The 111,074-nt window shown below is 66.6% G+C and carries 111 protein-coding genes, 6 tRNA genes and 3 pseudogenes (1 of these 120 running past the window's edge); 39 read left to right on the top strand and 81 right to left on the bottom strand.

The genetic code is table 11. The annotated features are described in order from the left end of the window. On the top strand, positions 1-1,470 hold the 3' portion of the coding sequence (locus ACP7AG_RS09750; RefSeq protein WP_426030665.1) for a recombinase family protein. The gene continues 270 nt to the left of window position 1, outside the view; the window shows 1,470 of its 1,740 coding nt (coding positions 271-1,740); its start codon lies off the left edge, out of view; the stop codon is at positions 1,468-1,470. Here the strand turns inward: ACP7AG_RS09750 and ACP7AG_RS09745 are convergent. The 13 genes from ACP7AG_RS09745 to ACP7AG_RS09685 all read right to left on the bottom strand — a co-directional run bounded on the left by ACP7AG_RS09745 (position 1,429) and on the right by ACP7AG_RS09685 (position 11,311). Further along, positions 1,429-1,505 (bottom strand) — tRNA-Arg (locus ACP7AG_RS09745). The two genes, ACP7AG_RS09750 and ACP7AG_RS09745, sit on opposite strands and share 42 nt — an antisense overlap. A 54-nt stretch (positions 1,506-1,559) precedes the next feature. Beyond that, on the bottom strand, positions 1,560-1,865 hold the full coding sequence (locus ACP7AG_RS09740; RefSeq protein ID WP_426012255.1) for an ETC complex I subunit: 306 nt from the start codon (positions 1,863-1,865) through the stop codon (positions 1,560-1,562). Positions 1,866-1,907: 42 nt separating this feature from the next. Beyond that, positions 1,908-1,984, bottom strand: a tRNA-Pro gene (locus ACP7AG_RS09735). A gap of 75 nt (positions 1,985-2,059) precedes the next feature. After that, entirely contained in the window at positions 2,060-2,578 is a 519-nt protein-coding gene (locus ACP7AG_RS09730) for a DUF192 domain-containing protein (protein WP_426012257.1), read from the bottom strand. Between the two features lie 96 nt (positions 2,579-2,674). Further along, on the bottom strand, positions 2,675-3,283 hold the full coding sequence (gene cspD / locus ACP7AG_RS09725) for a stationary phase survival cold shock domain protein CspD (protein WP_426012258.1): 609 nt from the start codon (positions 3,281-3,283) through the stop codon (positions 2,675-2,677). A gap of 171 nt (positions 3,284-3,454) precedes the next feature. Next, a tRNA-Glu gene (locus ACP7AG_RS09720) sits at positions 3,455-3,529 on the bottom strand. 54 nt (positions 3,530-3,583) lie between these two features. After that, positions 3,584-3,658: transfer RNA gene (locus tag ACP7AG_RS09715), tRNA-Glu, on the bottom strand. A gap of 69 nt (positions 3,659-3,727) precedes the next feature. Further along, positions 3,728-5,545, bottom strand: coding sequence for a single-stranded-DNA-specific exonuclease RecJ (recJ, locus tag ACP7AG_RS09710; RefSeq protein ID WP_426012259.1), 1,818 nt, complete (start codon positions 5,543-5,545; stop codon positions 3,728-3,730). A gap of 449 nt (positions 5,546-5,994) precedes the next feature. Next, entirely contained in the window at positions 5,995-6,966 is a 972-nt protein-coding gene (locus tag ACP7AG_RS09705; protein WP_426012261.1) for a class 1 fructose-bisphosphatase, read from the bottom strand. A gap of 147 nt (positions 6,967-7,113) precedes the next feature. Continuing rightward, the gene (gene glpX / locus ACP7AG_RS09700) at positions 7,114-8,067 is read right to left on the bottom strand and encodes a class II fructose-bisphosphatase (RefSeq protein WP_426012262.1); all 954 of its coding nucleotides are present in this window, start codon (positions 8,065-8,067) and stop codon (positions 7,114-7,116) included. 53 nt (positions 8,068-8,120) lie between these two features. Next, entirely contained in the window at positions 8,121-9,410 is a 1,290-nt protein-coding gene (locus ACP7AG_RS09695) for a homoserine dehydrogenase (RefSeq protein ID WP_426030660.1), read from the bottom strand. 121 nt (positions 9,411-9,531) lie between these two features. Next, positions 9,532-10,752, bottom strand: coding sequence for an LL-diaminopimelate aminotransferase (locus ACP7AG_RS09690; RefSeq protein WP_426012265.1), 1,221 nt, complete (start codon positions 10,750-10,752; stop codon positions 9,532-9,534). Positions 10,753-10,861: 109 nt separating this feature from the next. Further along, a complete protein-coding gene (locus ACP7AG_RS09685; protein ID WP_426030659.1) occupies positions 10,862-11,311 on the bottom strand; it encodes a hypothetical protein in 450 nt (149 codons plus the stop codon). Positions 11,312-11,405: 94 nt separating this feature from the next. Here ACP7AG_RS09685 and ACP7AG_RS09680 point away from each other — a divergent pair, with 94 nt between their 5' ends. The 3 genes from ACP7AG_RS09680 (at position 11,406) to ACP7AG_RS09670 (ending at position 15,155) form a co-directional block, all read left to right on the top strand. Beyond that, positions 11,406-13,421 (top strand): class I poly(R)-hydroxyalkanoic acid synthase, encoded by a 2,016-nt coding sequence (locus ACP7AG_RS09680; protein ID WP_426030658.1) that lies wholly within the window; start codon positions 11,406-11,408, stop codon positions 13,419-13,421. Between the two features lie 25 nt (positions 13,422-13,446). Beyond that, positions 13,447-13,956 carry an HlyD family efflux transporter periplasmic adaptor subunit gene (locus ACP7AG_RS09675; RefSeq protein WP_426030664.1) on the top strand — a complete coding sequence of 170 codons (510 nt, stop codon included), beginning with the start codon at positions 13,447-13,449 and terminating at the stop codon, positions 13,954-13,956. Between the two features lie 257 nt (positions 13,957-14,213). Next, entirely contained in the window at positions 14,214-15,155 is a 942-nt protein-coding gene (locus ACP7AG_RS09670; protein WP_426012271.1) for a hypothetical protein, read from the top strand. Positions 15,156-15,338: 183 nt separating this feature from the next. On the opposite strand, the gene ACP7AG_RS09665 is transcribed toward ACP7AG_RS09670, so the two are convergent. The 8 genes from ACP7AG_RS09665 to ACP7AG_RS09630 form a co-directional block, all read right to left on the bottom strand. After that, positions 15,339-15,734 carry a type II toxin-antitoxin system HicB family antitoxin gene (locus ACP7AG_RS09665; RefSeq protein WP_426012272.1) on the bottom strand — a complete coding sequence of 132 codons (396 nt, stop codon included), beginning with the start codon at positions 15,732-15,734 and terminating at the stop codon, positions 15,339-15,341. 5 nt (positions 15,735-15,739) lie between these two features. Next, positions 15,740-15,946: a type II toxin-antitoxin system HicA family toxin gene (locus ACP7AG_RS09660; RefSeq protein WP_426012274.1), complete on the bottom strand. Its 207-nt coding sequence runs from the start codon at positions 15,944-15,946 to the stop codon at positions 15,740-15,742. 64 nt (positions 15,947-16,010) lie between these two features. After that, entirely contained in the window at positions 16,011-16,958 is a 948-nt protein-coding gene (argC, locus tag ACP7AG_RS09655; RefSeq protein ID WP_426030657.1) for an N-acetyl-gamma-glutamyl-phosphate reductase, read from the bottom strand. 96 nt (positions 16,959-17,054) lie between these two features. Next, on the bottom strand, positions 17,055-17,915 hold the full coding sequence (locus ACP7AG_RS09650; protein ID WP_426030656.1) for a hypothetical protein: 861 nt from the start codon (positions 17,913-17,915) through the stop codon (positions 17,055-17,057). A 154-nt stretch (positions 17,916-18,069) separates the two neighbouring features. Beyond that, positions 18,070-18,543, bottom strand: coding sequence for a 30S ribosomal protein S9 (rpsI, locus tag ACP7AG_RS09645; protein WP_426012280.1), 474 nt, complete (start codon positions 18,541-18,543; stop codon positions 18,070-18,072). 3 nt (positions 18,544-18,546) lie between these two features. Then, positions 18,547-19,020, bottom strand: a complete 474-nt coding sequence (rplM, locus tag ACP7AG_RS09640; RefSeq protein ID WP_426012282.1) for a 50S ribosomal protein L13 — start codon at positions 19,018-19,020, stop codon at positions 18,547-18,549. A gap of 320 nt (positions 19,021-19,340) precedes the next feature. Next, on the bottom strand, positions 19,341-20,840 hold the full coding sequence (locus ACP7AG_RS09635; RefSeq protein ID WP_426012284.1) for an alkaline phosphatase: 1,500 nt from the start codon (positions 20,838-20,840) through the stop codon (positions 19,341-19,343). Positions 20,841-20,914: 74 nt separating this feature from the next. Beyond that, positions 20,915-21,958 carry a COX15/CtaA family protein gene (locus ACP7AG_RS09630; RefSeq protein ID WP_426012286.1) on the bottom strand — a complete coding sequence of 348 codons (1,044 nt, stop codon included), beginning with the start codon at positions 21,956-21,958 and terminating at the stop codon, positions 20,915-20,917. Positions 21,959-22,099: 141 nt separating this feature from the next. Here ACP7AG_RS09630 and ACP7AG_RS09625 point away from each other — a divergent pair, with 141 nt between their 5' ends. Both ACP7AG_RS09625 and ACP7AG_RS09620 read left to right on the top strand, forming a co-directional pair. Then, positions 22,100-22,363: a GlsB/YeaQ/YmgE family stress response membrane protein gene (locus ACP7AG_RS09625; protein WP_426012288.1), complete on the top strand. Its 264-nt coding sequence runs from the start codon at positions 22,100-22,102 to the stop codon at positions 22,361-22,363. Then, positions 22,360-22,596 (top strand): DUF2842 domain-containing protein, encoded by a 237-nt coding sequence (locus ACP7AG_RS09620; RefSeq protein ID WP_426012290.1) that lies wholly within the window; start codon positions 22,360-22,362, stop codon positions 22,594-22,596. Before ACP7AG_RS09625 ends, ACP7AG_RS09620 begins: the two co-directional genes overlap by 4 nt. Positions 22,597-22,805: 209 nt before the next feature. Here ACP7AG_RS09620 and ACP7AG_RS09615 read toward each other — a convergent pair. From ACP7AG_RS09615 to ACP7AG_RS09585, 7 genes are all read right to left on the bottom strand, one after another. Next, a tRNA-Pro gene (locus ACP7AG_RS09615) sits at positions 22,806-22,882 on the bottom strand. Between the two features lie 74 nt (positions 22,883-22,956). Next, a complete protein-coding gene (locus tag ACP7AG_RS09610; protein ID WP_426030655.1) occupies positions 22,957-23,385 on the bottom strand; it encodes a MerR family transcriptional regulator in 429 nt (142 codons plus the stop codon). 12 nt (positions 23,386-23,397) lie between these two features. Further along, entirely contained in the window at positions 23,398-23,700 is a 303-nt protein-coding gene (locus tag ACP7AG_RS09605) for an integration host factor subunit alpha (RefSeq protein ID WP_426012293.1), read from the bottom strand. Between the two features lie 209 nt (positions 23,701-23,909). Then, positions 23,910-24,887 carry a beta-ketoacyl-ACP synthase III gene (locus ACP7AG_RS09600; RefSeq protein WP_426030654.1) on the bottom strand — a complete coding sequence of 326 codons (978 nt, stop codon included), beginning with the start codon at positions 24,885-24,887 and terminating at the stop codon, positions 23,910-23,912. Continuing rightward, positions 24,884-25,972, bottom strand: a complete 1,089-nt coding sequence (plsX, locus tag ACP7AG_RS09595; RefSeq protein WP_426012296.1) for a phosphate acyltransferase PlsX — start codon at positions 25,970-25,972, stop codon at positions 24,884-24,886. Before plsX ends, ACP7AG_RS09600 begins: the two co-directional genes overlap by 4 nt. Before the next feature lie 95 nt (positions 25,973-26,067). Next, positions 26,068-26,616, bottom strand: a complete 549-nt coding sequence (locus ACP7AG_RS09590) for a YceD family protein (protein WP_426012298.1) — start codon at positions 26,614-26,616, stop codon at positions 26,068-26,070. Next, positions 26,601-27,131: a ubiquinol-cytochrome C chaperone family protein gene (locus ACP7AG_RS09585; protein WP_426012577.1), complete on the bottom strand. Its 531-nt coding sequence runs from the start codon at positions 27,129-27,131 to the stop codon at positions 26,601-26,603. Before ACP7AG_RS09585 ends, ACP7AG_RS09590 begins: the two co-directional genes overlap by 16 nt. Before the next feature lie 121 nt (positions 27,132-27,252). Here ACP7AG_RS09585 and ACP7AG_RS09580 point away from each other — a divergent pair, with 121 nt between their 5' ends. Both ACP7AG_RS09580 and ACP7AG_RS09575 read left to right on the top strand, forming a co-directional pair. Further along, positions 27,253-27,741: an outer membrane protein assembly factor BamE gene (locus ACP7AG_RS09580; protein ID WP_426030653.1), complete on the top strand. Its 489-nt coding sequence runs from the start codon at positions 27,253-27,255 to the stop codon at positions 27,739-27,741. A gap of 162 nt (positions 27,742-27,903) precedes the next feature. Next, positions 27,904-28,425 (top strand): response regulator, encoded by a 522-nt coding sequence (locus ACP7AG_RS09575; RefSeq protein WP_426030652.1) that lies wholly within the window; start codon positions 27,904-27,906, stop codon positions 28,423-28,425. Between the two features lie 112 nt (positions 28,426-28,537). On the opposite strand, the gene ACP7AG_RS09570 is transcribed toward ACP7AG_RS09575, so the two are convergent. The 7 genes from ACP7AG_RS09570 to glyA all read right to left on the bottom strand — a co-directional run bounded on the left by ACP7AG_RS09570 (position 28,538) and on the right by glyA (position 35,672). Next, positions 28,538-30,682 (bottom strand): sodium-translocating pyrophosphatase, encoded by a 2,145-nt coding sequence (locus ACP7AG_RS09570; RefSeq protein WP_426030651.1) that lies wholly within the window; start codon positions 30,680-30,682, stop codon positions 28,538-28,540. Between the two features lie 225 nt (positions 30,683-30,907). After that, positions 30,908-31,435 (bottom strand): hypothetical protein, encoded by a 528-nt coding sequence (locus ACP7AG_RS09565; RefSeq protein WP_426012303.1) that lies wholly within the window; start codon positions 31,433-31,435, stop codon positions 30,908-30,910. A gap of 300 nt (positions 31,436-31,735) precedes the next feature. Next, on the bottom strand, positions 31,736-32,833 hold the full coding sequence (gene thiL / locus ACP7AG_RS09560) for a thiamine-phosphate kinase (protein WP_426012304.1): 1,098 nt from the start codon (positions 32,831-32,833) through the stop codon (positions 31,736-31,738). After that, positions 32,793-33,254, bottom strand: a complete 462-nt coding sequence (nusB, locus tag ACP7AG_RS09555; RefSeq protein ID WP_426012306.1) for a transcription antitermination factor NusB — start codon at positions 33,252-33,254, stop codon at positions 32,793-32,795. The genes thiL and nusB overlap by 41 nt, the downstream gene beginning before the upstream one ends. Further along, positions 33,251-33,715: a 6,7-dimethyl-8-ribityllumazine synthase gene (locus ACP7AG_RS09550; RefSeq protein WP_426012307.1), complete on the bottom strand. Its 465-nt coding sequence runs from the start codon at positions 33,713-33,715 to the stop codon at positions 33,251-33,253. The genes nusB and ACP7AG_RS09550 overlap by 4 nt, the downstream gene beginning before the upstream one ends. 147 nt (positions 33,716-33,862) lie before the next feature. Beyond that, positions 33,863-34,336 (bottom strand): transcriptional regulator NrdR, encoded by a 474-nt coding sequence (gene nrdR / locus ACP7AG_RS09545; RefSeq protein ID WP_426030650.1) that lies wholly within the window; start codon positions 34,334-34,336, stop codon positions 33,863-33,865. A gap of 31 nt (positions 34,337-34,367) precedes the next feature. Beyond that, positions 34,368-35,672, bottom strand: a complete 1,305-nt coding sequence (glyA, locus tag ACP7AG_RS09540; protein ID WP_426012311.1) for a serine hydroxymethyltransferase — start codon at positions 35,670-35,672, stop codon at positions 34,368-34,370. A 206-nt stretch (positions 35,673-35,878) separates the two neighbouring features. Between glyA and ACP7AG_RS09535 the strand changes: the two genes are divergently transcribed. Further along, positions 35,879-36,310, top strand: coding sequence for a MucR family transcriptional regulator (locus ACP7AG_RS09535; protein WP_426012313.1), 432 nt, complete (start codon positions 35,879-35,881; stop codon positions 36,308-36,310). A gap of 154 nt (positions 36,311-36,464) precedes the next feature. Here the strand turns inward: ACP7AG_RS09535 and hemA are convergent, their stop codons facing one another. The 5 genes from hemA to ACP7AG_RS09510 form a co-directional block, all read right to left on the bottom strand. Next, positions 36,465-37,691 carry a 5-aminolevulinate synthase gene (hemA, locus tag ACP7AG_RS09530; RefSeq protein WP_426012315.1) on the bottom strand — a complete coding sequence of 409 codons (1,227 nt, stop codon included), beginning with the start codon at positions 37,689-37,691 and terminating at the stop codon, positions 36,465-36,467. A gap of 183 nt (positions 37,692-37,874) precedes the next feature. Beyond that, the gene (gene mmsB, locus ACP7AG_RS09525) at positions 37,875-38,771 is read right to left on the bottom strand and encodes a 3-hydroxyisobutyrate dehydrogenase (RefSeq protein ID WP_426030649.1); all 897 of its coding nucleotides are present in this window, start codon (positions 38,769-38,771) and stop codon (positions 37,875-37,877) included. 178 nt (positions 38,772-38,949) lie between these two features. Continuing rightward, positions 38,950-39,756, bottom strand: coding sequence for a class I SAM-dependent methyltransferase (locus ACP7AG_RS09520; protein ID WP_426030648.1), 807 nt, complete (start codon positions 39,754-39,756; stop codon positions 38,950-38,952). Between the two features lie 57 nt (positions 39,757-39,813). Beyond that, the gene (locus tag ACP7AG_RS09515; RefSeq protein WP_426030647.1) at positions 39,814-40,866 is read right to left on the bottom strand and encodes an enoyl-CoA hydratase/isomerase family protein; all 1,053 of its coding nucleotides are present in this window, start codon (positions 40,864-40,866) and stop codon (positions 39,814-39,816) included. Beyond that, complete coding sequence (locus ACP7AG_RS09510) at positions 40,863-41,480, bottom strand: histidine phosphatase family protein (RefSeq protein ID WP_426030646.1); 618 nt, start codon at positions 41,478-41,480, stop codon at positions 40,863-40,865. The genes ACP7AG_RS09515 and ACP7AG_RS09510 overlap by 4 nt, the downstream gene beginning before the upstream one ends. A 158-nt stretch (positions 41,481-41,638) precedes the next feature. On the opposite strand from ACP7AG_RS09510, the gene ACP7AG_RS09505 reads away from it, so the two are divergent. Further along, on the top strand, positions 41,639-42,088 hold the full coding sequence (locus ACP7AG_RS09505; protein WP_426012324.1) for a MaoC family dehydratase: 450 nt from the start codon (positions 41,639-41,641) through the stop codon (positions 42,086-42,088). Between the two features lie 10 nt (positions 42,089-42,098). Here ACP7AG_RS09505 and ACP7AG_RS09500 read toward each other — a convergent pair whose 3' ends face one another. Further along, on the bottom strand, positions 42,099-43,238 hold the full coding sequence (locus ACP7AG_RS09500) for an isobutyryl-CoA dehydrogenase (protein ID WP_426030645.1): 1,140 nt from the start codon (positions 43,236-43,238) through the stop codon (positions 42,099-42,101). Positions 43,239-43,447: 209 nt separating this feature from the next. On the opposite strand from ACP7AG_RS09500, the gene ACP7AG_RS09495 reads away from it, so the two are divergent. From ACP7AG_RS09495 to ACP7AG_RS09485, 3 genes are all read left to right on the top strand, one after another. Then, the gene (locus ACP7AG_RS09495; protein WP_426012328.1) at positions 43,448-43,891 is read left to right on the top strand and encodes a DUF2147 domain-containing protein; all 444 of its coding nucleotides are present in this window, start codon (positions 43,448-43,450) and stop codon (positions 43,889-43,891) included. A gap of 50 nt (positions 43,892-43,941) precedes the next feature. Next, positions 43,942-44,958, top strand: a complete 1,017-nt coding sequence (gene hemB, locus ACP7AG_RS09490; protein WP_426030644.1) for a porphobilinogen synthase — start codon at positions 43,942-43,944, stop codon at positions 44,956-44,958. A gap of 117 nt (positions 44,959-45,075) precedes the next feature. Then, complete coding sequence (locus ACP7AG_RS09485) at positions 45,076-45,333, top strand: aa3-type cytochrome c oxidase subunit IV (RefSeq protein WP_426012332.1); 258 nt, start codon at positions 45,076-45,078, stop codon at positions 45,331-45,333. A gap of 142 nt (positions 45,334-45,475) precedes the next feature. Here the strand turns inward: ACP7AG_RS09485 and ACP7AG_RS09480 are convergent, their stop codons facing one another. After that, positions 45,476-46,567 (bottom strand): alpha/beta fold hydrolase, encoded by a 1,092-nt coding sequence (locus tag ACP7AG_RS09480; RefSeq protein ID WP_426030643.1) that lies wholly within the window; start codon positions 46,565-46,567, stop codon positions 45,476-45,478. A gap of 3 nt (positions 46,568-46,570) precedes the next feature. Then, on the bottom strand, positions 46,571-47,458 hold the full coding sequence (locus ACP7AG_RS09475) for an NAD(P)-dependent oxidoreductase (protein WP_426030642.1): 888 nt from the start codon (positions 47,456-47,458) through the stop codon (positions 46,571-46,573). A gap of 84 nt (positions 47,459-47,542) precedes the next feature. Between ACP7AG_RS09475 and ACP7AG_RS09470 the strand changes: the two genes are divergently transcribed. Together ACP7AG_RS09470 and ACP7AG_RS09465 are read left to right on the top strand one after the other, a co-directional pair. Beyond that, positions 47,543-48,442, top strand: a complete 900-nt coding sequence (locus ACP7AG_RS09470) for a flagellar motor protein MotB (RefSeq protein ID WP_426012337.1) — start codon at positions 47,543-47,545, stop codon at positions 48,440-48,442. Positions 48,443-48,559: 117 nt separating this feature from the next. Then, on the top strand, positions 48,560-49,417 hold the full coding sequence (locus ACP7AG_RS09465; RefSeq protein WP_426030641.1) for an arginyltransferase: 858 nt from the start codon (positions 48,560-48,562) through the stop codon (positions 49,415-49,417). A gap of 42 nt (positions 49,418-49,459) precedes the next feature. On the opposite strand, the gene ACP7AG_RS09460 is transcribed toward ACP7AG_RS09465, so the two are convergent. The 4 genes from ACP7AG_RS09460 to ACP7AG_RS09445 are packed head-to-tail and all read right to left on the bottom strand — an operon-like array spanning position 49,460 to position 53,519. Beyond that, on the bottom strand, positions 49,460-50,227 hold the full coding sequence (locus ACP7AG_RS09460; RefSeq protein ID WP_426030663.1) for an SDR family oxidoreductase: 768 nt from the start codon (positions 50,225-50,227) through the stop codon (positions 49,460-49,462). A gap of 14 nt (positions 50,228-50,241) precedes the next feature. Continuing rightward, positions 50,242-51,177 carry an NAD(P)H-dependent flavin oxidoreductase gene (locus ACP7AG_RS09455; RefSeq protein WP_426012341.1) on the bottom strand — a complete coding sequence of 312 codons (936 nt, stop codon included), beginning with the start codon at positions 51,175-51,177 and terminating at the stop codon, positions 50,242-50,244. Continuing rightward, entirely contained in the window at positions 51,174-52,151 is a 978-nt protein-coding gene (locus ACP7AG_RS09450; protein ID WP_426012343.1) for a quinone oxidoreductase family protein, read from the bottom strand. The genes ACP7AG_RS09455 and ACP7AG_RS09450 overlap by 4 nt, the downstream gene beginning before the upstream one ends. 48 nt (positions 52,152-52,199) lie before the next feature. Next, a complete protein-coding gene (locus tag ACP7AG_RS09445) occupies positions 52,200-53,519 on the bottom strand; it encodes a serine hydrolase domain-containing protein (protein ID WP_426030640.1) in 1,320 nt (439 codons plus the stop codon). Positions 53,520-53,660: 141 nt separating this feature from the next. Here ACP7AG_RS09445 and ACP7AG_RS09440 point away from each other — a divergent pair. Next, a tRNA-Thr gene (locus tag ACP7AG_RS09440) sits at positions 53,661-53,736 on the top strand. A 9-nt stretch (positions 53,737-53,745) separates the two neighbouring features. On the opposite strand, the gene ACP7AG_RS09435 is transcribed toward ACP7AG_RS09440, so the two are convergent. Continuing rightward, positions 53,746-53,970 carry a hypothetical protein gene (locus tag ACP7AG_RS09435; RefSeq protein ID WP_426012346.1) on the bottom strand — a complete coding sequence of 75 codons (225 nt, stop codon included), beginning with the start codon at positions 53,968-53,970 and terminating at the stop codon, positions 53,746-53,748. 455 nt (positions 53,971-54,425) lie between these two features. On the opposite strand from ACP7AG_RS09435, the gene ACP7AG_RS09430 reads away from it, so the two are divergent. From ACP7AG_RS09430 to arfB, 3 genes are read left to right on the top strand one after another with little or no spacing between them, the layout of a single operon-like run. Continuing rightward, on the top strand, positions 54,426-55,334 hold the full coding sequence (locus ACP7AG_RS09430) for an alpha/beta hydrolase (RefSeq protein ID WP_426030639.1): 909 nt from the start codon (positions 54,426-54,428) through the stop codon (positions 55,332-55,334). Next, positions 55,331-55,804, top strand: coding sequence for a YaiI/YqxD family protein (locus tag ACP7AG_RS09425; protein ID WP_426030638.1), 474 nt, complete (start codon positions 55,331-55,333; stop codon positions 55,802-55,804). The genes ACP7AG_RS09430 and ACP7AG_RS09425 overlap by 4 nt, the downstream gene beginning before the upstream one ends. Further along, a complete protein-coding gene (gene arfB, locus ACP7AG_RS09420) occupies positions 55,801-56,223 on the top strand; it encodes an alternative ribosome rescue aminoacyl-tRNA hydrolase ArfB (protein ID WP_426030637.1) in 423 nt (140 codons plus the stop codon). The genes ACP7AG_RS09425 and arfB overlap by 4 nt, the downstream gene beginning before the upstream one ends. A 152-nt stretch (positions 56,224-56,375) precedes the next feature. Here arfB and ACP7AG_RS09415 read toward each other — a convergent pair whose 3' ends face one another. The 3 genes from ACP7AG_RS09415 to ACP7AG_RS09405 all read right to left on the bottom strand — a co-directional run bounded on the left by ACP7AG_RS09415 (position 56,376) and on the right by ACP7AG_RS09405 (position 57,935). Then, entirely contained in the window at positions 56,376-56,900 is a 525-nt protein-coding gene (locus tag ACP7AG_RS09415; RefSeq protein ID WP_426030636.1) for a MarR family winged helix-turn-helix transcriptional regulator, read from the bottom strand. A gap of 291 nt (positions 56,901-57,191) precedes the next feature. Beyond that, entirely contained in the window at positions 57,192-57,404 is a 213-nt protein-coding gene (locus ACP7AG_RS09410) for a hypothetical protein (protein WP_007674156.1), read from the bottom strand. 39 nt (positions 57,405-57,443) lie between these two features. Further along, positions 57,444-57,935 carry a GcrA family cell cycle regulator gene (locus ACP7AG_RS09405; RefSeq protein WP_426012356.1) on the bottom strand — a complete coding sequence of 164 codons (492 nt, stop codon included), beginning with the start codon at positions 57,933-57,935 and terminating at the stop codon, positions 57,444-57,446. A 291-nt stretch (positions 57,936-58,226) separates the two neighbouring features. Between ACP7AG_RS09405 and ACP7AG_RS09400 the strand changes: the two genes are divergently transcribed. Genes ACP7AG_RS09400 through ACP7AG_RS09390 form a run of 3 tightly spaced genes read left to right on the top strand, consistent with a single transcriptional unit; the run spans position 58,227 to position 59,451 of the window. Beyond that, positions 58,227-58,724: a c-type cytochrome gene (locus ACP7AG_RS09400; RefSeq protein WP_426030635.1), complete on the top strand. Its 498-nt coding sequence runs from the start codon at positions 58,227-58,229 to the stop codon at positions 58,722-58,724. Positions 58,725-58,726: 2 nt separating this feature from the next. Further along, positions 58,727-59,089, top strand: coding sequence for a nuclear transport factor 2 family protein (locus tag ACP7AG_RS09395; RefSeq protein WP_426030634.1), 363 nt, complete (start codon positions 58,727-58,729; stop codon positions 59,087-59,089). Positions 59,090-59,094: 5 nt separating this feature from the next. Then, complete coding sequence (locus ACP7AG_RS09390; RefSeq protein ID WP_426030633.1) at positions 59,095-59,451, top strand: nuclear transport factor 2 family protein; 357 nt, start codon at positions 59,095-59,097, stop codon at positions 59,449-59,451. Here ACP7AG_RS09390 and ACP7AG_RS09385 read toward each other — a convergent pair. The 5 genes from ACP7AG_RS09385 to ACP7AG_RS09365 form a co-directional block, all read right to left on the bottom strand. Next, entirely contained in the window at positions 59,448-61,802 is a 2,355-nt protein-coding gene (locus ACP7AG_RS09385) for a transketolase (RefSeq protein ID WP_426030632.1), read from the bottom strand. The genes ACP7AG_RS09390 and ACP7AG_RS09385 overlap by 4 nt on opposite strands. Before the next feature lie 15 nt (positions 61,803-61,817). Next, the gene (locus ACP7AG_RS09380; protein WP_426012365.1) at positions 61,818-64,955 is read right to left on the bottom strand and encodes an efflux RND transporter permease subunit; all 3,138 of its coding nucleotides are present in this window, start codon (positions 64,953-64,955) and stop codon (positions 61,818-61,820) included. Continuing rightward, complete coding sequence (locus tag ACP7AG_RS09375; protein ID WP_426030631.1) at positions 64,955-66,094, bottom strand: efflux RND transporter periplasmic adaptor subunit; 1,140 nt, start codon at positions 66,092-66,094, stop codon at positions 64,955-64,957. The genes ACP7AG_RS09380 and ACP7AG_RS09375 overlap by 1 nt, the downstream gene beginning before the upstream one ends. A 118-nt stretch (positions 66,095-66,212) precedes the next feature. Then, the gene (locus ACP7AG_RS09370) at positions 66,213-66,902 is read right to left on the bottom strand and encodes a hypothetical protein (protein WP_426012369.1); all 690 of its coding nucleotides are present in this window, start codon (positions 66,900-66,902) and stop codon (positions 66,213-66,215) included. 98 nt (positions 66,903-67,000) lie between these two features. Further along, a complete protein-coding gene (locus ACP7AG_RS09365; RefSeq protein ID WP_426012371.1) occupies positions 67,001-67,777 on the bottom strand; it encodes a class II aldolase/adducin family protein in 777 nt (258 codons plus the stop codon). Positions 67,778-67,935: 158 nt separating this feature from the next. On the opposite strand from ACP7AG_RS09365, the gene ACP7AG_RS09360 reads away from it, so the two are divergent. Then, positions 67,936-68,613: a spermidine synthase gene (locus ACP7AG_RS09360; RefSeq protein ID WP_426030630.1), complete on the top strand. Its 678-nt coding sequence runs from the start codon at positions 67,936-67,938 to the stop codon at positions 68,611-68,613. Here the strand turns inward: ACP7AG_RS09360 and ACP7AG_RS09355 are convergent. From ACP7AG_RS09355 to dapA, 4 genes are all read right to left on the bottom strand, one after another. Beyond that, positions 68,610-68,987, bottom strand: a complete 378-nt coding sequence (locus ACP7AG_RS09355; protein ID WP_426030629.1) for a type II toxin-antitoxin system VapC family toxin — start codon at positions 68,985-68,987, stop codon at positions 68,610-68,612. The genes ACP7AG_RS09360 and ACP7AG_RS09355 overlap by 4 nt on opposite strands. 2 nt (positions 68,988-68,989) lie before the next feature. Beyond that, on the bottom strand, positions 68,990-69,244 hold the full coding sequence (locus ACP7AG_RS09350) for a hypothetical protein (RefSeq protein WP_426030628.1): 255 nt from the start codon (positions 69,242-69,244) through the stop codon (positions 68,990-68,992). Positions 69,245-69,317: 73 nt separating this feature from the next. Further along, the gene (gene smpB, locus ACP7AG_RS09345; protein ID WP_426012377.1) at positions 69,318-69,776 is read right to left on the bottom strand and encodes an SsrA-binding protein SmpB; all 459 of its coding nucleotides are present in this window, start codon (positions 69,774-69,776) and stop codon (positions 69,318-69,320) included. Further along, positions 69,776-70,660 (bottom strand): 4-hydroxy-tetrahydrodipicolinate synthase, encoded by an 885-nt coding sequence (gene dapA, locus ACP7AG_RS09340; RefSeq protein ID WP_426012379.1) that lies wholly within the window; start codon positions 70,658-70,660, stop codon positions 69,776-69,778. The genes smpB and dapA overlap by 1 nt, the downstream gene beginning before the upstream one ends. 242 nt (positions 70,661-70,902) lie before the next feature. Between dapA and ACP7AG_RS09335 the strand changes: the two genes are divergently transcribed. Further along, complete coding sequence (locus ACP7AG_RS09335; protein ID WP_426030627.1) at positions 70,903-73,056, top strand: transglycosylase SLT domain-containing protein; 2,154 nt, start codon at positions 70,903-70,905, stop codon at positions 73,054-73,056. Here ACP7AG_RS09335 and ACP7AG_RS09330 read toward each other — a convergent pair. Genes ACP7AG_RS09330 through ACP7AG_RS09315 form a run of 4 tightly spaced genes read right to left on the bottom strand, consistent with a single transcriptional unit; the run spans position 73,035 to position 76,294 of the window. Next, complete coding sequence (locus tag ACP7AG_RS09330) at positions 73,035-73,871, bottom strand: ABC transporter ATP-binding protein (RefSeq protein ID WP_426030626.1); 837 nt, start codon at positions 73,869-73,871, stop codon at positions 73,035-73,037. The two genes, ACP7AG_RS09335 and ACP7AG_RS09330, sit on opposite strands and share 22 nt — an antisense overlap. Beyond that, entirely contained in the window at positions 73,868-74,854 is a 987-nt protein-coding gene (locus ACP7AG_RS09325; protein ID WP_426030625.1) for a FecCD family ABC transporter permease, read from the bottom strand. The genes ACP7AG_RS09330 and ACP7AG_RS09325 overlap by 4 nt, the downstream gene beginning before the upstream one ends. Beyond that, positions 74,851-75,654, bottom strand: coding sequence for an ABC transporter substrate-binding protein (locus ACP7AG_RS09320; protein WP_426030624.1), 804 nt, complete (start codon positions 75,652-75,654; stop codon positions 74,851-74,853). The genes ACP7AG_RS09325 and ACP7AG_RS09320 overlap by 4 nt, the downstream gene beginning before the upstream one ends. Positions 75,655-75,658: 4 nt before the next feature. Beyond that, a complete protein-coding gene (locus ACP7AG_RS09315; protein ID WP_426012389.1) occupies positions 75,659-76,294 on the bottom strand; it encodes a TetR/AcrR family transcriptional regulator in 636 nt (211 codons plus the stop codon). A gap of 170 nt (positions 76,295-76,464) precedes the next feature. On the opposite strand from ACP7AG_RS09315, the gene ACP7AG_RS09310 reads away from it, so the two are divergent. The 4 genes from ACP7AG_RS09310 (at position 76,465) to ACP7AG_RS09295 (ending at position 80,114) form a co-directional block, all read left to right on the top strand. Next, on the top strand, positions 76,465-77,874 hold the full coding sequence (locus ACP7AG_RS09310; protein WP_426030623.1) for a glycosyltransferase family 2 protein: 1,410 nt from the start codon (positions 76,465-76,467) through the stop codon (positions 77,872-77,874). A 17-nt stretch (positions 77,875-77,891) separates the two neighbouring features. After that, entirely contained in the window at positions 77,892-78,812 is a 921-nt protein-coding gene (locus ACP7AG_RS09305) for a class I SAM-dependent methyltransferase (protein WP_426030622.1), read from the top strand. Beyond that, positions 78,806-79,597 carry a TrmH family RNA methyltransferase gene (locus tag ACP7AG_RS09300; protein ID WP_426030662.1) on the top strand — a complete coding sequence of 264 codons (792 nt, stop codon included), beginning with the start codon at positions 78,806-78,808 and terminating at the stop codon, positions 79,595-79,597. The genes ACP7AG_RS09305 and ACP7AG_RS09300 overlap by 7 nt, the downstream gene beginning before the upstream one ends. Positions 79,598-79,787: 190 nt before the next feature. Continuing rightward, positions 79,788-80,114, top strand: coding sequence for a DUF3892 domain-containing protein (locus ACP7AG_RS09295; RefSeq protein ID WP_426012395.1), 327 nt, complete (start codon positions 79,788-79,790; stop codon positions 80,112-80,114). A gap of 593 nt (positions 80,115-80,707) precedes the next feature. Here the strand turns inward: ACP7AG_RS09295 and hrpB are convergent. Beyond that, positions 80,708-83,164, bottom strand: a complete 2,457-nt coding sequence (gene hrpB / locus ACP7AG_RS09290) for an ATP-dependent helicase HrpB (RefSeq protein WP_426030621.1) — start codon at positions 83,162-83,164, stop codon at positions 80,708-80,710. Positions 83,165-83,412: 248 nt separating this feature from the next. On the opposite strand from hrpB, the gene ACP7AG_RS09285 reads away from it, so the two are divergent. The 5 genes from ACP7AG_RS09285 to ACP7AG_RS09265 all read left to right on the top strand — a co-directional run bounded on the left by ACP7AG_RS09285 (position 83,413) and on the right by ACP7AG_RS09265 (position 89,071). Continuing rightward, entirely contained in the window at positions 83,413-85,032 is a 1,620-nt protein-coding gene (locus tag ACP7AG_RS09285; RefSeq protein ID WP_426030620.1) for an amino acid permease, read from the top strand. 74 nt (positions 85,033-85,106) lie between these two features. Further along, a complete protein-coding gene (locus ACP7AG_RS09280) occupies positions 85,107-85,820 on the top strand; it encodes an MBL fold metallo-hydrolase (protein WP_426030619.1) in 714 nt (237 codons plus the stop codon). 104 nt (positions 85,821-85,924) lie between these two features. Next, positions 85,925-86,719, top strand: a complete 795-nt coding sequence (locus ACP7AG_RS09275) for a response regulator (protein ID WP_426030618.1) — start codon at positions 85,925-85,927, stop codon at positions 86,717-86,719. Continuing rightward, positions 86,716-88,230, top strand: coding sequence for an ATP-binding protein (locus tag ACP7AG_RS09270; RefSeq protein ID WP_426030617.1), 1,515 nt, complete (start codon positions 86,716-86,718; stop codon positions 88,228-88,230). The genes ACP7AG_RS09275 and ACP7AG_RS09270 overlap by 4 nt, the downstream gene beginning before the upstream one ends. Before the next feature lie 79 nt (positions 88,231-88,309). Next, a complete protein-coding gene (locus ACP7AG_RS09265) occupies positions 88,310-89,071 on the top strand; it encodes a hypothetical protein (RefSeq protein WP_426030616.1) in 762 nt (253 codons plus the stop codon). Here ACP7AG_RS09265 and ACP7AG_RS09260 read toward each other — a convergent pair. Beyond that, the gene (locus ACP7AG_RS09260) at positions 89,046-89,720 is read right to left on the bottom strand and encodes a DUF1345 domain-containing protein (RefSeq protein WP_426012408.1); all 675 of its coding nucleotides are present in this window, start codon (positions 89,718-89,720) and stop codon (positions 89,046-89,048) included. The genes ACP7AG_RS09265 and ACP7AG_RS09260 overlap by 26 nt on opposite strands. A gap of 293 nt (positions 89,721-90,013) precedes the next feature. On the opposite strand from ACP7AG_RS09260, the gene ACP7AG_RS09255 reads away from it, so the two are divergent. Further along, complete coding sequence (locus tag ACP7AG_RS09255; protein ID WP_007675496.1) at positions 90,014-90,223, top strand: KGG domain-containing protein; 210 nt, start codon at positions 90,014-90,016, stop codon at positions 90,221-90,223. Between the two features lie 64 nt (positions 90,224-90,287). Here ACP7AG_RS09255 and egtB read toward each other — a convergent pair whose 3' ends face one another. The 13 genes and pseudogenes from egtB to ACP7AG_RS09190 all read right to left on the bottom strand — a co-directional run bounded on the left by egtB (position 90,288) and on the right by ACP7AG_RS09190 (position 104,981). After that, entirely contained in the window at positions 90,288-92,459 is a 2,172-nt protein-coding gene (gene egtB, locus ACP7AG_RS09250) for an ergothioneine biosynthesis protein EgtB (RefSeq protein ID WP_426030615.1), read from the bottom strand. A gap of 623 nt (positions 92,460-93,082) precedes the next feature. Further along, on the bottom strand, positions 93,083-93,520 hold the full coding sequence (locus tag ACP7AG_RS09245; protein WP_426030614.1) for a response regulator transcription factor: 438 nt from the start codon (positions 93,518-93,520) through the stop codon (positions 93,083-93,085). 2 nt (positions 93,521-93,522) lie between these two features. Then, positions 93,523-97,875 (bottom strand): PAS domain S-box protein, encoded by a 4,353-nt coding sequence (locus ACP7AG_RS09240; protein WP_426030613.1) that lies wholly within the window; start codon positions 97,873-97,875, stop codon positions 93,523-93,525. Positions 97,876-98,019: 144 nt separating this feature from the next. After that, a pseudogene (locus ACP7AG_RS09235) lies at positions 98,020-98,430 on the bottom strand (glutathione binding-like protein); the annotation flags it as partial. A gap of 102 nt (positions 98,431-98,532) precedes the next feature. Further along, on the bottom strand, positions 98,533-98,919 hold the full coding sequence (locus ACP7AG_RS09230; protein WP_426030612.1) for a hypothetical protein: 387 nt from the start codon (positions 98,917-98,919) through the stop codon (positions 98,533-98,535). 79 nt (positions 98,920-98,998) lie between these two features. Beyond that, on the bottom strand, positions 98,999-99,769 hold the full coding sequence (locus ACP7AG_RS09225; RefSeq protein ID WP_426012417.1) for an ABC transporter ATP-binding protein: 771 nt from the start codon (positions 99,767-99,769) through the stop codon (positions 98,999-99,001). After that, a complete protein-coding gene (locus ACP7AG_RS09220; RefSeq protein ID WP_426012418.1) occupies positions 99,766-100,572 on the bottom strand; it encodes an MlaE family ABC transporter permease in 807 nt (268 codons plus the stop codon). Before ACP7AG_RS09220 ends, ACP7AG_RS09225 begins: the two co-directional genes overlap by 4 nt. Before the next feature lies 1 nt (position 100,573). Next, positions 100,574-101,095, bottom strand: a complete 522-nt coding sequence (gene mlaD / locus ACP7AG_RS09215; RefSeq protein ID WP_426030611.1) for an outer membrane lipid asymmetry maintenance protein MlaD — start codon at positions 101,093-101,095, stop codon at positions 100,574-100,576. A gap of 52 nt (positions 101,096-101,147) precedes the next feature. Continuing rightward, positions 101,148-101,810: an MlaC/ttg2D family ABC transporter substrate-binding protein gene (locus ACP7AG_RS09210; RefSeq protein WP_426012422.1), complete on the bottom strand. Its 663-nt coding sequence runs from the start codon at positions 101,808-101,810 to the stop codon at positions 101,148-101,150. Continuing rightward, positions 101,807-102,562: an MlaA family lipoprotein gene (locus ACP7AG_RS09205; RefSeq protein ID WP_426030610.1), complete on the bottom strand. Its 756-nt coding sequence runs from the start codon at positions 102,560-102,562 to the stop codon at positions 101,807-101,809. Before ACP7AG_RS09205 ends, ACP7AG_RS09210 begins: the two co-directional genes overlap by 4 nt. A gap of 255 nt (positions 102,563-102,817) precedes the next feature. Further along, on the bottom strand, positions 102,818-103,225 hold the full coding sequence (locus ACP7AG_RS09200; RefSeq protein ID WP_426030609.1) for a hypothetical protein: 408 nt from the start codon (positions 103,223-103,225) through the stop codon (positions 102,818-102,820). Positions 103,226-103,524: 299 nt separating this feature from the next. Further along, on the bottom strand, positions 103,525-103,914 hold the full coding sequence (locus ACP7AG_RS09195) for a response regulator (RefSeq protein WP_426030608.1): 390 nt from the start codon (positions 103,912-103,914) through the stop codon (positions 103,525-103,527). Continuing rightward, a complete protein-coding gene (locus ACP7AG_RS09190) occupies positions 103,911-104,981 on the bottom strand; it encodes a sensor histidine kinase (RefSeq protein ID WP_426030607.1) in 1,071 nt (356 codons plus the stop codon). Before ACP7AG_RS09190 ends, ACP7AG_RS09195 begins: the two co-directional genes overlap by 4 nt. A 256-nt stretch (positions 104,982-105,237) precedes the next feature. Between ACP7AG_RS09190 and ACP7AG_RS09185 the strand changes: the two genes are divergently transcribed. Then, positions 105,238-105,954, top strand: coding sequence for a Crp/Fnr family transcriptional regulator (locus ACP7AG_RS09185; RefSeq protein ID WP_426030606.1), 717 nt, complete (start codon positions 105,238-105,240; stop codon positions 105,952-105,954). Positions 105,955-106,150: 196 nt separating this feature from the next. After that, on the top strand, positions 106,151-106,786 hold the full coding sequence (locus ACP7AG_RS09180; protein WP_426012433.1) for a type II toxin-antitoxin system HicB family antitoxin: 636 nt from the start codon (positions 106,151-106,153) through the stop codon (positions 106,784-106,786). 47 nt (positions 106,787-106,833) lie between these two features. On the opposite strand, the gene ACP7AG_RS09175 is transcribed toward ACP7AG_RS09180, so the two are convergent. Beyond that, on the bottom strand, positions 106,834-107,592 hold the full coding sequence (locus ACP7AG_RS09175) for an N-formylglutamate amidohydrolase (RefSeq protein ID WP_426030605.1): 759 nt from the start codon (positions 107,590-107,592) through the stop codon (positions 106,834-106,836). A gap of 35 nt (positions 107,593-107,627) precedes the next feature. Between ACP7AG_RS09175 and ACP7AG_RS09170 the strand changes: the two genes are divergently transcribed. Both ACP7AG_RS09170 and ACP7AG_RS09165 read left to right on the top strand, forming a co-directional pair. Then, positions 107,628-108,590: a transglutaminase family protein gene (locus tag ACP7AG_RS09170; RefSeq protein ID WP_426012437.1), complete on the top strand. Its 963-nt coding sequence runs from the start codon at positions 107,628-107,630 to the stop codon at positions 108,588-108,590. A gap of 17 nt (positions 108,591-108,607) precedes the next feature. Further along, complete coding sequence (locus ACP7AG_RS09165; protein WP_426030604.1) at positions 108,608-109,411, top strand: transglutaminase-like domain-containing protein; 804 nt, start codon at positions 108,608-108,610, stop codon at positions 109,409-109,411. A gap of 379 nt (positions 109,412-109,790) precedes the next feature. On the opposite strand, the pseudogene ACP7AG_RS09160 reads toward ACP7AG_RS09165, so the two are convergent. Beyond that, a pseudogene (locus ACP7AG_RS09160) lies at positions 109,791-110,666 on the bottom strand (glycosyl hydrolase). Between the two features lie 154 nt (positions 110,667-110,820). Between ACP7AG_RS09160 and ACP7AG_RS09155 the strand changes: the two are divergent. Beyond that, a pseudogene (locus tag ACP7AG_RS09155) lies at positions 110,821-111,074 on the top strand (DNA polymerase IV); the annotation flags it as partial.

Raw genomic sequence — 111,074 nt, 5'->3', positions numbered from 1 at the left:
TTTTCCCGCTTCTTCCGCGATCAGTTCCTGTTCGAGTTTTACACCCGCAAGCTCACTCGCAACGGCGTGCGCCTAGTCTCGATCACCCAAGAACTGGGCGACGACCCGATGGGACTGATGATGCGTCAGATCATGGCGCTGTTCGACGAGTACCAGTCACGGGAAAACGCCAAGCACACCCTGCGCGCGATGAAGGAGAACGCCCGCCAGGGCTTCTGGAACGGCTCGCGACCGCCCATCGGCTATTGCGTCGTCGACGCTGAGCTGCGCGGCGCGAAGATGAAGCGGAAGCTGGCGATCGACCCCGTACACGCCGAGACCGTGCGCCTGATCTTTCGTCTCGCCCTGATGGGAAAGGACAACTCCGGTCCGATGGGCGTGAAGGCGATCGCCTGCCACCTCAACGACCGCAGCATCCGCACGCGCGACGGCGGCCGTTGGGGGATCAGCGGCGTGCATCAGACGCTCACCCGCGAGACCTACAAAGGCGAGCACCATTTCAACAGCCGGGTGTTCAAGACCGGCGAAGCGAAGGACGCGTCGGAACACATCGTGTCTTCCGTCCCGCCGATCATATCGACCGAAGAGTTCGACGCGGTCAGGCTGTTGATGGCCGCGCGCAATCCTCGAAGCGAGCGAGGCCGTTTTACCGGCAGTCCAATCTTGCTCGGAGGGATCTGCTTCTGCGGTCTGTGCGGCTGCGCCATGACGCTGCGGACCGGCAAGAATGGCGCCTATCGCTACTATACCTGCGCCTCTCGGGCGCGGTGTGGCCCGACGGGGTGCGGCGGCATCACCGTGCGGATGGACGCGGTCGACGAGGCGGTCATCGATCATCTGGAGAATCGACTGCTCGAACCGCGTCGGCTGGCGGAGATGATGACCAACATCATCGACCGCCGAAGCGTGTGGGTCGAGCAGAGGCACAAGCACGTCGCCGATCTTCGCAAACGCGCCACCGAAGCCGAAGCGCGGCTGCACCGGCTCTACGAAGCGATCGAGGCGGGCCTGGCCAGTCCATCCGATCCGCAGTTGAAGGTCCGAATCGGCGACCTAGTCTCCCAGCGCGACACCGCTATCGAAGACGCCGACCGAGCTGAGCGGGCGATAGAACGTCTTGGCCCTCTGGTGACGCCCGACCTTTTGAGGAAGTTCGCCAAGGCGACCCGCAAAATGCTCAGGGCGGAAGACGGTACCTATCGACGCGACCTGCTGCGTGCGGTCGCCCAGCGAGTGGAAGTCCACTCTCCGACAAGCTTGGTGATAAGTGGTTGTCGCGTTGAGCTTTTCCGGACGCTCGCGGCGACCGGCGGAGTGAAGGAGGCCGCTCTCGCGGTTCCAACGCGTGTTCTGGGGTGGCACCCCATGTCGGACACGCGCGAGAACCGCGCCGCAGGCCAATCTGGAGTTCTTACGCGTGTACCGGTGTGGCGCGCCCTGCTGGATTCGAACCAGCGACCGCTCGCTTAGAAGGCGAGTGCTCTATCCATCTGAGCTAAGGGCGCGGACCTTGAGGCCCGACTTCGTGGTCTTCGGGCGGAAATGTTGAGGCGGAAAGCCTAGTGCGTCCAAGGCTGGCGACGGCCGGCGGCGAAGTTGTCCGCGTAGGCCTTGATGATCCGCCTGGGCGTCTTGGGCTCGAACAGCTGGAACGAGATTTCGTGACGCTGGGCGTAGGCCACGGCCTCTTCGCGGGTCTCGAAGTCGAGGCGGACCTGACCGTTCATGTCGCTCGACTGGGTCCAGCCCATCAGCGGGTCGGACCGTCTGGCCGAGGCCGGTTCGAACTCCAGCACCCAATGCGTGGTCTTGGCCTTACCGGACTGCATGGCGGTCTTGGCGGGGCGGTAGATGCGCGCGAGCATGAGCCTCTCCAGGTCGATCTATCACCCAAAAAGGGCCTGCGGTGGTCGGAGCGGCAGGATTTGAACCTGCGACCCTCTGGTCCCAAACCAGATGCGCTACCAGGCTGCGCTACGCTCCGGAACACCGGCAGGCGCGTGCTCTACAGGGCTTCGCCGCGCGGAGCAACGCATCCGAGCACGGTTTCCGGCGGAACTCAGCCTTTCGGGAAGATTTTGTTGAGCACCCGATCGCCGGGCAGGATGCCCAGCTGGGCCGCGCGGCCGCCGGGGATTTCCAGCACACCGCCGATCACGCCCCCGGACGGCAGCGGAGTCTCATCGTGCGGCACGGCGTTGCGGGCGATCGACAGCACCCGGCCATTGGGCGCGATATAGATGATGTCGAGCGGGATCAGGGTGTTCTTCATCCAGAAGGCCGCCCGCTGGGGCGGGTTATACGGAAACAGCATCCCGCGATCGAGCGCCAGGGACTTGCGGAACATCAGCCCCCGCTCTTGTTCGGCGCGGCTGACGGCCAGCTCGACCGTGAACTTGGCCGAACCCCGGCTGGTCCGGATTTCGACGGTGTCGAGCCTGCTGGTGGGCTTGCCGGCGACGCCGGCCGGCCTGGGCTTGGCCTGGAAGGCCTCGGCGGGCGCGGCCACCAAGGCCACGCCGAGCAACATCAGGACGATGACCTGCCGTCCCGGAACCCGTCGTCCCAGAGTCGTCATCACGCCTTGCCCATCTCGTTGGATATCTCGCCAAGCCGTTCTCGCGATATGTCCTAATAGGACGCTGCACGCGATGGCGAAAACGTGGCCGCCCTGTCAGTCGTCGGCGGCGGTGATCTCGGCGACGACCAGGCCCTTAGGTCCATCGGCGAAGCGCACCATCACGTCTTCACCGGGCTGGAGGTCTTCAAGGCCGCCGCGACGCAGGGTCTCGATATGCACGAAGATATCGCCAGGCTGGCCGTCGCGAACCACGAAGCCGTAACCCTTGGTGCGGTTGAACCATTTCACCTTGGCGCGCTCGGCCGGTCCGACAGGCTCCAGCGCTTGACGCCCGCTGTCGATGCCCGGTCGGAAGCTGTCGCGCTCGCGGCGCAAGCCCATGCCGGCGTCGCCGAACGGCCGCTTGGGACGCTCTATGGAGTCGCTGGCGGCGCTTTCGTCCAGGTCGACCACCTCCGAAACCTGCCAGCCCTTTGGGCGCTTGACCACGTCGCAAACGATCACCGCGCCCTCGAGCGCCGACTCCCGCCCGCAGTTGCGCAGCGAGGTGACGTGCAGCAGCACGTCCTTCAGGCCGGTCTGACCCGGATCGTCGGGCACGATGAAACCGTAACCCTTGCCCGTATCAAACCACTTCACGCGCCCGCTGATCCGCACGAATTCCTCGTGCGATCCCGATGCTTCGAAATCGAAACCAGACATTCCGCCCCTCTGGCCCGCCCAAACAGCCCAAGGGGCGAGCACCACTGAATAACACTGTTCTCGCGTGAGGAGAGCCGTCAATAACCAATTGAGGGGGATTGCCCATCAGGTGACAGCCGCGACATTTCGTCGCGGCTTCAAAACCGACATAAACCTGGGTGATGGTCGTGGTGGTAGTCCCTAGGGGAGTCGAACCCCTCTCTCCAGAATGAAAATCTGGCGTCCTAACCGATAGACGAAGGGACCACGGCGCCTGCATCAGGCGGGTATTCGCATGTAAAGTCTAAGTAGGCTTGGCGGTGGTAGTCCCTAGGGGAGTCGAACCCCTCTCTCCAGAATGAAAATCTGGCGTCCTAACCGATAGACGAAGGGACCACGTGGCCGCGAAGAGCAGGCGATATACAAAGCTTCCCCCCGAGGCGCAAGCGACCCGGTGTAGTTTTTTCAAGCGGTGCGCATGCGGGGGTCGGCGGCGTCCTCGATCTCCAGTTGCACCCCTTCGCGGCCCATATAATCGTCCGGTTTCAGACGACCGACCACATGCAGGGCGCCGCCGCCCGCCAGAAGGCGCCGGCCCAGATCGGTCTCGGCGCAGCGCCAGGCGATGGCCTTGATTCGGTCGCCCGACGGTCCGACCAGATCCATGCGGACGTGCCCCCCCTTCATCGCCATCGCCCGCTCGGGGCGCACGCCGGCCAGGGCGAACATCGGCTCGGGATTGCCAGGACCGAACGGCGCCATCTGCTGAAATTCGGTCCACAGGGCGCGGTTGGCGGCGCGCGGCTGAACCAGGGCGTCGATATCCACGCCCTCGACGCCCACGGCGTCCATCTCGCTGGCCAGGCGCTCTTCGAGAAAAGCGCGGAATTCGGGGATGGCGTCGGGGCGCATCGACAGGCCCGCGGCCATGGCGTGGCCGCCGCCGGCCATCAGCAAGCCCGCCTCGAAGGCGGCTTGGATCGCCGCGCCGAGATTGACGCCGGGCTGCGAGCGGCCCGAGCCCTTGCCGACATTGGCGGCGCGGTCGATGCCGATCACCACCACCGGCTTGCGATAGCGCTCGCGCAGGCGCCCGGCGACGATGCCGATGACGCCGGGGTGCCACCCCTCCCCCGCCACCACGATGACCGGAGCGTCGGGATTGAAGTTGCTGCCGCGCTCGAGAACCGCGGCGGCCTCCTCGACCACGCCGGCCTCGACCGCCTTGCGCTCGGTGTTGAGGCCGTCCAGCTCCTCGGCCAGCATCCGGGCCTCTTCGGGGTCGTCCGTAGACAGCAGGCGCGCGCCGAGATCCGAACGTCCGATCCGGCCGCCGGCGTTGATGCGCGGCCCCAGGATGAAGCCGGCATGGAACACCGAGGCGGGGCCGGAACCCTTGCCCACCTCGAACAGGGCCTTGAGGCCGGGGTTGCCCCAGCTGGACATGGTGCGCAGGCCCAGGGTCGTCAGGGCGCGATTGAAACCGACCAACTGAGTGACGTCGCAGACCTCACCCATGGCCACCAGGTCGAGCCACTGGCGCAGGTCGGGCTCGGGACGGTCTTCGCTGAACAGGCCGCGCTTGCGGGCCTCGCGGTTGAGCGCCACCAGCAGCACGAAGGTCACGCCAGCGGCGGCCAGCACCCCCTGCCCGCTCTGGCAACCCGGCCGGTTGGGATTGACCACGGCGGCGGCTGCCGGCGGGTCCTCGCGCATCAGGTGGTGATCAATCACCACCACTTCCAGGCCGATGGTGGCGGCGCTGGCGATGGCGTCATAGGCCGCCGCGCCGCAGTCCAGCGTGACGACCAGCTCGGCGCCGGTGGCGCGGATGGTCTTGAAGGCCGCGGGACTGGGGCCGTAGCCCTCGGTCAGGCGGTCGGGAATATAGATCGGCAGCTCGACGCCCATGTGCCGAAACCACCGCACCAACTGGGCGGCGCTGGTGGCGCCGTCGACGTCATAGTCGGCGAACACCATGGTCGAGCGGCCGCGCTCCAAGGCGTCGATCAGGATCGTCGCCGCCATATCCATGTCGGTGAAGCTGGAGGGGTCGGGGAACAGCGCCTTCAGGGTGGGCCGCAGATAGTGTTCGGCGTGATCGACCCCGATCCCGCGCGAGGCCAGGGCCCGGGCCAGGGGCTCGGACAGGCCGTGGACCTGCTGGTGGCTGCGCGCTGCGGCGGCATCGCCCGGCCGCTCGCGCCAGGCCCGGCCGCTCAGCGATCGGGAGACGTCGAGGAAATGGGCGGTGTCGATAGGGGCGGCGGCGCCGTCGGCCATGGCTCAGGCCTCCCGCGCGGGGAAGCGGCTGGAATGAGCGTTCTGGACGTTCTTGGTCATGCTCCAAGCCTACCCACTTTGACGGATTCGCTCCATGTGGCGCGACGACGGAAGATAGGGCGGCGGTGCGTCAGGCGCGGACACAGCGAAAGAACCCTCTCTTTTTGAGAGAGGGAGGGGCCCGCCGCGAAGCGGTGGGAGGGTGAGAGGTTTCGCCGCCAACCAGAAAATCCGGAATTCTGCCGTTGAACACCTCCAGGGGTCAGTCCCGAGCTCTCGCCATGGATGCGGCTACCAGCGACCGCCACCTTCGCCAGACCCAGCGCCACAGCGGACGAACCTTGCCGTGCTCCGATCGGAGAGAGTGTAACCTCTCACCCTCCCACCGCCTCCGGCGGCGGGCCCCTCCCTCTCTCCATGAGAGAGGGATTCTTGGCCGGCTCGAGTGATTACCCTGCCCCCACCTGGTCCACTTCATTGGCCGAGCCCAGCACCACCGGCACGCGCTGGTGCAGCTTGGTGGGCTGGACGTCCAGAATCGGCGTGACCCCGTCGAGCGTCGATTTGCCGCCGGCCCGCTCGACGATCAGCGACATCGGGTTGGCTTCGTAGAGCAGGCGCAGCTTGCCCGGTTTATCAGGCTCGCGGGCGTCCCAGGGATACAGGAAGACGCCGCCGCGCATGGCGATGCGGTGGACGTCGGCGACCATTGAGGCCACCCAGCGCATGTTGAAGTTCTTGCCGCGCGGCCCCGGCTTGCCCGCCAGGCAGCCGTCAATATAGCGCCGCACCGGCTGCGCCCAGTGGCGCTGATTGGACATGTTGATCGCGAACTCGGCGGTGTCGGCGGGGATCACGATGTCGCCGTGGGTCAGCCGCCAGACGCCGTCCGCGTCGAGGGTGAAGCCCGTCACACCCGTAGACAGGGTCAGCACCAGCATGGTCTGGGGGCCGTAGACGGCATAGCCGGCCGCCACCTGTTGGCGGCCGGGCTGCAGGAAGTCGGCCTCGGTCGGGACGCCCGCCGTCGGCGCGGGCAGGATCGAGAAGATCGTGCCGACCGAGACATTGACGTCGATATTGCTGGAGCCGTCCAGCGGATCAAAGGTGACCAGGAAGCCCCCTTCCCGGCCGGTGGTCTCGATCTCTTCCAGTTCCTCCGAGGCCAGGCCCGCCACCGGCGCGCAGGCCTTCAGGGCGTCCCGCAAGATGTCGTTGGTGATGATGTCGAGCTTCTTCTGCTCCTCGTCCTGCACATTGACCTGGCCGGCCGCGCCGAGGCTGCCCGAGATCGCGCCCGAGGCGACGACTCGGCTGATCTGGACGCAGGCGGCGGCGACCGCGGCGACCACGTCCTTGACCGCGTCGTCGGCGGTCCGCTCGGCGGCCAGATGGTCGGCGAGGGTGATCAGGGTGGTCATGCAGGGCCTCGAATGGCGGCGGGATTCGCCGCGACCTTAGTCAATGGGAAGACGCGAGCCAACGACGGCTCAGCCGCCGAACGGCGGCGGCGCGGTTATGACCTAAAAAGGGCGACGCCCGCGCGACAAGGCGCGCGAAAACCAAGCCTAGACCTTCCGCTTCATCCGCACTTCGCGGACGGTGCCGGTCGAGGAGTTCATCACCAGGGTGTGGGTGTGGACGAAGCCGTCCTTATAAGTCACCCCGTCGAGCAGATTGCCCCAGGTAACGCCCGTCGCGGCGAAGATGGCGTCGGCCCGGACGATGTCGTGCAGGTCGTACTTCTTGTCGAGTTCGGTGATGCCCCACCGTGCGGCCCGAGCCTTTTCGTCACTGTTGCGGAAGAGGAGCCGGCCCTGGAACTGGCCGCCCACGCATTTCAGCGCCGCGCAGGCCAGCACGCCCTCGGGCGCGCCGCCGGACCCGACATAGAGGTCGATGCCAGTCGAAGGATCAGTGGTCGCGATCACTCCGGCCACGTCGCCATCGGTGATCAGATAGAGCCGCGCCCCCACCGAGCGAATGCTGGCGATGATCTCGGCGTGACGCGGACGGTCCAACACGCAGACAGTGATGTGCGAGGGATCCACGCCTTTGGCGGCGGCCAGGGACAGCACGTTGTGAGCCGGAGACTTGTCCAGGTCGATGACCCCGGCCGGCAGGCCAGGCCCGCAGGCGATCTTGTCCATATAGGTGTCGGGGGCGTTGAGCAGGGTGCCCTTGGGGGCCCAGGCCATCACCGCCAGGGCGTTGGGCATGGCCTTGGCCGCCAGGGTGGTGCCCTCCAGCGGATCCAGCGCGATGTCGATCTTGGGGCCTTTGCCCGTGCCGACCTTCTCGCCGATATAGAGCATGGGCGCTTCGTCGCGCTCGCCTTCGCCGATGACGATCTCACCGTTGATGTTGAGGTCGTTGAGCGCGTTGCGCATGGCGTCGACGGCGGCCTGGTCGGCCGCCTTTTCGTCGCCGCGCCCCACCTTGGTCCAGGATGCGATGGCGGCGGCTTCGGTCACGCGCACCGCGTCCAGGACCAGCGAGCGGTCCAGGGTCTTCGAACTCATCAACGTCTCCCAGCCTATGCGAGGCTTGAACTTCCGACCGCTTTTCGCGGTTCTCAGATGCGCGCTACGCGCAAAAGGCGGGGACGCTCTAGCACGGCGTGCAGTTTTTCGATGCGGCTAATCGCGTCCAGGAGATTGGATTCGGGAGTCGCATGGGTGACGAGCACGATCGGCACGCCCCCCGCCCCTTCGACGGGCTTCTGCAGGAAGCTGTCGATCGAGACCGCGCATTCGGCCAGGGTTTCGGAGATGGCGGCGATGGCGCCCGGCTCGTCGCGGACCATGATCCGCAGATAGGCCTTGCCGACCGACTTCGAGGGATCGACGGCCACGAAGGGTTTAAGTTGGCCGGCCGGGGCCTGGAACACCGGGCGCACGGCGTTGGTCATCACGTCAGCGATGTCGGCGGCCACGGCGGCGGCGGTCGGGCCCGCGCCGGCGCCGGGTCCCTGGATGTAGATCCGGCCGATCCGCTTGCCCTCGATGAACAGCGCATTGAGCGCCCCGCCGGCCTGGGCCAGCGGATGCTCCAGCGGGGTGAGGCTGGGATGGACCTTCACGGCCACGCCGTCGTCGGTCTTGGCGGCGCTGGCCACCAGCTTGATACGGTAGCCCAGGTCCTTGGCCAGCCTGATGTCGAGAAGCTCGACCTCGCTGACGCCCTCGATCTCGGCGGCGCCGAAATTGGGCGCGCAGCCGAAGGCCAAGGCGGCCAGGATGCTGATCTTGTGTCCGGCGTCGAAGCCGCCGACGTCCATGGTCGGGTCGGACTCGGCGTAACCCAGGGCCTGGGCCTCGCGCAGCACCTCGGCGAACGATCGGCCGGTCTTCTCCATCTCCGAGAGGATGAAATTGCAGGTGCCGTTGAGAATGCCGGCCACGCTGATCACGTCGTCGCCGACCATCGCCTCGCGGAGCATCTTCACCGCCGGCGTGCCGCCCATCACGGCGGCCTCGAACAGCAGCGGCGCGCCATTGGCCTCGGCTAGGCCAGCCAGTTCGGCCCCGTGCTCGGCGATCAGGGCCTTGTTTGCGGTGACCACAGGCTTACCCAGCTTCAGAGCCGCCTCGACAGCGGCCTTTGCCGGACCATCGCTGCCGCCGACCAGTTCGACGAACAGGTCGACATCCGGCGACGAGGCCAGCGCCACCGGATCGTCGAACCAGGTCAGGCCAGAGATATCGACCGTGCGCGGCCGCGAGCGCGAGCGGGCCGAGACCGCCGTCACAATGGCGCGGTCGCCGGCCGGCGCGAAGTCTGGACGCTCGCTCAGGAACTGCAGCAGCCCACCGCCAACGGTGCCGAGGCCGGCGACGCCGATGCGCCAGGTCTTTTGTGTCATGTTCTGTCTCGTTTCTTGGCCTTGCATCGCACCGGACTCAGCCCCCCAACCATCTCCCCGGCGAAGGCCGGGGCCAGGCCTTCGCCGGGGAGACGGAAAAGAGTGATGCCCTTGTCGTCAGCTAGGCCTGTTCCATCTTGTTGTGCGCCTTGGCCAGGATGGCGTCGGCGTTGGCGATGAACTTCTTGACGTTGCGGGCGGCCTGCTTGATCCGCTGCTCGTTTTCCACCAAGCCGATGCGCACATAGCCCTCACCATACTCGCCAAAGCCGATGCCGGGGGCGACCGCCACGCCGGCCTCCTCGATCAGCAGGCGCGAGAACAGCATCGACCCGGCGGCCTCGTAAGCCGGCGGAATCTTGGCCCAGGCGAACATCGAGGCCGGCGGATTGGGGATGTCCCAGCCCGCCCGCTTCATCGACGACACCAGCGTGTCGCGACGGCTCTTATAGATGCCGCGGATCTCGTCGACGCAATCTTGCGGACCATTCAAGGCGGCGGCGGCGGCCACCTGCACGGGCGTATAGGCGCCGTAGTCGAGATAGGACTTCACCCGCGCCAGGGCCGAACAGATACGGGCGTTGCCGACCACCATGCCCACGCGCCAGCCGGCCATGGCGTAGGTCTTGGACAGCGAATTGACCTCAACAGCGATATCTCGCGCGCCATTGACCTGCAGGATCGAGGGCGGCGGATTATTCTCGAAATAGATTTCGCCATAGGCCACGTCGCTGATCACCAGCAGGTCGTGCTTCTTGGCCAGGGCCACGGCGTCCTTGTAGAAGTCCAGATCCACCGACTGGGCGGTCGGGTTGGACGGATAGGACAGGATCAGCACGCTGGGCGGCGGCACCGAATGCTTCACCGCTCGACTGATATTGGACAGGTACTGCTCGGGCGTCAGGGCCGGCACGTGGCGGATCACCCCGCCGGCCATGATGAAGCCGAAGGCGTGAATCGGATAGGCGGGATTGGGGCAGATGATCACGTCGCCCGGCGCGGTCAGGGCCTGGGCCAGGTTGGCGAAGCCTTCCTTCGAGCCCAGGGTGGCTATCACCTCGGTGTCGGGGTTCAGCTTCACGCCGAACCGGCGATCGTAATAGCCCGCCATGGCCTTGCGCAGCCCGGCGATGCCCTTGGATGCCGAGTAGCGGCCGGCCTTGGGGTCGCGCGCGGTCTCGATCAGCTTGTCGACGATGTGCTTGGGGGTTGGCATGTCGGGATTGCCCATCCCGAAGTCGATGATGTCGGTCCCCTCGGCGCGGAGCCGCGCCTTGATCTTGTTCACTTCTTCGAAGACGTATGGCGGCAGGCGACGGATACGGTGGAAATCGGAGGTCATGATGGCTCATTGCGCCGCTTCGGCGCGCCTGGAGCGAATTGTCGGGCATGGATAGACCCCGCGCGGGGCCTCGCCAAGCCAGTTCAAGGAAATTTATGCCTCCGTCGCCCTATTGGGGCTTGGACGGAGGCGCGGTCGCTCGGGCGCGCGCCGCCTTGGCGAAGGCTTCGGTCTCGGCGCGGTCGGCGTCGGTGGGGATGTCGCTAGCCGGGACCTTGGCGACACTGCGCGCCTTGGCGGCGTAGGCGTCGGTTTCCGACAGGGTCCAGGTGCTGGGCGCGGTGTCGCGCTTCAGCTGGTCGGCGGCGGCCTTCTCGGCGCCGACGGCCTTCTTGAACTGGACCGGGGTGCGTACGTCGGTCGGGATCGCCGGGATATCGGAGAAGCTCGGCTTCTTGGCGTGCCCGGAGCCCTTGGCCGCGGCGTTCGCGGCAGCGGCGACCGGGGAACTCGGATCGGCTGGCGGCGGCGTGAATGGCGACGCGCAGGCGGCGAGCCCGAGGGCCGCGCCGCAGAAAAGTACGCCAAGACGTACGGTTTTACCGGTTTCGTCGTTCATCTTGTCTCAGGTCTTATGCGATGATCGCGGCGAGTGAAAGGCCATCCGAACCGCGCAAGCGAGATGGCCCTGATAAGACGGTGGAAGGAAGCCCATGGCCAAGATCGAAACCTCCCCCAAACCACGTAAAAGAGCCGCGCCCAAGGTAGATGGGGCGCCCGCGGCCCCCAAGACCAAGGCGAAGGCCGCCCCCAAGGTTTCACCGAAGCGCAAGCCCGAGCCCGACTCCCGCGCCGCCGCAGCCGAATCGGCGACGCGCCGGGCGCCGCCACCAGAGGCGCCAAGGGGCTCCGCCGCCGCCATGCCCGACTTCGAGGCGTTCCTGTCGCCCCACCAACGGCAGATGATGGAGACCTTGTCGGCCAACCTGGCCCGCGCGGCCGTCACCGCCCAGGGCGCGATCGCCGAGGCCGCCCTGCGCCAGGCCGACCGTCCCGCCGCGTTGAGCCCCGACCCCTTCCATGTCGGCCCGGCCTTCAACGAAGTGATGACCAGCCTGGCCGCTCAGCCGGACCGGCTGCTGCGAGCCCAGGCCGATCTCTTCAGCCGCTACATGGACCTGTGGCAGTCAGCCGCTCGCAAGATGACCGGCGAGCCCACCCAGCCGATCGTGACCCCTGCCGCCGGCGACAAGCGATTCAGCGATCCGGACTGGGCGTCCAACCCGATGTTCGACATGATGAAGCAGAGCTACCTGCTGTCGTCGAACTGGCTGAACGACTTGGTCTCACAAGCCGAGGGCGTCGATCCCGCGTCCAAGCGCCGGGTCGAGTTTTTCACCAAGATGCTGACCGACGCGTTCTCGCCGTCGAACTTCCTGATCTCCAACCCCGCCGCCTTGCGCGAGGTGCGCCAGAGCAACGGCGAGAGCCTGGTGCGCGGCATGGCCAACTTCGCCGCTGACCTAGAGCGCGGCGGCGGCCAACTGGCCATCAGCCAGACAGACCTGGCCAAGTTCAGGGTGGGCGAGAACGTCGCCACCGCGCCGGGCAAGGTCGTCTACCAGAACGATATCCTGCAACTTCTGCAGTTCCAACCGACCACCGATCAGGTGCACGAGATCCCGCTGCTGATCTTCCCGCCGTGGATCAACAAGTTCTACATTCTGGACCTGCGCCCCGAAAATTCGATGATCCGATGGCTCACAGGCCAGGGCTTCACGGTGTTCGTCGCCTCGTGGGTCAATCCCGACAACCGCCAGGCCGACAAGACCTTCGAGGACTACATGTTCGAAGGGATCTACGACGCCACCCAGCAGGTGATGACCCAGACGGGCGTCGATAAGGTCAACACCGTCGGCTACTGTATCGGCGGCACCCTGCTGTCCTGCGCCCTGGCCCACATGGCCGCCAAGGGCGACAAGCGGATCAATTCGGCCACCTTCTTCGCCGCTCAACAGGACTTTTCCGAGGCCGGCGACCTGCTGCTGTTCACCGACGAGGCCTGGATCAAGACCATCGAGGCGCAGATCGACGCCCAGGGCGGCTACCTGCCCAGCCAGTCGATGGCCGACACCTTCAACAGCCTGCGCGGCAATGACCTGATCTGGTCGTTCTTCATCAACAACTACCTGATGGGCAAGGAGCCGCGGCCCTTCGACCTGCTGTTCTGGAACGCCGACCAGACGCGCATGCCCAAGGCCCTACACCTCTATTATCTGCGCAACTTCTACAGGGACAACGCCCTGACTCAGGGCCACCTGACCCTGGGCGGGGTGAAGCTGGACCTGTCGAAGGTCAAGACCCCGATCTATGTCCAGTCGTCCAAGGACGACCACATCGCCCCGTTCCGCAGCGTCTATCGCGGCGCGCGGGCCTTCGGCGGGCCGGTGACCTTCACCATGGCCGGCTCAGGCCACATTGCCGGTGTGATCAACCACCCGGACGCCATGAAGTATCAGCATTGGACCAACGAACACCTGCCCGGCTCGGTCGAAGGCTGGCGAGCTGGCGCAGAGGAGCATGCCGGGTCGTGGTGGCCGCATTGGGCGACTTGGCTGAAGGCCAGGTCGGGCAAGCTGGTCGCGGCCCGTGATCCCGCCAAGGGACCGCTGAAGCCGCTCGAGGACGCGCCCGGCAGCTTCGTGAGGGTGCGCTCAGACGCGGCTTGACGTCTGGCCCCTCGGCTTTGCCGGCCTGGCCGCCACGCGCGGAGACGCGCTGCGCAAGGCCCAGCAGAAGCGCGGTCTGCAGACCCCGACCGCCCCGGTCGGCGGCATAATCCAGGCCGTCTCGGTGACCACGCTTGGCGAGGTGGCCGAGACCGGCAAGCCGATCGTCACGCTGGTGGCCGACGGCGAGGCCCTGGTGGTCGAGGCCCTCGTTTTGGGCCGCGACATCGGCTTCGTCCACACCGGCGATCGCGCCGTCGTCAAGCTGGAGGCCTATCCGTTTACCCGTTACGGCACGCTGTCGGGCGAAGTGATCCAAGTCTCGCCGGACGCCATCGTCGACGAAAAGCGCGGGTTGGTGTTTCCCGTCAGGGGGAAGCTGTCACGGGCGCGTCTTACGGTTGACGGCCGGCAAGCCTTGCTGTCGGCTGGGATGAGCGCTTCGGTCGAGATCGTGACGGGGAAACGGCGGGTGATTGATTTTGTATGGTCGCCGGTGGCGAAGACGGTTTCCGAGGCGGGGAGAGAGCGGTGAGAATACTTTTGGGTCTTTTGGCCGCGATTGCGATTACGGGTTGCGAAGCAAATCCGGTAGGCGCGGGTGTTCGTTCGGGAGAAGAGGCCTTGGGTCCCATAACGGTGATTGGTGATGGACCATGTGGGGGCGCAACGCCGGTAGGCTTCGTGACTCATTCCGGTCTACTGATTTGGACCTGCAATGACGGCCGTCTGATAGTGTCTCCACGCACCAGGCCGAATGAAGCGCTACGGGAAATTCCCGACGTAACGCCAATGCTATCCTACTGGATCGAGACTCGTGGTGGCGAGGCCAGCCTTGTCAAATTTTACAGTTCAGCGCCTGGCGACTACGTGTTGAAAGTCGCCAACCTCATGACCGGCGAACTGTCACTCCACACAATAAGCCCGTTTGGGATCGACGTTATCGAATCCGTCGAGGCAAATGCGACGGCGGGCTGCCTGATGGTCGTCAGCGTCGACCCCAGGCAGTTCGAACATGAGGTGCGCCTGAAGTCCTATCCCCGACATGTTCGAATCTATCCCTATCAGCCAAGCGACTTCGGTTCTCTGGACCTCCGGCGAATTCAGCCAGAGCTTGAAATCGATCTGGACGAAACCGTAACGAACGGCGCATCGGCGATCGGCTCGTCGCTTCGTTGCACTCGAACTTCGGACGGGCAGGCCGTCATCTACGCGTCTAATATCAAAGAACAACAGCCCGACGCGGCGCGGCCGTTCACACTAACGCGAATAACCAAGTCTGGTTCGGTTGTGGTGGCGCGAGCCACCGCGAATATTCTGATGATGTATCCGCGTGACCCTCACCTTTTGGGTGCGCTCGATGTGGAGACCGGTACTGCTTTCCGCCTGGACCCAGATAAGGAGGTCGCCGAGGTCGTGCCTCCGAAGCCTGGGTGGCGGTGGGTGACTTTCGAGCCACGAGATCTATCGGGAATTCAAGTGAGGCCCCATAGCCCCGTCAGCGCAACCGCGCCTTGGCCAGAGCACGACGGCAATGGCGTCGATCTCGCTCTCGTCTCGGGTTCAAACGACTCCCCCGAGACGGTCGTGGGCAGCGGCCAAATACTTTACGACGGCACCGTGAATCCCGACGCCGGAGCATTCATGGTAAGAATTGAAGTGTGGAATATCGTTAAGAACGGCCTCCTAGACAAGGTTAATGGCGAATACGTTATTTGGACGCGGACTGATTAATATGGCTGATATTACAAAGTGGCAAAACTGGCTCACCGACTCGAAACTAAAACTCAGCCAAAATATAGCGCCAATTGCACGCGCATCGTATTATGCTGAATTTATACAAGCAACACGCAATATAGGTGGGAAAGAGGGACACACACTCATTTGCCCGGCGCTTGAGCCCAACAAACGAACTGCCTAAGTGCTTTCCATCATCCGCCTAGCGGCCTGAACCAGCAAACCCGACCGAGTCAAACCGTGCGCTTCGGCGAAGCGGTCGATGTCGCGGAGGGCGTCTTCCGGCAGGGTGATGTTGACGCGCACCGCCTTTTTCGCCTCGGTGGCCAGGCGCACGATGATGGCCACGCCGTCACGGTTGCCGACGTCGGCCATGACACCCTCTAGAGAGGACGGCTCGGGGATGGCGTCTCCGTCTTCGATCAGACCTGCAACGTGCAGCGCCAAGGCCTCTTCGGCCATGGCGCTGGCGTCGTCCAACGAGGTCCCCACCGAGATCACGCCGGGGAAATTGGGGAACGAGACGCCATAGTCGCTGTCGGCGTCCTTGTGGATCAGGGCGATGTAGTTGGCCATCTCGCTCACCTCAGGGCCAATCCGGACTGACGCTCGATGGAGCGCAGCGTTCCAATGGGAATGTCTCTCGTCGGATGAGGCACAGTCACGCGACCCGGTTCAGTCGAAGGCTTGAACTGGGTGTGCGAGCCGCGACCCGCGACTTCAGCCCAGCCATCGGCCTTGAGCGCCGTGATGATGTCGCGGCTATCCGCGTGTGTAGGAACACTCACGGGTGTTCAGTCAATCCTGTACACACTGATACACATGAGGCGCCGTCCTGACGGCGGACGAGCCCTAAAGCCCCGCGCCTTCCTTCAGGCCCAGCATCAGGTTGAGGTTCTGGACCGCCGCGCCCGAGGCGCCCTTGCCGAGGTTGTCGAGCAGGGCCACCAAGCGAACCTGGCCGCTGGTATCCGAGCCAAACACGAACAGTTTCAGGCGATTGGTGCCGTTCAACCCCTCTGGATCAAGGGTCGTCAGGGTCTTGGCCTCGGCGATCGAGGCGACCTCGACAAAGGGCTCGCGCGCATAGTGATCGGCCAAAATGCCATGCACGGCGGCCACGCCAACGCTGGTGTTCATCATTGACAGGTGCAGCGGCAGCTCCACCAGCATGCCCTGGGCGTAGCGCCCGACGGCGGGGGTGAAGATCGGCCGGGTCAGCAGGCCACCGTGCGACTGGATCTCGGGCAGGTGCTTGTGGCTCAGGCCCAGCGCGTAGAGGCGGTACGGGACCTTGGTGTAGTTCGGCGAGGACTGGTCCTCGAACTCGGCGATCATCGCCTTGCCGCCGCCAGTGTAGCCCGACACGGCGTTGAAGCTCAGCGGCAGGTCCGGCGCGATCACGTCGGCCGAGACCAGGGGGCGAACCAGGGCGATGGCGCCGGTCGCGTAGCAGCCCGGGTTCGACACCCGGTTCGACCGGGCGACCTTGCCGCGCTGATCCTCGTCCAGTTCTGGAAAGCCGTAGGTCCAGCCTGGCGCGGTGCGATGGGCGCTCGAGGCGTCGATCAGTTTGACCTTCGGATTGTCGATCAGCGCCACGGCCTCGACGGCCGCCTCGTCGGGCAGGCACAGGATCACCGCGTCGGCGCTGTTGAGCATCGCCTTGCGAGCGTCTGCATCCTTGCGCTTGTCCGGATCGATCGAGACCAACTGCAGGTCCTTGCGGCCGACCAGGCGCTCGCGGATCTGCAGGCCGGTGGTGCCAGCTTCGCCGTCGATGAAAACCTTGGGGGCCATGCGCCGTCCCTAATCGATCCAACAAGAGCGGACGATCTAGCCTAGTCAGCCGGGGAACGAAACGGATCTCTTGTCCCATGGCGGCCGCGAGCGAAGCTAGGCGGCGGCCTCGTTGGCCCCAACCTGATCGGCGATGGTCTGGGACAGCATCCTTGTCCCCTTGCCGTGCGCGTCCAGATGATCGCTGTCGACGAAGAAGGCGTCCTCGTAGGCCTCGTCGTCGTAGGCGTTCAGCACCTTGACCGGGACGCGCCACGGGAATGAGCCGACGACCTCGATCAATTCCCGGAAGATGATGCTGGAGCGTGCGCCGACGGCCTCGCGGTACATCCCGGTGACCGGCGGGATGACGACGTGCACGCTGTGGCCGAGATTGCTCGCGATCGCCAGGATCTTCAGCAGGTAATAGTCCGCGCCGGTTTCGTAGTTCATCCGGATGTGAGACAGCACCCGACGATCAAACTGCGCCGCCGGGGCCACGCTCCTATAGGCCGGCTGGAACCCGTCATAGCCGTCCAGCTGGACGGCCTCCCGGGCCAGGGTGGCGGCCATGCCGTCCTGCAATTGCCGCGTCAGGGCCTTGGCCAAGGCGTTGAGATTGTCGGCCTGATACTCGACGTCCAACTCGAACAGCGCGCTGACCAACGGCCCTATATCGCTGTCGTCGGGGCTGCGCTCAAGGACGTGGCCAGGCGAGAACATCGAATAGAACAACACGATATTCTTGAGGTTTGGACAGAGGTCGGTGACCCGGCGGTACAGATAGTAGCAATGTTTGAGGTCGAGGGATCGGTAGCACAGGTTGAACGAACCCGGCAGGTAGGCGGGATCGAAGGCCGAGTCGCCCTGCTCCGATCCCAGGACGATGGTTTTCAGAGAATCCTTGGCGTTCTGGAGCATGACGCGCTTGGCGCCCAACCGCAGGATGGAGTCTCTCACGACCTGACTGACGTCCACGACAACCTCGACTTGTTCAGCGAGATGGAGCGTGTCGCGAGAAGCGTGACAGCGGCCACCGACGGGTGCGGCAACCTACTGGCAGATTCGGGTTTTCAGGCAAAAAAAGAGGCCGCAGAAACTGCGGCCTCTTTCTCCGAAAATGCGGAAGCGCCTAGCGCTTCGAGAACTGGAAGCTACGACGGGCCTTGGCCTTGCCATACTTCTTACGCTCGACCACGCGGCTGTCGCGGGTCAGGAAGCCATGCGGCTTCAGCGCGGCGCGCAGGCCGGGCTCGTAATAGGTCAGGGCCTTGGACAGGCCGTGGCGCACCGCGCCGGCCTGGCCTGACAGGCCCGAACCCTCGACGGTGACGACGACGTCGAACTGGCCTTCGCGGTCGGTGACCTGGAAGGGCTGGGCGATCATCATCCGCAGCACGGGGCGGGCGAAATACACTTCTTGATCGCGACCATTGATGGTGATCGTGCCCTTGCCGGGCTTGATCCAGACGCGGGCGATCGCGTTCTTGCGCTTGCCGGTCGCGTAGGCGCGGCCTTGGGCGTCGAGCTTCTGGACGGCCGGAGCGGCCGCTTCGGGGTTGCTGGACAGGCTGGCCAGCGCGTCAAAGCCTTGAGCTTCGGACATGACTTAGGCGCTCCGGGTGTTCTTGGCGTTGCGCGCAGCGAAGTCGATCGCTTCCGGGCTCTGCGCTTGGTGCGGGTGCTCACCGTTGTTGTAGATGAGCAGGTGGGTCAGTTGCTTGCGAGCCAAGGGGCTTTCCTTGGGCAGCATGCGCTCGACGGCCTTTTCGAGGACGCGCTCGGGGAAGCGGCCTTCCAGCAGCTTGCGCGGGGTGGTCGACTTGACGCCGCCCGGGTGCCCGGTGTGGCGATAGTAAATCTTGTCGTCCATCTTCTTGCCGGTGAACTTCACCTTGTCGGCGTTGATCACGACGACGAAGTCGCCGCAGTCGACGTTGGGGGTGTAGTCAGCACGATGCTTGCCGCGAAGGCGCATCGCGATGAACGTCGCCAGGCGGCCGACAACGGCGTCCTGGGCGTCGACCACGATCCACTTCTTCTCGACCTCGGCGGGCTTCAGGGAAGCCGTGGTCTTTTGCATGGGATTGATCCGTATTCCTTGTGCGTCGGGACCCAAGGAAGGCGGCTCCGTCTGCGTGAAGGGCGGCAGGTACAGGAGGGTTCTCGGCCTGTCAACAATGGCTGCGCGAGAAAGTCCGCAAACCCTTACAGGATAAGGGATTTCGTGTTGCGGTATTATGATACCGTATTTATAGTGTCATCCTCGGACTTGTTCCGAGGACCCCTGTTTCAACCGTCGTTGAAACGCAGAAAGGGGCGCCGCGAACGCAGCGCCCCGAATAGCTACCGATGATGAGGCGGACCAAGGGGTCTTCGGGACAAGCCCGAGGATGACGGTTCCTATTGTGCGTCAAACCCATAGGCATGCCGCATGACCTGGAAGAGGTAGCTTTCCTCCACCACGCCATGAACCAGATAGGCCCCCGGCCCGTCGGCGAACACGCCGACATCTTCGCCCGAATGGGCCGAACTGCCCAAAAAGGCCGTGGCGTTCTGGTGGTAGTCGATGTCGTCGGTGTCTTCCTTGGCCGGATCGGCGCGGAGGTTCGAGCCCTCCGGCCCGCCAGGGCCGGTAGCGAAGCTCAGCACGGTGTAGGGCTTGCCGTCGCCGGCCAAGACCGGGTCGCCCTCATTGCCCGCCAGGCCCAGGATCGGGGCGTTGCGGGCGGCGTAGCCGGAGATCACCAGCCCGTGACTGTGGTCGGCGGTGACGATCACCAGGGTCTCGTCGAGATTGACCTTGTCGAGCGCCGCCTGGACCGCTTTGGAGAACTCGACGGTCTCGGTCAGGGTGCGGTGGGCGTTGTTCAGATGGCTGCCCATGTCGATCTTGCCGCCCTCGACCAGCAGGAAATAGCCCTTGGGGTTCTGCGACAGCAGGTCGATGGCCTTGGTGGTCATGGCCGCCAGGGTCGGCACGCCCTGCCCTAGCACCGGCCGCTCGACCTCATAGGGAAGATGCTCGTTGGCGAACAGGCCCAGCACCGGGCCGGTCTTGGACGCGTCAAGCGCCGCCAGCTCGGTGTCGGTGGTCACATAGGCCGCGTTCGGGGCCTTCAGCCACTCGGCGGTCAGGTCGCGGCCGTCCGTCCGCTTGCCGTCCTTGACCTCAGGCAGGAAGCGCGAGCGCCCGCCGCCCATCGCGACGTCCAGGCGCTGGCCGATTGGAGCCTCCACCAGCTGGCGGGCGATGTCGCGGCAGCCGGCCTTGACGGCCTCCAGCGGCATGTCGGCGTCGCCTTCCCAATCGCGGTAGGCCGTGTGGGCATAGGTCCCTGCGGGGGTCGCGTGGGTGATGCGGGTGGTGGTGACAGCGCCGGCTGACAGGCCATGGACCTTGGCCAGTTCGGCGATGGTCTGGACGCGCTGACCGGCCTCGCTGGAGCAGTCCTCGGGCTTGGCCTGGCCGGTCAGGCCGATGATCTTGTTGCGGGTCTTGACCCCCGTGGTGATGGCGGTGATGCCCGCGGCGCTGTCGGTGACCTGGGTGTCGTGGCTGTAGGTCTTGGACAGCGCCGTCCAGGGCAGTTTCTCGAACGCCAGGCTGTTACTCTCGCCGTCGACGCCGCGCTGCTGGCCTTCATAGATCCGGCTAGCCACCACCGTGGAGATGCCCATGCCATCGCCAAGGAACAGGATGACGTTCTTGGCCTTGCCGGTCTTGGGATTGACCATCAGGGCCTTGGCGAGGGCGGCCTCGCCGGACTTGAAATAGGGGTCGCCGGGCGCGGCGTTGATGATCGGCGCCGGGGGCTTGGGGATGGGCTTCGACGCGGCCAGGGCCAGGGCGGGCGCGGTCAGGAGCAGGGCTCCGGCCAGCAGATGGGAAGCGCGGATCACGGGCAAGCTCCAGCTAGAGACGTCGAAACGTCGTGTGCTGGCGTTTCGTGACAGTTCATTGTGCGTCAGTGGCTTTAGGGCCGCCTCACCCGCCAGGCGAAGGCCGTCGCCGTGGCGAGCAGCATCGCCGCGCCGGCCTGGTGCAGCACGCCCAGCGCCACGGGCACGGCGGCCATCAGGGTCCAGATCCCCAGACCGGCCTGCAGGCAGACGGCGGCGAGCAGCACGAAGGCCAGGGTCTTGCCATCCTGCGGCAGGCGGCGGGAGCGCGCGGCGGCCACACCGATGATGATCGCCGCGACGAACAGGGCGTAGGCCATCAGCCGGTGATGAAGTTGCACCGCGCCCTGACTGTGGGCGAGAGTGCCCCAGAGGCCGTGGCCGGCATATTCGGCCGGGACCAGCGCGCCGTTCATCAGTGGCCAGTCGTTATAGACCAGGCCCGCGTCATTGCCGGCCACGAGGGCGCCCAGCAGGCTTTGCAGGAACACCGCGCCCAGAAAGCCCAGCGCCCAGCCCCGCCAGTTTGTGCGTTCCTCGACACGGGGCGAGCCGGACCAGGCGTCGAGAGCCGTCCAGATCAGCAGCACGAACAGGGCCAGGGCCAAGCCCAGATGGGTCGCCAGGCGTTCCGGCGCGACCTGCACCAGCATGGTGTTGTCCTTGCCCAGGCCGCTGGACACCATCCACCAGCCGATCAAGCCTTGCAGGCCGCCGAGCGCCAGCATGGCCACGCAGCGCCAGATCAGCCGCCGCGGCATCATGCGTCTGACGAGGAAGAACGCCAGAGGCACGGCGAACACCACGCCGACCACCCGGCCGAGCAGCCGATGCGCCCACTCCCACCAGAAGATGCCCTTGTAAGCCTCCAGGGTCATGCCCGCATTGACCAGCCTGGCCTGGGGGATCTGCTGGTAGAGCGCGAAATTGGCTTGCCAGGCGGCGTCCGACATCGGCGGCAGCGCGCCCATGATCGGTTTCCACTCGGCTATCGACAGGCCCGAGTCGGTCAGGCGCGTCGCGCCGCCCACCACCACCATGGCAAACACCAGGAGGGCCGTGACGAACAGCCAGACGGCCACGGGCCTTGAACGGTCGGAACGCAGGAAGGACGTCATGGTCGCCGGAAAGAACGTCAGTTGAGGGCCGAAATGCGGCGAAGCCTTGCCTACGCCCGACGAAGGCTCGCGTCCATGGCCTCATGACGCGTAAGGCTGGGCGTGCGATACTTGCGCGGGCACGGGGTCGGAGACTATCGAATGAGCGGCGTGGGCGTCTTCGTGGCGGTCGTTATCGGCATATTGGCCGGCTGGGTCGCCGACCTGGTGCTGGCCCGTCGCCATGCGCTGTTCACCAAGCTCTTGATCGGCGTGGTCGGTTCGTTCATCGGAACCTTCATCGCCCAGCGCCTGGGCCTGCGGCTCGACGGCTTCCTGGGAAGCCTGCTGGTCTCCAGCGTGGGGGCGATCTTCTTCCTTGCCATCCTTGGCATTTTTTCGAGTGTCTTCCGGAGACCCGCTTGAGCGCTCCCCTCATCCCCGCCCGCCAAATTCCCGCAAGAGTGCGTAAACTGATCGGTGGGATCGGCATCATGGTGTTCCTGGCCGCCTATGTCTGGGCCGTCACCAGCCTCTACGACTACCTGCCGGACAATCGCGCCATCCACCTGCTCTATTTCGCGGTCACGGGCCTGGGCTGGGGCTTGCCGCTGATGCCGCTGATGTCCTGGATGGGCAAGGCGGATGAGAAGCTTTGAGAAGCACGGACTTGCCCCCACCTGGCGGCTTAGCCGCCTGTCCGCTCCCATAGGGGGCGGAGCCCCATGCGCCTGAGCTCTTCCCCCATGGGAGGAAGACGGTCGCGAAGCGACCCGTAGGGGGCAAGTTGGGCCAAGCCCGAAACCGAAAAAGGCCGCCCCGAAGGGCGGCCTTTCCGTTCTTCCGGTCTCATTCCCGGTGAAGGAAATGGTCGGAGCGACAGGATTTGAACCTGCGACCCCTTGACCCCCAGTCAAGTGCGCTACCAGGCTGCGCCACGCTCCGACACGGAAGGAGCGCCCTTATAGGTGCGAGCCTTGCCGGGGGCAATGAGTTTCCTGAGCGATTTTCGGCACGGCTCAGAGGCCCCGCAAAAGCCCGTCCAGCCGGGCTTTGACGGCCGTCAGATCGCCGAGCGCCAGCGTCAGCCGATCGCGCCGGTCGTCACCCAGCTTGGCCGGCGGCAGGGAATCGACGGGCAGGTCAACGAGGAGCTCGAGCGAGGCCGAGCTGTTGTCGTCCAGGCCAGCGGCGACCACGTGGGTGATCCCCTGGTCGCGATGCAGCTTCTGCACGCCTTTGATGGTGTAGCCCTCGGCGTGCAGCAGGGCGCGGACGCCGCTCAGCACGGCGATGTCCTGCGGGCGGTAGAACCGCCGCCCGCCGGCCCGCTTCATCGGGCGAATGAACGAGAACTTGGTTTCCCAGAAGCGTAGCACGTGCTGCGGCACGCCAAGCTCTTCAGCGGCCTCGGAAATCGTGCGGAAGGCGTTGGGCCCCTTCGCCACCGCATCAAATCCCTAGCCGCCGAGGGCGCGGTCGATTCGCGCCTTCATGACTTGCGAGGCCCGGAAACCGATCACCCGGCGGGGCTCGATCTCGGCGGGCTCTCCGGTCTTGGGATTGCGGCCCATCCGGGCGCGCTTGTCGCGAACCTGGAAGACGCCAAATCCGGATAGCTTGACGGTTTCCGCCCGTTCCAGCGCTTCCGCAACTAGATCGAGGGTCCGTTCGACCAGACCGGCACAATCCTGCCGCGTCAGACCGACTTCCTCATGGACCGCCTCGCAGAGGTCGGCCCGGGTCAATGTCGCGCCTTTCATGACGCCCCCTTACGCTGGATTGACAAACCCCAGAGCCTGCATACGAAACCGGGGTCGAGCCCCGTTCGTGCGACACGCTCTCATCAACTCAAGCCTGCATGCCGTGATTATCGCATGGAGTCAAAGGCTGAGCGCCAGGACTTCAGGCGATGAGCCAAGCTGACCCCAGAAAACAGCCAAGCTTGGCCATAAAGGGCGCAAGCTCTTGCTCAAAGACGAATGACGCAGGCGCCCCAGGTCAGGCCGCCGCCCATCGCCTCAAGCAGCAAAAGCTGACCCGGCTTGATGCGGCCGTCGGCGATTCCCTGGGCGAAGGCTAAGGGAATCGAGGCCGCCGAGGTGTTGGCGTGAAGGGCCACGGTGGAGATCACCTTGTCCTCGTCAATGCCCACGCGGTGGGCGACGCCGGCCAGGATGCGCTGGTTGGCCTGATGCGGAATGAACCAGTCGACTTCGGGGATTGTCACGCCGGCCACCTCGGCGGCCGCGTGGATCGCCTCGGAGATGTTGATCACCGCGTGCTTGAACACCTGGTTGCCCAGCATCCGCAGCTTGCCGACCGTGCCGGTGGTCGAGGGGCCGCCGTCGACATAGAGCAGGTCCTGCTTGGTCCCATCCGCCCGCAGGGCAAAGCCCAGCAGGCCCTGGTCGGCCGTGGTCCCCTGCCCTTCGCGCGGCTCCAGAACCACCGCGCCGGCCCCGTCGCCGAACAGCACGCAGGTGCCGCGGTCGGTCCAGTCCATCAGCCGGGTCATGGCTTCGGCCCCGATCACCAGCGCGCATTTGGCGTGGCCACGCGCCACGAAGCCGTCGGCGACGCTGAGCGCATAGACGAAGCCCGAGCACACCGCCTGGATGTCGAAGGCGATGCCGACCGGCGCGCCCAGCTTGCGCTGGACGATGGTGGCGACGGCCGGAAAGGTCATGTCCGGCGTGGTCGTGGCGACGATGATCAGATCGACGTCGGCGGCGGTCTTGCCGGCCTTCTCCAGCGCCTGCTGGGCGGCGCGGAAGGCCAGGTCAGACACCGGCTGGTCGTCGGCCACCTTGTGGCGCTGGCGGATGCCGGTGCGCTCGACGATCCATTGGTCGCTGGTGTCGACGGTCTCGGCCAGCTGGCTATTTGTGACCACATTGTCAGGCAGATAGGCCCCGACGCCGGTCACGGCGCTACGCATCACGCTCACTCGGAAACTCCCTGGACTTGCGCGCCCGGAGCGCCTTCAGCTTTGGTTTCCGCGCCAGGCTTGAGGCCGCTTTCGGTCAGGCGCTTCAGGTTGCGGTCAATCTCGGCCGTGAAGTCGCTGCGGGCCAGGTCCACCGCCACCCGGATGGCCGAGGCGAAGCCGGTGGCGTCGGCCCCGCCGTGGCTCTTGACCACGATGCCGTTGAGGCCCAGCAGCGGGCCGCCGTTGACGCGGCCTGGATCGAGGCGCTGGCGCATCTTCTTCAAGGCGCTCGAAGCGATCAGCGCCCCAAGCATGGCCAGCGGTCCGGAGGTCAGGGTCGATTTGATCTCGGCGGAGAAGAACCGCGCCAGGCCCTCGGCGGTCTTCAGGGCGACATTGCCGGTGAAGCCGTCGGTGACGACCACGTCGACCGTGCCCTTGGCGATGTCTGTGCCCTCAACGAAGCCGCGATAGTCGAAGTCCAGCGTGGTCTGCTTGAGGATGGCGTGCGCCTCGCGCACCTCCTCATGGCCCTTCTGGTCCTCGGAGCCCACATTCAGCAGGCCGACGGTCGGTCGCTCCGAACCGTGAACCGCGTGGTGGAAGGCCGCGCCCATGATCGCGAACTCGACCAGCTGGGCGGCGTCGCTTTCGACATTGGCGCCGACATCCAGCACCGCCGAGACGCCGTTCATGGTCGGCCAGCTGGCGACGATGGCCGGGCGCTCCAGCCCTGCCCCCATGCGCAGGATCAACTTGGAGATCGCCATCAGGGCGCCGGTATTGCCCGCCGAGACCACGGCCTGGGCCTCGTTGCCGCGCAAGGACTCGACCGCGTTCCACACCGACGAGCCCTTGCCCCGGCGCATGGCCTGGGCGGGTTTCTCGTCCATCGAGATCGCCTTGTCGGTGTGGCGCACCTCGCTGATCGCTCGGGCGGCCGGCGACTTGGCCAGTTCGGCGTTCAGCAGGGTCTGGTCGCCATGCAGCAGGAAACGCACGTCGGACTGGTTCTGGGCGGCGATCGCCACGGCGGGCACGATCACGGATGGGCCGTGATCGCCGCCCATGGCGTCGATCGAAATCACTACGGGTTGAGGCACGAGGCGCTAAAGGCTCCTGGAGCGGCGTACCGCTGGATCAAGGCGGCAGGACGATACAGCCGCGAAAATATCACGCAAGCTCAGGCAAGAGCCATTCAGGCCCCTTCCCCGCCTGGTCCGGGATCTGCCCTGAGGGCCTTCAACCCGGCGAAGGGCGACAGATCGACCGGTTCGGGCGGGGGCTCGAAGACGGCGCCCGGCTTGCGTGGAAAGGGATCCAGCTCCAAAGCCAGATGCTCCAGAACATAACCCGTGACATCGATGGTCTCGTTCTCCAGCACGTCAGGCGGATCGTCGCCGTCGGGATCCAACGCCAGGTCGCCGCTCTCGTCGGGCGAGGTGTTTTCGCTGGTCGCGGGCAGGACGCGGACCGAGAACCGCGCCTCGATCGGCTCCTCGAACTCGTCGGCCGAGACGCTGCAGGTCTGCACGACGCGGGCGCGAATCAGGCCAGACACCTCGGCCCCGTCCATCCACGGCCGCAGGAAAATCTCGGCCTCCAAGGCGTCGAGCGACACCAGGTTCAGGGTCTTGGCGATGTCCTTGCGGATCGCCTCGTCAGGCTCGAAGCGCAGATCCTGGCCGCGGCCCATGCGCCCAAGCGTCATGCTGAAGGGCCAGGGATTGATCACGCCTTCGGCCATTGGACGTCTCCTTGCATCAAGCTTTCCACCGGCTGGGCCGCCAGATGATCGCGCGCGGCGATCACATAGGCGGTCAAGGCGGCCACGTCGCCCTCGCCGCGTTCCTCGAAGGCGGTGCGGGCCAGCATCCCGGACAGGGCGGCGCTATCGGGCAGGCTTGCCGCCGACTCGTCGAAGGCCTTCAAGCGGCCATAGAAGGCCCCGGCCAGCTTCTTCATCTTCTTGCCGACGGCGGTGTCGGACACACCGATCTCGCGGAAAGCGTCATCAAGGCCACGCACATAGGCGTCGAACGTCGCCTGGGAAAGCTCGGCCGCCGTCTCGCCCTGACCTTTCAGGCGCTCGAGCAAAAGCACCACATGCAGGGTGAACAGCTCGAACCGGCCCTCCAGCGAGTCGCGCACGCCCATCTGGACATACAGCGGCGCGGACCGGGCCTGGGCCACCGCGGAGGCATAGAGTTTGCCCCCCGCCGCCTTGGCGGGCCTGGGTTTGAGCAACCGATCTAGAATCATCACTTCGCCTCGATTTCGCCGCGACACCGAACTAACTTCGCCATCCGACCCACACGGACCATTGAACTAAGCCCGCGCGGGCGATAGGTCAAAGTCAGCCTTTCCAGGTACCGGAGCCTGCATGTTTCGTCCCGCCGTTCTCGCCGCCGCTGTCATCGGCCTCGCCGCCGTCACCGGAGGCTGCACGCCGCTGACGAGCTATTCCGGCTTCCAGGCCATCGAAGCCAAGCCCGCTGACATGAAGATCGGCGAGGACAGCAAGTCGACGGTGACGGAGAAGCTGGGTTCGCCCTCCACCATCTCCACCTTCGACACCAACGCCTGGTACTATATCTCGCAGACCACTGACCGCGTGGCTTTCTACAAGCCGCGCGTGATCAAGCGTGACGTGGTGGCGATCAAGTTCAGCGCGGCCGACGAAAAGGTCGCGTCTGTGGACACCTACACGCTGAAGGACGGCAAGGTCATCGCCTATAGCGGCCACGAGACCCCGACCCGCGGCCGCGAGATGACGATTCTGGAACAGTTGCTGGGCACGGTCGGCCGCGGCGGTATGCTGCCGAACGACGATCAGGACACCCCCGGCAATCGTCCGCAGGACCGCCGCTAAGACTGTATCCGGCGCGACGCAGCCGCCAGGTATAACTGGCTGAAATTCCGATAGATTTGACCGGCCGCATCAACGGTTTATCAACAACGACGCCGCTACCTTGCCGGGCAACGGCGCAGCGGCCCAACGCCGCTGCGCCGATCTTCGCCGGGGGGATGAGTTGTGAGCGCGCCAGATCTGCGTCCGTTGACGGTGCTGATCATCGACGACAACGCGCCGATGCGCGAGATCATCGGCGCGGTGCTCAAGTCGCTGGGCGTGCGCAAGATCATCGAGGCCGCCGACGGCGTCGAGGCCCTCAAGGCCGTCACCGAGCGCGAGGTCGACATCATCTTCACCGACCTGATGATGCAGCCGGTCGACGGGTTGGCGTTCATCCGCTGGATCCGCACCTCGCCGGCCAGCAGCAATCCCTATACGCCGATCATCATGGTCACCGGCCACGCCACCCGCGCCAGCCTGGACGAGGCCCGCATGGCCGGCGTCACCGAGTTCCTGGCCAAGCCCCTCACCGCCCGCGGCGTGCTGCACCGAGTGAACGAGGTGATCAACAACCCGCGCGATTTCGTGCGGGTCAGTGGGTATTTCGGCCCCTGCCGTCGGCGCCGGATCGACCACGGCTACGAAGGCGACGAGCGGCGCGGCATCGTCGGCGCGGCGCTGGACCCCGAAGACATGTACTGATCAGCGCCAGGACCGTGATCACCGTCGCGGCTAACGGCTGGCGTCGAACCCAAACCGAAAAACGCCCCGGAGGAAACCTCCGGGGCGTCGTCGTATCAGGCTGTAGAAGAGATCAGACGCCGTGGGCCAGGATCGCTAGCAGCAGCAGGGCCACGATGTTGGTGATCTTGATCATCGGATTCACAGCCGGACCCGAGGTGTCCTTGTAGGGGTCGCCGACGGTGTCGCCGGTGACGGCGGCCTTGTGAGCCTCCGAACCCTTGGTGTGCAGGACGCCGTCCTTGTCGGTGAAGCCTTCCTCGATCACCTTCTTGGCGTTGTCCCAGGCGCCGCCGCCGCTGGTCATCGAGATGGCGACGAACAGGCCGGTGACGATCACGCCCATCAGCATGGCGCCGAGCGAGGCGAAGGCGTCGACCTTGCCGGCGATGGCCTTGATCACGAAGAACAGCACGATCGGCGACACGACGGGCAGGAGCGACGGCACGATCATCTCGCGGATCGCCGCCTTGGTCAGGATGTCTACCGCCCGGCCGTATTCCGGCTTGACCTCATAGGTCATGATGCCCGGGTTCTCGCGGAACTGACGACGCACCTCGGCCACGACGGCCTCGGCGGCCCGGCCCACGGCGGTCATCGACATGCCACTGAACAGGAAGGGCAGCAGCCCTCCGAACAGCAGCCCGACCACCACATAGGGGTTGGACAGGTCGAAGGTCACCGGCCCCATGCCCTCGAAGAAGCTGCCCGGCGCCGCGTTGGCCGAGAAGAACTTCAGGTCCTCGGTATAGGCGGCGAAAAGCACCAGGGCGCCTAGGCCGGCCGAACCGATGGCGTAGCCCTTGGTGACGGCCTTGGTGGTGTTGCCCACGGCGTCCAGGGCGTCGGTGGTGACGCGGACCTCCGGCGGCAAGCCGGCCATCTCGGCGATGCCGCCGGCGTTGTCGGTGACCGGGCCAAAAGCGTCCAGGGCGACGATGAAGCCCGCCAGGGACAGCATTGTGGTGGTGGCGATGGCGATGCCGAACAGGCCCGCCAGATTATAGGTCACCAGGATGCCGACGATGATGGTCAGGGCCGGCAGGGCCGTGGATTCCAGCGACATGGCCAGACCCTGGATCACGTTGGTGCCGTGGCCTGAGACCGAAGCCTGGGCGACCGACTTCACCGGGCGGAAATTGGTGCCGGTGTAGTATTCGGTGATCACCACGATGGCGGCTGTGACGGCCAGGCCGGCTAGGCCGCAGTAGAACAGGCTGTCGGCGTCGAAGGTGCGCGTCCCCACGGTGACGGCGTTCGGCACCAGTTGATGGATCACGTACCAGACCGCCGGAATCGACAGCACGCCGGTGACGATCAGGCCCTGATAGAGGGCCCCCATGATATTCTGCTTCTTGCCCAAACGTACGGCGAACGAGCCGATGATCGAGGTGATGATGCAGACCGCGCAGATGGCCAGCGGCAACAGCATCATCGAACTGACGATCTCGACACCGGCGCCGCGGAAGAAGATCGCCGCCAGCACCATGGTGGCGACCGTGGTCACGGCATAGGTCTCGAACAGGTCGGCGGCCATGCCTGCGCAGTCGCCGACATTGTCGCCCACATTGTCGGCGATGGTCGCGGCGTTGCGCGGGTCGTCTTCCGGAATGCCGGCCTCGACCTTGCCCACCAGATCGCCGCCCACGTCGGCGCCCTTGGTGAAGATGCCCCCGCCCAGACGGGCGAAGATCGAGATCAAGCTGGCCCCGAAGCCCAGCGACACCAGCGAGTCGACCACGACGCGGTCAGTGCCGGCATGGCCCGTCTGCAGCAGGACGGCGAAATAGCCGGCCACGCCGATCAGGGCGAAGCCCGCCACCAGCATGCCGGTCACGGCGCCGGAGGTGAAGGCCATCTTCAGGCCGGCCGCCAGGCTCTCGGACGAGGCCTGGGCGGTGCGGACATTGGCCCGCACCGAGATCAGCATGCCCGCGAAACCCGCCGCGCCCGATAGGATCGCACCCAAGGCGAAGCCGACGGGCTGCTCCCAGGACTTGAAGAAGAACGCCAGCAGGGCGATGACCACCACCCCGACGATGGCGATCGTTGTGTACTGACGGTTCAGATAGGCCTGGGCCCCTTCCTGGATCGCTGCGGCGATCTCCTGCATCTTTGCATTGCCGGGCGACGCCCGCATCAAAGCGGCTGATTGAACAGCGCCGTAAAGCACCGCCAGCAGCCCGGCCCCTATGGCCACGTAAAGCCAAGAACTCATAAGTAAATTGCCCTCTCCGCGTTTCGAAACGAGAGGGTTCGCCGCTCCGGCAGGACCACGGTCGCTAGGACCGCCCCCGGCCGCAGACGACGGGCGGGCCTATGGCCTCATGCCCCCTCGATGCTCCCTGATGGCGCCGGTTCGACGCCAAGGTCGAGACACTGCCAAATGGTCGCGGTCGGCGCAACCGCCTGCGGGAACGGCGTTCGGCTGAAGGGGCTGCGCCTAGGGGATTATGTTGGGGTTCGACGGTGGCTCGGGCGGGCGCGCCGGCTTGGCGCCGGTCTGGGCCGCGGCCTTGGTCGGCGGGGCCATGAAGTGGCGCGGAATCTGCTTGAGAACCGTGACCTTGGCGATTTTTCCAGGCCCAATCAGCCCGTTGGTCTCGCGCAGCACCGAGGCCTTCAAGCGCGCCTCGTCTAGGGCGACATAGCTGTCGGGGCGCGTGAAGGGCTTGGCGTGAGCCTCGCGGACCATGGCGTCGCGCAGCATCGGCTCCTTGCCCGCGAAAACCGTGACTGGCACGCCTGTGTTCAGGGTGATGCTCATATGCAGGAAGACGTAGTTGACCAGCTGGCCATTCGCGATGACCGGCAGGGCCATCGACTGCAGCGTGATGATCGGATCGACCTTGGCCCCGCCTTCCTTGCCCTTCTCTTCCTTCTTGGCCGAGCGCGCGAAGGCCGGCGTCGCCAGCAGGGCCAGCGAGGCTGTCAGGAGGGCGCGGCGTGAGGTGAGCGAGGGATGGGCCATGCTGCTGGCTTAACTAGGAAGGCTTGACGTTTGGTGACTTGCGCCGTTTCCAATCGCGTCGAGGACCATGAACTCAACCTTGAGAGCAATCCGTCACCCATACTCGCGACAAAGCTACACCGCTCGGTTAAACATGACCTTATGACGGCGCCATCCAGCCGATACAAACCACCCAAGCCGCCGCTGCGCTTCAGGACGTGGCCCCGATTTGGTCGCAGGGCGAGAGCTCGAGCCCCGGTTTACGGGGCAAGTAGAAAGGCCGAGACCTCGCGTCTCGGCCTTTCGCACGTCAGGCCCAATCTACCCGTGCAGCCAGCCCAGCCGCTCGGGGGTGATGTCCTTGCCCTTGAACAGGGCGCAGATCCCCTCGCCTTCCACGAACTCGCCGATATCGCGGACCGGCACGCCGGCGGCCATGGCGGCGGCCTGGAAGGCGGCTACGTCGGTAGGATCGACGGCGCAGACGATCTCGTAGTCATCGCCCCCCGAGGCCAGAGACATCCGCGCCTCGCCGGCTTCAGGTTGAGCGCTGAGCCAGTGGCGAGCGCCGGGTGACAGCGGCAGGCGGTCAAGGTCGACCTTGACCCGCAGGCCGCTGGCCTTGGCCACATGGGCGGCGTCAGCCAGCAGGCCGTCGGAGACGTCGGCGGCGGCGCGGGCATAGGCCTTCAGGGCGTCGCGGATGGCCAGGCGCGGCGGCGGCAGGCGATAGCGTCGCACCAAGCCGCCGTCGGGGTCCTCGACCTCGCCCCAGTGGGCTAGCAGGCCCAGCCAGCCGTCGCCGATCGTCCCCGACACCATCAGCCGGTCGCCGACCTGGGCGCCCTTGCGCAACACGGCGTCGCCGCTGGGCACCCAGCCCAGAAAGGTGGCCGAGACCACCATCGGGCCGGAGGTGGTCACAGTGTCGCCGCCCAGCAGGCTGACGTCGTAAAGTTCGCCATCCTCGGCCAGGCCGCGGGCGAAGGTCTCGCGATCCTGCAGGGTGGTGGCAGAAGGCCAGCCCACCGCCAGGAAATAGCCATAGGGCGTGGCCGCCTTGGCCGCCAGGTCAGACAGGTTGGTGCGCAGCAGCCGCTTGGCCACCACGTCCAGGTCCTCGCCGGCCAGGAAGTGCACACCCGCCACCATGGCGTCCTTGGTGATCACCAGGTCATAGCCGGGCCGCGAGGGCAGCACGGCGGCGTCGTCCAGCAGGTCCAGCGCGGCGGCGTCGCCCCGCGTCAACGGTCGCAAGAGGCGCTCGATCAGGCCGAATTCGTTGACCGCCAGCGCCTCGGCCGGCGACACGGCCTCGTCGAACCACGCGTCATCGACCGCCGCCGTTTCCGGCGTCGGCTCGGCGAACCAGTCGTCGTCAGCTTCTGGCGTCACGCGCGATAGCGTCCAGGGCGCCATTGATGAAACCTGATTCGGAACCCTCGAAGAAGGACTTGGCGATCTCGACATATTCGTCGATCACCACCTCCTTGGGTACGTCGGGGCGGTGCAGCAGTTCATAGGCTCCGGAACGCAGAATGGCGCGAGCGGTGGCGTCCAGGCGTTCCAGCTTCCAGTTGGAGGCCAGGCGCTTGACGATGGCCTGATCGACCTCGCCCTGGTGAGCCACCACGCCCTTGGCCAGTTCGGCGAAGAAAGTCTCGTCGGCGGCGGCCAGTTGGTCGCCGTCCGGACCATCGACGTCGCGGTCAAAGCGGTGCTCGGTAAATTCGCGGACCACGGCGTCGACGCCGACGCCCGAGACTTCCATCTGATACAGCGCCTGCACGGCGGCCAGGCGAGCCACGGAGCGGGGCTGGATGCGATCGCCCTTGCTCATCGCGCCAGTCCCAGCAGTTGACGCTTCAAGCCGATGATTTCCAGACACTCCTTGGCGGCCTTGCCGCCGCGATCGCCTTCCGAGACGCGAGCCCGGCTCCAGGCCTGCTGCTCTTCGTCGACGGTGACGATGCCATAGCCGATCGCCAGACGCTTGCCGAACGACAGGTCGTTCAGGCCCCGCGCCGTCTCGTTGGCCATGACCTCGGCATGGTAGGTCTCGCCGCGAATGATCGCACCCAGCGCCACGAACCCGTCATAGCGCACGCCGACGGGACGATGACCCGCCTCCTCGGCCAGGGCAATGGCGGTCGGGATCTGCATCGATTCGGACACGGTGATCACGTCGTACTCAGCGCCTTGGGCGTCGATCGCCTGCGCCGCACCCTGCAGCAACGCGTCGGAAAGCCCCGAATAACGACGGGCCTCCACGATCAGCAGGCGAATCTTGTCTTCCACCATAGTCCTCTGAACTCTCCTCGACGGGACCGGTCACTTCGCATCAAAAGGCGCCGTCGCAAAATCGAATCGTAAGCCCCGGCGGCCTCGCCGCCGAAATCAAATCGCAGAGTGCCGGCGTCGATGTCAAAACCGAATCGTAGAATGCGCCTATAGCTCGTCCTCGGCGACGTCGCTTAGGCCTTCCGCGCCGAGAAACTTCGCGAAGTCGCTGGTTTCCCGGAAATCGCGATAAACTGACGCGTAGCGGACATAGGCCACGTCATCGAGCGACTTCAGCGCCTTCATGACCATTTCGCCCACGGCCGACGACGGAAGCTCCGTCTCGCCCAGGCTTTCCAGCTGGCGGACGATGCCATTGACCATGCGTTCGACGCGCTCGGGATCGACCGGCCGCTTGCGCGTGGCGATCGAGATCGAACGCACCAGCTTCTCGCGGTCGAAGGGCGAGCGCCGGCCTGAGCGCTTGACGATGGTCAGTTCGCGCAGCTGCACCCGCTCGAAGGTGGTGAAGCGGCCGCCGCATTCAGGGCATAGCCGCCGTCGTCGGATGGCCGCCCCATCTTCCGACGGGCGGCTGTCCTTCACCTGACTTTCCATATGACCGCAGAACGGGCAGCGCATGATCTAGGCCCTCCCGCCCGACTTAGGTCTATTAGTTGTAGATCGGGAACCGCGCCGTCAAGGCCAGCACTTCCTCGCGGACCAGAGCCTCGATCTCGCCATTGCCGGTCGGACCATTGGCGGCCAGGCCATTCACGACCTCGCCGATCAGCTGGCCGACGCGGGTGAACTCGGCCGTGCCGAAGCCACGGGTGGTGCCGGCCGGCGTCCCCAGGCGGATGCCCGAGGTGACGGTGAACGGCGCGGTGTCGAACGGCACGCCGTTCTTGTTGCAGGTCATGTTGGCCCGTTCGAGGCTATGCTCGGCGTCGCGGCCGGTCACGCCCTTGGGCCGCAGGTCGACCAGCATCAGGTGGCTGTCGGTGCCGCCCGAGACGATATTGACGCCCTGCGTCTGCAGGGCCTCCGACAGCGCGCGGGCGTTGTCGATCACCTGCTGGGCATAGGCCTTGAACTCGGGGCGCAGCGCCTCGCCGAAGGCTACGGCCTTGGCGGCGATCACATGCTCCAGCGGACCGCCTTGCAGGCCGGGGAACACCGCCGAATTGACCTTCTTGATGATCGCCTCGTCATTGGTCAGCACCAAGCCGCCGCGCGGACCGCGCAGTGTCTTGTGGGTGGTGGTGGTGACCACGTGGGCATGGGGGATCGGGCTGGGGAAGGCGCCGCCAGCCACCAGACCCGCGAAATGGGCCATGTCGACCATCAGATAGGCCCCGATCTTGTCGGCGATCTGGCGGAACCGGGCAAAATCGATCTGGCGGCTATAGGCGCTGCCGCCGGCGATGATCAGCTTGGGCTGCTCACGCACCGCGACCTCTTCGACGGCGTCATAGTCGATCAGTTGGTCCTGCTGGCGCACGGTATAGGACACCGGCTTGAACCACTTGCCCGACTGGTTGGCGGGCGAGCCGTGGGTCAGGTGGCCGCCGGCCGCCAGATCCATGCCCAGGAAGGTGTCGCCGGGCTGCAGCAGCGCCATGAACACCGCCTGGTTGGCCTGTGAGCCCGAGTGCGGCTGAACGTTGGCGAAGCCCGCGCCGAAGAGCTGCTTGGCCCGCTCGATGGCGATGGTCTCGATCTCGTCGACATATTCGCAGCCGCCGTAGTAGCGCTTGCCCGGATAGCCCTCGGCGTACTTGTTGGTCAGGATCGAGCCCTGAGCCTCCAGCACGGCGCGCGAGACGATGTTCTCCGAGGCGATCAGCTCGATCTGGTTTTGCTGCCGAGCCAGCTCCAGGCCGATGCGATCGAAGATGTCGCGATCGATCGCGGCCAGATCAGCGCCGAAGAAGGCGTTCTTGTCGGCGGTGATGTTATGGGCCGGTGCGGTCATTGACGCTCTCCTGGGGCTGGGAGACTGAAGGATATCGATTTAGCGGACTTGGCGGGAGTTCGGTCGCGCTCTCTTTAACCCCCTTCGCGCCGCGATCAATCCGGGAACCACGCGTGGCGGGGACGCGTTGCGAAGGTAACCGGGTCAGCAGGGCTGGCATGCCGGGTGCCGGGCGATCTTAAAACACCAAGGTGGGATGGAATACGATGGCTTACGGCGAGGCTGAGACCAACGACGGCGACATCGACATCCTCGGCCTGAGCGCCAGCATCGTGGCGGCCTATGTCGCGCAGAACACCGTGGCCCGGACGGCGGTTCCCGACCTGATCCGCTCGGTTCACGAGACGCTTTCGGCGCTCGGGACCGCCGAGGCTGCGCTGGTCGTCGGCCGCGGCAAGCCGGCCGTGCCGGTCTCGCGCTCGGTGCAGCGCGACCACATCGTCTGCCTGGAAGACGGCCAAAAACTGAAGATGCTCAAGCGCTACCTTCGCACTCATTATGACATGAGCCCCGAGGACTACCGCCGCAAATGGTCGCTGCCCGGGGATTATCCGATGGTGGCCCCGGCCTATGCCGAACGGCGGTCCGACTTCGCCAAGCAGATCGGGCTCGGCAAGGGCAAGATGCGGGGGCGTTAGCGGCCACGAAAGTCCTTCCCTGTGGGCAAGGCGTCCGCATAGCGATCGGTGGGGGAGATTGGCGTCGCAGATCGTAGGGCCCGGCCATTGGTCGACCACGCCCCCCACCGTCGGCTTTGCCGACACCTCCCTCACAGGGGGAGGAATTGTGAAGTTAAGCCGCGTGGCCGCCCATGCGGGCGACGTTGCAATGCGCCCAAAGCTTCTCCATCGCGCCGACCAGCTTGCGCATCATGTCGTCGGTGTGGAACGGCGTTGGGGTGAAGCGCAGGCGTTCGGTGCCGCGCGGCACGGTCGGATAGTTGATCGGCTGGACATAGACGCCGTGGTCGGCCAGCAGCATGTCGCTGATCAGCTTGGTGTGATGAGGATCTCCAACCAACACCGGCACGATGTGGCTGTCGTTTTCCATCACCGGCAGGCCAGCGGCCTTGAACATCGCCTTCAAGGTTTGAGCGCGCTCCTGGTGGGCCTCGCGGACCTCCGGGTGCTGCTTGAGCCACCTGACGCTGGCCAAGGCCCCCGCAGTAAGCGCGGGCGGCAGCGAGGTGGTGAAGATGAAGCCCGAGGCCACCAGGCGAATGGCGTCGACCACCACGGTGTCGCCGGTGATGTAGCCGCCCATCACGCCAAAGGCCTTGCCCAGCGTACCTTCGATGATGTCGATCTGATCCATCAGGCCGTCGCGCTCGGCGACGCCGCCGCCGCGCTCGCCATACATGCCCACAGCATGGACCTCATCGAGATAGGTCATGGCGCCGTACATCTTCGCCAGAGCCACGGTGCCGGCCAGGTCGGCGATGTCGCCGTCCATGGAATAGACGCTCTCGAAGGCGATCAGCTTGGGCCGGTCGGCCGGCGCGGCGATCAGCAGCGCCTCGAGGTGGGCCAAGTCGTTATGACGGAAGATGTGGCGCTCGCAGCCGCCGTTGCGGATGCCGGCGATCATCGAGGCGTGGTTCTGGGCGTCGGAGAAAATGATCAGATCCGGCAGAATCTTCTGCAGCGCCGACAGGCTGGCCTCGTTGGAGACGTAGCCCGAGGTGAACAGCAAGGCCGCTTCCTTGCCGTGCAGATCGGCCAGCTCGGCCTCCAGCTCAACATGGTGATGGTTGGTGCCGGAGATGTTGCGCGTGCCGCCCGAGCCCGAGCCATGCTGGTCGATCGCCACGTGCATGGCGTCCAGCACGACGGGGTTCTGCCCCTGACCGAGATAGTCGTTCGAGCACCAGACCACGATGTCGCTTTCCGAGCCGTCCGGACGGGTCCAGGTGGCGCGCGGAAAGGCGCCGCGATGGCGCTTCACATCGGCAAATACCCGATAGCGGCCTTCATCGCGGATCTGATCGACGGCGCTGCGGAACGCGGCTTTGTAGTCCATGGCGTCTTCACACGACGGACTTCGACAAGTCCGATCGGTCCCTTCACAAGGCTTGGCTTTTCGCACCGGCGACGCCCCCTGTCCACATAAGGACGTCTACCTAACGGCAAATATCGCGCGAATGGACGCACGCTTTCGTCAGCGAACACGGCCACTTGCGAGCCAGTCGCGTCTCGCGATGGATCAGTTCAGCTCCGACAGCCTTCCGCGCAACATCTGCAGCACCGCCGAGAAGTCCTTTCCGCCAAATCCGTTGCCGTCGAACAGGGCGTACAGCGCCTCGGCCTGGGCCCCCATCGGGGTCGAGGCGCCGGCCCTGGCGGCGGCGTCCTGGGCCAGCTTCAGGTCTTTCAACATCATGGCGGTGGCGAAGCCGCCCTCGTACTGGCGATCGGCGGGGGTGGAGGGGCCGACACCGGGCACGGGGCAATAGGTCGAAACGGACCAGCACTGGCCTGACGACTTGGTGGCGATTTCGAAGAACCGGTCTGCGGCCAGGCCCAGCTTCTCGGCCAGGGCGAAGGCCTCGCAGGTTCCCAGCATCGAGATCCCCAGCAGCATGTTGTTGCAGATCTTGGCCGCCTGCCCCGCCCCCGGGTCGCCGGCATGGATCGTCACTCGCGACATCGGGGCCAGCGCGGCTTCCACGGCTGCGAAGTCGTCCGCCTCGCAACCGACCATGAAGGCCAGAGTCCCGGCCTCGGCGGCCATGATCCCGCCCGACACCGGCGCGTCGGCGAACCGAAACCCCGCCGCCCTCGCCTGGCCTGCCACGGCGCGAGCGCTTTCGACGTCGATCGTCGAGCAGTCTATCAACAGGGCCGTTTTCGGCGCATGGACCAGAATCTGGTCGCCATAGACGCCGCGCACGTGAGCACCGGCCGGCAGCATGGTGATCACCACCTCGGCGTCTGCCACCGCCTCAGCTACCGAGCCCGCCGCATGACACCCCGCCGCCACGGCTCTTTCCAGCGCCGCCGCCGACAGGTCGAATGCCGAGACGTGATGCTGGGCCTTGGCCTGATTGGCGGCCATGCCGCCGCCCATGTTGCCCAGCCCTATGAAGGCGATGCGGGTCATGTTCGAACTCCCAAATGCGAACCGCGCCTCATGGGGCGCGGTTCTTACCATTGCGTCTAGCGCGGTGCGTCCTTCGAGGCCTGCCTCGAAGGCGCCTCAAGATGAGGAATTCCTGGCAACGATGTTCCTCATCCTGAGGTGCGAGCCGAAGGCGAAGCCTCGAAGGACGCAAGGCGCCCTATCGCGCCCCGGCCGGCTTGCGGAACTTGTAGATGAACTGGTCGGTCTTGCCGCGGATCGACCGGTCGAAGACGCTGAGCTTGCGGGTGTCGTAGCCGTCGCGCAGCACGCGGCTCTCGCCCTCGAAGATGAAGCCGGCGGCGGTGACCTCGCGCTTCACGGCCTCGGGGTCGATGCGATGAAGGGTTTCGGTGTCGCGCAGGCCCGAGCCGGGCTCGGCCGAATGGTCCAGCACCAGATAGACGCCGCCCGGCTTCAGCGCCTTGAAGACCTGGCGGTTGACCACCATCAGGTCGGCCGGGCCCATGAACTTGTCGTGCATGTCGTGATAGTTCTGGGCGGTGAACACCAGGTCCAGTCGCTCGGGAGCGCCGAAACTGGGCAGGGTGTCGAGGATCACCGACACGTTGCGGTAGTTGGGGTCGGCGGCGATGGCCTTCACGGCCGGCTCGCGCTTGGCCAGCTTGGTCAGCTCGTCGGGCACATAGGCGTAGACATGGCCGCGCGGCCCGACGGCCTTCGAGAAGATGCGGGTGAAGTAACCGCTGCCCGGGATCAGGTCGGCGACCTTGGCGCCTGGCCTGACGCCGGCGAAGGCCAGGATCTGGCCCGGCAGGCGCAGCTCATCGCGGACCATGTCGGCGGCGGGGCGCGATGGGTCCGACAGCGCCATGGCGATATTGGCGGGAACGGCGGAGGGCGCATCGGCCGGCGGGGGCGGCGGGGCCTCCATCGGACCCATCGGCGTGGTGGCGCAGCCCGCCAGGGCGAGCACGGCGACGAGGCTGAGTAGCGGCTTACGCATAGGTATTCCTTCCGGCGGACATCTTCTTGTCGTGGGCAAGCTAGCGCACCAACCACGCTACGTCAGCGGCGACCATTCCTGATCGGCCGGAAGGGGCGCAAAAATCTCATCGAGCATCGCGTCGGTAACGCTTTCAAGCTGTGCCGGATCCCAGAGCGGGGCGTTATCCTTGTCGATGATCACCGCCCGCACGCCCTCGATGAAATCGTGCTTCTGGACCACGCGGGCGCCGATGCGATATTCCATGGCCATATTGTCGGCGAAGTCGGTCAGGGCGGCGCCGGTCTGCAGTTGGCGGAAGGCGACCTTCAGGGTCTGGGGCGACTTCGATTTCATCACGGCCAGTTGGGCCTTGCCCCAGTCGCTGCTGTCGGCTTCCAGGAATTCGAAGATCTGCTCGACGCTGTCGCCGACGAACAGGCGATTTAGGTCCTGCTCGATGCTGACCAGCGGGGCCTTGCCGGCATCGGCGCGGTACTTCTTCAGAATGTCGTCGATGCGACGCGGGTCGGCGACGATGGCCTTCTTCAACCCCTCGACCGCGCCGAACTCAACGAAGTGGGTGGCGACGCCCAGGCGCAGGCAGTCGGCCCCCTTGATCCGCGCCCCGGTCAGGGCCAGCCACAGACCAGCCTTGCCCGGCAGCCGCGGCAGGTACCAACCGCCACCGACGTCGGGGAACAGGCCGATGCCGGTCTCGGGCATGGCGAAGGTCGTGCGCTCGGTGGCGATCCGGTAATAGGCCGGCATCGAGATCCCGACCCCGCCGCCCATCACCACCCCGTCCAGCATGGCCACCACCGGGGTCTCATAGGTGAACAGCAGGTGGTTCAGCTGGTACTCGGTGTGGAAGAAGGCCCGCGCCTCGGCGCCGTCGCCCGCTCCGCTGTGGGCCAGCATGCGGATGTCGCCGCCGGCGCAGAAGCCGCGCTCGCCGCTGTGGTCGATGATGACCATCTCGATCTCGGGATCTTCCTGCCAGGCCAGCAGGCCGCCGATCATGATCTCGCACATGTTTTGCGTCAGGGCGTGCAGCGCCTGGGGCCGGTTGAGGGTCAACCGGCCGACGTTTTTCTGAACGCGGACGAGGACTTCGGGTTGGGCGTTCATACGGTGTCCCTGGATAGTTCGGGGTCTTCGACGGGCGCGCAGTCGAAACGGTCGATCTGGCCGGCGTACAGTCGGTAAAGAGCGTCCTGCGGCACGTCCAGCTCCAGGACTTCGCCCCGCAATAGGCTCGCATAGGCCCCACGCAGCAGGCGGCCGGCGATGCCGTGGCTGATGACGATCAGCCGCCGCTCGGGCTCGGTGGCCTGCTCGGCGAGCCAGTCCGACACGCGGGCCATGACCTGGTCATAGGTCTCGCCGCCGGGCGCGCCGAAGAACCACTGCCGGTCGGCGAAGACCTCGGGATGCTCGCGGGCCAGCTCGTCCCGCAGCCGGCCCTCCCAATCGCCGACGGTCAACTCCATCAGTCGATCGTCGAATTCCACGGGCAGACCGAGGCGCTCGCCGATGATCCCCGCCGTGTCCCGCGCCCGGCGCAAGGGGCTGGCGACGATCCGCCATGGCGCGGGCGGGTCGCGGGCGATCAGGTCCCCAAGCAGATCGCCCATCGCGCTGGCCTGGGCGCGGCCCAGGGGCGTCAGGTCCGATTCCATCTGCCCCTGCAGGCGCTGCTCGCGATTGAAGGCGGTCTGGCCGTGGCGACAGAGATAGATCACGGGACGCGTTCCAGGCTGCGAAGGCGCTCGGCATAGTCCGGAACGCGGCGGATGTCGCCTCGTCTCGACGCGTCCCATCGGACGCCCTGGTGGAATGGGCACGAATGCGCGTGCATTTTCGCTGGCGCCCGCGCGCCATGGCCGCTAACGGCGACGGTATGATCGAACCTCATTCCTCCGGCGGCTACATACTGGAAGAACTCCGCGTCGGGATGATCGCCGAAAAGCGCGTGGCCATCACCGAAGAGCGTATTCAGAAATTCGCCGAGGCCTCGGACGACTTCAATCCCGTCCACATGGACGAGGCCTTCGCGGCCAAGACCGCCTATCGCGGCCGGATCGCCCACGGCCTGCTGTCGGCCTCGTTCGGCTCGGCCCTGGTCGGCACCATCCTGCCGGGCGCGGGCGCGATCTATCTGTCCCAGACCCTGGCGTTCCACAAGCCGGTGCGGATCGGCGATGTCGTGATCTCCCGCGTCACGGTCGCCGCCATCGACGAGGTCAGCGCACGGGTCACCCTGAACTGCGAAGGCTTCGTCGGCGACGACCTGATCATGGGCGGCGAGGCGATCGTCCGGGTCCCGCGCCGCCGCCGGGCCAAGGCCTGACTCTCGCGGACTACTGCCGGAACATCTCGCGAGCGATGATCACCCGCATGATCTCATTGGTGCCTTCCAGGATCTGGTGAACCCGGAGATCCCTGACGATGCGCTCCAGCGGATAGTCCTGCAGATAGCCGTATCCGCCGTGCAATTGCAGGGCGTCATTGGCCACCTGGAAGCCGGCGTCGGTGGCGAAGCGCTTGGCCATGGCGCAGAGCTTGGTGGCTTGCGGGTCGTTGTTGTCCAGCGCGTGGGCGGCGCGGCGGACCATCAGGCGGGCGGCCTCCAGCTCGGTGGCCATGTCGGCCAGCTTGAACTGCAGGGCCTGGAACTCCTTCAGCGGTTTGCCGAACTGATTGCGGGTCTCGAGATAGGCCTTGGCGGTGTCGAGCGCGAAGGCCGCGCCGCCCAGCGAGCACGAGGCGATGTTCAGCCGTCCGCCGTCCAGGCCCATCATGGCGAAGCGGAAGCCCTCGCCTTCCTGGCCAATGCGGTTGGCGATCGGCACACGGCAGTCGTCGAAGTTCACCGCCGCCGTTGGCTGGGCGTTCCAACCCATCTTGCGTTCGTTGGCCCCGAAACTAAGGCCGGGCGTCCCCTTCTCGACCACGAAGGCCGAGACGCCCTTGGCGCCGTCCGCGCCGGTACGGGCCATGACCACATAGAGGTCCGAGACGCCGCCGCCCGAGATGAAGGCCTTGCCGCCGTTCAGCACATAGTGGTCGCCGTCCAACCGCGCCGTGGTGCGCATGCTCGCGGCGTCGGAGCCCGCGCCCGGCTCGGTCAGACAATAGCTGGCGATCAGGTCCATGGTGGTCAGGCGTGGCAGGTAGCGCTGGCGCAGGGCGTCCGAGCCGAACCGGTCGATCATCCACGAGGCCATGTTGTGGATGGTCAGATAGGCCGCCGTCGGCACGTCGCCATAGCTGAGGGCCTCGAAGATGATCGAGGCGTCGAGGCGCGAAAGCCCGCTGCCGCCAACGTCGTCCTGAACATAGATGCCGGCGAAACCCAGGCCGGCCGCCTCGCGCAGCACATCGACCGGGAAGTGCTTGTGCTCGTCCCACGCGGCCGAGTGCGGGGCAAGCCGTTCCGCCGCGAAGCCCGACGCCATGTCCTGGATCGCGCGCTGATCCTCGTTGAGTGCGAAATCCATGCGCGAAATCCTCCTGTGCGGGCAGAGTGAACCCCACCACCTTCTTATCCGCTGACCTGCCGCGCGGCGGCGAGTGTGTCAATCATATCCCACTCACTGACTTTGAATGCCGCAGCGCGGAGAAAATCGCGAACCAAAGGCTGCGGGCTCTTGATCCTTAACCCTCACCGCCTCAGATCATCCGGCACCGGAGGCGTCGTATTTTCGTCATGCGCAAGTTCATTGCTTTCTTCGCCGTGCTCGCGGCCATGTTCGGTATCGCCACGGCCCCCGCTCAGGCGGCCGACATGGGCGTATGGCGCAACCCGCACGACAGCGTGCGCGTCGATATCCGCAGTTGCGGCGCCAGCACCTGCGGCTATGTGGTCTATGCCAGCCCAAAGGCCCAAGCCGACGCCCGCAAGAGTGGCTACAACACCCTGATCGGCCAGCAGTTGCTGCGCGACTTCGAGCCGGCCGGCCATGGCAACATGCGCGGCAAGGTCTTCGTGCCGACCCTGAAGGTCACCTTGAACGGCACCGCCGAGTTCCTCGACGCCCACACCATGAAGGCCAAGGGCTGCGTCCTGGGCAATGTGCTGTGCAAGTCGCAGATCTGGACCCGCATCGACGGCGTCCAGCAGGCCAGCAACGCCACGACCTACGCGCCTTAAGCACGCGACCGGTCTTGCCTCGCGCCCGCTCTCGCGCGAAACCCTAGACCATGACCACACCGCCGCTTGCCCCCTACCCCGCCACCCGCCTGCGCCGCCTGCGCCAGGCCGACTGGACCCGCCGCCTCGTGCGCGAGACCGAGGTTCGCCCGTCCGACTTGATCTGGTCGATGGTTGTGCATGAGGGCGAAGGGACCATCCCCGTGGCCTCGATGCCGGGAGTCGAACGCCTGTCGGTCAAGGACGCCGCCAAGGCCGCCGTGCGAGCCCGTGACCTCGGCATTCCCGCCATCGCCATCTTTCCGCACATCGACGGCTCGCGGAAGGACGCAACGGGTTCGATCGCCGCCGATCCCGACGGCGTCATCCCCCGCGCCGTCAAGGCCATGAAGGACGCCGCCCCCGAGGTCGGCATCATGTGCGACGTGGCGCTCGACCCCTTCACCGACCACGGCCACGACGGCGTGGTCGAGGGCGGGCGCATCCTCAACGATCCCACCATCGAGCGGCTGATCGAACAGGGCCTGATGCAGGCTGAAGCGGGGGCCGACATCCTGGCCCCCTCCGACATGATGGACGGCCGGGTCGGCGCCCTGCGCGCGGCCCTGGAGGGCGCGGGTTTCCAGGACACCATGATCATGTCCTACGCCGCCAAATACGCCTCGGCCTTCTACGGCCCCTACCGCGACGCCATCGGCTCGGCCAAGCTGTCGGCCGGCCCCAATGGTCAAGGATTGGGCGATAAGAAGACCTACCAGATGGACCCCGCCAATACCGAGGAGGCGATCCGCGAGGTGGCCCTCGACATCGCCGAAGGGGCCGACATGGTCATGGTCAAGCCGGGCATGCCGTATCTGGATATCCTGCGCCGCCTGGTCGAGGAATTCCGCATGCCCACCTACGCCTTCCAGGTGTCGGGCGAATACGCGATGATCAAGGCCGCCGGCATGAACGGCTGGATCGACGAGGAGCGGGCCATCCTCGAGAGCCTGACCGCTTTCAAGCGGGCCGGCGCCGCGGGCATCATCAGCTATTTCGCGCCATGGGCGGCCGAGAAGCTGGGCTGAGTTCGGGCCGCCGCTGGGCGCCCTCGCGCGCGAGCCAAAACAGGCGTAGTCTCGGGTCCAGTGTTCGGCCCGAGGCCGCGTACGACGGCCCGAGACCGTGCCCATGGAGGTAACGCGATGGACGCCGACTTCAACGACGCCGGAAAACCCGATCTGCTGGCCCACGAGCAGACCTATCACGGATTCAGCATCCTGCTGCGATGGTGCATGCTGGGATTGGCCACGGTCATCTCGGCCCTGACCGTGTGTTTCGCCACGCCGGGCGGCTTCCTGGGGGCGGTCGCCGTAGGGATCGCGGTGTTCGCGGTCGGCTACGCCATCCTGGTGCGCCACGAGGAGAAGCAGCCCTTGAGCCTCTGGGTCGAGGGGCGGTAGTCGCCCACCGCGGCGGGCGTCCTGGATCGTTCCGAGGCGCCCGGCCGCGCGAACGCTTCGATCCACGCCGACCTTGGCGACAGTCGCCCGTGCTGAAGGGGGCGGCGGAGGAGCAAATCCTTCCCTCAGGGAGGATTTATGGCTACCGCTCAGTCGCCTTCATCAACGCGGCCAACCGGTCTTTCCACAGGGCCGCGATGGTGTGGCTGCCATGGCCGCGCGTCTTCTCGGACGCTGGCAGCAGCACGAACGTCCCATGCTTCAGCCGCTTGGCCTGGACCTCGGCGATGCCCAGTTCCGGCGGGTTGATGAAGTCGTCGGCCGAATTGATCCACAGCACCGGCTGGGTGATCGACTCCAGCCTTGGCGACGGGTTGTAGTTCCGCGACGCGGCCACCTGGTAGATCAGGTCGTTGGCGTCCAGCGCCGACAGGCGAGCGGCGAAATAGTCGTCGACGAACTTGTCGGCGGCGTCACGGGTCGGCTGAGCGATCTGGGTCGGCAATGGCGCGAGGCCGGCCACCATCAGCAGGCCCAGGGCGGTGCGCAGGCCTTCCCTGGGCTCCTGCACATAGTCGCCGCCCTTCCAGGCCGGGTCCTGGGTGACGGCGTCGATCAACAGCTTGCGCCAAATCCGGTTGCGGCCGGCGATTTCGTTGGGCAGACAGGCGAACGGAGCCAGGGCGTCGGCGAAGTCAGGGTAGGTCTCGCCCCAGACGAAGCCATGCATGCAGCCCATGGAGGTCCCAAGCAGGAGCCGCAGGTGATCGACCTTTAGCCCCTGGGTCAGCAACAGATACTGCGCCAGGACCATGTCGTCATAGTCGTACTTGGGAAACTTGGCGCGCAGGCCGTCACTGGGCTTGGACGACTGGCCGTGGCCGATGCCATCCGGCAGGATCACATAGTACTCGGCCGGATCCAGCAGGCCGCCAGGCGCCATAAGCGTGTCGGCGAACGCCGGATTGAGGAACTGTTTGCCCGTGCCGCCGGTGCCATGCAGCACCATGACCGCATTGGTCACATGGCCGGCAGCGTCGCGCTTGGGCTCGCCGAACGTGGTGTAGTGCAGCCTCAACTCCGACAGGGTCTCGCCAGAACGGAACTTGAAGTCCCGCACCACGAAGTTGCCTCCCTTGGGCGCGATGGCGGGCGCGGCCCAAGCAGGCGCTACAATGGCGGCGGAGGCCAGGAACGCGGCGCAGGCCGCCAGAGCAGTCGCAAGCTTGCGCATGGTCTACTTCTCCAACCGGGCCACGAGGCTGGACGTATCCCAGCGATTTCCGCCCGAGGCCTGAACCTCACTGTAGAAGGTATCGACCATCGCCGTGGACTCCAAGCGCGCGCCGTTGCGGGCCGCCTCGTCCAAGGCGATGCCGAGATCCTTGCGCATCCAGTCGACGGCGAAGCCGAAGTCGAACTTGCCCTCCGCCATCGTCGCCCAACGGTTTTCCATCTGCCAGGATTGGGCCGCGCCCTTGGAGATCGCGGCCAGCACGTCATCGGTCGGCAGGCCGGCGCGCTTGGCGAAGTGCAGGGCCTCGGCGACGCCCTGAACCAGGCTGGCGATGGCGATCTGGTTGCACATCTTGGTCAGCTGGCCCGTGCCGACCTCGCCCATCCGCCGGATGGCCTTGGCATAGGCGTCGATGACCGGCTCGATCCGCGCGAAGGCGGCGGCGTCGCCGCCCGCCATGATCGTCAGCTGACCGTTCACCGCGCCGACCTGTCCGCCCGAGACCGGCGCGTCGATGAAGAACCGGCCGCTCTGGCCCGCCAGTTCGGCCATCTCGCGCGCAACGACGGCCGAGGTGGTGGTGTGGTCGACGATCACGCCCGCCTCGCCCATCGCCGGAAGCACCCTCGCCGCAACGCTGCGGACGTCGTCGTCATTGCCCACGCACAGCACCACCAGCTCGCAGCCTCCGACAGCTTCCTCGACGGTCTCAAAGGCCGCGCCGTAATGCTCGGCGGCCCAGCGACGGGCCTTGTCGGGGCTGCGATTGAAGACGGAAACCTCGTGGCCGGCGGTCTTCAGGTGGCCCGCCATCGGGTAGCCCATCACGCCCAGACCGATAAACGCCGTTTTCATGCCGCCAACTCCCTGTGAAAGCGGGTCCGACATCGCCCTTCCCGGCCCTGATCGCAACGCCATTTTAACGTCCAGGCCTCAGGTTCCATCGAACTGGGTTAAGCAGGCTTAAGCACCATGGCGGTCAGCGGCGAACAGCCGATCATCATCAAGAAGGTCAAGAAGGTCGTCGGTGGGGGTCACCACGGCGGCGCCTGGAAGGTCGCCTATGCCGACTTCGTGACCGCGATGATGGCCTTCTTCCTGCTGATGTGGCTGCTCAACACCACCAGCCCCGAACAGAAGGCAGGCATCGCCGACTATTTCGCGCCGGCCTCGATCTCGTCCAGCACCAGCGGCTCGGGCGGCATTCTGGGCGGCACCTCGCTGGGCGACGACGGCGCCAAGGCCGACGGCAAGATGTCGGTGATCCAGCAGATGGCCCCCGAGGCCCCGACCGAAACCACCAAGGACGGCCAGAGCTCGACTGCCGCCAGCCTCGACTCGGCCAGCGAGCAAGCCCTGCGTGACGCCCTGGCCAAGAAGGAGCAGGACAGTTTCGCCTCGGCCGCCCAATCGCTGCGCCAGTCGCTGCAGGACATGCCGGAGCTGGCCGAGCTGTCGAAGCAGATCATGATCGACCAGACCCCCGAGGGCCTGCGCATCCAACTGATCGACCAGGACGGCCGCTCGATGTTCAAGGAGAACTCGCGCGAACCTAACGACCGGGCCCGGATCCTGCTGCGCGCCGTGGCCAAGGTGATCAACCAACTGCCCAACCGCATCACCATCTCGGGGCACACCAGCGCCAGCCCGGACGGCAAGCGCGCCGACAGCGACTGGTCCCTGTCGGCAGAACGCGCCGACGCCTCGCGCCAGGTGCTGCGCAGCGTGGGCGTCGACGAAGACCGCATCTACCAAGTGTCGGGCAAGGCCAATTCCGAGCCGCTATATGCGGACGACCCCACTCTGGCGGGCAACCGACGTATGTCCATCGTGCTTCTGCGCGAAAAGCCAGTGCTTCCCGATGGCCTCTGACCAGACCTGTGGCGCTAAGCCGCTCTTGGCTGCGGCGCAGCTTGCGCAAGCCTCACAGATACCGCCTAATCGCTTATCAGCCCCCAACCGGGCTCCCTAGAGGAACAGGCGCTTTCCGTGACGCAGCATTTCCCCACGCGACAGCTGCGCTTCTTCCTGACGGCGCCCACGCCGTGCCCGTATCTGCCGGGCCGCGAGGAACGGAAAGTCTTCGCCCACCTGCCGCTGTCCGATGGCCCGACCGTCAATGACAGCCTGACCCAGGTTGGCTTCCGCCGCTCGCAGAACATCGCTTACCGCCCCGCATGCGAGACCTGCCGGGCCTGCCAGTCGGCCCGCGCACCGGCCGGCGAATACGTCCTTTCGCGCTCGGAGCGCAAGGTCCTGGGCCGCAATAGCGATCTTCAACGCCACCTGGTTGAGGCCGAGGCGACGCTCGAACAGTTCGAACTGCTGCGCCGGTACCTGCTGACCCGCCACGCCGACGGCGGCATGGCCGAGATGACCTGGCCCGACTATGTGGCCATGGTCGAGGACACGGCGGTTCGCACCCACCTTATCGAATACCGTTTGCGCTCTCAGGATCGGGGCCCTGGCGACCTGATCGCCTGCGTGCTGGTCGATGTGCTCGCCGACGGCCTGTCGCTGGTCTACAGCTTCTACGACCCCACCCAGGTCAAGCGCAGCCTGGGCTCGTTCATCATCCTGGACCATATCGTCCAGGCGGGCGTGAACAGCTTGCCCTACGTCTATCTCGGCTATTGGGTGCCAGGCAGCGAGAAGATGGCCTACAAGGCCCGCTACTCGCCGCTGGAGATCCTCAAGCCCGGTGGCTGGGCTCTGATGTCGGCCCGCGAACGCGGCGCCCGTCCGCCCAAGCCGCTCAGCGGCGGCGGGACTCGCAACGCCGGGGTTGAGCTCAGCGACGCCGAACCCGCCGAGCTGGCGGGTTTTCCCGCGCCGGGTAAGCCTTAGCGACGATTGGGGACAGGCGCATGCGCCTGCCCCAGCCGCGGATCACCGCGCGAAGCTGACCCCGCCGTCCACGGTCACCGCCGAGCCCGTCACATAGTCACCGGCCCGCGAGGCCAGGTAGATTGCCGCCCCCGCCATGTCCTCAGTCGTGCCGATGCGGCCGGCCGGGATGCTCTTGGACACCGCGTCGGAATGGTCACGAGCCACCTTGTTCATGTCGGACGCAAAGGCGCCGGGCGCGATGCAGCTGACGGCGATGTTGTCGGGGGCCAGGCGCAAGGCCATGCGCTTGGTCATGTGCAGCAAGCCAGCCTTGGACGCGCCGTAGGGATAGGTCTCCTCATGCGCCACCGACTGGCCGTCGATCGAGGCGATGTTGATCACCTTGGCCACATGATCCTTGCCCGCCGCCCGCAGGTGGCCAATCAGGGCCTGGGTGAGGAAGAACGGGGTCTTCATGTTGAGATCGACGACCTTGTCCCAGCCACTTTCAGGAAACTCGTCGAAGGGTGCGCCCCAGGCGGCGCCGGCGTTATTGACCAGGATATCGAGCTTGTCCTCGCGCTCGGCGATCCGCGCCACCAGGCCGTTGATGCCTTCCAGCGTCGAGACGTCGGCCGGCAGGGAGATACATTCGCCAATCGCCGACAGCGCCTCGGCGGCGGCGTCGCAGGCGGCGGCCTTGCGGGCCGAGACATAGACGCGGCGGGCTCCGTAGGTGAGGAAGCCCTCGGCGATCATCTTGCCGATGCCGCGCGAGCCGCCGGTGACCAGGGCCACGCGGCCCTTCAGGGAAAACAGGTTCTGCATCATGGTGGTGTCTCTCAGAAGCTGCGGCTGGCGGCGAGCGCGCCCAGTCGCTGGGTGATTTCGAAGAACTCGGCGACGGTCTCGTCGATGATCTGGGCGGCGGGCTTCACTTCGTCGATCAGACCCACCGTCTGGCCGGCCAAGGCGGGCGCCGCCTCCATGTCGCCGCCGAAATAGACGCCCAGAATGCCCTTGAGGGCGTCGGGCGGCATCAGGCCGGCGTCGTGGATCTCACGGGTGCGCTCCGACTTGAGGGCGCGGATGCACGGGCTGGCCTTCTTGTTGAGGATCCAGGTGCCGGTCTCCTTTGCCCCGGTGATCGCGGCCTTGTAATTGTCATGCACCGGGCTCTCGGCGGCGCTGACGAAGCGGGTGCCCATCTGCACGGCCTCGGCCCCCAGGGCGAAGGCGGCGGCCATGCCGCGTCCGTCGCAGATGCCGCCGGCGGCGATCAGCGGCACGTCGACCCGGGCGCGGATGGCCTGCAGCAACACCAGGGTCGAGACCTCCTCAGGGTTCTTGAAGCCCCCGCCCTCGGCGCCTTCGACCACCAAACCATCGATCCCCGCTTCGGCGCACTTGACCGCCGCATCGACCGTCGGCACGGCGTGATAGACGATGATGCCGGCCTCCTTCAGTGGTCCGATGAACTTGGCCGGGCTGCCCGCCGAGGTGGTGACGAACTTCACCCCGCTCTCGCAGACGAAGCGCAGCATGGCGTCGTCCTTGAGAAACAGGATCGGCAGGTTGACCCCGAACGGCAGGCCGCTGTCAGCCATCTTGCGGATCTCGGCCTTGCAGTTTTCGGTCTCGCCGGACGAGGTCTCGATGATCCCCAGACCTCCGGCCCGCGAAACCGCGCTGGCCAACGGATAGCGTGCGATCCAGCCCATCGGAGCCTGGACGATCGGATATTTGGCGCCCGTGTGGGCGAGCACTCTATTGGTCATTTGTCGCGTGCTTCCGGGATCAGCAGCACCCGACCGACAGCCTGACGGCTCTCGATATAGGCGTGGGCGGCGGCAGCTTCCGACAGCGGGAAGGTGCGGTCGATCACCACCTGCAGCTCGCCGCGCGCGGCCTCGTCAATCAGTTGCTGGATCATGTCGTGGACGCGGTCGGTCATGATCTCGGCGCCGAGGAACACGCCGGTCAGCGAGCGGTTGCCGCCCATCAGCGAGGAAACATCCACCTTGGTCGGCTCGCGCCCGGCCATGCCGACCAGCGAGATGCGGCCGCGATAGCCCAGCGCCCCGATACTGCCCTGCAGGGTCGAGCCGCCGACCGGATCGACCACCAGATCGACGCCCTTGCCGCCGGTCAGCTTCATCACCTGCTCGACCACGTCGTCGCGGCTGTAATTGATGCCGTGGTCGAGGCCCAAGGCCTTGAGCTTCTCCAGCCGCCCGTCGCTGGAGGCGGTGGCCAGCACCGTGGCCCCGGCCCGCTTGGCCAGCTGGATCGCGGCGATACCGACCGCTCCGGCCCCGGCCTGGACCAGCACGGTCTCGCCGGCCTTCAGATGTCCGGCCCCGAACAGGCACTCGTGCGCCGTGCCGAACGGCACAGGGATGGCCGAAGCCTGCCGGATGTCGAAACCGTCGGGGATGGGCCAGGCGTTGCGGGCCGGCACGCTGCGCAGCTCGGCGTGCGAGCCGAAGGCGTTCACGGTCACGACCTTCTGGCCGACCTTCAGGTGCGTGACCTCGGCCCCGACCTCGATGATCTCGCCGGCCGCCTGGTAGCCAACGATGTGCGGGCTACCAGCCATCGCTCCGCCGCCGCGATTGAGGGTGTCGCCGCCCTCGATGCTGACGGCCTCGACGCGGATCACCACGCCGCTGGGATAGCAGGGTGGATCGACGACGTCCTCGTAGCGAAAGACGTCCGGCGAACCGGTTTCGTAATAGACGGCGGCCTTCATGGGGCGCTCCCTAAGTCTTGTTTTTGTTAGCCAGCTTGCGCCAGCGGCTTATTTCGCCGGATCGACCAGGGCCTGGTAGACCAGGGTGGCGGCGTCATCGTCGATATGCTTCAGGGACGGGTCGAACTCCTTGGCCAGGATGTGGATCATGCCCAACATGAAGAGGTCGTTCTTCGGGTCGATCCAGAACCAGGTCCCCGCCGCGCCGCCCCAGCTGTAGCTCCCCTCGCCCTGAAGCGTGCCGGCCCGCGCCGGATTGGCGACCACCGCGAAGTCCAGGCCAAAACCCACGCCCTTGGCCAGCGAGAACGAGGCGTCCGGCGCGCCCATCACGATGTCGGACAGGTGATTGCTGGCCATCAGCTTGATCGTGCCCGGGGCCAGGATCCTCTTGCCGTCTAGTTCGCCGCCATTCAGTAGCATCTGGGCGAAGCGCGCATAGTCCGCCGTGGTCGAGACCAGGCCGCCGCCGCCCGAGGCCACGGCCGGAGGCTTGGTGACATCCAGCACCATGAAGTTGTCGGCCGCGATCAGCTTGCCGGTCTTGGGATTGGGCACATAGAGCGCGGCCAGGCGATCGGCCTTTTCGGGCGGCATCCAGAAGGCGGTGTCGGTCATTTTCAGCGGGTCGAAGATCCGGGTCTTCATGAAATCGGCCAGGCTCATGCCAGACAGACGCTCGATGATCAGGCCCTGGATGTCGACCGAGACGCTGTAGCGCCATTCCGTGCCCGGCTGGCTGGCCAGGGGCAGCTTGACCAGGGTGTCGAGGAAGGCCTGGCTGGTCTTGGAGCTCAGCAGACCGCTGTCGCGGTAGGCCTTTTCGACCGGTTGATCCGTGCGCAGACCATAGGCGAAGCCGCCGGTGTGGCTCATGATCTCGCGCAGGGTCGGCGGGCGCGAGAGGGGCTCGGTGACGAAGGTCCCGTCGGCGTTCTGGCTCTTGTAGACCCGCAGGTTGGCGAATTCCGGCACATATTGGGTGACCGGATCATCGAGACGCCACTTGCCCTCCTCGAACAGGATCATCATCGCCACGCCGGTGACAGGCTTGGTCTGTGAATAGATCCGGAAGACCGTGTCCTTGGTCATCGGCGCGCCGTCGAAGGCCTTCTTGCCGAAGGCCTCGTAGCTGACGATCTTGCCGTGACGGGCCACCATCGTGACCGCGCCCGGCACGTGGCCGCCATCGACCAGCGCCTGCATGTGGACGTTCAGGTGCTTGAGGCGCTCGGACGAAAAGCCTTCCGCCTCGGGACTGGCCGTGGCCAGGATCGCCGCAGGGGCCGCGTTCGCCACACTCCACGTCGGGGCGCCCGTCAGGCTCAGGACGGCCAGGGCCGCCGCCATCATCAACCGAACTCGCATCCGCCACTCCCCGAACAGTTGTTTGAGAGCACCTTAGCTTGGTTTAACGATGCGGCAATGACGGCTGTGCGCTCTCCGAAGGCCATTGCCCGGCACCCGTCCTTGCGGCTATGGAGAACGCCCCGTCGCCAAGGCGGATTGGCCGGTTTAGCTCAGCTGGTAGAGCAGCGGTTTTGTAAACCGAAGGTCACGGGTTCGATTCCTGTAACCGGCACCACTTCCGTTCCTAGGCCCCCAGCAGCGCCTCATACCGGGCGACGTTTTCGGCCAGCCAGCCGCGCAGGCGTTCCAGCTCGCTGATGTGGACGTGGGTCTCATCGATCGTCTCGCCATCGCCGGTCCTGGAGCCGACGTGCAGTTCGCCGTTGCGCATCGCCGTCAGCCGCGCCTCCAAGGCGTCCTGTTCCTGCTTGTGTCGCTCGACGACACTCTTGAGTTCGGCCTTGTCCATACTGGGTCTCCACGCTTGAGGACCAAGCTTACGACCGCCGCTCCCGTCCGTCGATCAACGCCTGACCAAAGGGCAAAAAAAAGCCCGGCGCGAAGGCCGGGCAGTCATTAGGGAGGAAACGCCCAGGAAGGGCAGGAGCGGCCAGAGGCGGCTCCACGGATGGATACCTAATGGTCCCGCGCCGAGGTTCAAGGCGGCGACCGGGCCATTCGCCGGCGACGTGACCGCTATCGCCAGGCCGCCGCCAAAGCACACAGGCAACCATATTGTGCCTAAAATCTGAGCGAATTTTCCGTACCGACTGTTCGCGCTGTAGGCGAATTTGAAGGCTCAACCCCCGCCAAGGCCTTAGCCGTCATCGAACCACCCAGCCGCGAGCGCCCGCCAAGCGGGACCACTAGACGCCCAACTCAGGATATGTAAGTATTCACTCGCACACCCAGCAAGTGAATTCCATGATCGCGCCTCTGCACAGCTTCTTCGCCGAGCGGGTCTCTGGCGTCCATCGGTTCGGACTCGACCGCGTCCGGCAGGCCGTGCGGTTGGCGACAGCGGGACGCGATCACAAGCTGCCGCGCCTGGCTCAGATCCGCAATCTCGACTATCCCGCCGCCACCGGCTGGCGCCCCGCGCGGCTTTACGTGCCGATGGGCGCGGCGACGCCCGGCCCGGCCATCCTGTTCTTCCACGGCGGCGGCTTTGTGATCTCCGACATCGAGACCCACGACGCCCTGTGCCATCGCCTGGCCGACGCCTCGGGCGCGCGGGTGATCTCGGCTGGCTATGGCCTGGCGCCCGAACACCCCTTCCCGTCGCAGATCGACGACGCCCGCGCGGCCTTCGCCTGGTTGCTGCGCGAGGCCGCCGACCTGGGCGTCGATCCAGACCGCCTGGCCGTGGCGGGCGACAGCGCCGGAGCCTATCTGGCGGCGACCGTGGCGGCCGAGGCCAATGCTGAGCGCCCCGGCGCCGTGCGCGCCCAGGGCTTCTTCTATCCGCTGCTGCATCTGGACGATGCTATGTGGAGCCAGACCCTGCTGCGCGACGCCCGGCTGATCGGTCGCCTGGCCGTGGCCTATATCAACGCCCAGCTGGCCGGCGCGGCCGCCCCATCGCTGCTGGACGCCGTCGGCCCAACCACCCCGGCCACCTTCCTGGTCTGTGGCACGGGACTGGACCCGGTCCTGCCCGACGCCATGCTCTATGCCGAAGAGCTGGAGGCGGCCGGGATCGCGGTCGACCTGACCACCTACGCCAAACAGGCCCACGGCTTCGCCAACTTCACCCATGTCTCGCCCGTGGCGGTCGAGGCCGTCACCACGCTTGGCGCCAAGCTGGGGAAGGCGCTACGAGACGGGTCATGACCCCCGTCCCTGACAAAACAATCCTCTATATCGACGCCGACGCCTGCCCCGTGAAGGACGAGGTCTACAAGGTCGCCGCCCGCTATGGCCTGAAGACCTTCGTGGTCTCCAACAGCTGGATCCGCACGCCCCTGACCCCGGCCATCGAGCAGGTCGTGGTCGACGCGGGTCCCGACATCGCCGACGACTGGATCGCCGAGCGGGCCGGCCCCGGCGACGTGGTGATCACCAACGACATCCCCCTGGCCGACCGGGTGCTGAAGGCCGGCGGCCAGGCCCTGGGCACGACGGGGCGGCTGTTCACCATGGACACCATCGGCTCGGCCCTGGCCTCGCGGATGATCGGCGAGCACCTGCGCTCGATGGGCGAGATCACCAGCGGCCCCAAGGCCTTTGGTCCCAACGACCGCTCCAAGTTCCTGCAGGCGCTCGACACCGCCGTGGTCAAGGCGCGGCGCGTGGTCAAATGATCGAGATCACGTCCTGGCTGCGGATCGAGGACGACGAGATCGTCGAAAAGGCCGCCCGCGCCTCGGGGCCCGGCGGCCAGCACGTCAACAAGACCTCGACGGCGATCGAGCTGCGGTTCGACGTCCGGAATTCCCCGACCCTGCCCGAGGACGTCAAGACGCGCCTCGAAGCGTTGGGCGGCAGCCGCACGACCCTCGACGGCGTGCTGGTGCTGTTCGCCCAGGGCAGCCGATCCCAGGAAATGAACCGCCAGGAGGCCCGCGAGCGGCTGGTCGAGCTGATCCGCAAGGCGACGGAGAAGCCTAAGCCGAGGCGACCGACCAAGCCGACCTATTCCAGCAAGCTCAAGCGGCTGGAGACGAAGGGGAAACGGGCGGGGGTGAAGGCGTTGCGGGGGCGGCCGAAGGGCGAGGATTAGGGGTCATCCGTCTACCCCAAATTCCGCTCATCCCGACGAAAGTCGGGACCCAAGATGAGATGGGCTGTCTTCTCAGAGCGAAGCCGGCAGACTCGGCTTGGGTCCCGACTTTCGTCGAGGATGAGCGGTGTGGGAGGGGCGTGAGTAGCTCCCTACCCCCTCCCCCAAGCCCCCCCATACGGCGCGGGGCCGTAAGACAGCACCTCGTGCTTCCACTCCGGCTCTGTGATCAGTCCACTGAGGATCTTCTGCAGGTAGGTCGCAAGGTTGGCCTGTTCCTCTTCGGTGAGTTCGGCGCAGACTTCCTGGTGGATCGGGTGGATGTCCTCGCGGACGCGGACCAGCAATTCTTCGCCGGCGGTCGTCAGGCGCACCACCACCTTGCGGCGGTCGGAGGCTTGCGCTCCGCGCTCGACCAGGCCTTCGCGGATCAGGCCGTCGATGGAGCGGGTCAGGGTGGTGCGGTCGGCGGCCGACAGCTTGGCCAGGCGGGTCATCGAGCACTCGCCGAACCGCGACAGCGAGGCCAGGGCCACCCATTTACTGAAGTTGAGGCCGTGTTGCGCGATGCAGTCGGCCGCCAGGGCGCGCCGATGCTGCTCGGTCTGATACATCAGATAGCCGACATAGGTCGGTAACGGCAAACCGCAGGCCTCCCCCTGATCGTGATCTGACATGGTTCCCCCATGCCGTCCGGGCGCTTTCATCCCACAAGCTAAGCCGTCGCACAATCATGGCGCGCGGATCACCCGCGCGTCACGCCCGAATGCACATTTTGGAAACGCCCGACGCCGGTCCCCGTGGCGTGAACGATCATCTACCACCGTTCTCCGACCCTAACGTAACAGTAACCATGGGGGTTCCGCCCACGAAAAAGCCCCGCGAGCGGTTTCGCGGGGCCGTTGTGTTTTTCGCCTTCGAGAGGGGGGCGGCGCCCGTCTGACGCGCGCGCTCCGCTCGGTTCGTGGTCAGTTGGGGATCGTCGCGTTGCGGGCGCGGGCCCGGGTCAACCAGTCGTCGGGATAGGTCTCGCGCACCACGATCGACTTGAACTGGCCCACCGGGATGTGGGTGTTCTCACCGGGGTTGAGGTCGCGCGACACCGAGTGGCCGGCGAACTCCTCGATGATGGTGATGACCTGGCTGCTGCCGGCGGTGTTTTCGATGAAGACCATGTTCATGGGGGTCGTTCCAGAAGCGGGTTGCAGCGTCAGGGCGGATCAAGCGTTGTACTGGGCCAGGCGGGCGGGTTGCGCGCCCCAGGCCTTGACCTGGGCCGGGGAGGACAGCTTGCGGAACGCCCCGCGGGCATGGTCTTCGCAGTAGGAGGCGCGGGCGGTCTTGTCCCGGCCACAGAAGCCGAAGTCGTGGGAGTCGACGTCGCCGATCGGCCAGCGGCAGGAATGGGTCTCGAGGCCCAATATGCTCGAGGTGGCGGTCATCTCGACAACCGGCGCGGTGTAGCGGATGACCGGGCGCGCGGCGCTGGTCAGTTCGCGGACGTCGCGGGCGCGGGGTTGAGCCCGGCTGGCGGTGCGGACCACATTGCGTTGGCGGGCGGGGACGTCGCGGACGGTGATGCCCAGGCGGTGAACCTTGCCGATCACCGCGCTGCGGCTGACGCCGCCCAGTTGTCTCGCCACCTGGCTGGCGCTCATGCCCTCCAACCACAGCTTGCGGAGGGTGGCGGTGCGATCTTCGTTCCAGTCCATGATTTTGCTTCCATCCCGGTCGCCAGGGCAGCCCCCCTGGCCTCATCAGGGGTACGTTTATGGTTAATTCCGGTCAATTTTTTATGTGCATACCCACGGTTTGCAATCGGGCATTTTGCGTTTGCATTCTGTAAGATAGCGATCGTTGTCGCAGGGCGCGCGCCTAACTGTGGCGAGACATTGTCAGGATAACAACGTTATATATTGGCCGTCGGGCCCACAGTTGGGTGAGAAAATGAATGCGGCGCGCCGCCGCAGAGCTTGCGACATAATGACAGTTGGGGACCCTTGATGCGTCTGTTCCATTTCGCCGCGACCGCGGCTCTTTGCGTAATTTTGACGGGCTGCTCGAAGGCGCCAGGCGGGGCTTCGGGCGCGGGTGGCGCCAGTTCGGCCGCCGCGGCCCCCACCGACGCCGAAAGACAGGCCCTGCTGGCCGCCCTCCCCGCCCCCTACAACACCGGCGACCTGCTGAACGGCCAAAGCAAGTTCGCCCTCTGCCGCTCGTGCCACACCATCACCGAGGGCGGGCCAAACATGACCGGCCCCAACCTGCATGGCGTGTTCGGCCGCAAGGCGGGGTCGAAGGCCGACTACAGCTACTCGTCCGCCGTGGCCGCCGCCGGCTTCACCTGGGACGCCGAGCATCTGGACAAGTGGCTCGACAACCCGCGCACCTACCTGCCGGGCACCAAGATGACCTTCGCCGGCCTGCACGACCCCAAGGACCGCATCGACCTGATCGCCTATCTGAAGGTGGAGAGCGGTTACAAGCCGCCCCCGACCTAGCCATGGAAGACGCCCAGGCGCTGCTCACCCGATTCTTCGACGCCTATAACCGCAACGATTGGGTGGCTTTCTCGACCCTGGTCACGGCCGACATCGACTGGCCCAACCAGACCGGCGCCGGGCGCGTGATCGGGCAGGACGCGATGGAGGCCTATTGGATGGAGACGAGCCGGTCGATCCGGGTTGAGCTGGCCGCCTCGGCCTTCGCCGTCCAACCGGATGGCCGGATCGCCGTCGATATCCACCAGACCGTCCACAACGCCTCGACCGGCAAGCTGTGGTCCGATACCTGCGTGCGACATTACTACACGTTCCGGGACGGTCTGATCGCGCGCATGGACACCGAACCCCTGGTCAGGACCTGACGACCATGAGCGAAGCGAACACCCTGATCGTCCGCCTGCACGACGCCCTGGATCGCCGCGATCTCGACGGGTTGATGAGGCTGTTTCATCCCGACGTTCGTTTCCTCGACTATCTGGACGGAGGCGAGCTGGTGGGGCTGGCCGCCGTGCGGGCCTTCTACCAGCGCCTGTTCGAGACCATGGCCCCCGCCGTCGATCTGCTGACGGTGACGGACCTGCCCGACGGCCGCCTGAGCACCGAGCTGCAGGTGTCCATCCACGACCACTCGGGCCACCTGTGGTCCGACACCCGGGTCACCGCGACCTACACGGTGTTGGAAGACCTGATCCAGGCGGTCGAGCTAGGGGACGAGCGGCGCTAGATCATCACGTCCGCGCAGGCGTCCAGGATGGCGTCGGCGTCGAGGCGGTACGTGGCGTAGAGGTCTTGCAGGTCGCCCGACTGGCCGAAGGTTTCCAGACCCAGGGCCCGCAGACGCATGCCGCGCACCGAACCCAGCCACGATAGCGTGGACGGCGCGCCATCGATCACCGTCACCAGGCCCGCGTCGCGCGCCAGCGGCGCCAGCAGGGTCTCGATAGTAGAGGTGCGGGCCGCGCCGTCGGTCCAGCGCGAGCGGCCGGCGGCGGTCCAGTCGCGGTGCAGCACGTCGGCCGAGGTGATGGCCAGCAGGCCCGCGCCGGGCTCGTCCTCCAGCACCGCCTCGAAGGCCGCCAGGGCCTCGGGGGTCAGGGCCCCGGCATAGGCGATGGCCAGGCGCGCGCCGGGGGCCGGGGGCCGCAGCCAGTAGGCGCCGTCGATCACGCCCTGGCGCCAGGCGTCGTCCGCCCGCTCGGGCTGGCTGATCACCCGGGTGGAGAGCCGCAGATAGGTCGAGGTCCCGTCCTTGGCCTGGATCTGATCGAAGGCGTGGGCCATCAGCACCGCCGTCTCGTCGGCGAAGGCCGGCTCATAGCTGTCGAGCCCCGGCTGGCCCATGCCGATCAGCGGCGAGGTGATCGACTGGTGCGCGCCGCCTTCGGGGGCCAGGGTCAGGCCCGAGGGCGTGGCCACCAGCAGGAAGCGGGCGTCCTGGTAACAGGCGTAGTTCAAGGCGTCCAAGCCCCGAGCGATGAACGGGTCGTATAGCGTGCCGACCGGGAACAGCCGCTCGCCGAACAGCGGCGCGGTCAGGCCCAAGGCGGCCAGGGCGATGAACAGGTTGTTCTCGGCGATGCCCAACTCGACATGCTGGCCGGTCTCGGCCTTGGACCACACCTGGGCCGAGGGGATGCGCCGGCGCTTGAAGACGTCCTCATGCGCTCGGCGCTGGAATACGCCCCGGCGGTTCACGAACCCGCCGAGATTGGTCGAGACCGTGACGTCGGGAGAGGTGGTCACCACCCGCCCGGCGAACTCGTCGTCGCGCCGCGAGATCTCGAACATCACCTTGCCGAACGCCGCCTGGGTCGACTGCTCGCCGCCGCCCAGAACAGGGACAAGAAGCTCGTCCGCTGTCGGCGTGGCGATGATCGGGGCGACGTGGTTGCGCTCGACATTGGCGGCGAACGGCGCGCGGGCGACCAGGCCCTTCAGGGCGGTGTGCTCGGCGGCCGATAGCCCCGACAGCGCGTCCCACTCCTCGCCCTCGACCACGCCTAGCCGGCCGCGCAGCTGCGAGATCTGGGTCTCGGTCATCAGACCTGAGTGATTGTCCTTATGCCCCTGGAACGGCAGGCGCAGGCCCTTGACGGTGTAGGCGATGAAGAAGCGCGGGGCGTCGTCCTGACTGGCCCGCTTAAAGGCCTCCAGTATGGTCTCCATGCAGTGACCGCCCAGCTCGGTCATCAGTTCGGCCAGGTCGAGGTCCTTGTAGGCTGCGATCAAGGCCAGGGTCTCGGCCTCGCCCGCCAGATCGGCGGTCAACCGCTCGCGCCAGGCCGCGCCGCCCTGGTAGCTGAGGGCGGCATAGAGGTCGTTGGGGGCGGTCTCGATCCAGGTCTTCAGCGCCGCGCCGCCGGGCTCGGCGAAGGCCTCGCGCTGGCGCTTGGACCATTTCAGCGTCTCGACCGTCCAGCCGGCGGCCTCGAAGATGTCGCCGTAGCGGGTGAACATCCGGTCCTTGGTGGTGGCGTCCAGGCTCTGGCGGTTGTAGTCGACGATCCACCAGGTGTTGCGGATGTCGTGCTTGCAAGCCTCGATCAGGGCCTCGTAGATATTGCCCTCGTCCAGCTCGGCGTCGCCCAGCAGCGAGATCATCCGGCCCATCCGTTCGGGCTTCACCGACCCGCGCGCCGCCAGGTAGTCCTGGGTCAGCGAGGCGAAGGCGGTCATGGCCACGCCGAGGCCGACCGAGCCGGTGGAGAAATCCACGTCATCGACGTCCTTGGTCCGTGACGGATAGGACTGCGCCCCGCCCAGGGCGCGGAACGCCTTCAGCTTGTCCAGGCTCTGGCGGCCAAACAGGTGCTGGATGGCGTGAAACACCGGGCTGGCATGCGGCTTGACCGCCACGCGATCCTGCGGCCGCAGCGCCTTCATGTAGAGCGCGGTCATCAGGGTGGTCATCGAGGCGCAGGAGGCCTGGTGGCCGCCCACCTTCAGGCCGTCGCGGCTCTCGCGCAGGTGGTTGGCGTTGTGGATGGTCCAAGAGGCCAGCCAGAGAATGCGTTCCTCGATGCGACGCAGAAGCGCAAGCTCCTGCCGCTTCGCCGCCAATACGGCTTCAGCCATGCTTCCTCACCCGGGTCAGACGGGTGAGGCTTGCCCCTCACCACTCTTCTCGCGAGCTTCATAGTCCTCGATCTGCCGCGACGTCCACTCCGGAGACTTCGTGAAGCGGGCCAGCAGGTTGTAGAACACCGGGACGATGAACAGTGTCAGCAGGGTGGAGAAGATCGCGCCGGTGAAGATCACCGCCCCGATGGTCTTGCGGCTGCCCGCCCCCGCCCCGGTCCATAGCATCAGCGGCAGGGCGCCCATGGCGGTGGCGATCGAGGTCATGATGATCGGCCGCAGGCGCAGAGCGGCGGCCTCGATCACGGCCTCCTTCACCTTCAGGCCTTCGTCGCGCAGCTGGTTGGCGAATTCGACGATCAGGATGCCGTTCTTGGCGGCGATGCCGACCAGGATGATCAGGCCGATCTGGCTGTAGGTGTTGATGGTCGAACCGGTCATCAGCAGGCCAAACAGCCCGCCCAGAACGGCCAGGGGCACGGTCAGCATGATGACGGCCGGGTGGATCCAGCTTTCGAACTGCGCGGCCAGCACCAGGAAGACCAGCAGCAGGGCCAGGCCAAAGGCGATGCCGACGGCGCCGGAGGCTTCCAGGAAGTCCTTGGCCTGGCCGCCCCACTTGACGCTGACGCCGGGGCTCGGATTGGCGGCGGCCTGGTCCTGCAAGAATTTCACCGCGTCGCCGACCGTGTAGCCGGGCGACAGCTGTGCTGTCAGGGTCACCGAGCGAAGGCGATCGACGCGTGGACGGTCCGGAGCGTCGCCCCGCAGCTGGGTGGTGACCACGGTCGACAGCGGCACCAGCGCGCCCGACTGGGTGCGCACCTGCAGCCGGTCCAGGTCAGCCAGGCTGCGGCGCTGCTCGAGGCTGGACTGCAGGATGACGTCGTATTCCTGGCCGTTCTTGATGTAGGTCGTGGCCCGGCGCGAACCGAACATCGTCTCCAGGGCCCGACCGATCGACTGGGCCGAGATGCCCAGGCTGGCGGCCTTGTCGCGGTCGATCTGCACCGACAGGCGCGGCGAGGTGGGCTCATAGTCGATGCGGGGACGGGACAGGCCCGGATTGTCCTGGGCCTGAGCCAGGATCGGCTTCAGCCAGTTGGCCAGCTCGACATAGTCGTTGCCGGTGGCGATCAGGTCGACATTGGTGCCGCCGCCACCGCCTCCGCCACGCTGGAAGGCGCCGCGCACACTGGCCACGGCGCGCACGCCGGTGATCTTGCTCAGGGTCTTGTTGAGCTCGGCGGCCACCTGGTCGGCGGTCTTGTTCCGCTCCCCCCAGCCCTTCAGCACCAGCACGCCATTGCCGGTGTTGAACTGGTTCTGGCCAAAACGCGGCACCGCGATGATGGTCCGTGCGGCGACGCCGTCGGCGCGGTACTTTTCAAGCTGCTTCTCGACGGCGTTGGCGGCCTTGACCGTGTAGTCGAACCCCGCGCCCTCGGGCCCGTTGATCGAGATATCGACGCGGCCGCGATCCTCGGCGGGGACCAGCTCCTGCGGCAGGGCGACGAACAGGCCGCCGGCCACCAGGGCCAGGACCAGCACCACGGCACCCGTCCCGATGGCGCCCGCGCGGGCGGCGAGCAGGCGTTCCAGCGAATGGCGATAGCTGTCCTTCAACCGGTCCATCGCGTGGTCGACCTTGCGGTTAAACCAACTGCCGCCCGAGGCGGGCTTCAGCAGCTTAGAGGCCAGCATCGGCGACAGGCTCAGCGCCAGCAGGGCCGAGAAGGCCACGGCGGCGGCGATGGCCACGGCCAGCTCGACGAACAGCCGACCGATATAGCCGGGCAGGAACATCAGCGGCGCGAACACCGAGATCAGCACGATGGTGGTGGCCACCACGGCGAAGAATACCTGCCGGGTGCCGCGCAGGGCCGCGACATTGGCCGGCTCGCCCTCGTCCACGCGCCGCTGGATGTTTTCGACCACGACGATCGCGTCATCGACCACCAGGCCGACGGCCAGCACCAGGGCCAGCAGGGTCAGCAGATTCAGCGAGAAACCCAGCGGCGCCAGGATGATGAAGGTCGAGAGGATGCAGATCGGCGCGATGATCGAGGGGATCAGGGCCGAGCGCCAACTGCCCAGGAACACCAGGTTGACCAGGGCCACCAGGCCGATCGAAATGCCCATGGTGACCCACACCTCGTGGATCGCCTCGGCGGTGAAGATCGAATTGTCGACCGCCTTGATCAGCTGGGTGCCGATCGGCAGCGTCTTGTTGATCTCGACCAGTTCTTTGTCGACCACCTTGGAGATGGCCACGTCATTGGCCTGGGACTGGCGGGTCAGGAAGATGCCGACCTGGTTGACGCCGTTGCCGCGGAAGATCTTGCGGCGCTCGTTGGAGCCCTCCTCCACCCGCGCCACGTCGCCCAGGCGGATCACGAAGCCGCCAGCGTCGGCCGGACGCAGGGGCAGCTTCACGAAGTCCTCGGGCTTGGAGTAGCTGCGGGCGACGCGGATGGTGAAGTCCTTGGAGTCACCCTCCAGCGCCCCTGCCGGCAATTCGACGTTCTGACTGTTCAGCGCGGCCTCGACGTCATCGACCGTCACGCCGCGCGCCGCCATGGCGTCGGGATCGAGCCAGATGCGCATGGCGTAGAGCTGGCCGTTCAAGCCGGCCTGGGCCACGCCCGGCACGGTCGACAGGCGCTCGACCAGATAGCGGTCGGCATAGTCGGCCAATTCCAGCGGCGAGAGGGTCTTTGAGGTCAGGTTCAGGATGACGATGGGCGAGCTGTCGGCCTGGGCCTTGGCGATCTGTGGCGGATCGGCCTGGTCGGGCAGGTTCGAGGTCACCCGACTGACGGCGTCGCGCACATCGTTGGCGGCCGCGTCGAGGTCGCGATCCAGGGTGAAGGTGATGGTGATCTGCGAGCGGCCGTCGCGCGAGGAGCTGTTGACGCGGTCGATGCCCTGGATGCCGGCCACCTGGCGCTCGATCACCTGGGTGATGCGCTCCTCGATAACCTCGGCCGAGGCGCCGGTATAGGTGGTCGAGATCGACACCACCGGCGGGTCGACATTGGGCAGCTCACGGATGGCCAGGCTGCTGAACGCGGCCAGGCCGATCACGCACAGGATGATCGCGACGACGGCCGCGAAGACTGGGCGGCGTACGGAAAGGTCGGAAAGCATCAGCCGGCCTTCTTGCCGGGCTGGCCGCCCTGGCCCTTGTTATCCTTGCCCGCGCCCGGCTGTCCGCCGCCGATCGGCGCGCCATCCTGCACGCGGTTCAGGCCGTCGCCGACGATCTTGTCACCAGCCTTCAGGCCCGAGACGATCTCGACAAACCCATCGGACGACAGGCCGGTCTGCACCGTGGTGCGACGAGCGACCTGGCCCTTGGGGCCCTTGGCGATCAGAAACACCGAGGCCTGGGTCCCCTCGAACTGGATGGCGGCTTCCGGTACGGCCAGGGCCTGGTGCTGGCCTTGGTCGATGCCGACCTTGATCAGCATGCCAGGCTTCAAGCGCCCGCCAGCATTGGGAAATTCGGCCCGAGCCTTGAGGGCGCGGGTCGCGGGGTCGATGCGGGTGTCGATCTGGGCGATCCGGCCGGTGAAGGTCTCGCCCGGCAAGGCGTCCGGCGCGGCGGTGATCATCAGGCCGTTGCGCAGGATCGGCAGATAGCGGTCGGGCACCGAGAAATCGACGCGGATCATCGAAACGTCGTCCAGACTGACGATCGGCGTTCCGGGGCTGATCAAGGCGCCCGGCGCGATGTCGGAAATGCCCACCACGCCCGAGAACGGCGCGCGGATTACCCGGTCCAGCTTTTGGGCGCTGGCCGAGCTGACGGCCGCGCGGGCGGTGTCGCGGGCGGCCAGATATTGCTCGGCGGTGGCGCGTGGGGCGATCCCCTTGTCGGCCAGGGTCTTCCATCGCGTGTATTCGCGGTCGGCTTGAGCGTAGCGGGCCTGGGCCTCGGCGATGCCGGCGTTCTCCTGGTCGGCCTTCAGTTCGACCAGCACCTGGCCCTTGGAGACAGCTTGGCCGTCACTGAAGTGCACGTTGGTGATCAGTTCGGCGGTGTTGGAGGTGATGGTTACCGACTGGCGGCCCTTGGCCACGCCCAGCACTTCCACCCGGTCGGTGAAATCGCGCGGCTTGACGGTGATCTGCGACACGGCGATGGCGCGACCGCCACCCCCACCGCCGCCGGGCCCGCCTTGGTTGGGGGCCTTGCCGCCGAAGGCCAGCTTGAGCCCCCCGACCAGCAGCATCAGCAGAACAGCGACGACCGCCGCGACGAGAAAGAAGTGTCTGCGGATCACGAAAAGCTCCGGGCGCCGAGGAGAGTCGGCCTAGCTTGTGCACTGTGGCTCATATGCCGCCTGCTCTAACCCGCGTCCAGTGACACACAGATGACCGGATGTCTCAGTTTTGAAACAGTCAGAACCTGCGCCAGACCGCCAGGACGACACCCCGATCGGCCGGAGTCTCCCGACCGGCTAGCGTCTGCCGCCACCCAGCCTGCACGCTCCAATCGCCCAGGTCACGAACCACCGATAACTCGCTCTTGATCCAGCGCGACCCGATGGGTCGAGAGTCCGCCTTGCCGGCATAGGTCTGGGCCAGCAATAGCCAGGACTTTGCGGGACGAAGGCCCAGGGTGGCGTCGAGGCGCGTCTCGTCGGCCAGGCCGCTCCGCTTGAGCCGCGCGACCTGGAGGTCTCCGAACACGTGGCGTCCGCGCCAGTCGCGCGACGTCCCCGCCAGCAGCCGGGCTTCCAGGACGGCGTCGCCCCTGCCCGGCGCGGCGTAGCCAGCGTTGCGCCCCACTCCGTCCTTGGCGGCGCCCAGATAAAAACTGACGACTGATCGATCCGTACGCACCACGGCGTATCGCAGCCCCAGTTCGATCGGCCCCCGTCCATCATAGGCCACGAAACGGTCGTGGCCGCGGGTCACCCCGGCCTTGGCCTGCAGGGTGAGACGCTTCGTCAGTCCATACTCAGTGTAGAGCGACAGGCTCTCGTCACGGCGATGATCGATGGCGAGCAACTGGCCGGCGGGATCAAACCCCTCGTCAGCCTGCTGGTCCTCGTATTTCAGGATCGCCAGCCCGTGGCCGTCCGACATGGGCCAGGCGCCCGCCTGGGCGGCGTGGGGCAGCGCGCAAAAGAAAGCCGCCGCGATCGCCAGGATCGCAGCGGCCCATCGTTTTCGCCGTCTCGGCGTCAATCTGCGTAGCCGGGAGACTCCCGGTCGAGCTTGCGGATACAGCCGGGCCAGGCCAGGCCAGCGATCATGCCCATGCCCATGCCGGTTTGGCTGCGGACCTCGGCTTGAGCATTCTCGGGCGCGTGGAGCACGTTGCCTGGGCCGGCGCTGAGCGCCATCACCTGTTGGGCGCAGGCGCGTTCGAGGAAGAACATCCCCAGCCAACACTCGGCCGCCGTCATGCCCACCGACAGTGTGCCGTGGTTGCGTAACATCATCAGCTTTTTGTCGCCGAGGTCGGCCACCAGGCGTTCCCGTTCGTTTAGGTTGAGCGCAATGCCTTCATAGTCGTGATAAGCGAGCTGAGGCAAGACAATTAGTGATTGCTGCGACAGCGGCAACAGGCCGTCGCGGTTGGCCGAAACGCCCACGCCCTGGTCTGTGTGCAGATGCATGACGAAGTGGGCGTCTTCCCGCGCGGCGTGGATCGCCGAATGGATGGTGAAGCCCGCCGGATTGATGAAGTACGGCGTCTTGTCAATGACATTGCCGTCCAGATCGACCTTGACCAGCATCGAAGCGGTCATTTCGCCGAAGAACATGCCGTAGGGGTTGATCAGGAAATGGTGCTCGGGCCCGGGAATGCGGGCCGAGACGTGGGTGAAGATCATGTCGTCCCAGCCGTGCAACGCGACCAGCCGATAGAGCGCGGCCAGATCGACGCGGGCCTTCCACTCCGCCTCGCTGACCTGGTCCTTGAGTGACGTAACGATCGGCGATGTACCGTCGGCCATGGCGGATCCTCCCTAGGTTATCATTGTTAGCTTGAGGGTCGCGCCGCTGGAGCCTTGCGTCAAGCGGCTAGGACGGCGGGGGCACACACTCACCCCACAACCGTTGATCATCGACCACCACCCGGGCAATGAGTGTGTGTGTCCAATCGCGAGTCCCCATGATCCCCTGGCAGCATCTTGATACCGCCCAGGTTCCCGGCGACGGCGACGGCGACGCGCTGCGGCTGATGCGGCGGGGGACCGAATATTCCATCATGACCGGTGGCATCGAGCTGATGAACAGCCGGCTCAGCGGTTCGGAAGAGGCCATGGCCACCCTGGCCTTCGAGCGGGTCGGCGCACGGTCAAAGGCGCGTGTGCTGATAGGCGGCCTGGGCATGGGCTTCACCCTGCGCGCGGCGCTGAGCGCGTTCGGGGATGACGCCCGGATCGTCGTCGCCGAACTCGTGCCCGGCGTCATCGCCTGGGCGCGCGGCCCGCTGGGCGCGCTTTACGGCAACAGCCTGTCGGATCCTCGCGCGACGATCCACGAAGGCGACGTCGGCGCGCTGATCGGCGCGGGCGAGGCCGCCTGGGACGCCATCCTGCTCGACGTCGACAACGGCCCCGGCGGCCTCAGCCGCAAGGAAAACGACGGCCTGTACAGCCCCGCCGGCCTGGCTGACGCCAAACGCGCCCTGCGTCCTGGCGGCCTTCTGGAGGTCTGGTCCTCGACCCGCAACACGGCCTTCACCAACCGATTGAAGCGCGCGGGCTATGCCGTTGAGGAAGTTGGCGTGCGAGCCCACAAGGGCCGTGGCGCGCGGCATGTGATCTGGCTGGCGACGAGGCCTTAGCCGGCGACCGCGACACGCACGGGATAGAGCTGCGCTTGTCGATCGCTGGTCAAGAAGATCGCGTTCTCGCTTATGGCCTGGGCGATCAACAGGTGATCGAAGGGATCTCTGTGATGGGAGGGCAAAGTCCTGAGCGCCTTGAGGTGATCGGGCGCGATTGCGAGACGATGAAAATTCTCGCTGGCGATCGCCTCCTCGATCTCTCCAAGGTCGATTTGCAGTTTTCCGATTCGCACTTTGATCACGATCTCCCACAGCGAAACGACGCTGACCAGAATGTCGTGGGCCGGGTCAGCGATCAGAGCGCGCGCAGCGGCATCCAGGCGCGGAGAGTCCACTAGCCACCAAAGCAAAGCGTTGGTGTCCAGTAGCACCTTCACCCTTCGCGACCCTCCATCGCGTCGAGGAGATCATCCGGCCACACATCAAAATCCTCGGCCATGACGATACGGCCTTTCAGCCGACCGGGTTGGCGCGGAGTCTTGATCGCGACCGATGGAGCCCGCAATTCGGCCAAGGCCTCGCCGCGCGACATCACGACAAATGAAGCACCTTGCCGCGCTCGCTGGAGATAGGCGCTGAGGTTTTCCCTAAGTGCTCGAACACCCACGGGGGTAGCGACGTCCGCCATGGCGGCCTCCTGTGTACACCAATAGCGTACACCAGAACAGGCACTGAATCCAGAGTGGGGCAGGTTCAGGCGATTAATCCGACCGATCGCCCTTCATGAGCCGCGCCTTGTCGCGCTGCCAGTCGCGGGCGGCTTCGGTTTCGCGCTTGTCATGGTTCTTCTTGCCCTTGGCCAGACCGATCTCGAGCTTCACCAGACCCTTGTCGTTGAAGTAGATTTTCAGCGGGATCAGGGTCCGCCCGTCGCGCTGCACGGCGCCGATCAGCTTGTCGATCTGCTTGCGGTGCAGCAGCAGTTTCCGGTGCCGGCGTGGCTCGTGATTGAAGCGGTTGGCCTGGCCGTAGGGCGGGATGTCGGCGTTGATCAACTTGATCTCGCGCCCTTCCACCGAGGCGTAGGACTCGGCGATGTTGGCGCGGCCCACGCGCAGCGACTTGACCTCGGTGCCGGTCAGCATGATGCCGGCCTCGAACGTCTCTTCGATGAAATAGTCGTACCGCGCGCGGCGGTTCTCGGCGATCGGCTTGGTCATCAGACCAGACCCGCCTCGCGCATGGCCTCGAGGATCAGCGGCTTCACCGCCTCATCGCACGCTGAGATCGGCAGCCGCACGGTCGCCTCGCACAGGCCGAGGTGGGCCATGGCGAACTTGGTCGGCGACGGCGAGGCGTCGAGGAAGAGCGCCTTGTGAAGCCGCACCAGCCGGTCCTGCCAATACAGAGCGGTCTCCCACTCACCGCCCAAGGCAGCGTTGATGAAGGTGACGCAGGCCTCGGGCGCGACGTTGGAGGTCACCGAGATCACCCCGTGGCCGCCATGGGCCACATAGCCAAGCGCCGTCGGATCGTCGCCCGACAGCATTACCCAGTCGGGGCCGCACAACACGCGCTGCAGGCTGGGCCGGGTCATGTCGCTGGTGGCGTCCTTGATGCCGACGATGTTGGGCAGCTTGGACAGCCGGGCCAGGGTTTCGTTGGTGATGTCCGAGCCCGTACGACTCGGCACGTTGTAGACCAGCACCGGAAGCTGCACGGCGTCATTGATCGCCTTGTAGTGCAGATAGATACCCTCCTGGCTTGGCCGTACATAGTAGGGCGAGACCACCAGGGCCGCGTCGGCGCCGACCGCCTTGGCGTGGGCGACCAGCTCGATCGCCTCGGCGGTCGAGTTCGAGCCCGCGCCGGCGATCACCGGCACGCGGCCTCGCGTGGTCCGCACGCACAGTTCGACGACGCGCTTGTGTTCCTGATGGCTGAGGGTGGCGGTCTCGCCGGTGGTGCCGACCGGCACCAGGCCGTGCACGCCGGCGGCGATCTGGCGTTCGACCAGCGCCACGAACGCTGTCTCGTCCAGCGCGCCGTCGCGGAAGGGCGTGACCAGCGCCGGAATGACGCCCTTGAACGGAGAATGAGCCATGAGTTGCAATTTGCCGTGAGAAACGCGCCGCGACGGTTGCGGCCTGAGGATGGGGGCGGACAATATGTCTGGGCCCCCGGGTCCCGCAACTGGTCCTTGAAGCTCGTATAGGGATTTGGGTTCGTTTCCGAGGGGGTCAATCCCCGGCGAAGCGGTCTATAGCTGTGAAAGACTGGCGAGGTCGCCGCAAATCGGCCCCGCATGCCCCTGAAAAGGGCAAGGAAATCGAAGGAGACCGCGTTTTGGCGTCAGGGTTGGCTAAAGTTGTGCTGGGCGGGATTGGTGTCGTGGCGCTCTTCGGCGTCGCCTTGGCCCAAGACCAGGACGCGGCCGATCTGCCGGGCGCGCCCCAGCCCTATACCGGCTCGGCCATGCCGCGCGGCCTGATCACCACCCCGCCAACCGCCAGCTACGCCACCCCCGCCGAGGCGGACGCAGCCAATCTGCGCACGGCGGTGACCAGCCGCGACCCGTCGACCATCCGCATGGCGATGAGCGGCATCCAGGACCCGTTGTCGCGCAAGATCGCCCTTTGGGCTCTGGTCGACGCCGGCGCCGAGAGCATGAGCTTCTTCGAACTGGACCAGGCCCGCCGCGACCTGTCCGGCTGGCCGAAAGCCATTCGCCGCGAGAGCGCGACGGAGAAGGCCCTGGCCACCTCGGGCCTCGACGCCGAGCGGGTGATCGCCTGGTTCGGCGGCAGCGATCCGAAGACCGCCGAGGGCGCCATGGCGATGGCCGCCGCCTACCAGGCGGCTGCACGCGGTTCTGACGCCGCCCGGGTAATTCGCCGTTTCTGGCGCGACGAGGTGTTCGAACTGGACGCCCAGCGCGGGATGTTGGCTCGGTTCGGCTCAGTGCTGACCCCCGACGATCACGTGCGGCGGGCCGACATCCTGTTATACGGCGCGCAAGGACCGGCGGCGCGCGACATGGTTGCCCTGCTGCCCTATGACCAACAAGCCGTCGCCCAGGCGCGGATCGCCCTGCGGTCCAACGCCGGCAACGCAAACGCCCTCTACGCCGCCCTCACGCCTGGCCAACAGGCGTCGCCGGGCGTGGCCTTCGAGCGCGCCGCCTATCTGCGCCGCGCGGGGATGGACACCCTGGCCCTGCCACTGGTGCGCCAGTTCGCCAATCCGCCGCCGACCGACGAGGCGGCCTCGGCCATCTGGCGCGAGCGTAAGCAACTGGTGGTCGGCGCGCTGAAGGCGGGCGACAGCGCCGGGGCCTACGCTGCCGCCGACGCTCACCTGAAAAGCGGGTCGGACGCGGCCGAGAGCGAGTTCTACGCCGGCTGGATCGCCCTGACCCGCCTGAGGCGCCCCGACGACGCGGCAGACCACTTCGCCCGAATCGCCGCGATCGGCGCTTCGCCGATCACCCGCGGCCGGGCCCTCTACTGGCAAGGCCGCGCGGCCGAGGCGCAGGGCGACCAGATCGGAGCCAAGGGCTTCTATTCGGAAGGCTCGCACTACATCACCACCTTCTACGGCCAATTGGCCGCCGAAAAGGCGGGACTGAAGGAGATTCGGCTCGAACGCGACCCGACCATCACCCAAGCCGACCGCGCCCGCTTCGAGGGCCGCGAGCTGGTGCGCGCCGCCCGCGCCCTGATGGCCGTCGGCGCTCGCGATCAGTTCCGGGCGTTCGTGCTCTATATCGACGATCAACTGCCCTCGGCCGAGGAGGAGGCTTTGCTGGTGGACCTGGCGCGGGGCTATGGCGACCAGGATGTGGCCATGCGCGCCGTGCGCACCGCCGCCCAACGCGGCTTCATCCTGGCCGAGCGCGGCTATCCGCTGCTGAACCAGCATTTCACGCCGGGACCGGGCGCGGCCGAGACGGCCTTCGTCTATTCGATCTCGCGCCAGGAAAGCAATTTCGACCCCAACGCCCGCTCCGCGCCCGGGGCGCGCGGCATGATGCAATTGATGCCGGCCACTGCGGCCTTGGTGGCCCGTCAACTCGGCGAGAGCCATAGCGTCGATCGCCTGTCCGATCCCGTCTACAACATGCGCCTGGGCTCAACCTATCTGGGCAGCATGGTCAGCACGTTCAGCGGCTCCTACGTCATGGCCGCCGCCGCCTACAACGCCGGTCCAGGCCGCCCCGCCCAGTGGACCGCCCTGTGCGGCGACCCGCGCGGCGCCGCCACCGACCCGCTCGACTTCATCGAGTGCATCCCGTTTTCCGAGACCCGGAACTATGTGATGCGCACGCTCGAGACGACCATGGTCTACCGGGCGCGGCTGAACGGAAATGTCGCGCCGCTGACCCTGTCGTCCGACCTGAAGCGGGGTGGGTATAGCTATGCGACGCCGGACCCCGGCGCGGCGCCGGCTTCCGCGACGACGGCGATCCCGATCGGCGGCTACGTGCCGGGCACGCGATAGGCTGGATGTGAGAGACCCTCTCCCAGAGGGCTAGCAGAGAGGGAGAGGGTTCGTCTGGCGGCCACCACGACGCCCGCCGGCGTGTCGATCAGCGCCCCATCCAGCTTGAACACCGCTTCGAGCACCGCCGGTGACAAGGCCTCCATCGGCGCGCCATCGGCCGCGACGCGCCCGTGGTTCAGCACCACGACCCGGTCGCAGCATCGCGCCGCCAAGCCCAGGTCGTGCAGCGTCACCACCACCGCCGCCCCACCAGCCGCCTCGGCGCGCAGAAGGTCCAGAGTTAGCAGTTGAGCGTCTGGGTCCAGGCCCGCCACCGGCTCGTCGGCGACCAGCAAAGGCGCACGGGTGGCCAATAGCCGCGCCAGCAGCACCCTCGCCCGCTCGCCGCCGGACATGTCGAGCACGCCGCGGTCGACCAGCTCAGAGATCCCTACTCTTGCCAGCCGCTCGCGGGCGACGGCCAAGGCTTCGCCGGGCGGCAGGTCCGGCGCGCCGAGGGCGGCGACGTCCACGGCCCGCAGGTTCCAGGCAAGGCGGCGCTCCTGCGGCAAATAGCCGACCAGGCGGGCGCGGTCGACCGGGTTGAGGCCCGCGAGCGGTCGCCCGCCGAGCAGCGCCTGCCCGGCTTCCAGCGGCATTAGGCCCAGACCCGCACGCAGCAGGCTGGTCTTGCCCGCGCCGTTGGGACCGACGACACCCAGCACCTCACCGGGCGCCACGCACAGCGACACGTCGTCCAGCACCAAGGCCTTGCCGCGCCGGGCCCCATTGTGTCGGGCTTGGGCGCCTTCGATGGTCCAGGCCGCCATCACGACCGCCAGCTCCGCGCCGCGCGCCAGGCCAGCAAGGCGAAGACCGGCGCGCCAAACAGGGCGGTGACCACGCCCAGCTTCAGCTCCTGCTCGGACGGGATCAACCGGGCCGCCAGATCGGCGATGACCAGCAGTAGCGCCCCGGCCAGGGCCGAGGGCCGCAGGATCTTGCCTGGATCATCGCGCACGGAGGCCCTTACCAAGTGCGGCGCGGCCAGGCCCACGAAGCCGATGACGCCCGCCGCGGCCACCGCCGCCCCGGCCAGCAGAGCCGAGCCGGCAACCGTCGCCATCCGCAACCGGGCCATCGGCAATCCCGACATCTGCGCGGCCTCCTCGCCCAAGGTCAGCATGCGCAGGCCCTGGGCCGCGTAGAAACAGAGCCCCGCCCCCACCGCCATCGGTGCGAGGGCGCGCAGTATGTCGGTAATGTCCCGGTTCTCGACCGATCCCATCAGCCAGGCCAGCACCTCGGCCGTGGCCACCGGCGACGGCGAAAGGTTGAAGACCAAGGCGGTCAGGGCGCCGGCGAAGGCCGAAAGCGCCACGCCGAACAGGATCAGCACTTCCGGCTCGCGAAACCGCGCCGCAAGCCCGACCACCGCCGCGCCGGCCAGCAGGGCCCCGGCCAGGGCGCTGAGCTCGACCGCGCCAGGCAAGGCCGCCAGGCCGCCGGCGATGGCCAGAGACGCGCCCAACCCCGCCATGGCCGAAACGCCCAGCACGCCCGGCTCGGCCAGCGGGTTGCGCAGCAGGCCCTGCATCGCCGCTCCCGCCAGCCCCAGGCCGGCTCCGGTCAGGGCGGCCATGACCACGCGCGGCAAGCGGATGGCCCACAACACCTCGCCGGGCGGAGAACCCGGCTGTGTCAGGGCTTGATGGTATTGCGCGGCCGACAGCGGACTTTCCCCAAGGGAGATCGCCACCACGGCTGTCAGGACCAGGATCAGCAGGAGCAGAAGTTCAAGACGGCGGGTACTCATCGCCGCGTCGCCTTGGCCAGGGCCTCAGCGCCGTCGGCGGCGAACCAGGCCGAGCAGCCGAGCAGGGCGCCCGGCAGCGAAGCGATCACCCGTCCGCCGGTGGCCTTGCGCAGGGCGGCGTGACGCCCGGGACCCCAGCGGTCCGCGCCCGCCCGCGTCAGGTCGAAGAAGCCCAGGACCACCGCCTTGGGCGGCTTCACCACCAGTCGTTCCAAGGGCGCGGGCGAGAAATAGGGCTGGGTCGAGGCGTTGGTGAAACCGGCCGCCTTCAGCATGGCGTCGATCATGGTGTTCGGTCCGGCCGTATAGCCACCGGGCGTCAGATAGAAGGCGCTGCGTCCCCGCCCCGCCCCGGCCGCCCGCGCCAGCTTGCCATCCATGCGAGTCAGAAGAGCCTCCCCCGCCCCCTGGCGGCTTAGCGCCCCGGCCACCTTGCGGACATTGGCGCGCACGCCGTCGAAGTCGCTGGCGTCGTCGAGGCTGATGGTGCGGATGCCGCGCCGGGCCAGCGCCGCCGTCAGCCGCGCGTCGCCGCCCCACTGCCGCACCACCACGTCGGGCCGCGCCCCCAGCACCGACTCGATCGTCGTGCGCCGCTGAGGAAGCCCCTTGGCCTGGACGCGCAGGAAGGAGTCGGGCGCATCGCTGCGCGGCGACAGGCCGACGACCGTCTCGCGCGGCGCCAGGGCCAGCACATATTGATCGGCGCAGGAATCCAGCGACATCACGCGCTGGGCTGCGGCGGGCCCCGCCATGGCCAACAGACCGCCGACGCACAGGGCGGCCAGGCCAGCACGCATCAACCTAGTCCGTGACCAAGCCGTGCAGCAGGCCGTCGAGCGTGACCTGCATGAGTTCCTCGCGCGGCGCCCAGTCCCGGTCGGGCATGGTGATCATCAGGGCCACGAGGCCGTGGCACGCCGCCCACAGCACCTGGGCGGCGCTCTCGCCCGATCCGGTGCGCAGGCGTCCGGAGGCGGCGATCTCGTGGATCGGGCCGCTGAACTCTTCGAAGCAGCGGTCGCCCAGGTCGGCGGTGGCGGCCTGCTTTTCCTTGGAGATCACGTCGCGCGACCCACAGAACACCAGTTGGTAGGTGTTAGGGTTGTCGAGCGCGAAGCGCATATAGGCTTTCAGCATCAGCTTGACCCGCGACACCGCGTCGATCGGACGGTGGGCGATGTCGACATTGACGGCCAGCAGTTGGCCAATCGCGTCGTCGCTGATCTCCAGCAGGATCTGGTCCTTGTCGCGAAAGTGCATGTAGAGGGCCGTTGATGACACGCCCACCGCGTCGGCGATCTTGCGGATCGTCGCGCCGGCATAGCCCTCGGCGATGAAGATCCTCTCGGCCGCGGCCAAGATCTCACCGCGACGCAGGTGCCCGTCGCCCTTGGGCTTGCGCGCCGACTTGTGCGGCTTCTTCAACGCGACCGTCACGATTTAGCGTTCCCCTCAGCTATCCCCGAACCCGACACTAAACGGGAATCACACAGTCGCCGCAACTCCCCGACAGATTTCCGAAAAACGTGTGTTTTTGCATTTGACAGCCAAGGGTTGAATATTCGCTATCTGCACGCTGGAATTTCTGCGAGCGCAACGGGGGAGCGATGGCGCGAGAGGAACGACAGCCGCCGACGCTGGTCGGACGCACGCCGCCGCCGCCGGAGGCCGGATCCCCGGCCCGGCCCTTGGCGGACGGCGCGCATCGCCGGCTTTCGACGGCCCAGATGGTCACGCTTGGTGGTCTGGCCATTGCGGTTCTGACCCTTGCCCTCACCCAGCCGTCCCTGCTGGCCGAGTTGTGCCGTTGGACGTTTATGGTCGGCTTTCTGCTCAGCGCCGTAATCAAGCTGGCGGCGGCTTGTACGCCGCGCGTCATCGTCACCCCGCCGGACCCCGAGGACGACGCCCTGCCCGTCTACACCGTGATCTGTCCCTTGTTCCATGAGGCTTCGGTCGCCGCCGAGCTGGTCGAGAACCTGTCGCGCCTGCACTATCCCCGCGACCGGCTGCAGGTGCTGATCGCCCTGGAGGCCAGCGACCATGCGACCCAGGCCGCGTTCCAGGCCCTGCCTCTGCCGACCTTTATCCAGGTACTGATCGTGCCGCCCGGTTCACCCCAGACCAAGCCGCGGGCCTGCAACCACGCCCTTGAGTGGGCGCGCGGAGGGCTGGTGGTGATCTACGACGCCGAGGACGCGCCGCATCCGGGCCAACTGCGCGAGGCCGCCGCCCGCTTCGCGGCCGAGCGTGAGGACCTGGCGTGCCTGCAGGCGCCCCTGCGCATCGAGGCCGACCGACGATTCATCGGCGACCAGTTCGCCCTGGAATACGCCGTCCAGTTCGAGGTGCTGCAGCCGGCCCTGGCCCGCTGGGGCCTGCCCTTCCCGCTCGGCGGCACCAGCAACCACTTTCGCGGCGACGCTCTGCGCGCCATCGGCGGGTGGGACCCCTACAACGTCACCGAGGACGCCGATATCGGCTTTCGACTGACCGCCCAGGGTTACCGGCTGGGCGTCATCGCCTCGCCCACCTATGAGACCCCGCCCACCTTGAAGCCTTGGTTCCCGCAGCGGGCGCGTTGGGTGAAGGGCCACATCCAGACCCTGGCGGTGCACCTGCGCGGGCCGGCGGCCAGGACCCCGCGCGGCCTGGCCTCGTTGATCCTGACCCTGGCCCTGTCGGTGGCGTCGTCGCACCTGCACGGTCCGCTGCTGCTCTGGATCCTCGCCAAGATCGTCGCCGCGTCGCTGGGCTTCCATCAGGTGATCGCCGGCGAGGACGTGGTGGTGCTGGTGTTCGGCTGGTGCTGCGCCTCCATCGCCGGGGTGCGCGGCTTGGAGCGAGCCGGCGGCAAGCCGCGTTATCTTACGCTGTTCGGTGCGGTGGGTTATTGGCCTCTGCAGAGCGTGGCCGCCGCCAGGGCCGCCGTGCAGTTCGTGGTCGCGCCGTTCCACTGGGACAAGACACCCCATACGCCCAGAACGGCCTCCAAGACTGGACGCACCTTGCCCTGAGCGCGTATTGGCGGGCCATGGACCCGACGATCGCCGCCTCCCCCGTTGTCATGCGCACCACCGGCTGGGCCGATTACGCCCTGCTCGACAGCGGCCACGGCAGGAAGCTGGAGCGCTATGGCCGTTACACCGTGGTGCGTCCGGAACCGCAGTGTTTCTGGACGCCCCGGCTCGACGCCAAGGCCTGGGATGACGCCGACGCCATCTTCGACCCTTCCGACGAGGATGAGGCCGGCCGCTGGCGCTTCAAGGGTCGCGCCCTTGAGAAATTCGACCTGGCCTGGGGCGAGGCGAAGTTCCACGGACAGTTCACGCCGTTCCGCCACCTGGCCTTCTTTCCAGAGCAAGCGGCCAACTGGGCTTGGCAGGACGCCCGCGTTAGGGCGTTCAAGATGCGCCAGCCCAAGGTGCTGAACCTGTTTGGCTATACGGGCGTGGCCAGCCTGGTCTGCGCGGCGGCAGGCGCGGCCGTCACCCATGTCGACGCCTCGAAGAAGTCGGTTGGCTTCGCCCGCGACAACGCCGCCTTCGCCGGCCTGACCGAGAAGCCGATCCGCTGGATCGTCGAGGACGCCCGCCGCTTCGTGGCCCGCGAGGTGCGGCGCAACTCGCAATATGACGGCATTATCCTGGACCCGCCGAAGTTTGGCCGCGGGGCCGACGGCGAGGTCTGGCGGCTGTTCGAGGACTTGGCCGAACTCACCGCGAACTGCGCGCGGCTCCTGGCCCCCAACGCGTCGTTCCTGCTGATGAACGCCTATGCGGCCCGGGTCTCGGGCGCGGCGATGTCGGGCCTGCTGGCCCAGGAGTTGAAGGGTCGCGGCGGGGTCATCGATTGGGGCGAGCTCTCCTTGGTCGAGGAGAAGGGCGACCGCCAGATCGGCCTGTCGTTCTTCGCCCGCTGGTCTTCGGACAGCGCGGTGGGAGCCAGATCATGACCAAGACCGTCACCTCCCTCTCAAACGCCACGGTGAAGGCCGTCCGCGCCCTGCACATGCGCAAGGAGCGCGAGGAGAGCGGCCTATTCCTGGCCGAGGGCCTGAAGATCGTCATCGAGGCGATCGACTGCGGCCACCCGCCCAAGATCCTGATGTACGGGCCCGACGCGGCCGATCACCCGATGCTGCGCAAGGCCGCCCAGGCCTGCTTCAAGGCCGGGGGCGAGGTCATCGAGGTCAATCGCGAGATCCTCGAGAAGGTGTCACGCCGCGACAACCCCCAGGCCGTCGCCGGGGTGTTCCAGCAGGTCTACACCCCGCTCAGCGCCATCGTTCCCCAAAGCGCGCCGTGCTGGGTGGCCATGCAGGCCGTGCGCGATCCCGGCAATCTGGGCACCGTCATCCGCACCGCTGACGCGGCCGGCTGCGGCGGGGTGATCCTGGTCGGCGACTGCGTCGATCCCTATTCTGTCGAGGGCGTGCGCGCGACCATGGGCTCGATCTTCGCGGTCAAGATCGCCAAGGCCTCGATCCAGGAGTTCCTGGCCTGGCGCGAAGACTGGCCGGGGTCGGTGATCGGCACCTTGCTGAGCGCCACCGTTGATCACAAGAGCGCCGACTACGTAAAGCCGTCGCTGATCCTGATGGGCAACGAACAACAGGGCCTGCCGCCCGAACTGGCCGCCGCCTGCGACGTCAATGTCAAAATCCCCATGCGGGGCCGGGCCGACAGTCTGAACCTCTCGGTGGCCACGGGGATCATGATCTACACGGTCACGGGGTAGTCGGACGGTTCGCGAGCGCCGTTTTGTCAGAGATCCAAGCAGCCGAGCTAGAAGCGTGCTATAGGTGTGGGCGCGTTAAATTTCAGCGCCGTCCCATCGGCAGACCGCTCTCGTCTGCGCCACCCGCTTCGCGCGTCGTCGCCAAGCCTGTCGGTGCTGCTGCGTCAGCTGCCTCTCTACAGAAAAGACCATGATCAAACGCGCCGAAATCACCTGCGTCGCCACAAACGGGCGCCACAGCACCTATGAACGGATCACCCATATCGGCGGCGGCATGGCCAAGCCCTGGACGCTGACGATCAAGGAGGCGATCAAGCTCGTCGACAGCGGCAAGTGGCGGTTCTTCGTCATGCGCGACGGCGAGGCCGTGAAGGTCGAGGCCTTGAACAGCCGCACGGGCTGCCGCTATCTGAAGACCGCCAATGACCGCAACGAGCCTCACGACCTGCTCGCCCTTCCCGACTGTCCGCCCATCGAAGCCGCCGCCGAGGCCGAGAGCGACGTGGAATCGACCTGATCTGCTAAGCCTTGGCGCGACTTAGCCAAGGTCGAGCCCTTCAACGCGTCAGGGCGCCCAGTGAAGGTCGACGCGAGTGGATGCCCAACAAAGTTCAGCAAAATCAAATCTCTAAACTTTCTCGATTTTTCTTATCCTCACCCCCTCTGACCACCCCGATAATGATCTCACCCCATCGCACGGGGAGGGACGTCGGCCGGCGACCTGACGGGCGGTGGGCAGTGGTCGAGCGGGTAGGCTTGGCCGCCGTGTCTTCTTCGGAAGACGCCCCAGGTCGGTTCGGAGCAGGCTCGCCTTGGTCGCGACGAAGCTCCGGCGCTCAGGGCAGGCGGACAAGCCGACAGGTGCGGGCTGAAATCGCCCGCACGGTCCGGAGGGTTCGCTAGCCTTCCGCCCGCCGGGGGCCCACTTCGGAAGCGGGTTAAAACCCCGCGCGCCGATGGCTCCCGTCTGAAGGCCACGCGAAGCGCTCGTCTTCGTCGAAACGGTACATCTACTGCAAAACCTCCGGGCGGAGCCCGGGCGCTTCGCAGCCCTCCCCAAGCTCTTCAGCGGCGATCCGCGTGAAGTCCTCCCCCCGTGGGGGAGGACATTCAAGTCCCCCGAGGCTTGGCCCGGGTCGTCGGCGCGGCGGCGGCCGGGTCCTCCGGCCAGACGTGCCTCGGATACCGCCCTCTCATCTCGCCGCGCACCTCGCGCCAGGACCCCTTCCAGAACCCCGGCAGGTCTCGCGTGATCTGGATCGGCTTATGCCCCGGCGACAGCAGGGCCAGCACCAGCGGCACGCCGGCCACGGTGGGATGAGCGGTCAGGCCGAACAGTTCCTGCACCCGCACATCGACACGCGGCCCGCCATCGGCGCCATAGTCGATGGCGAAGCTGGAGCCGGTCGGCGCCGTGAACCGGGTTGGCGCCAAGACGTCGAGCTTTCGCTGGGCTTCCCAGGGGATCAGGCCTCGCAAGGCGTCCGCCAGTATCCCGTCGCTCAACGCGGCCAGCGACGAGCGTCCCGCCAGCAGAGGCTCAAGCCACTCGGCCAGGCGGGCCAGCAAGGCGGCGTCCGAAAGGTCGGGCCAGGTCTCGGGATCGAAGGCGCGCAGGAAGGCCGTCCGACGACGCAAACCCTCTGCCGCCTCTCCAAGCGGCACTGCGGCCAGGCCCTCGCGCCCCACTCGGTCCAGCAAGGCCTTGGCCACCAAGGCTGGATCCACCTTGTCGAGCCAGCGCTCCTCGACCACCAGCTTGCCGAGGCGCAACAGGCGCTTGGCGCGCAGCTTGCCGCCAGGGCTGCTCTCCAACCGATCCTCGGCGGTCAGCCGGTCGGCGAAGGCCTCGCGCAGAGCGGCCTCCTCCAGAGGGGCTGCCAGCAGGATGCGGTCGCGGGCCTCGCCGCCGCCGAGCTCGCCCACCGCCAGCCAGGTCTCGCGAGCCAGGGCGTCGGTCGGCTCCAGATAGACCCCTCGCCCGCCGGCCAGTTGAAACTCCCCGATCTTGCCCCGGGCCCTCGCCACCCTTTCCGGATACGCCTCGGCCAGCAGCAGGGCGTCATCCAGCTTGACGGCGCCCGAAGGCCGGCCCGCCGAGCGCGCCCAGCGTTCGGACAGGGTTCGGGCGTCCTTCGCCCGAGGCGAGCGGTCGCGGCCAAAGTTTTCCAGCCGATGGCGCAGATCGACATCGCGGCCGCCCAGCCCGTGCTCGCTGAGCACGGCGGCGATCTCCGCGCCCCGCTGGGCCTGGCCCGAGGCGGCGGCCCGCACCACCATGTGGGCCAGGCGCGGCGCCAGCGGCATGTCGGCCAGGGCCCTGCCGTGGGCGGTCAGGCCGCCCTGCCCGTCCAGGGCCTGCAGCCGACCTAGCAGGATCCGGGCCTCATTGAAGGCGGCGGCCGGCGGGGCGTCAAGAAAGGCCAGGGCCGAGGCGTCGCGGGCTCCCCACCGGGCCAGGTTCAAGGCCAGGCTCGACAGGTCGGCCTCCAGGATCTCGGGCCGCGCGAAGGCCGGCAGGGCGCGGGTCTCCGGCTCGTCCCACAGGCGGTAACAGACGCCTGGCTCGGTGCGACCCGCCCGGCCCCGGCGCTGGTCGGCGGCGGCGCGGCTGACCCGCACGGTCTCCAGCCGCGTCAGGCCGCTGGAGGGATCAAAGCGCGGCACGCGTGAAAGGCCGCTGTCGATCACCACCCGGACGCCCTCAATGGTCAGGCTGGTCTCGGCGATCGAGGTCGCCAGCACCACCTTGCGACGGCCCGGCGCTGTGGGCGACACGGCGCGATCCTGTTCGGCGGGGTCCAGCGCCCCATAAAGCGGCGCGATATCGACCTCGGGCCGCCGCAGCCGCTCGCGGAGCAAGGTCTCGACGCGGCGGATTTCGCCCTGACCCGGCAGGAAGACCAACACGCTGCCCGCCTCCTCGGCCAAGGCCCGCTCCACGGCGCGGGTGACCCGTTCCTCAAATCGCATGCCTGAGGCTTGGGGGCGTTCGTCCCGGCCCAGATACCGCGTCTCGACCGGGAACATCCGCCCCTGGCTCTCGACGATCGGCGCCTCGCCGAGCAGGGCCGAGATCCGCGCCCCATCCAGCGTGGCCGACATCACCAGGATCTTCAGGTCCTCGCGCACCAGGCCTTGGGCGTCGCGGGCCAGGGCCAGGCCCAGGTCGGCGTCGAGGCTGCGCTCGTGAAACTCGTCGAAAATCACCGCCGCCACGCCGTCCAGGCCCGGATCATCAAGAATCATCCGGGTGAACACCCCTTCGGTCACCACCTCGATGCGGGTCCTTGCGGAGACCTTGGACTGCAACCTCACCCGGAAGCCGACGGTTTCGCCCACGGCCTCGCCCAGACTCTGGGCCATCCGCGCCGCCGCCGCTCGGGCCGCCAGGCGCCGGGGTTCGAGCATGACGATCTTGCGGCCCGCCACCCAGGGCTCGTCCGCCAAGGCCAGGGGCACGACCGTGGTCTTGCCGGCGCCCGGCGGCGCGACCAGTACGGCGGCCTCGCGTCTCGCCAAGGCGGACTTCAGCGCCGGCAAGGCCTCGTGGATCGGAAGGGTCACGGAGGCGGTTTAGCCGCGAGCGCGAAAATCACCAAGCCGGTCGCCTGCACAAGCCAGAAGCAGCAACGGTTCACGAGCGTGCTGCGGCGCAACATCCGCCCGGCAGGTCCTGGCTCATATTGCGCACAGAGGGGCGAACAATTACGCACCTCCTCCGCTTTGCCTTGACCGCGTCCTGTTAACCGGGCCACGGTCCGCAAAATTTGTCTACGCGGCCCCTGGGGGAGCCGCGGGTCTCTGGAGGGAATATGTGGCGCGTTAAGTCACTGGATGCGATTTTGGCCACGGCTCAGAAGAAGTCGCTGCATCGCTCACTCGGCCCCATACAGCTCACCCTGCTCGGGGTCGGCGCCATCATCGGCACGGGTATCTTCGTCCTGACCGCCGCCGCCTCGCAGAAGGCCGGCCCGGGCATGATGCTGAGCTTCGTGATCGCCGGGGCGGTCTGCGCCTTCGCAGCCCTCTGCTACTCGGAACTGGCCTCGATGCTGCCGGTATCGGGCTCGGCCTACACCTATACCTACGCCGTCATGGGCGAACTGCTGGCCTGGATGGTCGGCTGGGCCCTGATCCTCGAATATGCCGTGGCGGCCAGCGCCGTGTCGGTGGGCTGGTCAGGCTACTTCCTCGGCATGATCGAGCACGCCCTGCACTTCCACTGGCCCGACGCCTTGCGAGCCGGTCCCGCCTGGTCGCTCAACGGCTTCTTGCCAGTCGCGGACTTCAGCCACGGGGTCGTCAACATCCCCGCGATCGTCGTGGCCCTGTCGGTGACGGCCCTGCTGGTGCGCGGCACCACGGAAAGCGCCACCGTCAACGCCTTCCTGGTCGCGATCAAGGTCGCGGCGCTCACCGTCTTCGTCGTCTTGACCCTCCCCCTGATCAAGAACGGCAACTTCCAGCCCTTCGCGCCCAATGGCTGGTTCGGCCCGCATGGGACGTCGGGCATGGGCGTGTTCGGCGCCGCCGCCTCGATCTTCTTCGCCTATGTCGGCTTCGACGCGGTCTCCACCGCCGCCGAAGAAACCAAGAACCCGCAGCGCAACGTGCCGATCGGCCTGATCGGCAGCCTCGGCATCTGCACCATCTTCTACCTGCTGGTCGCCGCCGGCGCGGTCGGCGCCATCGGCGCACAGCCGGTCGTCGGCGCCGCCGGCGAAGCCGTCCAGCCTGGCTCGGCCGCCTTCCAGGCGGCCTGTAACCTGGCTTCGAACGCCGATCGCCTGGTCTGCTCGAACGAGGCCCTCGCCCACGTCCTGCGCCAGGTCAACTTCCCGCTCGCCGGCTACCTGCTGGGCCTGGCAGCCAACCTGGCCCTGCCCTCGGTCATTCTGATGATGATCTATGGCCAGACCCGGATCTTCTTCGTCATGGCCCGCGACGGCCTGCTACCGGAGAAGTTGGCGGCCATCCACCCCAAGTGGAAGACGCCGCACATCGTCACGATCGCCACCGGTATCTTCGTGGCCCTCGCTGCGGCCTTCTTCCCGGTTGGTCAGTTGGCCGACATCTCCAACTCCGGCACCCTGTTCGCCTTCTTCATGGTGGCGATCGCGGTGATGGTGCTTCGGGTGAAGGACCCCAACCGTCCGCGCCCGTTCAAGACACCGGTGATCTGGCTCGTAGCGCCTATCGCCCTGGCCGGCTGCGCCTTCCTCTATTTCAACCTGCCGCTGGAATCGATCCTCGTGCTGCCGATCTGGGGCACGCTGGGCCTGGTGATCTATTTCGCCTACGGCTATCGCAAGAGCCATGTCGGTCGCGGCCTGCGCGGCGAGGTCCATGAACTGGACGAGGATGCGCCGGCCACGGGCGTGGCTCCGATGCCAGGCGCGCCGGCCCCCGGCTCGCCTGAGGAACGGTCTTGATCTTGGGCTGACAAGCCTTAATTCGGACGGGCGGAGATCCTCGGATCTCCGCCCGTTTCGTTTGGAGTCGCCCCATGGCCGAAATGCCGATCCGCGCCGTTATCGCGCCGGTCACGCCGCTGCAGCAGAACTGCACGATCGTCTGGTGCGCCAAGACGATGAAGGCGGCGGTGATCGATCCGGGCGGTGAGGTGCCGCGCCTGATGAAAGCCCTGGCCGACAACGGCCTGACCCTGGAAAAGATCTGGATCACCCACGGCCACATGGACCATGCCGGCGGAGCGGCCGAGCTCAAGCGCCTGACCGGCGTCCCGATCGAGGGGCCGCACAGGGACGATCAATTCTGGATCGACCAGATCCAGGAGACCGGCGAGCGCTACGGCGTGCCGGAAGCCCGCAATTTCGTCACCGACCGCTGGCTGGATGACGGTGACGTGGTCACCCTGGGCGAGACCGAGTTCGAGGTCTTGCACTGCCCCGGTCACACGCCGGGCCACGTGATCTTCTTCCATCGCGAGGCGCGCTTCGCCCAGGTGGGGGACGTGCTGTTCAAGGGCTCGATCGGCCGCACCGACTTCCCGCGCGGCAACCACCAAGACCTGCTGGACGCCATCACTGGCAAGCTGTGGCCGCTGGGCGCCGACGTGCAGTTCGTGCCGGGCCACGGCCCGATGTCGACCTTCGGGGCCGAGCGGCGCAGCAACCCCTTCGTCAGCGACTTGGCGATCGAGTCGATGAATATCGAGGGCCGGGACTACGCCGCCCCGGTCAACAACTCGCCGGGTTAGCATCTGGTTCGCGGGCAACATTGCGACCCCGCTCGCACGGACGGGTTGCGCCCCTGTTTCAGCCGTGAAATCTGCTGGAGACGGGGGCGTGGAAAAAGCAAGTCATGGAAAGTTCGCAAGATCCCGCGACGTCGTCGGCCCCGCCAACCTCCGCCCACGTCGTATCCCAGACCGGGCCCGACGCGGCCCGAGGCGCCCGCATCCTCATCGTCGATGACGATCCCGGCATCCGCGACGTCGTGGCCGAGTTCCTGGGTCGCCACGGCTACGCCATCGACACCGCCTCGGACTCCCGAACGATGGAGCAGGCCCTGGCCCGCGGTCCCGTCGATCTGATCGTGCTCGACGTCATGCTGCCTGGCGAGGACGGCCTGGCCATCTGCCGCCGACTGTCGGCTACTGATGGGCCGGCCATCATCATGCTCTCGGCCATGGGCGAGGAGACTGACCGCATCGTCGGCCTGGAGCTCGGCGCCGACGATTATCTGCCCAAGCCCTGCAATCCTCGCGAGCTGCTGGCCCGGGTCCGCGCTGTGCTGCGCCGACGCCAGGAGCCGCGCGCCGTCGATGACGGCATGGGCGCGGCCTGCGAGTTCGCCGGCTGGCGGCTGGACCTGGTGCGCCGCGAGCTGCGTTCGCCCCAATCGGTGGTCGTCAATCTGTCGAGCGGCGAGTTCTCGCTGTTGCGCGCCTTCGTCGAACGTCCGCAACGGGTGCTGACCCGCGATCAGCTGCTTGACCTGGCCCGTGGCCGCGAAAGCGACGCCTATGACCGGGCCATCGACGTCCAGATCAGCCGCCTGCGCCGCAAGCTGGACGATGGCGGCGGCGGCGAGCTGATCCGCACCATCCGCAGCGAAGGCTACATGTTCACGTCCAAGGTCACCCGCACGCCATGATCGAGAGCGTCCGGGCTCCGGGGCCTAGGCCAAGGGGACCCAGCAGCGCGCCGCTGTTCGTCCAGGCCTTGGGTCTGGTGATTGTCACCCTGGTCGCGGCGCAATTGATCGCCATCGCGGTGGTCTTCACCCTGCCACCGCCGCCGCCCGAATTCTATCGGCTGAGCGAGATCACTCGGGCCTTGAAGACCGGCCAGACCGTGCAGTCGCGGGACGGCCGCGCCCTGGTCGTTCGCCCGCGCTCCAAGCCCATCCGTGGCTTGGTCGATAACCGTCGCCGCTCCGAATTCAAGACCGCGCTCGCCCGCGAGATCGGGACCGATCCGGCGAGGATCGAGATTGACGTCGACACCGGACCTCGGTTCTTCGTCCGCAATCAGAAACGCAACCAGCTCCAACGCCTGCCGCCACGAGACGGCGAGGCGGGCGGTCGGGAGGGCCCAAGGGGACCGGGTGGGCCCGGTGGCCCGGGTGGCCCGCCTGACAATTTCGGCGGTCCAGGCGGCCGTTCGGGAGATGGCCCAGACGGTCCCGCGCACCGGCCGCCGCGCCTGGACTTGGCCCGCGAAGAACCTTTCATCTTCGGCGACTTCAAGCTGGCCATTCAGCAGGACGATGGCCGATGGACGATCGTCGAGCCCAAGCCGGCGTTCCGCTTCGACAGCTGGCAGCAGCGCATCCTGCTGATCCTGGCCCTTTCGGTGCTTTGCGTATCGCCGCTGGCCTGGCTGTTCGCCCGGCGCCTGTCGGGTCCGATCAGCGCCTTCGCCGGAGCCGCCGAGCGCCTGGGGCGGGATCCCCGCGCCGCGCCGCTGACGCTGTCGGGTTCGGCCGAGGTGATCGCCGCTTCCAACGCCTTCAACATGATGCAGGAGCGTTTGCGCCGCTATGTCGAGGATCGCACGGCGATGATCGGCGCGGTGGCCCATGACCTGCGCACGCCGCTGACCCGCCTTCGGTTTCGGATCGAGGCGACGCCCGACGACATCCGCGCAAAGCTCGCCTCGGACATCGACCAGATGGAGGCGATGATCGCCGCCACCATGGCCTTCGTCCGCGACACGACCCGCCCGGCCGAGCGCACCAAGCTGGAACTGGCCTCGCTGCTCGAGAGCGTCATAGACGAGGCCGCCGAGACCGGCGGCCAGGCGGTGGTCGAGCGTGGCGAGAAGATCATCATCGACGGCGACCCCGTGGCCCTGCGTCGGCTGCTGACCAACCTTGTCGACAATGGCCTCAAGTACGGAGGCTCGGTGCAAGGCCGTGTGCACGTCAAGGATCGTCTGGCGGTGATCGAGATCGACGACGACGGTCCCGGCATCGCGCCGACGGAGCTGGATAGGGTGTTCGAGCCGTTCTTCCGCAGCGAGCCTTCACGCAACCGCGAAACCGGCGGCATCGGGCTGGGTTTAGCCGTCGTTCGTTCGGTGGCCCGAGCCCATGGCGGCGACGTCACCTTGCATAACCGCCCCACCGGCGGTTTGCGCGCCCGGGTCGAACTACCGTTCTAAAGTCAGGTTTGTTACGGTGACGCAAAAGCTGCGCCATACGCCAGACATGCGGGCGCGGTTCATCGGAAGAATGGAAACCATGACCCGCCTTCGCGCGACCTGCATTCTGATGTTCGCCGCCCCATGCCTGGCGGCCTGCGCTTCGGGCCCGCCGCAGGACGGCCCGCGCGGTGACTGGGGAAAGGCGCCGCGCGCTCGACCGTCGGACGACAATGACGGCCCCCGGCTCGCGCGTCGGCAGGTGTTCGTCAGCCCGGCCGGCGAGCCCCTCCGGGCCGAGGCCGGCGCGCCCTACCCCGTTGCGGCCTGGTTCGCCGGCGCGGACACCGATCATGACGGCATGGTGACCCGCGCCGAGTTCGTGGCTGACGCCGCGCGCTTCTTCGGTCTGGTCGACACTGACCACAGCGGCGTCATCGACGGGTTCGAGGTCTCTCACTACGAAGCCGAGATCGCGCCGGAGATCGTCAGGGCGTTCCAGGGGGCCGGCCTTCAAGGTCCTGGCCGGCAAGACGCCGACGGACCGCCTCGCGGTGGCCGAGGTGGCGGCCAGGATAGGTCCGGTGGCGGTGGTCTCGGCGGCCGTCGCGGAGGCCCCGTCGGCGGGATGCTGCAGGGCGCAGCGCCATACGGTCTGCTCAACGAGCCGCAGCCGGTGATGGGCGCCGATAGCGACTTCGATCGCCGTATCAGCCGCGACGAGGCGATCCGCGCCGCCCGGTCTCGCTTTACCCTGCTCGACAGCGACGGTGATGGCCGGCTGCGACTGGCTGAACTGCCCCGCACTCCGGCGCAGGGTCGCGGCGAGGACCCGCCTAGGACGCCACCAACCCGGCGATGATGTTGATCCCCAGGGTCAGGACAGCGGTGTTGTAGAAATAGGCGCAGACCGCCTGGGCGGTGACAAGGTTTCGCAGTTTCCGGGTCAGAACGTTGTTGTCCGAGACCTGGAAGGTCGCGCCGATGCTGAAGGCTAGATAGACGAAGTCGAGATAGGTGCTGGCCGGCTCGCCTGGAAACAGGAACCCCGGCTTGTCCGTCCCGTCGCCGAAATGGCGATGGGCGTAGTGCAGCGTGAACACCGAGTGCAGGATCACCCATGACAGCACCAGGGTGATTCCGGCGCAGGCCGCGGTGACGCCTTGGGTGCTCGCGCTGGCCGTACGGGCGTTCAGCATCGCGGCCACCACCGCCACCAAGCTGGACAGGATGGCGGCCAGTACGATCAACAGGATCAGCGTCGGCTTCTCGTCCTCGACCGCGGCGCGGCGGCGGACCTCGGCTTCGTCGGCGGTCAGAAACAGATGCCACGTCGTCACGACAAAAGTCAGTGCGCAGACATCCCACCCGATCAGCATGTGGCTGCTGACGGGTGCGTTCAGATGACGGGCCGCGAGCCAGCCCAAAACGCCGGCCCCGAAGGCCGCCATCAGTCGCCAATGGCGCGATATTGCTGCGCTTTCCGGCGTGGTCTTCCGTGACTTCGTCATGGGTTCACTTTGCCCGTCCAATAGTTAACGCGAAACTCTGCAATTTTGTGTCACCCGTCGGGTGAACCGATCGTGACTTCACCGGTTACTTCACTGGAACATATGGAAGGACGCCAGTGACCGACCCCGACGCACCACCGCCGCTCGAGCCGTCGCAACCCGAGTACGACCCGGGCTCAATGCCCGACGAAGTGCCGATGAGCGATCCCCCCGTTCAGCCGGGCGACGACCGGCCCTATGACGCCCAACCTGCCCCGTTTCCCCCCGTGACCAGTCCCGATTAGGAGCAACCTATGGACCTCGACAGCGAACGGCCACGCGGCCGTAGAGGCTTCGCCGCCATGGACCCCGAGCGTCGACGCGAGATCGCGCGCAAAGGCGGGGCCAGTGTTCCCAGCGAAAAGCGCAGCTTCGCGAAGGATCGCGACCTGGCGGCCAACGCAGGCCGCAAGGGCGGCTCCTCGTCGCGCGGCGGCGGGCGTCTTTCCGGCCGCGACGCCTGAAACCAGGCGCGCCGCGGCCTCCGGGTCGCGGCCGCCCCCGCCTCCGTCTCGTATACCGCTCGCCTTAGCCGGCTAGAGCAAAGACCCCGAAACTCGGGCTGTCGCTGATCCAGCGCGCCGCGACCTTCCAGCCCGCGCGGTGGGCCAATTCCACGAAGGCATTGGCCGCATATTTGTAAGAGTTCTCGGTGTGGATCGTCTCCCCGGCCGTGAAAGCGACCTCCCGTCCAGCCAAATGCGCGACCTGGTCTACTTGGCTGACCAGATGCATCTCCATGCGGCTTTCGTCGGGGTTCCAGACCGCGCGGTGATCGAAGGCGGTTAGGTCGAAATCACCGCCTAGTTCGCTGTTGATCCGAGCCAGGACGTTCTTGTTGAACGCCGCGGTGACCCCCTGAGCGTCGTCGTAGGCCGGCACCAGGACGTCCGCGCTCTTGGCGATATCGACCCCGACAACGAACATCGCGCCTTCGCCCAGTAGGGTGTGCGCCCCACGCAGAAAAATCTCGGCGTCGGCCGGCGCGAAATTGCCGATCGTAGATCCCGGGAAAAACCCCGTTACCGGCCGTCCGCGCGCGGCGGCGGGAAGGCGGAAGGCGCGGGTGAAGTCATCGACCAGTGGCGCGACGATCAGGCCGGGATAGTCACGTCGGATCGCCTTGCTGGCCTCCTCAACCGCCGTCTCGCTGATGTCGATCGGTGCGTAGACAGCCACTTGCGGCATGGCGTCGAGTAGAATCCGGGTCTTGGTGCTAGCCCCGCTGCCAAATTCGACCAGGACCGCGCCTTCCATGACCCGGGCGGCGATCTCCGGCGCGATCCGGCGCAGCAGCGCCGTCTCTGTACGGGTCGGGTAATATTCCGGCAGGTCGCAGATCGCCTCGAACAGGCGCGAGCCTTCGGCGTCGTAGAAATATTTGGCCGGCAGGGTCTTGGGATGGTCGGTCAGCCCCGTCACGGCGTCTTCCAGGAAGGTCGAGGCCGGCGTCGCGGTCTCGCGATCCAGCGGGCTCATGTCGTCGGCCAAGCGGACCCCCGTGAACGCCCAGCGCTTGGCTGGGTGGAAAAAGTTGCGATACGATAGCCGGGTGTGGCCAGGCGCGGTTCCGGCGGCGCCGCCTCGCAGGGCCATCTGATTGATCATGAACTTGCCGTTGTATTCGCCCAGCGCGCCGCCGCCCGGCTTGAACCCGGGATAGGCGACATAGGGGCTGGCGGTCCATTGCCAAGCCTCGCCGACGGTCTGGCGCAGCGCCTGCCCCTCGTTCGAGCCAACGGCGGCCTCCCACTCGGCTTCGGTCGGCAGGCGGCGTCCCGTCCACAGGGCAAAGGCGGCGGCCTCGTAGTAGCTGACATGGCCGACCGGCGCCTCAAGGTCGACGGGCTGGCGACCGGCCAGGGTCATGACCGACCAGGTCGCGCCCTCCTCCCGTCGCCAATAGAGCGGCGCGTCCCAGCCCTCGTCGGCCACCGCCGCCCAGCCGTCCGAGAGCCACAACTCGGCCCGGCGATAGCCGCCATCGGCCATGAAGGCCAGCCATTCGCCATTGGTCACCAGGCGGTCGGCCAGGCGGTAGGATTCAAGAAAGACCCGGTGGCGGGGCCGTTCGTTGTCGAAGGCAAAACCCGGGCCGGCGTCGCCGATCTCGACCAATCCTCCGTCGAAGGCGACGTAGCGCGCCTCGTCGGCGGCTGGGCGTTGCGGAAGGGGTTGCGGGCGATAGGCAGGCTGCAGCGGCGACTGAGCGAAAAGATGCAGCAGGTCCATCAGGATCAGCTCCTGATGCTGCTCCTCGTGGGCCAGGCCCAGATCCAGTCGGCTCATCACCTCCGCCGTGGGTGAAGTGGCCAGCAGGCGGACCATGGCCGCGTCGACATGGGCTCGATAGGCGCCAACCTCGCCCGCCGATGGCCGGGTGATCAGGCCGCGGAGAGGGCGCGGCTGGCGGGGCCCTACGGCCTCGTAGTAGGAATTGAACAGGTAGCCGAAGGCCGGATCGAAGACCTGATAGCCAGGCAGAAACGGCGTCAGCAGGAAGGTCTCGAAGAACCAGCCTGTGTGGGCGCGGTGCCATTTGACCGGGCTGGCGTCCGGCATCGACTGAGCGCCCTGGTCCTCGGGCGACAAGGGCTGAGCCAGGGCCTCGGTGCGTCGTCGCACGGCTAGGTAGCGATCGACCAGGGCGATGGCGGGGGCCTGGGAGGCCTCCCTGCCAGATGTGTCGTCGGGACTCATGCGCTCTCCTGGCGGCCCTTGGTCAGGGGCCGCGACCACCCGATGAGCTCAACGAATAAGCAACTTGAGTGTTCCCCCACTCTGGTTCAAGGCGGAGCAGAATAAAAAGTGAACGGGGGTTGCCGAATAGTCCTCCCCCCTTTGGGAGAGGTGGTCCCGCAGCGACCGGTGGGGGAGTTTCGGATGGTCGATCGCAAGTCGGGTCGTCATCCGATCACTCCCCCCTCCGTCGGCTTCGCCGATGCCTCCCCCACGGGGGGAGGACTTCACCCGGGCGGCCGCTGAAGAGATGGAAAGGGTCGCGGAGCGCCGGAAATCGTTCGGAGTTGTGAGTTTGGTACCGTTTTGACGAAGCCGATCGCTCCGCGCCATCGCTATCCGTCCGCGTCCGGTGGGCAGCCCTGTTGAGGCTTTAGCCGGATCCGAATCCCGTCGTTTCCCACCCGTCCCTGACGACGGGGGCGCGGGCCTAGAGCATTTCCCGACCTGACTGCGTCAGGCCGTGAGCTCTAATTTTTTGTTTTGACGCATTTTTCTTCACGCGAACCGCAACCACTTCGCTCGAAAAATGCTCTAGCTGGAAATGACGTGGGACGCTGTGTGTCCCGAACCGATCGACAGCGCTACAGCAGGATCGTGTCGGGATCGTCCTCAAGCGCCGGTTCCGGTGGCTTGGGTGGCCGGGTCGGCGCCCTGCGCAGCAGGCGACCGATCCGGGAGAGCAATTGATCGTCGCGAAACGGCTTGGCCAAGAAGTCCCGCGCGCCCAGGGCGATCGCCTGCTTGACGTCATCGGGTTGGTTGCGGGCGGTCAACACCATGGTCGGGGTGTGATCGAGCATCTCTTCTTGGCGCATCTTCTTCAAGAGGCCGAACCCGTCCAGCCTGGGCATGTTGATGTCCAGCACCATGGCCGCCGGGCGTAGTTCCCGAAGCCGACTGAAACCTTCCATGCCGTCGCGGGCAAAATAGGTGTCATAGCCAGCCAGGTCGAGCCGGGTGGTGAGCAGGTCAAGGATGATCGGATCGTCCTCGACCACCAGAATCCGTGTGCGGCGCAAGATCAGACGCCCGCCTTGCCGTGGGTTGCGTCCGCACCGTGGTCGCCGGCTTCAAAAGGCGTGTCGTTCCAGTCCGTGCAGGCGCTCACCGCGCGGATGAGTTCCAGCGCCAGGATGGGCTTGGAAACCAATCCGTCGAAATCGGGGTAGTCCTGGCCTTGTCGATCAGCGTCGGCCGTGAAGGCCAGGATGGGCACGTTCTGGTTCGGTCCGAGCCCCGCGCGAATTTTCCGCAGGGCGTCGGGGCCCGACAGACCCGGCATGCGCAGATCCATCAGGATGCAATCGAACGGCTGCAACTCCGCAGCCTCGACCGCCGCCTGGCCGCTTGCCGCTTCACCAACCTCGGCGCCCACGCTCTCCAGCACGGTGCGGGCCAGCTCTCGGTTGACCAGATTGTCATCGACCACCAGCACCCGGACGCCGTCCAGGCTTCTGAACTGGACGGCGTCCTGCGTCGCCTCGGCCTGGGCCGCACCGATCGGCGCGGCGACGTGGAACGAGAACACCGAGCCCGCGCCCGGGACGCTGATGGCGGCGATACCGCCGCCCATGGCCTCGGTCAGGCCCTTGGAGATCGCCAGGCCAAGACCCGTTCCGCCGTGTTTGCGAGTCGATGAGGCGTCCACCTGCGAGAAGCGCTGAAAGAGCTTCTCCAATTGGTCGACGCTCATCCCCGCTCCGGTATCCTCGACCCGCACGCACAAGCGCTCGGCTGCCGCCTCGTAGGCGACGACCAGGCGAACCGAGCCGCGCTCGGTGAACTTCACCGCATTGCCGATCAGGTTCAGCAGCACCTGCCGCACGCGATCGGGGTCGATCATCACAAGGTCAGGCAACTCGCCCTCGGCCTCGCACTCCAACCACAACCCCTTCTCGTCGGCTTGGGGCGTGAACAGGGCCAGGGCGTCACAGGCCACCGACAGAGGCGAGACCGGCTGCGGCGATATATCGACCTGGCCCGCCTCCAGCTTGGAAAAATCGAGGATGTCATTGACGATCGCCAGCAGGGCCTGGCCGGCGCTTGAGACCCGCTGGACGAAACGGCGAGACAGCGCGTCCAGTTCGGGGCGCTGGGTCAGCAGGCCCGAGAAGCCGATCACCGCGGTTAGCGGCGTACGGATCTCGTGGCTCATATTGGCCAGGAACTCGCCCTTCACTGCGGCGGCGACCTCGGCCTCGGCGCGCGCGGCGGCCAGGGCCTCCTCTTGCACCACCTGCTGTGTCACGTCGCGGATCACGTCGAGGAAGCCGGTCGGCGCCTCGGTGACCGGGTGTCGCAGAACGGACGGATTGGACTCCAGCCACACGAATTGGCCAGTAGCCTTGTGCAGCACGCGCCAGCGCACCCGTTCGGTGGGGCCCCCCGTAATCAGGTTGCGATAGACCCGCCGAACCCGCTGCCGTTCGTCCGCATGGGCCAGGTCGGCGGCGCTGCGGCTCATCAACTCGGGGGGCGCATAGCCGGTCAGGACCTCGCACGAGGCGGCCACGAACGTGATCGCGCCGGTCAGGTCGGCGGTCAGGATCATGTCCGTGGTGTTCTCGGCCATCAGCCGGTAGCGCGCCTCACTGTCCTTCAGGGCCGCCTCGGCCTGACGCCGGGCCGTGAAGTCCTCGATCTGCGAGATGTAGTGGCGGGGCGAGCCGTCGGGATTGTCGACGCGCGAGACGACCAGTTGCACCCAGATGATCGATCCGTCCTTGCGGAAATAGCGCTTGTCCATCCGGTAGGTGGAGATCAGGCCGTCGCGCAGGTTCGCAAAGAGGTCGAGGTCGGCGTCCAGGTCGTCGGGATAGGTGATGGCCTGGAAGTCCAGGGCCAGCAGTTCCTCCTTGGAATAGCCGATCATGGCGCAAAGGGTCGGATTGACCTTGAGGAATCCGCCATCCAGACCCACCAAGGCCTTGCCGATCGCCGCGTGTTCAAAGGCGTTCTCGAACAGCTCAAGTTGGGCCCGGCGCTCGCTGATATCGTGCATCAGGGCGGTCATTTCCCAGCCCGCCGCGTCGCGCACCGCGCTGACGGCAAGCTCGATAGGGAAGTCCGCGCCGTCCTTGCGCCGGGCCATCAGCTCGACGCGCTGGTCGATGTTCTCGCCCAGCCGCGCCCCGAGGAAAGCGTCCAGATCGGCATCACCGCCCGGCAGCAGCATCGCGATTTCAGCCCCGATCGCCTCGTCGCCGCTCCAGCCGAAGGTCAACTCAGCGTGCCGGTTCCAACCGGTGATCACACCGGTTTCATCGGCGGTGACGATGGCTTGGTGCGCATTGGCGATGATGTTGCGCGCCCGGTCCTCGCTCGCCCGCAACGACAGTTCCAGGTTGCGCACCGCGGTGACGTCCCAATTGGTGCCGACCATCCGTAGCGCAGAGCCCGCAGCGTCGCGGACCACCGTGGCGAGAGCGCGGATCGACCGCACCTCGCCGTCTGGCCGAACAACCCGGAACTCGGTGTTGAAGGGCGCGTCGTTGTCGACGGCCGCCTGGGCGGCGATCAGCTGATCCTGGCGATCCTCAGGATGCAGGGCGGCGGCGAACCGTTCGAACGTCAGATCCCCGCCCGGCTCCACACCATACAGCGCGTGCATCCTGTCGTCCCAGACCAGGGCGTCGGTCTGGAGGTTCCGTTCCCAGATGCCTATCTGCCCCGCCTGGGTGGCCAGGAGCACGCGTTCCGACATCGCGCGATAACGGGCCTCGCCCTCGGCGCGGACCGCGTCGGCCATGACGCGATCGGTGATGTCCATCATCGTGCCGAACACCGCGACCACGGCCCCGGCCGCGTCACGCTCGCAATAGCCATGGCCTTCCAGATAGCGCGTGCCGCCATCCGGCAGGAGAACACGCGTCACGGCCGACTTCCAGTCGACGCCCTGCTCGAAGGCCAGCCGGGCTCGGGTTCGTTGCGCCGCCCGGTCGTCGGGATGAACGGCTTCGACGAAGTGCTCGACGCGGGGCGCGGCGTCAGGGTCGAGCCCATAGAGGGTGGCGACATGCGGCGACCCGGTCACCTCGCCCGAGCCGACCTCGATGCGCCAATGACCGATGCCGCCAACCTCCTCGGCCAGGGCCGTGAGGCGCGCCATCCGGTCGGCCTGCTCCTGCAGCGTGCGGCGTTCCGTCACGTCTCGGAAGACGTTGACGATCTCCAAGGGCCGCCCCGCGGCGTCGCGGATGACCTGGGGGTTGCCTTCCAGCCAGATCCAGCGGCCATCTCCGGTCAGGAAGCGGTGCTGGCGATTGCCGGCGGTGTCGACCACGCCGGCCCCCAGGACCGCCGCACTGGCCCGAAAGCGCTGCAAGTCATCGGGGTGGACGAGGGTGTCGCCGGTGGTGCCGATCATCTCCTCGGGATCGCGGCCCATGGCCCTAACGGCGGGCGACACGTAGAGCAGCACCCCGTCGAGGTCGGTGCGCACGATGATGTCGGAAGTGTTCTCGGCCAGCAACCGGTAGCGGGCCTCGCTGGCGGTCAGGCTATCGAGGCTCATGACCTGCTCGGTAACGTCCTGGAGCAGGCCGATCAATGCGACCACTTCGCCCCATTCGTCGAATTCGCAGCCGGCCCTGGACTGCACGATCCGTGTCTCGCCGTCCGGACGGATGACGCGCGCCTGGAAGCTGCCCTGCCCCTTCGACGCGATCGCGGCGGCCAGTTGACCCTCGACCAGGGGCCGGTCATCGGGATGGAAGGCCTGCAAGCCGAAGGCGAAGGGCGGCGCATGGGTCGTCGGATCGAACCCGAGGGTCTCATAGACCAACGGAGACCAGAACAGGTCGCCGGACACCACGTCATAACGCCAGTGAGCGACGGCGGACATAGTCTCGGCCAGGCGCAGCAGGCGGGATTGCTCCCAGCTCAGGCGCGTGACACGAACCCGTTCCAGCTCGTCGACCGCGATGCCGGCCAAGGCGCGTAGCCGGTCCAGTTCCCGCTCGGTGGGGCGCGGCCGAGGCTTCATGTCGACGATGCAGAGGGTGCCGAGATTAAAGCCCTGCGGCGAGGTCAGGACGGCGCCGATATAGAAGCGCACACCCATGTCGCCCACCACCGAAGGGTAGCTCGCGAAACGGGGATCAAGGCTCGCGTCCTCGACCACCATCACCGCGTTCGGCTCCAAGGTGATGGCGTGGGCGCAGAACGCCTCTTCGCGCGGCGAGGAGCAGATGTCCAAGCCCACGCGGGATTTGTACCACTGCCGATCCGCATCGGTCAGGGAAACCAGGGCGATGGGGACGTCGAACAGGTCGGCCGCCAGGCGGGTCAGACGGTCGAAGGCGATGTCTGGCGAGGTGTCCAGAACGCCATAGTCCTGGAGGTCCCGCAGGCGTCGCGCTTCGTGGTGATCCATCTGCCCCTCCGACAGCGCCGGCCCGCTCGCCCGGCCTCGCGCCGTATAGTCAACGAAACGCGTTAAGATTACCTGTCACGTTCATGCGCGTCGGCGGGGCGGGGCCACCCCCGGAGGGTGGTGGACGCATGGGACGCGACCCTGGGGGCGTTTCGGCAGCTCCAGGCCGCGTTGCACGGCCGGGCGGGCCAGGCTCCGCGCCAGCCAGGCCGGTACGTTCTCAAGGCTGGCCTAGTCGACCAGGTCGCCCGCGTCATAGAAGCCGATCAGGTTACGCACCCAGCCCAAAGTGGCGATGTCGGCGATGGCGTAGTCGTCGCCCATGATCCAGTCGCGGCCCGCCAGCCGGGTTTCCAACACGCCCAGCAAGCGCCTGGACTCGGCGGCGTAGCGATCGCGAGGGCGCTTGTCTTCGTATTCGCGACCGGCAAAGCGGTGGAAAAAACCCAGCTGGCCAAACATCGAACCGATCGCCGCCATCTGGAAGAATACCCATCCCAGGGTCTCGTAGCGCGCGGCCGGATCCGCCGGCAGGAACTTGCCGGTTTCTCGGCTAGAGCATTTTTCGAGCGAAGTGGTTCCGGTTCGCGTGAAGAAAAATGCGTCAAAACAGAAGATTAGAGCTCGCGGCCTGACGCAGTCAGGTCGGGAAATGCTCTAGAGGTATCCCGGAAGACAAGCAGTGCTCGGACGAGCTGACTCGCGGCAGCAAGCGGGTGCTGGTAGTCGAGGACGACCCCGCCGTGCTGGCCAGATGCCGATGTCCTCGACCGAGAAGGCCAGCACCTGGCCCCCCTTGTTCAGGTGGTTATTGCCCAGCGCCCAGCCGTCGTCGGCGCGGGCGATGGGGAGGCTCACCGAACCTACCTGGGTGAATTTGGGGGCGTTGGACAGCAGGTTCTTCACCTGCTGCAGGCGCTTGTCGTCGGTGTACATTGAGCGCGGCAGGGCCGGGGCGATACTGACGAAGAGGTCCAGCCTCTTGTCCTGGGCCAACCGGGCGAAGGTGCGGTCGGTCTGGTCGCGGAGGCTGGCGAACGACATCTCGCCGATATCCAGCGTGACCGTGTCAGCCGACGAAGACCGCCACGAGCGCGACCACCAACGAAAGGCGCGCTGTCGCCTAGACCGCGCTCGTCATGGGGCCGAGGGAGCGCCCGTCCACGAACTGGCGCACATAGGGATTGTCGGTAAGGTCCAGCTCGGCGGGCGAGCCGGTCCAGACAATCTTTCCGTCGTGCAGCATGGCGATCTGGTCGCCGATCGTCCGGGCCGAAGCCAGGTCGTGGGTGATCGACACCGCCGTGCAGCCCAGGCCCCGAACCTGATCGACGATGAGCTCGTTGATCGCCGCTGAGGTGATGGGGTCCAAGCCTGTCGTCGGCTCGTCGAAAAAGAGGATCTCGGGATTGGTCACCACGGCCCGCGCCAGGCCGACCCGCTTCTGCATGCCGCCAGACAGCGACGAGGGATAGGAGTCGGCGACGCCGGCGCCCAGCCGAACACGGCCCAGCGCCTCGATGGCCCGTTCCTTGGCGTCCTTGCGGGACACGCCGTCGGCGTTGATCAGGCGAAAGGCGACGTTCTCCCAGACGCTGAGGCTGTCGAACAGGGCCGCGCCCTGGAACAGCACGCCGATGCGCGAGAACAATTCGCGCCGCGCCTTGCCACCCAGGGCGTTGATGTTCTGGCCATCGACGAGCACCTGGCCGGCGTCGGCCTGCATCAGGCCCATGGCCACCTTGATGGTCACGGACTTGCCCTGGCCCGAGCCGCCGATGATCACCAGCGAACGGCCGGCGGCGACACTGAGATCCAGTCCGTCCAGCACCGGCGCGCCGCCGTCGAACCGTTTGCGGACACTCCGCCACTCAAGTTTGGCGATATCAGTCATGCGCGGGTGAACAGGGTTGTGAGGAAATAGTCGGAGGCGAAGATCAGGATGGCTGACGACACCACCGCATGGGTGGTCGCCCGGCCGACCCCGCGCGCCCCGCCCTTGGCGCTATAGCCGTGATAGCAGCCCATCAGCGCCACGATGAAGCCAAACACGGCCGCCTTGATCAGGCCCGACCCGACGTCCCACAGCTGCAGGAAATTGGCGGTGTTGCGGATGTAGACCGTCGAGTTGAAGTCCAGTATCCGCACCGCCACCAGCCAGCCGCCGGCCACGCCGATGATGTCGGCGACGAGGGTCAGCAGCGGCAGCACCAGGGTCGCGGCCAGCAGGCGCGGCGCGACCAGGTAACGAAACGGATCGGTCGAGAGCGTGCGCATGGCGTCAATCTGCTCGGTGGCCCGCATGGCCCCGATCTCGGCCGCGATGGCCGCCGAGACCCGGCCGGCCAGCATCAGGGCCGCCAGCACGGGTCCGAGCTCGCGCGTGATCCCCAAGGCGACGATCTGCGGCATCACCTGCTCGGCGTTGAACCGCCCGCCGCCGGTATAGATGTTCAGGCCCAGGGCGGCCCCGGTGAAGATCGCCGTCAGTCCCACCACCGGTAGCGAGAAGAAGCCGATGGCGACCAACTGGCGCAAGAACTGCTGGGGAAACCACGGCAGGGTGAATACCGAGATCAGGCCGCGCAGCGCGAACACCCCGACCGAGCCCACCATGCGCAGAGCGGCCAGTGTCGAGTGTCCGATGACGCGGAAGGGTTTGAAGACGGCGGGGAGCGCCGCGACACCGGCGGTCATCTCAGTAGCTTTCCGCCGGCACGGTCGCGGCGGCTGGAACGGCGGGCGTCGCGGTCGGCGCAGCCTCGGTAGCGGCGCCCTGCGGTCGCATCACCGAGCCAATCAGCCCGAACAGATCCACGGCGCCTTGGGTGTTCTCGATCTCGCCGCCCGGCTTGATGTTCTCCATCGCTCCGCCTGGCGCGATCGATACGTGAACGCCGCCCAGCAGGCTGTCGCTGGTCACCTTGGCGGTGGAATCGGCCGGCAGCTTGACGTCGTTGTCCAGGCTCAGCTTGGCGACGGCCAGGAAACTCTTCGGATCAAGTCTGATTTCCGAAACAGTGCCGACCTTGACCCCCGCCACGCTGACGGCGGAGCCCGGCGCCAACGAACCGACCTGGCCAAACCTGGCCGTCACCTCATAGCCGCCCGGCTTGGTTCCCACGTCGCCCACGCTCAGCGAGTAGACCAGAAACCCCGCCGCGAGGACGAGGACGAGGAGACCCATCAGGGTCTCGGCCCATTGTTCGCGCAAGCCCATATCCTTTCGAAGCCAGCGGGGCGGCCGCCCGAACGGCCCGCCCGGTCTTGGTCTATTTGCGCGCGGCGGGACGCCGGGCGTCGCGCTGCAGCTGTGAGATCAGCACGTCGACATTGCCGCCGGCGTTATCGATCGTCGAAACGAAGTCCTGCTGCTGGGTGATGGCCAGCCAGACCCCCTTAAACTGCACATCGACCACTTTCCACGACGCTCCGCCGCCCATCACCCGCCAGGCCACCGGCACGGGCTGACCCACCTGGCCGCCGGAAATCACGGTGTTGACGATCACGTCGCCCGGCTTGCGAACGGTCGAGCCCGTCACTTTCAGTGTCTCGCCGTGATAGTCGTCGATCCGGTTCTGATAGACGCCCTCGGCATAGACGCGGAACGCGGCGGAGAAGCGCTGGCGCTGGTCCGGCGTGATCGTCCGGGCATACTTGCCCAACACGAAATTGGTGATCTTCGGCACGTCGGCCAGATCGTCGATCGCCGCGTGGAAGGTCGCCTTCTTCTGCGCGACGTTCTGGCCCTTGTCGGCTAGCACGCCAATGACGCGCTGGGCCTTGACCTGCACAAACTGCTCAGCTTGCGGGCTGCGGCTCGCTTGCGCCAGGCCGGGCGTGGCCTGCCACAGCACGCCGAGGCCGGCGAGGGCGGCAACGGCCATGCGGCGCGTGGGGTGGGATTTCATGGAGGTCGCTTCCAGATCGGTCATGGTTTTCCTGTCGGGCTCAGCGTGGCCGGCGCATTGGCGGGCGGCCCGTCATCGAAGTCCGGCAAAACCTGAACCTCGCCCGTGGCGTCGCGCACCAGGGCCTCGCGATGCTGTCCATAGGCGGATCGCGCGGCTACGTAGGGGTCGAGCGAGTCGTCCAGCGCCCGGAAGGCGTTGTCGGCGCTGCTGCGCGTATCGACGGTTTGGGCGACCAGGCGGGTCGCGCCGAAAGTGGTCTTCCAGCCGCCGCCGACCATGGCCACCGGATCGGTCGCGAAGTCGAATACCCGGCCCACGCCCTCGCGGAAATGCAGCGGCCCCATGATCGGCACATAGAGATAGGGGCCGGCCTTGACCCCATAGCGGCCGAAGGTCTGGCCAAAATCAGCGTCGTGCGGCGGCAGGCCCAGCTTAGCGGCCACATCGAACAGGCCCAGCAGGCCGATCGTCGAATTGATCAGGAAACGCGAGCTGGTGACGCCCATGCGCTTGGGGTGACCTTGCAGGATGTCGTTCAAGGCGGTGCTGGGCTCGCCCAGATTATAGACCACCGCGCTGACGCGATGTTGCACCGGGGTCGGCGTCACCTTCATGTACCCGCGAGCGATCGGGCCGATAAAGGCTCGGTCCACCCCCATGCTGAAGCCATAGCTGGCGCGGTTGACGCGCTCGAGCGGATCATAACCAAGCTGCTCGTTGGCGGGGACTTGCGCCACGCTTTCGACGACCGTCGAGGCGGCGCCTTCGGGCAAGGCTTGCGCTCCAACCGGGGACGCTGAAAACGCCAAGCCGCTCGCCACGAGCAAGCCTGCGACCCGCGAGAGCGAAAACAGGTTCGAGTTTCTCGCCAAAGCGCCGATCATTTCAGTCTCCTGCCGGAGACCGGCACCGGGCATGTAGGCGCCGCGACAAGCTAAGCAAGTGCGGCGCGGCCTCCTGCACGTCATTCCGCTCACTGGAATACGCGCCCGCCCCCGTCTGGATGCATCTCCGCCGCTTGCCGTCCTTCACTGCCCCGGAGCGACTCGCCAGACCGTGTTGGAGAGATCGTCGGCGATCAGCAGGATCCGCTTCTTCGGATCGAAGGCGACACCCACAGGGCGGCCGCGCGCATGGCCGTTCTGATCGAGAAAGCCCGTGACGAAGTCGACCGGCTTGCCCGCCGGCTTGCCACCCGAGAACGGGACCCAGACGACCTTGTAGCCAGAGAGGTCCTGCCGGTTCCAACTGCCATGCTCACCCACGAACGCGCCGTGGGCGAAGGCCCCGTCAAAGCCGCCGTCCCGCGCGAAGCTTAGCCCCAGCGCCGCGACGTGCGAGCCCAGCGCGTAGTCGAGGACGAGTATCTGCTGGCCGACATCCTGGCCGACGCGCTGACCGACCTCGGCGCCGAGGTGGTCGGCCCCATCGGTCAACCGGCGCAGGCCATCGCGTTGATCGAGACCACGCCGGTGGATGGCGCGGTGCTGGATATCAACCTGCGCGGGGAGATGGTCTATCCACTGGCATGCTCACAAACTTCGGCGCTCCGTATGTTTTCGCCACCGGATACGAGCAGGATTCCATTCCGACGAGGTACGAGGACGTCACGATCTTGATCAAGCCCGTGGATGTTTGACAGTTGAAGTCGCTGCTCTTGGCGGAGCGCGGATGATCCTGACGCCCGCCCCTTGGCCGCTGAGGCTCGCCGCGCCGAGGCTCAGACTTCCGAGGCTCAGACTTCCGAGATCTCATGCTTGCGGCAGGCTCTGGCGACAGCGTCGATCAGCAGCCGGGGATCCACCGGCTTTTCAAGCAGCTCCACCTCGTTGAAATCGTCGGGCAGGACCTCTCGCCCATAGCCGGTGGCGAACACGAAGGGCACGTCGCGCTGCTTCAGCGCGCGGGCCATGATAAACGAAGGCCCCTCACCCAGATTGATGTCCAGGACGCCGCAATCAACCCGGCCTTGCGCCACGCGTGAGAGACTTTCGGCCACGCGCGCATAGGGGCCGGCGACATTGGCGCCCGCCGCCGCCAAGACCCGGCGGGTGTCATCGGCGAGATAGTAGTCGTCCTCGACCAGCAGCACGTCCATGCCAGCAAGGCTCTTTGAAGTCGTCATGCGTCGTCCCCCGCCGTCGTCGTCACGCCCCACACACTTGAGGACCCCATCGCGGCGACGGGCGCGAGCGGGAAGGCGATCCGACAAACCACGCCGCCAGGGCGAAACTCTATGTCGGCTTCGCCCGAGAGTTCGTAGGGTAGTCGACGTTTCAGCAGATTAGTTCCGAAACCCTGCCGACGCGGAGCCTGGCTGGCGATCGCGACGCCCGACTCCATCCACACCAGTTCGAGTTGTTGCCCTCGCGCTCCAGCCTGATCCAGCTTCCAGGTGATGTCGAGTTTTCCCGAGGCTTGGGACAGGGCGCCGAATTTCGTGGCGTTGGTCGCCAGCTCGTGGATCGCCAGCGTCATCAGGTCAGCCGCCTTGGGCGGCAAGACGATCTCGGGTCCGCCAAGGTTCAGCCGGTCCTGATCGGCGCTCTGGGTCAACAGCTCGTCGCGGATCATGCCTTCGAGATCGACACCCGCATGGGGATTGCGCAACAGCACGCCATGGACGCGCGCCACGGCGGCGATGCGGCCGTCCAGGTGGGCGGCCAGATCCTCCACCGTGTCGCTGCTCTCCGCGCTTCGCGCGACCAGCGACCTGACCACGGCCAAGAGATTGCGCACGCGATGCTGCAGTTCGCTGATGGACGCGCCCGCGTCGAGCCTGGCTGGACTGGTCACTGGAAAGGCCAGCACCAGCATCGCGCCCACCTGCCCGCTCTCGTCGCGGATCGGGGCGCAGGACAGATTGAACGCTGGCGTCCCCGGCGATGCGCCGATCGTCCAGCCTTGGCTGGCCAGCAGGATGCTGCGCCCAGCGAACACCTCGCCCGCCGCCTTGGCCAGGCTGCTGTCCGGATCATCCCGCTTGAGGGATCGGCCCAAGGCGCGGGTGGCCGCCGAACCATCGCGATAGAGGGCGTCGAAAGCGAGGTTGTGCATCTGCACCAGCTGTGGACCGATGAACAGGGCGCCCGGCGCGCCGGCGCCCAACATGAGGTCGATGGCCGCGCAGAGGCTAACCGGCCAGTCCGCGCGCGGGCCCAGCGGCGTCTGCTCCCAGGGCAACGCTGACAAGCGATCCGCGCCTGGGCCGTTCATCGCTCCCGCAAGCGTCGCCATCGTCCCTCGCTGTGTTCAGAACATCATAGCATTCCGGTCCAAGGAAAAAAGCAACGCCACCGCCCATTCCGACTCGACCTAGCTCTCGCATCGGCACAGGGTATGTTCGGGACGGGGCTCGCCAAGTGTTGGAGCGAGTATGCGCAAACCAGGGTTCGGAAAAATACTGCATCCGGCGTTGCTGTGAAGCTCGCTAGAGGACTGAGCCGTGGTGAGCGCTAACTCTCATTCCACGTTGACGTCAACCGAGCGCAGCTTCACGCGCCGACTACAGGCGTTCGGCGTGCAGGACAGCGAAATCGCGCTTCTGGACACGCTGCTGCATGCGCCCGTCGGCTATCAGACGGGCGAGGTCTTGCATCCATCACGGCCGGGCGCCCCGCCATTTTTCTTGCTGTCTGGATGGGCGTGCCTTTCGCGCGAACTCAACGACGGGCGCCGTCAGGTGGTGGCGTTCCTGCTTCCTGGTGATGCCGTGGGGTTTGATCTGCTTACCCAATCCCGCGAAAGCACGAAAATCACCGCCGTGACGGCCGTGAACGTTCAGCGGGTCCGGCCATCATTGATCGGCCAGATCACGGGATCACCCGGTCTGAGCCGCGCTCTGGCCATCGCGTCGGATCAGCAGCAGACACGGCTGATCAATCAGGTAGTGCGCCTGGGCAGGCAAACCGCCTACGAGCGCTGCGCGCACCTCCTTCTGGAGCTTCATGCACGCCTGGCGGAGGTTGGCGAGACCTATGGCGACAGCTTTCGCCTGCCCGTGAAGCAGGAAATTCTGGCGGACGCTCTGGGCCTCAGCCTCGTTCACGTCAATCGGACCCTTCAACAATTGCGGCGCGACGGCCTGGTGGAGGTGCACGGTGGCTTGGCAATCCTGCAAGACCGCGCGGCCCTTGCGGAGATCAGTGAGTTCCGCGCGCTCTAGCCTGCGCGGCGTCGCAACGGGTGGCCCCGGCGAAGGAACGCGGGGGCCGTGCTCCGCCAAAGTTGGGGACGAGGCTCGCAGGCCATCACTTTGGCGGCGACGCAAGACTAGCGCGCCTCAATGTTCCCTCCCTCCCCTTGAAATTGCGCAAAACTACACAATTTGTTCAATCAGGCTTTCGTGAAGGGATTGGGTCATGTCCACGGTTATCTATGTCGCGCTCGTTTCCGGCGGTCAGGCGGACGGCTATAAGGCGCACTTCCACGACCTTCCCGACTGCGCCGTCAGCGGTGGCGGCTTGGCCGAACTGCTGATCAACGCCCGGCAGGCGCTCATCGAACGCCTCGAAGCGTTCGAGACGGACGGCGACGCCTGGCCGTCCGCGACGCCGATCGAACAGATCACGCCTCAGGTCGGCGCGATGCCCATCCCTGTCGATGTCACGGTCGATGATCCCCCTATCCGCGTGAACATCTCGCTGGGTGAACGGCTGGTGCAGCGCCTGGACGCGGCGGCTTCGGCCGGCGGCATGACGCGTTCGGGCTATATCGCCAAGGCCGTGCGCGTCAGCCTCGGCGAGGGGTCGCAGGCGCAGGGGGACTTCGACGCGGTTAGTCGGCGCCTGCAAGACGAGCTGAGCGTCCTGGGCCGCCGGATCAATGACAGCATCGGTCCGGATTCGGCGTTTACCCGTCGCATGAACGAGCTCGACGAGCGGCTCTATGAGGGCGTTCGCAAGGCGGCCGATAACGTCTCGGCGGCCATGGCCCGCAAGCTCGATGACGCCAAGGCCGCTGGGGGCGGAGAAACTCCCGCGCCGGCAGCCAGCTGAATTCGGCGTCACAGGCCACGGAGCGGCGCTGAAAGGAAGGCGCGAGGTTAGCGCGCTCGCCCCTCATGTTGGCCGGCCGCAAGGACGGGCGCGAGGAGATCGGCGACGCGCGCCTGCCCTTCGGCGTCCGCGATCAGATCTTGCCGAACCTCCAGCTCGAGATAGTCCAGTCCGCGCGCGTCGGCGTGGTGGGGGATCGTGAAATCCGTGTCGTCCATGGCGTAGGGCTGATTGTCACCCACATCGTCTCCGGATGCGGCGGTAAGGGCCTGGAGCACTGCGGCCGAAAACGCGGAGTCACGCCGGTGCAGGACACCAAAGCGCCAGGGCCGCGCACTGCCATCGAGGGTGGGGGTGAAACTGTGGAGGGAGACGATGAGGGTCGGCCGCTCCGCCCGGCGATCGAGCTCGGCGGCGATCGCCGCATGATAGGGCGCGAAGATCTCGGCCTCGCGAGCACGGCGCGCCGCGGCGTCAAGCGCGGCATTGCCCATCACCGCCGCGCCGTCGCTGACCGCCGGGATCGACCCCGCCGCGCCGCGCCAGCGGTTGCAGTCGATCACCAGCCGGGAATAGGTCTGGCGAAGGAACACGGCGTCTAGTCGGCCAGCCAGGCGCGCGCCGAGGCCCGCGACGCCGATGTCCCAGGCGATGTGGCGCTCCAGTTCGGCGGGGTCCAGACCCAGATCGCCTAGCCGGCCTGGAATGAGTCGCCCGGCATGATCGCCCAGCAGCAAAATATCCGAAGAACCGCCCGGATTATCGACAGCGACCGGATCAATGTCGCCCGCGACCAGCAGCCTCATCGACGCATCGCCCGAGTCTCCCTCACCTTGCTGCAATGTCGATCCTCTCGATCCGTCACCTGACTCGTTATCGCTATCGCAAGCCGGTGGCGTTTGGCGAACACCGCATGATGTTTCGACCGCTGGAGAGCTATGACCAGCGCGTGATCAGCACGGAGCTGGTGATCGGTCCCGAGCCCAGCCAAGTCCGCTACGTCCATGACGTGTTCGGCAACTGCGTCACCATCGCCCGCTTCGCCGAGCGGGCCAGCGAACTGTCGTTCGAAAGCCGCGTGACTCTCGATCACCGACCCCTGCCCGCCTTCGCCGGGGTCGACGGCGAGATCGAGGCCTATGGCGGCACGATGCCCTTCGCCTATAGCCCCGAAGACATGCCCGACCTGCTGCGATCGATGGAGCGCCAGCACCCCGATTCCGAAGGCGCATTGGAGCGTTGGGCGCGCAGTTTCCTGCGCCACGACGGCCGCACCGCTCTGCAGACCCTTCTGGCCGATATGACCCAGGCGATCTACAGCGAGTTTCGCTATGCCCCGCGGCTCCAGGGCCACGCGCAATGCCCCGCCGAGACCTTGGCGCTGCGCACTGGAACCTGCCGCGATTTCGCGGTGCTGATGATGGAAGCGGTCCGTTCCCTCGGCCTGGCCGCCCAGTTCGTCAGCGGCTACCTCTACTGCCCACCGCGACCGGCCGGCCTGCCCGCCAAGCTGGGCGGCGGGCACACCCACGCCTGGGTGCGGGTCTACCTGCCGGCCTGTGGCTGGGTGGAGTTCGACCCGACCAACGGCATCGTCGGCAACGCCGATCTGATCCGCGTGGCGATCGCTCGCGATCCCCGCCAAGCCCTGCCCCTCTCTGGGGGATGGTCTGGTGAAGCTGGTGATTGCCTGGGCATGGAAGTCGAGGTCGAGGTGCTGAGCGAGCATGATCGCGCCATGGCCTCGACTTCACCATTCGCTCAGCAACCCCAGTCAAGCACGGACGTTGCCCTGGCCAGCTAGACCCTCAGGACAACGCGATGCGCATCAAGGCGGGCTTTCAGATCACCTATGACTGCCCGGCGCCCACGCCGATGTTGTTGATGCTCAACGTCCATCCCGACCGTCAAGGCCACCTGGAAGCGCCCGACACCATCCGTATCGACCGGGACGTCCGACTCTCCAGCTATGTCGACGCATTTGGAAATCTCTGCAGTCGGGTCGTGCTGCCGCAAGGCTGTTCGGTGATCGCAGCTGATTTCATCGCCCACGACAGCGGGGCGCCCGACCCGGTCCTGCTCAACGCCCCAGCCTCCCGAATCGAGGACCTGCCCGACGACGTGATCGTGTTCCTGCTGGGCAGTCGATATTGCGAGACCGACACCCTCAGCGACCTGGCCTGGTCGTTGTTTGGAAACATTCCCCCCGGCTGGGCGCTGGTCCAGGCGATCGTCGATTACACCCATGACCGCATCGCGTTTGGCTATGCCCATGCCAGGGCGACGAAATCCGCCTGGCAGGCCAATGAGGAGCAGCGCGGTGTCTGTCGCGACTATGCCAACCTCGCCATCACGCTCTGTCGCTGCATGAACATTCCCGCCCGCTACTGCACCGGCTACCTTGGCGACATCGGAATTGCGCCCGTCGATGCGCCCATGGATTTCAGCGCCTGGTTCGAGGCCTATCTCGATGGCGGCTGGCGCACCTTTGATGCGCGCCACAACACCCCTCGCATCGGCCGCATCCTGATGGCCCGCGGCCGCGACGCAACCGACGCGGCGATCACGACCGCATTTGGACCGGCGCTGCTCCAAGGCTTCGTGGTCAAGACCGACGAGCTTTGAGGACGTAGCCAAGACGTGAACAGGCTCGGTCCATCAGCAAACGCGATCGTCAATGGGGGGTTGGCGGAGACGGAGTCCGCCCTATCCAATTTTTTCTTCCGCTATTTCAATGTGTTATAAAGACGCAGTTTTCGCTATACACGGTTCTATATACGGTTTTGTCGCCAGCTTGTTGGGGCGTGAATGCGTTCCGGGATGTGCGGTCGCTTCTTCTACGCGGGATTCTGCGGCGGCGGCGGGAATCCTTCAAAAGCTCACCCCCGGCCCCCCGAACGGCTTGGGCAACTCGTCCTTGGTCAGATATCACCGCGAGCCGTAGTAGCCTTCAGGCGTGCAGCGTCATTCTGGGTTGGATCCGTCAGCCATCGCGTATGCCAGGTCATGAACCAAAACCAATCGGCTTCGGGCCAATCAGGGCTGGATCCGGAATATGGCCGTTCTCGTGCAAGCAGATCGGCACGCTGCCGCCGACGATGTCTTTGACCTTGCCGAACATCGGGGCGAGGTTGCCGTGATCCTCGGCATAGATGTCGGCTCCGGCGACATCGACGCGTTCACGCCCCGGATACCAGGCCGGATCGACATTCTGGCCCGACCAACCCAACACCCAGATCAGGTTGCCCAGCCCACGACGATAGGTGAACTCGTCGTACATCAGCGCCCAGAGCGCCTTGAACGCGTCGGGGCCGTGCTTGCCCCACCAGAACCAGTCGCCCGAAAATTCGTGGAGCGGTCGCCAGAGCACCGGCACGCGCCGATCGCGTAGGACGGCCAGCAGGTAGCCGATCTGCTTCAGATCACGATGCAAGGCGATGTTCTGCGGCGTGCCGGGCTTGAGCGCGGCGACGAGGTCGAAGTCCTTCTTGGAATTCTCGTAGCCCGCGCCGATATCGGGAGCGCCCCAGTGTCAGCACAGGGTGACGATGCCGCCCGAGCCACGCCAGGCCGTGACGCGGTCATTGACCGCCGTGTTGTCGCGGGGATCGATGTAGTCCAGACCGAGGATCGCGGGCTGGCGACCGGTCACCTTGGCGATGTCGTCGAGCTCGAGCGGGGTGGCGTGGCCCACGCCTTCCTGCTGGCCGGTCAGGGTCTTGCGGCCGTAGAGGCTCCAGAGAGAGCTGTAGAGGGCGCGAGCCTCGTTCGAGGCCTGGGGATTGCTCAGACGGCGCGGCGGCGGATCGGCCCAAGATGTCGTACGCCCGGCGGCCAGTGCGAGGGCCGAGGTCAGCGTCGTCCGAAGCGGAACCTCCATCAACCGACCTGCCCTATCTATGCCTACCTCACCGAGCGGAGCAGAGCTCGCCCATCCCTCCCGGTCAATCCGACGGCCGCTGGCCGGGGGTGAGGCTAGGCTCAAGCGACGATTAGTTCCCGTTTCGTTCTCCTCTTGCTAGACTGGAGTCGCCATGACCGCGCCCCCGCGCAAGATCATCCATATCGACATGGACGCCTGCTATGCGTCGGTGGAACAGCGCGATGATCCCAGCCTGAATGGCAAGCCCCTAGCCGTCTGCCACGGCGCGCGGCGCGGGGTGGTAGCAGCCGCTAGCTACGAGGCGCGCCAATTTGGGGTGCGTTCGGCCATGCCCTCGACCACGGCGCTGCGCCAATGTCCGCAGCTGGTGTTCGTGCCGCCCAGGTTCGAGGTCTACAAGGCCGT

The organism is Caulobacter sp. DWP3-1-3b2 (genome assembly GCF_049896325.1).
Taxonomy (GTDB): domain Bacteria; phylum Pseudomonadota; class Alphaproteobacteria; order Caulobacterales; family Caulobacteraceae; genus Caulobacter.
Note: the sequence above shows the minus strand (reverse complement) of the source record. Positions and strands in the feature narration are given on the sequence as shown.

Bases quoted from the DNA above. Each gene is read 5' to 3' on its own strand.
- ACP7AG_RS09740 (WP_426012255.1), bottom strand. From the start codon at position 1,865: ATGCTCGCGCGCATCTACCGCCCCGCCAAGACCGCCATGCAGTCCGGT.
- ACP7AG_RS09730 (WP_426012257.1), bottom strand. From the start codon at position 2,578: ATGACGACTCTGGGACGACGGGTTCCGGGACGGCAGGTCATCGTCCTG.
- cspD (WP_426012258.1), bottom strand. From the start codon at position 3,283: ATGTCTGGTTTCGATTTCGAAGCATCGGGATCGCACGAGGAATTCGTG.
- recJ (WP_426012259.1), bottom strand. From the start codon at position 5,545: ATGGCCGACGGCGCCGCCGCCCCTATCGACACCGCCCATTTCCTCGAC.
- ACP7AG_RS09705 (WP_426012261.1), bottom strand. From the start codon at position 6,966: ATGACCACCCTGATCACCCTCGCCGACCATCTGGCCGCCGAGCGGACC.
- glpX (WP_426012262.1), bottom strand. From the start codon at position 8,067: ATGAGTTCGAAGACCCTGGACCGCTCGCTGGTCCTGGACGCGGTGCGC.
- ACP7AG_RS09695 (WP_426030660.1), bottom strand. From the start codon at position 9,410: ATGACACAAAAGACCTGGCGCATCGGCGTCGCCGGCCTCGGCACCGTT.
- ACP7AG_RS09690 (WP_426012265.1), bottom strand. From the start codon at position 10,752: ATGACCTCCGATTTCCACCGTATCCGTCGCCTGCCGCCATACGTCTTC.
- ACP7AG_RS09685 (WP_426030659.1), bottom strand. From the start codon at position 11,311: ATGAACGACGAAACCGGTAAAACCGTACGTCTTGGCGTACTTTTCTGC.
- ACP7AG_RS09680 (WP_426030658.1), top strand. From the start codon at position 11,406: ATGGCCAAGATCGAAACCTCCCCCAAACCACGTAAAAGAGCCGCGCCC.
- ACP7AG_RS09670 (WP_426012271.1), top strand. From the start codon at position 14,214: ATGCTATCCTACTGGATCGAGACTCGTGGTGGCGAGGCCAGCCTTGTC.
- ACP7AG_RS09665 (WP_426012272.1), bottom strand. From the start codon at position 15,734: ATGGCCAACTACATCGCCCTGATCCACAAGGACGCCGACAGCGACTAT.
- argC (WP_426030657.1), bottom strand. From the start codon at position 16,958: ATGGCCCCCAAGGTTTTCATCGACGGCGAAGCTGGCACCACCGGCCTG.
- rpsI (WP_426012280.1), bottom strand. From the start codon at position 18,543: ATGTCCGAAGCTCAAGGCTTTGACGCGCTGGCCAGCCTGTCCAGCAAC.
- rplM (WP_426012282.1), bottom strand. From the start codon at position 19,020: ATGCAAAAGACCACGGCTTCCCTGAAGCCCGCCGAGGTCGAGAAGAAG.
- ACP7AG_RS09630 (WP_426012286.1), bottom strand. From the start codon at position 21,958: ATGACGTCCTTCCTGCGTTCCGACCGTTCAAGGCCCGTGGCCGTCTGG.
- ACP7AG_RS09625 (WP_426012288.1), top strand. From the start codon at position 22,100: ATGAGCGGCGTGGGCGTCTTCGTGGCGGTCGTTATCGGCATATTGGCC.
- ACP7AG_RS09605 (WP_426012293.1), bottom strand. From the start codon at position 23,700: ATGAAAGGCGCGACATTGACCCGGGCCGACCTCTGCGAGGCGGTCCAT.
- ACP7AG_RS09590 (WP_426012298.1), bottom strand. From the start codon at position 26,616: ATGGCCGAAGGCGTGATCAATCCCTGGCCCTTCAGCATGACGCTTGGG.
- ACP7AG_RS09585 (WP_426012577.1), bottom strand. From the start codon at position 27,131: ATGATTCTAGATCGGTTGCTCAAACCCAGGCCCGCCAAGGCGGCGGGG.
- ACP7AG_RS09580 (WP_426030653.1), top strand. From the start codon at position 27,253: ATGTTTCGTCCCGCCGTTCTCGCCGCCGCTGTCATCGGCCTCGCCGCC.
- ACP7AG_RS09570 (WP_426030651.1), bottom strand. From the start codon at position 30,682: ATGAGTTCTTGGCTTTACGTGGCCATAGGGGCCGGGCTGCTGGCGGTG.
- ACP7AG_RS09565 (WP_426012303.1), bottom strand. From the start codon at position 31,435: ATGGCCCATCCCTCGCTCACCTCACGCCGCGCCCTCCTGACAGCCTCG.
- thiL (WP_426012304.1), bottom strand. From the start codon at position 32,833: ATGGCGCCCTGGACGCTATCGCGCGTGACGCCAGAAGCTGACGACGAC.
- nusB (WP_426012306.1), bottom strand. From the start codon at position 33,254: ATGAGCAAGGGCGATCGCATCCAGCCCCGCTCCGTGGCTCGCCTGGCC.
- ACP7AG_RS09550 (WP_426012307.1), bottom strand. From the start codon at position 33,715: ATGGTGGAAGACAAGATTCGCCTGCTGATCGTGGAGGCCCGTCGTTAT.
- nrdR (WP_426030650.1), bottom strand. From the start codon at position 34,336: ATGCGCTGCCCGTTCTGCGGTCATATGGAAAGTCAGGTGAAGGACAGC.
- glyA (WP_426012311.1), bottom strand. From the start codon at position 35,672: ATGACCGCACCGGCCCATAACATCACCGCCGACAAGAACGCCTTCTTC.
- ACP7AG_RS09535 (WP_426012313.1), top strand. From the start codon at position 35,879: ATGGCTTACGGCGAGGCTGAGACCAACGACGGCGACATCGACATCCTC.
- hemA (WP_426012315.1), bottom strand. From the start codon at position 37,691: ATGGACTACAAAGCCGCGTTCCGCAGCGCCGTCGATCAGATCCGCGAT.
- mmsB (WP_426030649.1), bottom strand. From the start codon at position 38,771: ATGACCCGCATCGCCTTCATAGGGCTGGGCAACATGGGCGGCGGCATG.
- ACP7AG_RS09520 (WP_426030648.1), bottom strand. From the start codon at position 39,756: ATGCGTAAGCCGCTACTCAGCCTCGTCGCCGTGCTCGCCCTGGCGGGC.
- ACP7AG_RS09515 (WP_426030647.1), bottom strand. From the start codon at position 40,866: ATGAACGCCCAACCCGAAGTCCTCGTCCGCGTTCAGAAAAACGTCGGC.
- ACP7AG_RS09505 (WP_426012324.1), top strand. From the start codon at position 41,639: ATGATCGAACCTCATTCCTCCGGCGGCTACATACTGGAAGAACTCCGC.
- ACP7AG_RS09500 (WP_426030645.1), bottom strand. From the start codon at position 43,238: ATGGATTTCGCACTCAACGAGGATCAGCGCGCGATCCAGGACATGGCG.
- ACP7AG_RS09495 (WP_426012328.1), top strand. From the start codon at position 43,448: ATGCGCAAGTTCATTGCTTTCTTCGCCGTGCTCGCGGCCATGTTCGGT.
- hemB (WP_426030644.1), top strand. From the start codon at position 43,942: ATGACCACACCGCCGCTTGCCCCCTACCCCGCCACCCGCCTGCGCCGC.
- ACP7AG_RS09485 (WP_426012332.1), top strand. From the start codon at position 45,076: ATGGACGCCGACTTCAACGACGCCGGAAAACCCGATCTGCTGGCCCAC.
- ACP7AG_RS09480 (WP_426030643.1), bottom strand. From the start codon at position 46,567: ATGCGCAAGCTTGCGACTGCTCTGGCGGCCTGCGCCGCGTTCCTGGCC.
- ACP7AG_RS09475 (WP_426030642.1), bottom strand. From the start codon at position 47,458: ATGTCGGACCCGCTTTCACAGGGAGTTGGCGGCATGAAAACGGCGTTT.
- ACP7AG_RS09470 (WP_426012337.1), top strand. From the start codon at position 47,543: ATGGCGGTCAGCGGCGAACAGCCGATCATCATCAAGAAGGTCAAGAAG.
- ACP7AG_RS09460 (WP_426030663.1), bottom strand. From the start codon at position 50,227: ATGCAGAACCTGTTTTCCCTGAAGGGCCGCGTGGCCCTGGTCACCGGC.
- ACP7AG_RS09455 (WP_426012341.1), bottom strand. From the start codon at position 51,177: ATGACCAATAGAGTGCTCGCCCACACGGGCGCCAAATATCCGATCGTC.
- ACP7AG_RS09450 (WP_426012343.1), bottom strand. From the start codon at position 52,151: ATGAAGGCCGCCGTCTATTACGAAACCGGTTCGCCGGACGTCTTTCGC.
- ACP7AG_RS09445 (WP_426030640.1), bottom strand. From the start codon at position 53,519: ATGCGAGTTCGGTTGATGATGGCGGCGGCCCTGGCCGTCCTGAGCCTG.
- ACP7AG_RS09435 (WP_426012346.1), bottom strand. From the start codon at position 53,970: ATGGACAAGGCCGAACTCAAGAGTGTCGTCGAGCGACACAAGCAGGAA.
- ACP7AG_RS09430 (WP_426030639.1), top strand. From the start codon at position 54,426: ATGATCGCGCCTCTGCACAGCTTCTTCGCCGAGCGGGTCTCTGGCGTC.
- ACP7AG_RS09425 (WP_426030638.1), top strand. From the start codon at position 55,331: ATGACCCCCGTCCCTGACAAAACAATCCTCTATATCGACGCCGACGCC.
- arfB (WP_426030637.1), top strand. From the start codon at position 55,801: ATGATCGAGATCACGTCCTGGCTGCGGATCGAGGACGACGAGATCGTC.
- ACP7AG_RS09415 (WP_426030636.1), bottom strand. From the start codon at position 56,900: ATGTCAGATCACGATCAGGGGGAGGCCTGCGGTTTGCCGTTACCGACC.
- ACP7AG_RS09410 (WP_007674156.1), bottom strand. From the start codon at position 57,404: ATGAACATGGTCTTCATCGAAAACACCGCCGGCAGCAGCCAGGTCATC.
- ACP7AG_RS09405 (WP_426012356.1), bottom strand. From the start codon at position 57,935: ATGGACTGGAACGAAGATCGCACCGCCACCCTCCGCAAGCTGTGGTTG.
- ACP7AG_RS09400 (WP_426030635.1), top strand. From the start codon at position 58,227: ATGCGTCTGTTCCATTTCGCCGCGACCGCGGCTCTTTGCGTAATTTTG.
- ACP7AG_RS09395 (WP_426030634.1), top strand. From the start codon at position 58,727: ATGGAAGACGCCCAGGCGCTGCTCACCCGATTCTTCGACGCCTATAAC.
- ACP7AG_RS09390 (WP_426030633.1), top strand. From the start codon at position 59,095: ATGAGCGAAGCGAACACCCTGATCGTCCGCCTGCACGACGCCCTGGAT.
- ACP7AG_RS09385 (WP_426030632.1), bottom strand. From the start codon at position 61,802: ATGGCTGAAGCCGTATTGGCGGCGAAGCGGCAGGAGCTTGCGCTTCTG.
- ACP7AG_RS09380 (WP_426012365.1), bottom strand. From the start codon at position 64,955: ATGCTTTCCGACCTTTCCGTACGCCGCCCAGTCTTCGCGGCCGTCGTC.
- ACP7AG_RS09370 (WP_426012369.1), bottom strand. From the start codon at position 66,902: ATGTCGGACGGCCACGGGCTGGCGATCCTGAAATACGAGGACCAGCAG.
- ACP7AG_RS09365 (WP_426012371.1), bottom strand. From the start codon at position 67,777: ATGGCCGACGGTACATCGCCGATCGTTACGTCACTCAAGGACCAGGTC.
- ACP7AG_RS09360 (WP_426030630.1), top strand. From the start codon at position 67,936: ATGATCCCCTGGCAGCATCTTGATACCGCCCAGGTTCCCGGCGACGGC.
- ACP7AG_RS09350 (WP_426030628.1), bottom strand. From the start codon at position 69,244: ATGGCGGACGTCGCTACCCCCGTGGGTGTTCGAGCACTTAGGGAAAAC.
- smpB (WP_426012377.1), bottom strand. From the start codon at position 69,776: ATGACCAAGCCGATCGCCGAGAACCGCCGCGCGCGGTACGACTATTTC.
- dapA (WP_426012379.1), bottom strand. From the start codon at position 70,660: ATGGCTCATTCTCCGTTCAAGGGCGTCATTCCGGCGCTGGTCACGCCC.
- ACP7AG_RS09325 (WP_426030625.1), bottom strand. From the start codon at position 74,854: ATGAGTACCCGCCGTCTTGAACTTCTGCTCCTGCTGATCCTGGTCCTG.
- ACP7AG_RS09320 (WP_426030624.1), bottom strand. From the start codon at position 75,654: ATGCGTGCTGGCCTGGCCGCCCTGTGCGTCGGCGGTCTGTTGGCCATG.
- ACP7AG_RS09310 (WP_426030623.1), top strand. From the start codon at position 76,465: ATGGCGCGAGAGGAACGACAGCCGCCGACGCTGGTCGGACGCACGCCG.
- ACP7AG_RS09305 (WP_426030622.1), top strand. From the start codon at position 77,892: ATGGACCCGACGATCGCCGCCTCCCCCGTTGTCATGCGCACCACCGGC.
- ACP7AG_RS09295 (WP_426012395.1), top strand. From the start codon at position 79,788: ATGATCAAACGCGCCGAAATCACCTGCGTCGCCACAAACGGGCGCCAC.
- ACP7AG_RS09285 (WP_426030620.1), top strand. From the start codon at position 83,413: ATGTGGCGCGTTAAGTCACTGGATGCGATTTTGGCCACGGCTCAGAAG.
- ACP7AG_RS09280 (WP_426030619.1), top strand. From the start codon at position 85,107: ATGGCCGAAATGCCGATCCGCGCCGTTATCGCGCCGGTCACGCCGCTG.
- ACP7AG_RS09275 (WP_426030618.1), top strand. From the start codon at position 85,925: ATGGAAAGTTCGCAAGATCCCGCGACGTCGTCGGCCCCGCCAACCTCC.
- ACP7AG_RS09270 (WP_426030617.1), top strand. From the start codon at position 86,716: ATGATCGAGAGCGTCCGGGCTCCGGGGCCTAGGCCAAGGGGACCCAGC.
- ACP7AG_RS09265 (WP_426030616.1), top strand. From the start codon at position 88,310: ATGACCCGCCTTCGCGCGACCTGCATTCTGATGTTCGCCGCCCCATGC.
- ACP7AG_RS09260 (WP_426012408.1), bottom strand. From the start codon at position 89,720: ATGACGAAGTCACGGAAGACCACGCCGGAAAGCGCAGCAATATCGCGC.
- ACP7AG_RS09255 (WP_007675496.1), top strand. From the start codon at position 90,014: ATGGACCTCGACAGCGAACGGCCACGCGGCCGTAGAGGCTTCGCCGCC.
- egtB (WP_426030615.1), bottom strand. From the start codon at position 92,459: ATGAGTCCCGACGACACATCTGGCAGGGAGGCCTCCCAGGCCCCCGCC.
- ACP7AG_RS09240 (WP_426030613.1), bottom strand. From the start codon at position 97,875: ATGGATCACCACGAAGCGCGACGCCTGCGGGACCTCCAGGACTATGGC.
- ACP7AG_RS09230 (WP_426030612.1), bottom strand. From the start codon at position 98,919: ATGTCGTTCGCCAGCCTCCGCGACCAGACCGACCGCACCTTCGCCCGG.
- ACP7AG_RS09225 (WP_426012417.1), bottom strand. From the start codon at position 99,769: ATGACTGATATCGCCAAACTTGAGTGGCGGAGTGTCCGCAAACGGTTC.
- ACP7AG_RS09220 (WP_426012418.1), bottom strand. From the start codon at position 100,572: ATGACCGCCGGTGTCGCGGCGCTCCCCGCCGTCTTCAAACCCTTCCGC.
- mlaD (WP_426030611.1), bottom strand. From the start codon at position 101,095: ATGGGCTTGCGCGAACAATGGGCCGAGACCCTGATGGGTCTCCTCGTC.
- ACP7AG_RS09210 (WP_426012422.1), bottom strand. From the start codon at position 101,810: ATGACCGATCTGGAAGCGACCTCCATGAAATCCCACCCCACGCGCCGC.
- ACP7AG_RS09195 (WP_426030608.1), bottom strand. From the start codon at position 103,914: ATGACGACTTCAAAGAGCCTTGCTGGCATGGACGTGCTGCTGGTCGAG.
- ACP7AG_RS09180 (WP_426012433.1), top strand. From the start codon at position 106,151: ATGTCCACGGTTATCTATGTCGCGCTCGTTTCCGGCGGTCAGGCGGAC.
- ACP7AG_RS09175 (WP_426030605.1), bottom strand. From the start codon at position 107,592: ATGAGGCTGCTGGTCGCGGGCGACATTGATCCGGTCGCTGTCGATAAT.
- ACP7AG_RS09170 (WP_426012437.1), top strand. From the start codon at position 107,628: ATGTCGATCCTCTCGATCCGTCACCTGACTCGTTATCGCTATCGCAAG.
- ACP7AG_RS09165 (WP_426030604.1), top strand. From the start codon at position 108,608: ATGCGCATCAAGGCGGGCTTTCAGATCACCTATGACTGCCCGGCGCCC.